The organism is Paludibacterium paludis, from assembly GCF_018802605.1.
GTDB lineage: Bacteria > Pseudomonadota > Gammaproteobacteria > Burkholderiales > Chromobacteriaceae > Paludibacterium > Paludibacterium paludis.
Genome location: NZ_CP069161.1, coordinates 2,509,514 through 2,622,081 on the forward strand (window position 1 = coordinate 2,509,514; position 112,568 = coordinate 2,622,081).

The 112,568-nt window shown below is 63.3% G+C and carries 107 protein-coding genes and 7 pseudogenes (2 of these 114 running past the window's edge); 67 read left to right on the top strand and 47 right to left on the bottom strand.

Annotated elements, in window-relative coordinates:
* Positions 1-208 carry the beginning of an MFS transporter gene (locus JNO50_RS11340; protein ID WP_189534711.1) on the bottom strand. 581 nt of this gene lie to the left of the window's left edge, so 208 of the gene's 789 nt are visible here — the first part of the coding sequence; its start codon is at positions 206-208; its stop codon lies off the left edge, out of view.
* Here JNO50_RS11340 and JNO50_RS19150 point away from each other — a divergent pair.
* The 6 genes from JNO50_RS19150 to arsB all read left to right on the top strand — a co-directional run bounded on the left by JNO50_RS19150 (position 207) and on the right by arsB (position 6,545).
* Positions 207-329 carry a hypothetical protein gene (locus JNO50_RS19150; protein WP_280530231.1) on the top strand — a complete coding sequence of 41 codons (123 nt, stop codon included), beginning with the start codon at positions 207-209 and terminating at the stop codon, positions 327-329. The genes JNO50_RS11340 and JNO50_RS19150 overlap by 2 nt on opposite strands.
* Positions 330-441: 112 nt before the next feature.
* Positions 442-3,534: a response regulator gene (locus tag JNO50_RS11345; protein ID WP_189534709.1), complete on the top strand. Its 3,093-nt coding sequence runs from the start codon at positions 442-444 to the stop codon at positions 3,532-3,534.
* Positions 3,531-4,634 carry an HD-GYP domain-containing protein gene (locus tag JNO50_RS11350; RefSeq protein ID WP_189534707.1) on the top strand — a complete coding sequence of 368 codons (1,104 nt, stop codon included), beginning with the start codon at positions 3,531-3,533 and terminating at the stop codon, positions 4,632-4,634. Before JNO50_RS11345 ends, JNO50_RS11350 begins: the two co-directional genes overlap by 4 nt.
* A 70-nt stretch (positions 4,635-4,704) precedes the next feature.
* On the top strand, positions 4,705-5,055 hold the full coding sequence (locus tag JNO50_RS11355) for an ArsR/SmtB family transcription factor (RefSeq protein WP_189534705.1): 351 nt from the start codon (positions 4,705-4,707) through the stop codon (positions 5,053-5,055).
* Positions 5,052-5,465 carry an arsenate reductase ArsC gene (locus tag JNO50_RS11360; protein ID WP_189534703.1) on the top strand — a complete coding sequence of 138 codons (414 nt, stop codon included), beginning with the start codon at positions 5,052-5,054 and terminating at the stop codon, positions 5,463-5,465. The genes JNO50_RS11355 and JNO50_RS11360 overlap by 4 nt, the downstream gene beginning before the upstream one ends.
* 9 nt (positions 5,466-5,474) lie before the next feature.
* On the top strand, positions 5,475-6,545 hold the full coding sequence (gene arsB / locus JNO50_RS11365) for an ACR3 family arsenite efflux transporter (protein ID WP_215796355.1): 1,071 nt from the start codon (positions 5,475-5,477) through the stop codon (positions 6,543-6,545).
* A 107-nt stretch (positions 6,546-6,652) separates the two neighbouring features.
* Here the strand turns inward: arsB and JNO50_RS11370 are convergent, their stop codons facing one another.
* Positions 6,653-7,555 (bottom strand): LysR family transcriptional regulator, encoded by a 903-nt coding sequence (locus JNO50_RS11370; protein WP_215796356.1) that lies wholly within the window; start codon positions 7,553-7,555, stop codon positions 6,653-6,655.
* Positions 7,556-7,737: 182 nt separating this feature from the next.
* On the opposite strand from JNO50_RS11370, the gene JNO50_RS11375 reads away from it, so the two are divergent.
* The 4 genes from JNO50_RS11375 to JNO50_RS11390 are packed head-to-tail and all read left to right on the top strand — an operon-like array spanning position 7,738 to position 12,370.
* Complete coding sequence (locus tag JNO50_RS11375) at positions 7,738-8,718, top strand: ABC transporter substrate-binding protein (protein WP_189534701.1); 981 nt, start codon at positions 7,738-7,740, stop codon at positions 8,716-8,718.
* 25 nt (positions 8,719-8,743) lie between these two features.
* Entirely contained in the window at positions 8,744-9,814 is a 1,071-nt protein-coding gene (locus JNO50_RS11380) for an ABC transporter ATP-binding protein (RefSeq protein ID WP_189534699.1), read from the top strand.
* Positions 9,808-11,463: an ABC transporter permease gene (locus JNO50_RS11385; protein ID WP_189534697.1), complete on the top strand. Its 1,656-nt coding sequence runs from the start codon at positions 9,808-9,810 to the stop codon at positions 11,461-11,463. Before JNO50_RS11380 ends, JNO50_RS11385 begins: the two co-directional genes overlap by 7 nt.
* Before the next feature lie 34 nt (positions 11,464-11,497).
* Complete coding sequence (locus tag JNO50_RS11390; RefSeq protein ID WP_189534695.1) at positions 11,498-12,370, top strand: phosphonopyruvate hydrolase; 873 nt, start codon at positions 11,498-11,500, stop codon at positions 12,368-12,370.
* 3 nt (positions 12,371-12,373) lie between these two features.
* On the opposite strand, the gene JNO50_RS11395 is transcribed toward JNO50_RS11390, so the two are convergent.
* The 3 genes from JNO50_RS11395 to JNO50_RS11405 all read right to left on the bottom strand — a co-directional run bounded on the left by JNO50_RS11395 (position 12,374) and on the right by JNO50_RS11405 (position 14,265).
* On the bottom strand, positions 12,374-13,192 hold the full coding sequence (locus tag JNO50_RS11395) for a hypothetical protein (protein ID WP_189534693.1): 819 nt from the start codon (positions 13,190-13,192) through the stop codon (positions 12,374-12,376).
* Positions 13,193-13,440: 248 nt separating this feature from the next.
* Positions 13,441-13,818, bottom strand: a complete 378-nt coding sequence (locus JNO50_RS11400) for an Hsp20/alpha crystallin family protein (RefSeq protein WP_215796357.1) — start codon at positions 13,816-13,818, stop codon at positions 13,441-13,443.
* 12 nt (positions 13,819-13,830) lie between these two features.
* A complete protein-coding gene (locus JNO50_RS11405) occupies positions 13,831-14,265 on the bottom strand; it encodes an Hsp20/alpha crystallin family protein (protein WP_189534691.1) in 435 nt (144 codons plus the stop codon).
* A 161-nt stretch (positions 14,266-14,426) separates the two neighbouring features.
* Between JNO50_RS11405 and JNO50_RS11410 the strand changes: the two genes are divergently transcribed.
* Positions 14,427-15,332: a DnaJ C-terminal domain-containing protein gene (locus JNO50_RS11410; protein WP_189534689.1), complete on the top strand. Its 906-nt coding sequence runs from the start codon at positions 14,427-14,429 to the stop codon at positions 15,330-15,332.
* A gap of 3 nt (positions 15,333-15,335) precedes the next feature.
* Positions 15,336-15,641 carry a chaperone modulator CbpM gene (locus JNO50_RS11415; RefSeq protein WP_189534687.1) on the top strand — a complete coding sequence of 102 codons (306 nt, stop codon included), beginning with the start codon at positions 15,336-15,338 and terminating at the stop codon, positions 15,639-15,641.
* 121 nt (positions 15,642-15,762) lie between these two features.
* Here the strand turns inward: JNO50_RS11415 and JNO50_RS11420 are convergent, their stop codons facing one another.
* A complete protein-coding gene (locus tag JNO50_RS11420) occupies positions 15,763-16,941 on the bottom strand; it encodes an MFS transporter (RefSeq protein WP_189534685.1) in 1,179 nt (392 codons plus the stop codon).
* 95 nt (positions 16,942-17,036) lie between these two features.
* Between JNO50_RS11420 and JNO50_RS11425 the strand changes: the two genes are divergently transcribed.
* The 7 genes and pseudogenes from JNO50_RS11425 to JNO50_RS11455 all read left to right on the top strand — a co-directional run bounded on the left by JNO50_RS11425 (position 17,037) and on the right by JNO50_RS11455 (position 25,218).
* A complete protein-coding gene (locus JNO50_RS11425; RefSeq protein ID WP_189534683.1) occupies positions 17,037-17,855 on the top strand; it encodes an AraC family transcriptional regulator in 819 nt (272 codons plus the stop codon).
* Between the two features lie 211 nt (positions 17,856-18,066).
* Positions 18,067-18,813, top strand: a pseudogene (locus JNO50_RS11430) (YoaK family protein); the annotation flags it as partial.
* 187 nt (positions 18,814-19,000) lie between these two features.
* A complete protein-coding gene (locus JNO50_RS11435; protein ID WP_189534678.1) occupies positions 19,001-21,277 on the top strand; it encodes a nitric-oxide reductase large subunit in 2,277 nt (758 codons plus the stop codon).
* A 58-nt stretch (positions 21,278-21,335) separates the two neighbouring features.
* Positions 21,336-22,766 (top strand): copper-containing nitrite reductase, encoded by a 1,431-nt coding sequence (gene nirK, locus JNO50_RS11440; RefSeq protein ID WP_189534676.1) that lies wholly within the window; start codon positions 21,336-21,338, stop codon positions 22,764-22,766.
* Positions 22,763-23,515, top strand: a complete 753-nt coding sequence (locus JNO50_RS11445; protein WP_189534674.1) for a formylglycine-generating enzyme family protein — start codon at positions 22,763-22,765, stop codon at positions 23,513-23,515. Before nirK ends, JNO50_RS11445 begins: the two co-directional genes overlap by 4 nt.
* Positions 23,512-24,102 carry an SCO family protein gene (locus JNO50_RS11450; protein WP_189534672.1) on the top strand — a complete coding sequence of 197 codons (591 nt, stop codon included), beginning with the start codon at positions 23,512-23,514 and terminating at the stop codon, positions 24,100-24,102. Before JNO50_RS11445 ends, JNO50_RS11450 begins: the two co-directional genes overlap by 4 nt.
* A 141-nt stretch (positions 24,103-24,243) precedes the next feature.
* Positions 24,244-25,218: a tetratricopeptide repeat protein gene (locus JNO50_RS11455; RefSeq protein WP_189534670.1), complete on the top strand. Its 975-nt coding sequence runs from the start codon at positions 24,244-24,246 to the stop codon at positions 25,216-25,218.
* A gap of 7 nt (positions 25,219-25,225) precedes the next feature.
* Here JNO50_RS11455 and JNO50_RS11460 read toward each other — a convergent pair whose 3' ends face one another.
* The 4 genes from JNO50_RS11460 to nrdD are packed head-to-tail and all read right to left on the bottom strand — an operon-like array spanning position 25,226 to position 28,757.
* Positions 25,226-25,774, bottom strand: a complete 549-nt coding sequence (locus tag JNO50_RS11460) for a patatin-like phospholipase domain-containing protein (protein ID WP_189534668.1) — start codon at positions 25,772-25,774, stop codon at positions 25,226-25,228.
* Positions 25,775-25,782: 8 nt separating this feature from the next.
* Positions 25,783-26,088, bottom strand: coding sequence for a patatin-like phospholipase family protein (locus JNO50_RS11465; RefSeq protein ID WP_189534665.1), 306 nt, complete (start codon positions 26,086-26,088; stop codon positions 25,783-25,785).
* A gap of 28 nt (positions 26,089-26,116) precedes the next feature.
* The gene (gene nrdG / locus JNO50_RS11470) at positions 26,117-26,596 is read right to left on the bottom strand and encodes an anaerobic ribonucleoside-triphosphate reductase activating protein (protein ID WP_189534664.1); all 480 of its coding nucleotides are present in this window, start codon (positions 26,594-26,596) and stop codon (positions 26,117-26,119) included.
* Positions 26,597-26,603: 7 nt separating this feature from the next.
* Complete coding sequence (gene nrdD / locus JNO50_RS11475; protein WP_229804726.1) at positions 26,604-28,757, bottom strand: anaerobic ribonucleoside-triphosphate reductase; 2,154 nt, start codon at positions 28,755-28,757, stop codon at positions 26,604-26,606.
* Positions 28,758-29,781: 1,024 nt separating this feature from the next.
* Here nrdD and ptsP point away from each other — a divergent pair.
* From ptsP to adhE, 3 genes are all read left to right on the top strand, one after another.
* A complete protein-coding gene (gene ptsP / locus JNO50_RS11480) occupies positions 29,782-32,295 on the top strand; it encodes a phosphoenolpyruvate--protein phosphotransferase (RefSeq protein ID WP_189534662.1) in 2,514 nt (837 codons plus the stop codon).
* Positions 32,296-32,339: 44 nt separating this feature from the next.
* Positions 32,340-34,142 (top strand): PTS glucose transporter subunit IIBC, encoded by a 1,803-nt coding sequence (gene ptsG, locus JNO50_RS11485; RefSeq protein ID WP_189534660.1) that lies wholly within the window; start codon positions 32,340-32,342, stop codon positions 34,140-34,142.
* Positions 34,143-34,212: 70 nt separating this feature from the next.
* Positions 34,213-36,822: a bifunctional acetaldehyde-CoA/alcohol dehydrogenase gene (adhE, locus tag JNO50_RS11490; protein WP_189534658.1), complete on the top strand. Its 2,610-nt coding sequence runs from the start codon at positions 34,213-34,215 to the stop codon at positions 36,820-36,822.
* A gap of 186 nt (positions 36,823-37,008) precedes the next feature.
* Here adhE and JNO50_RS11495 read toward each other — a convergent pair whose 3' ends face one another.
* Complete coding sequence (locus JNO50_RS11495) at positions 37,009-37,737, bottom strand: substrate-binding periplasmic protein (RefSeq protein ID WP_189534656.1); 729 nt, start codon at positions 37,735-37,737, stop codon at positions 37,009-37,011.
* Between the two features lie 89 nt (positions 37,738-37,826).
* A complete protein-coding gene (locus tag JNO50_RS19155; protein ID WP_483406968.1) occupies positions 37,827-38,999 on the bottom strand; it encodes a methyl-accepting chemotaxis protein in 1,173 nt (390 codons plus the stop codon).
* A gap of 316 nt (positions 39,000-39,315) precedes the next feature.
* On the opposite strand from JNO50_RS19155, the gene JNO50_RS11505 reads away from it, so the two are divergent.
* From JNO50_RS11505 to JNO50_RS11515, 3 genes are all read left to right on the top strand, one after another.
* Positions 39,316-39,777 (top strand): GyrI-like domain-containing protein, encoded by a 462-nt coding sequence (locus JNO50_RS11505; protein ID WP_189534653.1) that lies wholly within the window; start codon positions 39,316-39,318, stop codon positions 39,775-39,777.
* Positions 39,778-40,087: 310 nt separating this feature from the next.
* Positions 40,088-40,345 (top strand): YjhX family toxin, encoded by a 258-nt coding sequence (locus JNO50_RS11510; protein ID WP_189534650.1) that lies wholly within the window; start codon positions 40,088-40,090, stop codon positions 40,343-40,345.
* A 75-nt stretch (positions 40,346-40,420) separates the two neighbouring features.
* Positions 40,421-40,927, top strand: a complete 507-nt coding sequence (locus JNO50_RS11515) for a GNAT family N-acetyltransferase (RefSeq protein ID WP_189534648.1) — start codon at positions 40,421-40,423, stop codon at positions 40,925-40,927.
* Positions 40,928-40,933: 6 nt separating this feature from the next.
* Here the strand turns inward: JNO50_RS11515 and JNO50_RS11520 are convergent, their stop codons facing one another.
* From JNO50_RS11520 to JNO50_RS11550, 7 genes are all read right to left on the bottom strand, one after another.
* Positions 40,934-42,346, bottom strand: coding sequence for an efflux transporter outer membrane subunit (locus JNO50_RS11520; protein WP_189534646.1), 1,413 nt, complete (start codon positions 42,344-42,346; stop codon positions 40,934-40,936).
* A complete protein-coding gene (locus tag JNO50_RS11525) occupies positions 42,343-43,446 on the bottom strand; it encodes an ABC transporter permease (RefSeq protein ID WP_189534644.1) in 1,104 nt (367 codons plus the stop codon). The genes JNO50_RS11520 and JNO50_RS11525 overlap by 4 nt, the downstream gene beginning before the upstream one ends.
* A 1-nt stretch (position 43,447) precedes the next feature.
* On the bottom strand, positions 43,448-44,578 hold the full coding sequence (locus JNO50_RS11530; RefSeq protein WP_189534642.1) for an ABC transporter permease: 1,131 nt from the start codon (positions 44,576-44,578) through the stop codon (positions 43,448-43,450).
* On the bottom strand, positions 44,575-46,314 hold the full coding sequence (locus tag JNO50_RS11535) for an ATP-binding cassette domain-containing protein (RefSeq protein ID WP_189534640.1): 1,740 nt from the start codon (positions 46,312-46,314) through the stop codon (positions 44,575-44,577). The genes JNO50_RS11530 and JNO50_RS11535 overlap by 4 nt, the downstream gene beginning before the upstream one ends.
* Positions 46,315-46,316: 2 nt before the next feature.
* Complete coding sequence (hlyD, locus tag JNO50_RS11540; RefSeq protein ID WP_189534638.1) at positions 46,317-47,291, bottom strand: secretion protein HlyD; 975 nt, start codon at positions 47,289-47,291, stop codon at positions 46,317-46,319.
* Positions 47,288-47,935, bottom strand: a complete 648-nt coding sequence (locus tag JNO50_RS11545; RefSeq protein WP_189534636.1) for a TetR/AcrR family transcriptional regulator — start codon at positions 47,933-47,935, stop codon at positions 47,288-47,290. Before JNO50_RS11545 ends, hlyD begins: the two co-directional genes overlap by 4 nt.
* A 95-nt stretch (positions 47,936-48,030) precedes the next feature.
* Positions 48,031-48,441, bottom strand: a complete 411-nt coding sequence (locus JNO50_RS11550; protein ID WP_189534634.1) for a DUF3995 domain-containing protein — start codon at positions 48,439-48,441, stop codon at positions 48,031-48,033.
* A 377-nt stretch (positions 48,442-48,818) separates the two neighbouring features.
* Between JNO50_RS11550 and JNO50_RS11555 the strand changes: the two genes are divergently transcribed.
* On the top strand, positions 48,819-49,403 hold the full coding sequence (locus JNO50_RS11555; RefSeq protein WP_189534632.1) for a TMEM175 family protein: 585 nt from the start codon (positions 48,819-48,821) through the stop codon (positions 49,401-49,403).
* 143 nt (positions 49,404-49,546) lie between these two features.
* Here the strand turns inward: JNO50_RS11555 and JNO50_RS11560 are convergent, their stop codons facing one another.
* Positions 49,547-50,440 (bottom strand): LysR family transcriptional regulator, encoded by an 894-nt coding sequence (locus tag JNO50_RS11560; RefSeq protein ID WP_189534629.1) that lies wholly within the window; start codon positions 50,438-50,440, stop codon positions 49,547-49,549.
* Between the two features lie 94 nt (positions 50,441-50,534).
* On the opposite strand from JNO50_RS11560, the gene JNO50_RS11565 reads away from it, so the two are divergent.
* The gene (locus tag JNO50_RS11565) at positions 50,535-50,948 is read left to right on the top strand and encodes an EamA family transporter (RefSeq protein ID WP_189534628.1); all 414 of its coding nucleotides are present in this window, start codon (positions 50,535-50,537) and stop codon (positions 50,946-50,948) included.
* A gap of 4 nt (positions 50,949-50,952) precedes the next feature.
* On the opposite strand, the gene JNO50_RS11570 is transcribed toward JNO50_RS11565, so the two are convergent.
* Positions 50,953-51,843 carry an amino acid ABC transporter substrate-binding protein gene (locus JNO50_RS11570; RefSeq protein ID WP_189534626.1) on the bottom strand — a complete coding sequence of 297 codons (891 nt, stop codon included), beginning with the start codon at positions 51,841-51,843 and terminating at the stop codon, positions 50,953-50,955.
* Positions 51,844-52,129: 286 nt separating this feature from the next.
* Here JNO50_RS11570 and JNO50_RS11575 point away from each other — a divergent pair, with 286 nt between their 5' ends.
* The 4 genes from JNO50_RS11575 to JNO50_RS11590 are packed head-to-tail and all read left to right on the top strand — an operon-like array spanning position 52,130 to position 55,138.
* On the top strand, positions 52,130-52,318 hold the full coding sequence (locus JNO50_RS11575; RefSeq protein WP_189534624.1) for a DUF1843 domain-containing protein: 189 nt from the start codon (positions 52,130-52,132) through the stop codon (positions 52,316-52,318).
* A gap of 30 nt (positions 52,319-52,348) precedes the next feature.
* The gene (locus tag JNO50_RS11580; RefSeq protein WP_189534622.1) at positions 52,349-52,975 is read left to right on the top strand and encodes a DUF1842 domain-containing protein; all 627 of its coding nucleotides are present in this window, start codon (positions 52,349-52,351) and stop codon (positions 52,973-52,975) included.
* A 48-nt stretch (positions 52,976-53,023) separates the two neighbouring features.
* On the top strand, positions 53,024-53,626 hold the full coding sequence (locus JNO50_RS11585) for a DUF1842 domain-containing protein (protein ID WP_189534620.1): 603 nt from the start codon (positions 53,024-53,026) through the stop codon (positions 53,624-53,626).
* A gap of 57 nt (positions 53,627-53,683) precedes the next feature.
* Positions 53,684-55,138 (top strand): GDL motif peptide-associated radical SAM/SPASM maturase, encoded by a 1,455-nt coding sequence (locus JNO50_RS11590; protein WP_189534618.1) that lies wholly within the window; start codon positions 53,684-53,686, stop codon positions 55,136-55,138.
* 85 nt (positions 55,139-55,223) lie between these two features.
* On the opposite strand, the pseudogene JNO50_RS11595 reads toward JNO50_RS11590, so the two are convergent.
* From JNO50_RS11595 to JNO50_RS11665, 15 genes and pseudogenes are all read right to left on the bottom strand, one after another.
* Positions 55,224-55,937: pseudogene (locus tag JNO50_RS11595) on the bottom strand (IS256 family transposase); the annotation flags it as partial.
* A gap of 29 nt (positions 55,938-55,966) precedes the next feature.
* A pseudogene (locus JNO50_RS11600) lies at positions 55,967-56,439 on the bottom strand (IS5/IS1182 family transposase); the annotation flags it as partial.
* The gene (locus JNO50_RS11605; protein WP_215796359.1) at positions 56,436-57,410 is read right to left on the bottom strand and encodes an IS481 family transposase; all 975 of its coding nucleotides are present in this window, start codon (positions 57,408-57,410) and stop codon (positions 56,436-56,438) included. The gene JNO50_RS11605 and the pseudogene JNO50_RS11600, both read right to left, overlap by 4 nt.
* 408 nt (positions 57,411-57,818) lie before the next feature.
* A complete protein-coding gene (locus JNO50_RS11610; protein ID WP_189536996.1) occupies positions 57,819-58,241 on the bottom strand; it encodes a hypothetical protein in 423 nt (140 codons plus the stop codon).
* Positions 58,242-58,674: 433 nt separating this feature from the next.
* Positions 58,675-59,883 (bottom strand): annotated as a pseudogene (locus JNO50_RS11615) (IS3 family transposase).
* Between the two features lie 47 nt (positions 59,884-59,930).
* The gene (locus tag JNO50_RS11620; RefSeq protein ID WP_189536986.1) at positions 59,931-60,338 is read right to left on the bottom strand and encodes a hypothetical protein; all 408 of its coding nucleotides are present in this window, start codon (positions 60,336-60,338) and stop codon (positions 59,931-59,933) included.
* A 10-nt stretch (positions 60,339-60,348) separates the two neighbouring features.
* Positions 60,349-60,510: an EndoU domain-containing protein gene (locus tag JNO50_RS11625; RefSeq protein ID WP_215796360.1), complete on the bottom strand. Its 162-nt coding sequence runs from the start codon at positions 60,508-60,510 to the stop codon at positions 60,349-60,351.
* A 153-nt stretch (positions 60,511-60,663) separates the two neighbouring features.
* A complete protein-coding gene (locus tag JNO50_RS11630) occupies positions 60,664-60,921 on the bottom strand; it encodes a hypothetical protein (RefSeq protein WP_215796361.1) in 258 nt (85 codons plus the stop codon).
* Between the two features lie 74 nt (positions 60,922-60,995).
* On the bottom strand, positions 60,996-61,478 hold the full coding sequence (locus JNO50_RS11635) for a hypothetical protein (RefSeq protein WP_215796362.1): 483 nt from the start codon (positions 61,476-61,478) through the stop codon (positions 60,996-60,998).
* A 2-nt stretch (positions 61,479-61,480) separates the two neighbouring features.
* Positions 61,481-61,777: pseudogene (locus JNO50_RS11640) on the bottom strand (transposase); the annotation flags it as partial.
* A complete protein-coding gene (locus JNO50_RS19265; protein WP_189534180.1) occupies positions 61,749-61,946 on the bottom strand; it encodes an RNA 2'-phosphotransferase in 198 nt (65 codons plus the stop codon). The pseudogene JNO50_RS11640 and the gene JNO50_RS19265, both read right to left, overlap by 29 nt.
* Positions 61,943-62,395, bottom strand: coding sequence for a hypothetical protein (locus tag JNO50_RS11650; protein ID WP_189534178.1), 453 nt, complete (start codon positions 62,393-62,395; stop codon positions 61,943-61,945). The genes JNO50_RS19265 and JNO50_RS11650 overlap by 4 nt, the downstream gene beginning before the upstream one ends.
* Positions 62,392-62,922 carry a hypothetical protein gene (locus tag JNO50_RS11655; RefSeq protein ID WP_189534176.1) on the bottom strand — a complete coding sequence of 177 codons (531 nt, stop codon included), beginning with the start codon at positions 62,920-62,922 and terminating at the stop codon, positions 62,392-62,394. Before JNO50_RS11655 ends, JNO50_RS11650 begins: the two co-directional genes overlap by 4 nt.
* 240 nt (positions 62,923-63,162) lie before the next feature.
* The gene (locus JNO50_RS19270) at positions 63,163-63,357 is read right to left on the bottom strand and encodes a TNT domain-containing protein (protein WP_189534174.1); all 195 of its coding nucleotides are present in this window, start codon (positions 63,355-63,357) and stop codon (positions 63,163-63,165) included.
* Positions 63,358-63,616: 259 nt separating this feature from the next.
* Positions 63,617-63,991, bottom strand: a pseudogene (locus JNO50_RS11665) (transposase); the annotation flags it as partial.
* A 3-nt stretch (positions 63,992-63,994) separates the two neighbouring features.
* Between JNO50_RS11665 and JNO50_RS11670 the strand changes: the two are divergent.
* Positions 63,995-64,414 (top strand): annotated as a pseudogene (locus JNO50_RS11670) (transposase); the annotation flags it as partial.
* Positions 64,415-64,442: 28 nt separating this feature from the next.
* On the opposite strand, the gene JNO50_RS11675 reads toward JNO50_RS11670, so the two are convergent.
* Both JNO50_RS11675 and JNO50_RS11680 read right to left on the bottom strand, forming a co-directional pair.
* Positions 64,443-64,907: a hypothetical protein gene (locus tag JNO50_RS11675; protein ID WP_189534170.1), complete on the bottom strand. Its 465-nt coding sequence runs from the start codon at positions 64,905-64,907 to the stop codon at positions 64,443-64,445.
* A 169-nt stretch (positions 64,908-65,076) separates the two neighbouring features.
* The gene (locus tag JNO50_RS11680; RefSeq protein ID WP_189534168.1) at positions 65,077-65,838 is read right to left on the bottom strand and encodes an FCD domain-containing protein; all 762 of its coding nucleotides are present in this window, start codon (positions 65,836-65,838) and stop codon (positions 65,077-65,079) included.
* 156 nt (positions 65,839-65,994) lie between these two features.
* Between JNO50_RS11680 and JNO50_RS11685 the strand changes: the two genes are divergently transcribed.
* From JNO50_RS11685 to JNO50_RS11715, 7 genes are all read left to right on the top strand, one after another.
* Positions 65,995-66,741 carry a (Fe-S)-binding protein gene (locus JNO50_RS11685; RefSeq protein ID WP_189534166.1) on the top strand — a complete coding sequence of 249 codons (747 nt, stop codon included), beginning with the start codon at positions 65,995-65,997 and terminating at the stop codon, positions 66,739-66,741.
* Positions 66,738-67,439: a LutC/YkgG family protein gene (locus tag JNO50_RS11690; RefSeq protein WP_189534164.1), complete on the top strand. Its 702-nt coding sequence runs from the start codon at positions 66,738-66,740 to the stop codon at positions 67,437-67,439. The genes JNO50_RS11685 and JNO50_RS11690 overlap by 4 nt, the downstream gene beginning before the upstream one ends.
* Positions 67,436-68,893 (top strand): LutB/LldF family L-lactate oxidation iron-sulfur protein, encoded by a 1,458-nt coding sequence (locus tag JNO50_RS11695; protein ID WP_189534162.1) that lies wholly within the window; start codon positions 67,436-67,438, stop codon positions 68,891-68,893. Before JNO50_RS11690 ends, JNO50_RS11695 begins: the two co-directional genes overlap by 4 nt.
* On the top strand, positions 68,890-71,700 hold the full coding sequence (locus JNO50_RS11700) for an FAD-binding and (Fe-S)-binding domain-containing protein (RefSeq protein ID WP_189534160.1): 2,811 nt from the start codon (positions 68,890-68,892) through the stop codon (positions 71,698-71,700). Before JNO50_RS11695 ends, JNO50_RS11700 begins: the two co-directional genes overlap by 4 nt.
* A 70-nt stretch (positions 71,701-71,770) precedes the next feature.
* Positions 71,771-73,402: a lactate permease LctP family transporter gene (locus JNO50_RS11705; protein ID WP_189534191.1), complete on the top strand. Its 1,632-nt coding sequence runs from the start codon at positions 71,771-71,773 to the stop codon at positions 73,400-73,402.
* A 118-nt stretch (positions 73,403-73,520) separates the two neighbouring features.
* Positions 73,521-74,723, top strand: a complete 1,203-nt coding sequence (locus JNO50_RS11710; RefSeq protein WP_189534158.1) for a PQQ-dependent sugar dehydrogenase — start codon at positions 73,521-73,523, stop codon at positions 74,721-74,723.
* A gap of 180 nt (positions 74,724-74,903) precedes the next feature.
* Positions 74,904-75,734, top strand: coding sequence for an endonuclease I family protein (locus JNO50_RS11715; RefSeq protein ID WP_189534156.1), 831 nt, complete (start codon positions 74,904-74,906; stop codon positions 75,732-75,734).
* A 13-nt stretch (positions 75,735-75,747) separates the two neighbouring features.
* Here the strand turns inward: JNO50_RS11715 and JNO50_RS11720 are convergent, their stop codons facing one another.
* A complete protein-coding gene (locus JNO50_RS11720) occupies positions 75,748-76,995 on the bottom strand; it encodes an SGNH/GDSL hydrolase family protein (protein ID WP_189534154.1) in 1,248 nt (415 codons plus the stop codon).
* Positions 76,996-77,092: 97 nt separating this feature from the next.
* Positions 77,093-77,974: a LysR family transcriptional regulator gene (locus JNO50_RS11725; RefSeq protein ID WP_229804686.1), complete on the bottom strand. Its 882-nt coding sequence runs from the start codon at positions 77,972-77,974 to the stop codon at positions 77,093-77,095.
* Between the two features lie 104 nt (positions 77,975-78,078).
* Here JNO50_RS11725 and JNO50_RS11730 point away from each other — a divergent pair, with 104 nt between their 5' ends.
* The 3 genes from JNO50_RS11730 (at position 78,079) to JNO50_RS11740 (ending at position 80,598) form a co-directional block, all read left to right on the top strand.
* Positions 78,079-78,681, top strand: a complete 603-nt coding sequence (locus JNO50_RS11730) for a short chain dehydrogenase (RefSeq protein WP_189534152.1) — start codon at positions 78,079-78,081, stop codon at positions 78,679-78,681.
* Between the two features lie 116 nt (positions 78,682-78,797).
* Entirely contained in the window at positions 78,798-79,727 is a 930-nt protein-coding gene (locus JNO50_RS11735; protein WP_189534149.1) for an alpha/beta fold hydrolase, read from the top strand.
* A gap of 451 nt (positions 79,728-80,178) precedes the next feature.
* Positions 80,179-80,598 carry a hypothetical protein gene (locus JNO50_RS11740; RefSeq protein WP_189534147.1) on the top strand — a complete coding sequence of 140 codons (420 nt, stop codon included), beginning with the start codon at positions 80,179-80,181 and terminating at the stop codon, positions 80,596-80,598.
* 109 nt (positions 80,599-80,707) lie between these two features.
* Here the strand turns inward: JNO50_RS11740 and JNO50_RS11745 are convergent, their stop codons facing one another.
* From JNO50_RS11745 to apaG, 3 genes are all read right to left on the bottom strand, one after another.
* Positions 80,708-82,162, bottom strand: a complete 1,455-nt coding sequence (locus JNO50_RS11745) for an aminoacyl-histidine dipeptidase (protein ID WP_189534145.1) — start codon at positions 82,160-82,162, stop codon at positions 80,708-80,710.
* A 98-nt stretch (positions 82,163-82,260) separates the two neighbouring features.
* Positions 82,261-84,048 (bottom strand): ABCB family ABC transporter ATP-binding protein/permease, encoded by a 1,788-nt coding sequence (locus JNO50_RS11750; protein ID WP_189534143.1) that lies wholly within the window; start codon positions 84,046-84,048, stop codon positions 82,261-82,263.
* A gap of 165 nt (positions 84,049-84,213) precedes the next feature.
* Positions 84,214-84,594, bottom strand: coding sequence for a Co2+/Mg2+ efflux protein ApaG (apaG, locus tag JNO50_RS11755; RefSeq protein WP_189534141.1), 381 nt, complete (start codon positions 84,592-84,594; stop codon positions 84,214-84,216).
* A gap of 129 nt (positions 84,595-84,723) precedes the next feature.
* Between apaG and rpe the strand changes: the two genes are divergently transcribed.
* The 8 genes from rpe (at position 84,724) to JNO50_RS11795 (ending at position 90,858) form a co-directional block, all read left to right on the top strand.
* A complete protein-coding gene (rpe, locus tag JNO50_RS11760) occupies positions 84,724-85,410 on the top strand; it encodes a ribulose-phosphate 3-epimerase (RefSeq protein WP_189534139.1) in 687 nt (228 codons plus the stop codon).
* A gap of 8 nt (positions 85,411-85,418) precedes the next feature.
* The gene (locus JNO50_RS11765; RefSeq protein ID WP_189534137.1) at positions 85,419-86,150 is read left to right on the top strand and encodes an SDR family NAD(P)-dependent oxidoreductase; all 732 of its coding nucleotides are present in this window, start codon (positions 85,419-85,421) and stop codon (positions 86,148-86,150) included.
* A 28-nt stretch (positions 86,151-86,178) separates the two neighbouring features.
* Positions 86,179-86,856, top strand: coding sequence for a phosphoglycolate phosphatase (locus tag JNO50_RS11770; protein WP_189534135.1), 678 nt, complete (start codon positions 86,179-86,181; stop codon positions 86,854-86,856).
* Between the two features lie 121 nt (positions 86,857-86,977).
* Positions 86,978-88,441, top strand: coding sequence for an anthranilate synthase component I (trpE, locus tag JNO50_RS11775; protein WP_189534133.1), 1,464 nt, complete (start codon positions 86,978-86,980; stop codon positions 88,439-88,441).
* 133 nt (positions 88,442-88,574) lie between these two features.
* Positions 88,575-88,868, top strand: a complete 294-nt coding sequence (locus tag JNO50_RS11780; protein ID WP_189534131.1) for a hypothetical protein — start codon at positions 88,575-88,577, stop codon at positions 88,866-88,868.
* Positions 88,869-88,979: 111 nt separating this feature from the next.
* Entirely contained in the window at positions 88,980-89,984 is a 1,005-nt protein-coding gene (locus tag JNO50_RS11785; protein ID WP_189534130.1) for a sulfate ABC transporter substrate-binding protein, read from the top strand.
* A 29-nt stretch (positions 89,985-90,013) separates the two neighbouring features.
* On the top strand, positions 90,014-90,301 hold the full coding sequence (locus tag JNO50_RS11790) for a DUF2325 domain-containing protein (RefSeq protein ID WP_189534129.1): 288 nt from the start codon (positions 90,014-90,016) through the stop codon (positions 90,299-90,301).
* On the top strand, positions 90,298-90,858 hold the full coding sequence (locus tag JNO50_RS11795; RefSeq protein WP_189534128.1) for a hypothetical protein: 561 nt from the start codon (positions 90,298-90,300) through the stop codon (positions 90,856-90,858). The genes JNO50_RS11790 and JNO50_RS11795 overlap by 4 nt, the downstream gene beginning before the upstream one ends.
* On the opposite strand, the gene JNO50_RS11800 is transcribed toward JNO50_RS11795, so the two are convergent.
* Positions 90,800-92,137, bottom strand: a complete 1,338-nt coding sequence (locus JNO50_RS11800; protein WP_189534127.1) for an MFS transporter — start codon at positions 92,135-92,137, stop codon at positions 90,800-90,802. The two genes, JNO50_RS11795 and JNO50_RS11800, sit on opposite strands and share 59 nt — an antisense overlap.
* A gap of 149 nt (positions 92,138-92,286) precedes the next feature.
* On the opposite strand from JNO50_RS11800, the gene JNO50_RS19035 reads away from it, so the two are divergent.
* The 12 genes from JNO50_RS19035 (at position 92,287) to JNO50_RS11860 (ending at position 102,549) form a co-directional block, all read left to right on the top strand.
* The gene (locus JNO50_RS19035) at positions 92,287-92,721 is read left to right on the top strand and encodes a type IV pilin protein (protein WP_280530232.1); all 435 of its coding nucleotides are present in this window, start codon (positions 92,287-92,289) and stop codon (positions 92,719-92,721) included.
* Positions 92,700-93,212, top strand: coding sequence for a pilus assembly FimT family protein (locus JNO50_RS11810; protein ID WP_189534126.1), 513 nt, complete (start codon positions 92,700-92,702; stop codon positions 93,210-93,212). Before JNO50_RS19035 ends, JNO50_RS11810 begins: the two co-directional genes overlap by 22 nt.
* Positions 93,190-93,600 (top strand): type IV pilus modification PilV family protein, encoded by a 411-nt coding sequence (locus tag JNO50_RS11815; RefSeq protein ID WP_189534124.1) that lies wholly within the window; start codon positions 93,190-93,192, stop codon positions 93,598-93,600. The genes JNO50_RS11810 and JNO50_RS11815 overlap by 23 nt, the downstream gene beginning before the upstream one ends.
* Positions 93,597-94,271, top strand: a complete 675-nt coding sequence (locus JNO50_RS11820; RefSeq protein WP_189534122.1) for a hypothetical protein — start codon at positions 93,597-93,599, stop codon at positions 94,269-94,271. The genes JNO50_RS11815 and JNO50_RS11820 overlap by 4 nt, the downstream gene beginning before the upstream one ends.
* A complete protein-coding gene (locus tag JNO50_RS11825) occupies positions 94,268-96,232 on the top strand; it encodes a hypothetical protein (protein WP_189534121.1) in 1,965 nt (654 codons plus the stop codon). Before JNO50_RS11820 ends, JNO50_RS11825 begins: the two co-directional genes overlap by 4 nt.
* 380 nt (positions 96,233-96,612) lie before the next feature.
* On the top strand, positions 96,613-97,002 hold the full coding sequence (locus JNO50_RS19040) for a helix-turn-helix domain-containing protein (RefSeq protein WP_229804684.1): 390 nt from the start codon (positions 96,613-96,615) through the stop codon (positions 97,000-97,002).
* 185 nt (positions 97,003-97,187) lie between these two features.
* Entirely contained in the window at positions 97,188-98,966 is a 1,779-nt protein-coding gene (locus tag JNO50_RS11835) for an alkaline phosphatase (RefSeq protein ID WP_189534120.1), read from the top strand.
* Positions 98,967-99,033: 67 nt separating this feature from the next.
* Positions 99,034-99,474 carry a hypothetical protein gene (locus JNO50_RS11840; protein WP_189534119.1) on the top strand — a complete coding sequence of 147 codons (441 nt, stop codon included), beginning with the start codon at positions 99,034-99,036 and terminating at the stop codon, positions 99,472-99,474.
* A gap of 2 nt (positions 99,475-99,476) precedes the next feature.
* Entirely contained in the window at positions 99,477-100,166 is a 690-nt protein-coding gene (locus tag JNO50_RS11845) for an ABC transporter ATP-binding protein (protein ID WP_189534118.1), read from the top strand.
* Positions 100,163-101,419: an FtsX-like permease family protein gene (locus JNO50_RS11850; RefSeq protein ID WP_189534117.1), complete on the top strand. Its 1,257-nt coding sequence runs from the start codon at positions 100,163-100,165 to the stop codon at positions 101,417-101,419. The genes JNO50_RS11845 and JNO50_RS11850 overlap by 4 nt, the downstream gene beginning before the upstream one ends.
* Positions 101,416-101,751: a cysteine-rich CWC family protein gene (locus tag JNO50_RS11855; RefSeq protein ID WP_189534116.1), complete on the top strand. Its 336-nt coding sequence runs from the start codon at positions 101,416-101,418 to the stop codon at positions 101,749-101,751. The genes JNO50_RS11850 and JNO50_RS11855 overlap by 4 nt, the downstream gene beginning before the upstream one ends.
* Before the next feature lie 165 nt (positions 101,752-101,916).
* Entirely contained in the window at positions 101,917-102,549 is a 633-nt protein-coding gene (locus JNO50_RS11860) for an acyloxyacyl hydrolase (protein WP_189534115.1), read from the top strand.
* A gap of 27 nt (positions 102,550-102,576) precedes the next feature.
* On the opposite strand, the gene JNO50_RS11865 is transcribed toward JNO50_RS11860, so the two are convergent.
* On the bottom strand, positions 102,577-103,065 hold the full coding sequence (locus tag JNO50_RS11865; RefSeq protein ID WP_189534114.1) for a glutathione peroxidase: 489 nt from the start codon (positions 103,063-103,065) through the stop codon (positions 102,577-102,579).
* An 83-nt stretch (positions 103,066-103,148) separates the two neighbouring features.
* Here JNO50_RS11865 and JNO50_RS11870 point away from each other — a divergent pair, with 83 nt between their 5' ends.
* On the top strand, positions 103,149-103,736 hold the full coding sequence (locus JNO50_RS11870; protein ID WP_189534187.1) for an IMPACT family protein: 588 nt from the start codon (positions 103,149-103,151) through the stop codon (positions 103,734-103,736).
* Between the two features lie 189 nt (positions 103,737-103,925).
* Here the strand turns inward: JNO50_RS11870 and JNO50_RS11875 are convergent, their stop codons facing one another.
* Positions 103,926-104,279 carry a choice-of-anchor A family protein gene (locus JNO50_RS11875; RefSeq protein WP_189534113.1) on the bottom strand — a complete coding sequence of 118 codons (354 nt, stop codon included), beginning with the start codon at positions 104,277-104,279 and terminating at the stop codon, positions 103,926-103,928.
* Between the two features lie 204 nt (positions 104,280-104,483).
* Here JNO50_RS11875 and JNO50_RS11880 point away from each other — a divergent pair, with 204 nt between their 5' ends.
* On the top strand, positions 104,484-105,686 hold the full coding sequence (locus JNO50_RS11880) for a hypothetical protein (RefSeq protein WP_189534112.1): 1,203 nt from the start codon (positions 104,484-104,486) through the stop codon (positions 105,684-105,686).
* A 21-nt stretch (positions 105,687-105,707) separates the two neighbouring features.
* A complete protein-coding gene (locus JNO50_RS11885; protein ID WP_189534111.1) occupies positions 105,708-107,591 on the top strand; it encodes an acyltransferase family protein in 1,884 nt (627 codons plus the stop codon).
* On the opposite strand, the gene JNO50_RS11890 is transcribed toward JNO50_RS11885, so the two are convergent.
* Positions 107,545-109,158, bottom strand: coding sequence for a phosphoethanolamine transferase (locus JNO50_RS11890; protein ID WP_189534110.1), 1,614 nt, complete (start codon positions 109,156-109,158; stop codon positions 107,545-107,547). The two genes, JNO50_RS11885 and JNO50_RS11890, sit on opposite strands and share 47 nt — an antisense overlap.
* 301 nt (positions 109,159-109,459) lie before the next feature.
* Here JNO50_RS11890 and JNO50_RS11895 point away from each other — a divergent pair, with 301 nt between their 5' ends.
* Together JNO50_RS11895 and JNO50_RS11900 are read left to right on the top strand one after the other, a co-directional pair.
* Positions 109,460-110,791 carry an OprD family outer membrane porin gene (locus tag JNO50_RS11895; protein ID WP_189534109.1) on the top strand — a complete coding sequence of 444 codons (1,332 nt, stop codon included), beginning with the start codon at positions 109,460-109,462 and terminating at the stop codon, positions 110,789-110,791.
* A 21-nt stretch (positions 110,792-110,812) separates the two neighbouring features.
* A protein-coding gene (locus tag JNO50_RS11900; RefSeq protein ID WP_189534108.1) for a family 20 glycosylhydrolase crosses the window boundary here: on the top strand, positions 110,813-112,568 show its 5' portion. It continues 908 nt past the right edge of the window; 1,756 of the gene's 2,664 nt are visible here — the first part of the coding sequence; it begins with the start codon at positions 110,813-110,815; the stop codon falls past the right edge of the window.

Below are 112,568 nucleotides of genomic sequence, written 5' to 3' on the forward strand. Positions count from 1 at the left end.
CGCCGTCGAACAGTCCGATGTAGGACGCGGGGCCGTGAAGATACAGCTTGACCCAAACCGGAACGACCACGCTGAAAAACGGAAACATGACCAGATTGACGACAGCGCGGACCAGGGCCAGCGGATATTCGGCCCGGATCCGGTACAGCGCCGACAGTCCGTTAGCCGTCTGAGCGGGCCAGGCGCGGAGAAATGCCGGAATGGACATGCCCCCCGCTTCACGCACAAAAAAACATCATGGCGGGCGCCAGGGTCGCCAGCAGCAATCCGGCGCCGGCGCGACCACGGCCGCGGCCAAGACAGGGGCGGCGAACGGTTCTCACGGCTGACAGGCAATAACCGAAGAAAATACTCTGCTATAAAATGAAAATGCTTTAATCATGTTCCGACGAGTCATGGCATACGGAGAGCACGCCCGTTCCGTTCAATTGAGTGGGGTCCATGCAAAACGTAAACGCAACGAATGGGAGAGCGCTCGCCTTCTTGTCGACGCTACCGCCATCCCGGGGCCAGCGCCGCTTCGCGCTGGCCGTCGTCCTCGCCTCCCTGGCCGTATTCGCGCTGGTCCTGCCCTTCGCAAAGCTCCCTCTGGGCAAGGTCTGGGCATTCATTCCGGCCTATCAGGCGGCCCTGATCGTCAATGATCTGGTCACCGCCGTACTGTTGTTCGGGCAGTACTCCATTCTGCGTTCGAAAACCCTGATGACGCTTGCCACGGCGTACCTCTTCACCGCCTTCATGGCGATTTTTCACATGCTGAGCTTTCCCGGCTTGTTCGCCGAAGGCGGATTGATGGGCGCGGGTCCCCAGACCACCGCATGGCTGTACATGTTCTGGCATGGCGGTTTTCCGCTGCTGGTCATTGTGTACGCACGGCTTTCCGACACCCGGACGGTGGCCGGCAAGACCCCGCCCACCCCCGTAGTCATCGGCGGTTGCGTCGCGGCGGCATTCGCGGTCTGCGCCGGCCTCACCCTGATCGCGACCCGTGGTCATGAGTCGCTGCCCGCCATCATGCAATCCAACCACTACACCCCGTTCATGCGCACCGTGGTTGCCGGCGTCGCCGCGATCAATCTGTTGGCGCTGGTTTTCATCGCGCGCCGACGGCATCGATCGTTGCTGGACCTATGGCTGATGGTGGTGATGGTCGTCTGGTTGTGCGACATGTCCTTATCGGCGATTTTCAATGCCGGCCGCTTTGACCTGGGATTCTACGCCGGCCGGTTCTACGGTCTGATGGCGGCGAGCTTCGTACTGGTCATGCTGCTTCTGGAACACGCCAGGCTCTATGCCCGGCTCGCGGAAGCGGCCGAGCAGCTGGCCGGGGCCAAGCGGGAGGCCGAGGGGGCGACCCATGCGAAGTCGCAATTCCTGGCCAACATGAGCCATGAAATCCGCACCCCGATGAATGCCATCATAGGCATGTCCTTTCTTGCATTGAGAACCGATCTGACTCCACGGCAGCGCGACTATCTGGGCAAAATACACAATGCTGGCACATCGCTGCTTGGCATCATCAACGACATTCTGGACTTCTCCAAAATCGAAGCCGGCAAGCTCGACCTGACGAGCACCCACTTCTGGCTCGACGACGTGCTCGACAATGTTTCGGCCCTCGTCGGCCAGAATGCGTCCGACAAGCTCTTGGAGCTGCTGTTCGAAACCGGCAAGGATGTTCCGCAAGGACTGGTCGGCGACGGCCTCCGCCTGGGGCAGATCCTCACCAATCTTGTCGGTAACGCGATCAAATTCACCGACAAGGGGCAAATCGCCGTCATTGTCAGCCGTGTCGCCCAGGTGTCCGACAAAGTGCAGCTGAGGTTTTGTGTTCACGATACCGGCATCGGTATGACAGAAGAGCAAAAAAACCGGCTATTCGGCGCATTCAGCCAGGTCGACGCGTCCGCGACGCGCCGGGCGGGGGGCACCGGACTCGGCCTGGCCATTTCCCGGCGCCTTGTCGAACTCATGGGTGGCACGATCCAGGTGGAATCGGAGCCGGGCTGGGGCAGCATGTTCGTGTTCACCGCCTGGTTCGGGCTGTCGTCCGCCGCCGATCCCCGCCGCCGCGCCCTTCCCGACACGGTCAGGGGCATGCGCGTACTGGTGGTGGACGACAATGCCTCCGCCCGCGAAATCCTGACCAAACAGTTGCGGGCGCTCGATATCGCCGCCAGCGCCTGCGCGTCGGGTCGCGAGGCATGCCAGCAGATCGAGGAGGCGCGTCTCGATCACCCCTACGACGCCGTTTTTGTGGACTGGATGATGCCGGAGATGGACGGCATCGAGACCATCCGGCAAATCCGTACCGTCAACCGGACACTCAAGATCATCCTGGTCACGGCCTTTGGCCGCGATGAGATCCGCGCCCAAGCGGAAATGGCCGGTAGCGATGCGTTCCTGGCCAAACCGGTCAGCCAGTCGTCGCTCTTCGACGTCATAGCGGAAGTTTTCGGCAATGACAAGGAACCCTCCGCCAACGCCAACCTCCTGCCCGCCTTACCCGGTCTGCACGGCGTGCGACTGCTGCTTGTCGAGGACAATGTGATCAACCGGCAGATCGCCGTCGAACTGCTGCGCAGCGCCGGCGCGCGGGTCGATGTCGGGCAAGACGGACAGGAGGCGTTCAATCTGCTCGAAGTGAGGGGGCCGGATCACTACGACGCGGTATTGATGGATGTGCAGATGCCGGTGATGGACGGCCTTGAAACCACGCGCCGGCTACGTGCCGACCGGCGCTTCACCGCGTTGCCCATCATTGCGATGACCGCGGGGGTACTGCCCGAAGAACGGGCGAGTTGCCTGGACGCGGGCATGAACGACCACATCGCCAAACCGCTCGATCCGGCGAACATGCTGGCCACGCTGTTGCGCTGGGTATCGCCCGATACGCCCCGGCGCATGGCGCCTGGCCAGAATACCGCGAGCGATCCGCTGGTCGTGGCGCGCATCGAGGGACTCGACCAGGCGGGGGGGCTGAGACGTGTCGCGGGTAACGCGGAACTTTACCTGCAGTTGCTGCGCCAGTTCGTTCGCGAAGAAAGTCTCGCGCCGGCCCGGATTGCCCAGGCTCTTGAGTATGACGACCACGAGCAGGCCGAACGGCTGGCCCACACCCTCAAAGGGGTGGCGGGCAGCGTCGGGCTGGCCGGCATGCAAACAGCGGCGGCGGAACTCGAACGGGCGCTCAAGGCACGCGCCGGTTATCGCGAGATACTGCCCGCGCTCGATCGCGAAATGACGCGCATCTGTACCGAGCTGGCCACGGCGCTCGACGCGCTTCCGCCTTCCATCGGCGATGCCCTGCCCGGTCCGGAGCGGCTGGAACGCCTGCATGAGTTGCTAAGCGCCAGTGACGGAGAAGCGCTGAGCTATTTTCTCGAACACGCCGAAGCGATCCGGCAGGCCTTTCCCGGTCAGGATTACGCGGATTTCGAATACGCCATTACCCGCTTCGATTTTGTCAGGGCGCTCGATCTGCTGCAGCGGGCGCGCGACCCCAACCGCATCACGCCGGAAGGAACGCCATGAATGAGCCGCAGGATGACATGCGACGCCGGACTCTCCTGATCGTCGACGACACGCCGGAGAACCTCACGCTGCTTTACGGGCTGTTGAAAGGCCACTACCGGACACGCATCGCCAACAGTGGGGAGCGGGCCTTGCAGATCCTGGCGGAAGAAGTGCTGCCCGATCTGATTCTGCTTGATGTGATGATGCCCGGCATCGGCGGCTTCGAGGTCTGCCGGCGCATCAAGAGCGATCCGCATACCGAAAAGATCCCGGTGATTTTCCTGACGGCGATGGGTGAACACGAGAACGAGCAGGAAGGTTTCGACGCCGGAGCGGTCGACTACATCGTCAAACCCGTCTCGCCCCCCATTCTCAAGGCGCGTGTCCGCACCCATCTTCGGCTCAAGGCCGCGGCCGAGTTTCTCGAGGACAAGGCCGCTTTCCTGCAGGCTGAGGTGGAACGCCGCACTCGCGAAGTCCAGGCCATCCAGGACGCGACCATTCTCGCGCTGGCCTCGCTGGCCGAAACCCGAGATCACGAAACCGGCAACCACCTGCGCCGCACGCAAAACTACGTGCGTCTCCTTGCTCGGGCACTGCAGGATCATCCCAAATTCAAAGGAGTGTTCGATGATGAAACAATACAAATGCTGTACAAGTCGGCACCGCTCCACGATATCGGCAAGGTCGGCATCCCCGACCACATTCTCCTGAAACCCGGTCCGCTGACCCCGGAAGAATTCGAAATCATGAAGACCCACACCACGCTCGGACGCGACACCATTCTCGCGGCGGAGCGCAAGCTTGACGAGCCGAGCGATTTTCTGAGGATTGCACGTGAAATAGCCTACAGTCACCAGGAAAAATGGGACGGCAGCGGCTATCCTCAGGGCCTCGCCGGCGATACCATCCCGGTGTCGGCGCGATTGATGGCCATCGCCGATGTCTACGACGCGCTGATTTCGCGCCGTGTTTACAAACCGCCGATGACTCATCGGGAGGCCGTCAATCTCATCCGGGAAAACAGCGGACGGCATTTCGATCCGGACATGGTGGATGCCTTCTTGCGCATCGAAGGCGGATTCGCCGATATCGCCGCGCGCTATGCGGACAGCTAACTGAACCTGGATCCCGACATGGCGCAGCACCGGAATTGACGCCGCCCTTCATTTCGATAATACTGGAAATATGAAAATCTTTGACGCGGCGGAACGGCTGGCCGCCCTCGGGCACGAGTCCCGGCTGGCCATCTTCCGGATGCTGGTGGAAGCCGGACCCGAGGGACTGCATGCTAGCGCCATGAGCGATTCTCTGGCGCTTCCCCCGGCCACCCTGTCTTTCCATTTGTCTCATCTGAGCCGGGCCGGACTCATCGCAGGACGGCGGCAAGGCCGTTTCATCCACTATGCCGTGAAGTTCGGAACCATGGACGAACTGCTGGCCTTCCTGACACGCGACTGCTGCCGGGGACACCCCTGCCTGCCCAAGACCTGCCGGTGCGACGACGCCAGCCCCGATACGGGAAAGGAAACCCGATGAATGACCTGAAAACCGTCCTGGTGCTTTGCACCGGCAACGCCTGCCGCTCCCAGATGGGCGAAGCCATCCTCAACCATGACCTGGCCGGACAGGTCAAAGGCATTTCTGCTGGCACCTCGCCCCAAGCCAAAGTGGCGGATGGCGCCATAGAAGCCCTGAAGCTGGCCGGCCTGCCGACCGAAGACCTTTATCCCAAGACCGTCGAGGAGGTGATGGACCAGGCCATCGACCTGGTGGTCAGCGTCTGCGACAACGCCAAAGAAACCTGTCCCATCTTCCCGCGCCCGGTGAAACGCATCCACGTTGGCTTCCACGACCCCCACGGCGAGCCGCTGGAGAGCTTTCTGGCTGTCCGCGACGACATCCGTGCCCGCCTGGTGCCGGCCGTCCGCGAAGCCCTGGGCCTGTAAGGAGCCGCCATGTCTGCATTTCAATCTGAAGCCACGGCCAAGGTCGCCGCCGGCGCGTCGATGAGCGTCTTCGAGCGCTACCTGACGATATGGGTTTTTCTCTGCATCGTCGCCGGCATTGTCGCCGGCCAGGTGGCGCCGGGCGTCTTCCAGGCGATTGGCCACATGGAAGTCGCGCAGGTCAACCTGCCGGTCGGCCTCCTCATCTGGGTGATGATTATCCCGATGTTGGTGAAAGTCGATTTCGGCGCCCTGCATGAAGTGAAGCAGCACGTCCGCGGCATCGGCGTCACGCTGTTCGTGAATTGGCTGGTGAAGCCCTTCTCCATGGCCTTCCTGGGCTGGCTCTTCGTACGCAACCTGTTCGCACCGATGCTGCCGGCCGACCAGTTGGACAGCTACATTGCCGGTCTGATCTTGCTGGCCGCCGCCCCCTGTACCGCGATGGTTTTCGTGTGGAGCCGCCTATCAAACGGCGATCCACTCTTCACCCTGTCTCAGGTGGCCATGAACGACACCATCATGGTCTTCGCCTTCGCGCCCATTGTCGCCTTCCTGCTGGGCATCTCGTCCATCACCGTGCCCTGGGATACGCTGCTGACCTCGGTCGTCCTCTACATCGTCATTCCGGTCATCCTGGCCCAGGTCTGGCGCAAGGCGTTGCTGGCCAGGGGGCCGGCGGCTTTCGATGCGGCGATGGCCAAGATTGGCCCATGGTCCATCTCTGCCCTGCTGGCGACCCTGGTCCTGCTCTTTGCCTTCCAAGGCGAAGCCATCATCAAGCAACCGCTGGTCATTGCACTACTCGCCGTGCCCATCCTCATCCAGGTATTCTTCAATTCGGCGCTGGCCTACTGGCTGAATAAAGTGGTCGGGGAGAAGCACAACGTCGCTTGTCCGTCGGCGCTTATCGGCGCTTCAAATTTTTTCGAGCTGGCCGTGGCTGCCGCCATCGGCCTGTTCGGCTTCGAGTCGGGAGCGGCGCTCGCCACGGTGGTCGGTGTCCTCATCGAAGTCCCCGCGATGCTCCTTGTTGTCAGGATCGTGAACGGTACGCGAATGTGGTACGAGCGGGGATGAGGCGTTACGGGAGGCCGCCGCGCTCCTGCCCGAGTCGCTCAATCGCCCTGACAGACTCCAGCGAAGATGGCTTGCTAACCGGTTCGTGGTCAAGGGCGGGGCCTTCGTCAGCGAAATGCGCCAGAACCATTCTCGTCCCCCGCCACCTGCCCCCGCTCCCCGTCCCGCAACCTTCCTTTCAGCCAGCGGCAGAACGCCCGCGCCGCCTGCATGTGGTGGCTTTGCGCGTTGACGTAGGCGACATAGGTTTCCCCCGACGGCACAGGCTCGGGGTCGGCAAGCGCCAGCGCGCCCGTGCGCAGGGCATCGCGCACCAGCGCCTGAGGCGCGACCAGCAGGCCCGCGCCTCCGGCGGCGGCCGCCACCGCCAGGAAGAAGTGGTCGTACACCGCGCCTACCCGCAACTGCTCCGCCGACAGCCCCCTGGCCAGTGCCCACACCGGCAGCGCATCGGGCCGCGAACGCGCGGCGATCAGCGGCCAACAATGCGGATCGCGCCCCGCCTGCTCCGACACCATGGCCGGCGAACCGACGCATACCAGCGTCTCGCGGCTCAATGACCAGCACTCCATGCCCGGCAGCGGCAGATCGCGTGTGATCAAGACATCGAACTCTTCCCTCGGCTCTGGCGGCGACAGCGAGGTCACCAGATCGACCTTCACAAAGTGATCGGCCATGAACGCCCCGAGCGCCGGCACCACGACGCTCATGGCGAAACTCGGCATCGAGGTTCGCACCGTCAGGCGGTCATGGGTCGCCAACCCTTGCACCAGTTGCCCCGCCGCCAGCTCGATCGTCGACACCGCTTCCTTGACGGCCTCGTAAAACTGCGACCCGGCGGGGGTCAGCGCGATTGTCGGTCCGCGGCGGGCGAACAGCGTGCGTCCGGCCAACGCCTCCAGCGAAGCGATGTGCCGGCTGACCGCGCTTTGGGTGATGCCCAGCGCGCCGGCGGCGCGTGTGAAACTGCCGTGACGCCCGGCGGCGACGAACACGCGGATCGCGGTCATCGGGACTCCCGTACTTTTCATCATGAGTCAAACTCATCAAAGCAATACAAAAAACCGACAAAGACAATCCTATGTCATATCCATTTAATCTTTCAAAATAAATATTCGTGACATGACCGGCCACCCGATGCCGGGCGAACTATCGCGCCGACCTTCGAATTCATGTTTTTCAGGAGCCAGAAATGTCAAAACGCCTCGCTGCCGCCTGCGCCGCAATCATGCTGCTGACCGGAACCCGTTCCGCGCTTGCCGCCAATGTCGTGCTCTACTCCTCCAACGACGTCCAAACGGTGAACAGCGTCGTCGAGCAGTTCGAAAAGGAAAACCCCGGTATCAAGGTTTCCGTGGTGCGGGCCGGCACCGGCGCGCTGATGCAGCGCATCAAAGCCGAAGCGGCCAATCCGCTGGGCGATATTTTCTGGTCGGGCGGCCTCTCCACCATCGGGGCCTACCAGACGCACCTGCAGCCGTACAAATCCCCCGAGGAAAACGCCGTTCCCGCCCACTACCGCGAACCGAACGGGCTGTGGCTGGCGACCAATACCCACGTGACCGTATTGATGGTCAACCAGAAGCAATTGCAGGGCAACCCGGCGCCAAAAGGCTGGGCGGACCTTGCCGCTCCGCGCTGGAAAGGCAAGATCGTCATTCCCGACCCGGCGTTCAGCAGCGCTTCCTACGTGGCCCTGTACGGTCTGAAGCAAACCCTCGGATCCGATGTCTTCGCGGGCGTCGTGCGCAACGCCGTGATCGTCGGCACCACCTCGGCCGCCTATCAGGGTGTGGCCAACGGCGAGTTCCCGGTCGCCGTGACCATGGAGTACGCCGCCCAGCAATATGTGGCCGGAGGTCTTGGCGAGATCAGGCTGGTTTACCCGTCCGAGGGCACTTTCCTGTCGCCGGAAGGTATGGCGATGATCAAGGGCGCCAAGCACCCGGCCGAAGCGCGCAAGCTGTTCGATTTCCTCGCCTCGCGCAAGATCCAGACGGAGATTTTCAGGAAAGCCTTCCGCCGCCCGTTGCGTACCGACATCCAGGTCGGAACCCTGTCGTCGCTGCCCCCGCTGTCGGCCATCAAGATCGTGCCGCTCAATGACGAAAGAATGGAAAACGACCGGGCCGATTTTCTTGCCCAATGGCGCAAACTGGTGTCGGCCCGCTAAGTCCGAGTGCGATCAGGAGAGAGGCATGCAGGTCACTTTCGATGGCATCACCCTGGGCTTCGGCGACCGTCCGTTGTTTTCGCGGCTTGATCTGACCCTCCCGGGCGGACAATTCTTCACCCTGCTCGGCCCGTCCGGCTGCGGCAAGACCACCTTGCTCCGGCTGCTTGCCGGTTTCGTGCGGCCGGACGCCGGGCGGGTGCTGTTCGGGCAGCGGGATGTCACCGCCACACCGGCCCACCGGCGGGGCGTCGGCATCGTGTTCCAGGATTACGCGCTGTTCCCCGACCGGTCGGTGGCCGACAACGTCGCGTATGGACTGTTGGCGCGCAAGATGCCCAAGGCCGACATCAAGGCGCGGGTCAACGCCATGCTGGAACGGGTCGGCCTTGCCGAATTCGCCGACCGGCCGCCGGCGGCCCTTTCCGGCGGTCAGCGCCAGCGTGTGGCCATGGCCCGCGCGCTGGTCATCGAACCCGCGCTGCTGCTGCTTGACGAACCGCTCTCGGCGCTGGACGTCAAGCTGCGCGTCGAATTGCGCGGCATGATCCGCGACCTGCAGCGCGAGGCGGGCATCACCACCGTGTTCGTCACTCACGACCAGGAAGAGGCGCTGGCGCTGTCCGACCAGATCGCGGTGATGGACAAGGGGCGTATCGTGCAGGTCGGCACGCCCAGGGATATTTACACCCGGCCGCGCACCGCCTTCGCCGCGGATTTCGTCGGGCATGCCAATCTGATCCCCCTGTTGCGCGAACTGCCTCCCGACGGCGAAGGGCCGCGCCGGTTCGAGACCCCGGCGGGCATTTTGCTGAGCGACTGCGACGCCCGCTGGCAACCCGGCTGCGCGCTGGCCGTGCGCGGCGCGGAGATCGCCCTGACCGACGCCACCGTCCCGCGCGACGGCGAGCTGGCCGGGATAATCGGTCACGTGGAATACCGCGGCAGCACGGTGCGGTATACCGTGCGCACCGCCGCCGGGCCGATCCGCGTGGATGACCGGGTTCACCGCCATACCCGCCTGCGCGACCCGGGCGACGCGGTGGTGCTCGGCCTGCCGGCCTCGGCGCCGATCGTGGAGGGTCTGCCATGTTAGGCGCGTTGCGGCGCGATCCGGCCTGGCTCGCGGTGGCGCTCGCCGCCCTCGCCATTCTGGGCGTCTTTCTGCTCTGGCCGCTGGCGACGATGTTCGGCGCCTCGCTGTCCGGGCCGGACGGCGCGGCGGGTCTCGACGGTTACCGGCGGTTTTTCGGGGAACCGGCGTACCGGGAAACACTCGTCAACACCCTGCTGCTCGGCGCTTCCGTGACCGTCACCTCGCTGTTGGTCGGCGGCGGGCTCGCGCTTGTGGTCGCGCGCCACACCTTTCCCTGCGCCCGCATTGCCGGGGCGCTGCCGCTGATCACGCTGGTCATTCCGGATGTCGTTGTCGCCGCGGCCTGGGTGCTGGCGCTCGGCAAACAGGGGTTCGTCAACGGCTGGCTCGCCCCGGCCGGCGTGACGTTGCCGCCGCTGCACTCCTGGTGGGGCCTCGTGTTCGTGATGACCTTGAACCATTACGTCTACGCCTTCGTCGCCATTCTTGTCGGCCTCAAGGCCATGGACCGCAGCCTGGAAGAAGCGGCGTTGAGCCTGGGGCGCCCGATGGGCGCCGTATTGCGCGGCGTGACATTGCCGATGCTGCTGCCCTCGGTGCTTGCCGGCGCGATGATGGTGTTCACGCACGTGATCGGCAGCTTCGGCATACCGGCCATTCTCGGGGCGAGGACACCGGTTCTGGCGGTCAAGGCCTATCACGAATTCGTCGGCGAGATGGGCGGCAACGCGCAAATGCAAACCACCCTCGCCTCCTTTCTGGTGTTCATGGGGGTCGCGGCGCTGCTGGTGCAGAAATTCGCGGTGGAACGCCGCCAGTACCAGATGGAGCCGGGCCGCGCGCCGGCCTCCGTGCCCATCGAAGGCTGGCGCGCCGCCCTCGCCTCGGGCGGTCTGTTGCTGATCGGCGCCCTGTCCCTGCTGCCCGCCGCCGTGGTGGTGGTCACCGCCTTCACGCCATCGGTCGGTCCCGTACTGCGCTATGGCGGCTTCACGCTGGAACATATCGAACACGTCCTGGTGCGCGCGCCGGAGCCGCTCTACCGCTCCTTGCAACTGGCCTCGGCCGCCACGCTGGCGGGCACCGTGTTCGCCGTCGCCTGCGCCTACCTGATCGTCAAGCGCCGCGCCGCGCTGACCTTCGTGCTGGACATCCTGGTCGCCCTGCCGATGACCATCGCCGGCACCGTGCTCGGCATCGCCCTGACCGTGGCCTTCAATCAGGGCTGGCTCGTGCTGACGGGAAGCTGGGTCATCATGGCACTGGCGTATTTTTTGCGTTGCGTTCCGGCCAGCGTGCGCGCCGCGACAGGTCCCCTGCACAACCTTCGCGACTCCATCGAGGAAGCGTCGCGCAGTCTGGGGGTCGGCCCCGTCCGAAGCTTCTTTCGCGTCGTGCTGCCGGTGATCGCGCCGTCGGTCGCCGCCGCCGCGGTACTGATGTGGGTGACCACGCTATCGGAGCTGTCGGCCACCCTGGTGCTCTACTTTGGCGGCATGAGCACCATGCCGATCGAGATTTTCCAGCAGGTGGACAGTGACCGCCTGGGTGTGGCCTGCGCCTACAGCCTCGCGCTGCTGCTGACCATTTTCATCCCGCTTGGCATTGCCCGGTGGGGTTTCCGCATCAAACCGGAAACCCTCGAATGATCGCTCCCTTATCCCACCCGCACAGGAGTTCTTCATGACCCGACACCAAACCTTGCGCCGCGCCCTTGTCGAGGGCCGGCTTTTCACGGCCATGGCCGCGCACAACCCCCTCTCGGCCCGCCTGGCCGAAGAAGCCGGATTCGACGGCATCTGGGGCAGCGGCTTCGAACTGTCCGCCAGCCATGCGGTGCCGGACGCCAATATCCTGTCCATGGACACGCACCTGGCGATGATGCGCGCGATCGCGGCGGCGACCGGACTGCCGTTGATCGCCGACATCGACACCGGATTCGGCAATGCCGTGAACGTGAGCTATATCGTGCCCCAGTACGAAGCCGCCGGCGCCTCGGCCGTGGTCATGGAAGACAAGACCTTCCCCAAGGACACCAGCCTGCGCGACGGAGGCCGTCAGGAACTGGTGCGCATCGAGGAATTCCAGGGCAAGGTCGCCGCGGCGGTCTGCGCCAGACAGGACCGGGATTTTGTCGTCATCGCCCGCACCGAGGCGCTGATCGCAGGACAGGGACAAACCGAGGCGTTGCGAAGGGCACAAGCGTACGAAGAGGCGGGGGCCGACGCCATTCTCGTCCATTCGAAACAGAAAACCCCGGACGAGATCCTGTCGTTCATCGACGCCTGGCGCGGCGCCGTGCCGCTCGTGCTGGTCCCCACCGCCTACCCCCAGTTGACCGAGGCCGACATCGCGGCCCTAGGCAAGGTCGGGATCGTCATTTACGGCAATCACGCGATCCGCGCGGCCGTGGCCGGAATGCGCCGCGTGTTCGCGCAAATCCGCCGCGAAGGCGGTATCCGCGGAGTCGATGCCTATCTGCCGGCGGTCGCCGACATTCTTGCCCTGCAAGGCGACGCGGCCATGCGGGATATCGAAGCGAGGTTCCTGCGCTGAGCCTCAGTTGCCAGGGGGATCCGGGGGAGTCCCCGCTCCGGCCGGATTTCCCCGCTGGCTGTGAGGCACGGCCTTGACCGCGAGGTAGCCGCCATGGCTGATGGCGATCAGACCGACCAGCTGTCCGCTGATCGCGGGGAAATGATCGATGAATCCGTGGCGGGAAGCGAACAGGCTTCCCAACATCACGCCGTACACCACCACCGTCAGAAAGCTGATGTAGAACATCTGCACGCGGCTCAGGTCAAGCTGGCTGAAATTGCCCACCTCCTCGCCGGTGAACAAATCCGACCAGTGTGCCTCGCGGGGCGAGGCATTGGCCACCAGCACCCCCTGACGCGTCAGATCCGCGCCATCGCTGCTGGAGGTCCGCCCCAGCGTCTGCCGCACCAGATCCGGATCGGCGGCGGCCGATCGCTTGGTGTTCAGAATCAGCGCGGATCCGGCCAGCGACGAGGCGCTGATGCCCATCAGCCACAGCAGCTCCTCCGGCAGCGCGATATTCAGCGCGGCATCCGGGGCGATGCGCATATTGAGTCCCGCCGCCGTCAGCAGCGCCGACAATATCAGAGCGCTCCACGCCGCCATCTGCAGCCGGGACAGGGAAATGACGTTGCGGTTGTCGATCAGCACGCTGTCCGGCCGTCCCCCGATCCACATGCCCAGGGCGGCGAACAGCAGCAAGGAAGCAAGAAGATTGACGAGCCAGGCGCCCAGGCGCCAGTCGCGCCAGACAAACCAGACGCCGGCGCCGAATGCCAGGGCGGCGGCAAGGACGACCACCAGGCTCGCCGCGGCGCTGCCCGTTTCCTGTCGTTGCATCCGCGCCCCTCCTCCCTTGATCGCGAATCCGTTTGACGCGCGGAGGCGCCGCGCGTGCCCGGGCCGTTCCTGACGGCAAGAAAAACAGGAACCCGCCTTGCGAACGACGAAGCGTTTCCGCCGGAAAATGTCGTCCCCACTCAAAAGTTATACGCCGTTCTTCAGACAAGGGGACTGGCCACAAGGCGGGGATGGAGTCGAACGAAAAACGCGGGGAGCCGCACACCCCCCGCGTCGAGCCAACGGAATCAGGCGACCTTGATCTCGATCTTGCGCGGCAAGGCCTGTTCGGTTTTGGGAATGCGCAGGGTAAGCACGCCATCGCTGAATTCGGCGGTCACCTTGTCGATGTCAAGCTCCCGGGACAGGGAAAACGTCCGCCAGTAGCGCGGCTGGTCGATCTCCGCGCGGGTGGACTCCAGGCCCTCCGCCAGCGGCAGCACCACATCGCCGGCGATGGTCAGCGAACCGGAATCCACGCTCAAGTGCAAGCGGTCTTTCGGCACGCCCGGAAGATCGGCGTACAGGGTGATTCCGGACGCGTCCTCGATGACGTCCACCGGCGGCACCATCGCGGCGTCGCCGCGCGAGGGGGTGTTCTCCTTGGTGACAGGGGTATCGCTCACGGCTTTCTCCTTTCACTCGATGACAATGCGGCGTTGCCGGACGCCTTCGCGGCGCGCTATGCTGATGTGCAGCACACCATCTTTGTAACTGGCCGTCACGGCGCCTGCGTCGATATCGTCGGGCAGACTGACCACCCGCCTGAAAGCGCCGGTGAAACGCTCGTCGATATGCGTTGTGGAGCCGGCCGCCGCGACCGGTTCCCTGCGCTCGCCGGCGATGGTCAGCACGCCTTTTTCCAGATGAACGTCGATCGCGTCCGGATCGACGCCGGGAACGAAGGCATGGATTTCCACGGACCTGAGCGTGCTGCCGATGTTCAGGGCCGGAAAGCCCCCGCGAGTGATGCCGCGGATACTGGGTGTGAAGTCGAAGTTCTGCTGCATCTCCCGCTGGAGACGCTCCAGTACCGAGAACATATCGCGGGGAAACAACGATCGCTGGAACATGGTTTCCTCCTTTCGAACCTGACAGGCACGATGTGTGCCCATGCATGTCAGATAAGCCCGTTCCAACAAAGTTCAAGAGCGCGGAGAACACACGGCCGGCATTTCGGCTCGGTCTCCGGCAAGAAAAGGAGAGCAACGCCATCCCTTATTGAGGTAACCGCATGCAATTCAAGGATTACTACCAGATTCTGGGGGTGTCCCGCGATGAAACGGCGGACACGATCAAGAAAGCCTTTCGCAGACTCGCGCGCAAATACCACCCGGACGTATCGAAAGAAGCCGATGCCGAAGCCCGAATCAAGGACATCAACGAGGCGTACGCGGTGCTCTCGGATCCGGCCAGGCGCGCCGCGTACGACCGTCTGGCCGCCGGCTTTCACGGCGACCCGGAGTTCAAGACTCCGAAAGGCTGGGACGCCCGCTTCGCCTTCTCGGAGCACGGCTTTTCGCCGCGCGAGGCCGCGGACTTCAGTGATTTCTTCACGGAACTGTTCGGCGGCGGGATGCGCGCGCGCGGAGAAGACCTCCATGCCCGCGTGCTGCTCGACATCGGGGACTCGTTCACCGGGGCGCACCGCCAGATCTCTCTGCCGCTGCCGCACGAGGATGAGCGTGGGCGCACTGTAATCGCGCAACGCACGCTCAACGTCAGGATACCCAAGGGTGTTCGCGAGGGCCAGGTGATACGTCTTGCCGGACAGGGCGCGCCCGGCACAGGCGGCGCGCCGCCCGGCGATCTGCTGCTGGAGGTTCGCTTCACGCCCCATCCGCAATACCGGCTGGACGACCGCGACCTCTATCTGAGCCTGCCCGTCGCGCCGTGGGAAGCGGCGCTCGGCGCGGTCATCCCCGTGCGCCTGCCCGACGGCTCCCACCTGAAAATCCGCATTCCGGAAGGCACCCTGCATGGCCGTCAGCTGCGGGTCAGGGCCAAAGGCCTTCCGGCCAGCCCCCCGGGCGACCTGCTGCTCGACATTCACGTGGTGCTGCCACCGGCCGACACGCCAAAAGCGCGGCAATTTTACGAAACCATGGCGCGGGAACTCGCTTTCGATCCGCGGAGATGACTCATGCGCGACCCGAACATCGTTATCTGCAGCCTGCTCGAGGACAGCTGGCTGCCGCTGGAGCAGGTGGCCGCCGCGTGCAGGGTCGACGCGGAATGGCTCGAAAGGCATATTGACGAAGGCCTGTTGCCCGGCGCGAAAAGCGTGGCGGGGATCTGGCGGTTTTCCGGGAACACGCTGCGCCGGGTTCGCCTCATGCGGCAGTTGGAGCGGGATTTCGACGCCGTGCCGGAACTGGCCGCGCTGGTGGCCGACATGATGGAGGAGCTGGACGCGTTGCGGGCCACAAAACCGTACCACGGCCGCTGAGGATCGCCTTCACCGGTCCCGAATGCCCGCTTGCCCGATCCAGCGCCGCCAAGGTATTCGTAGCGGATCGCTCCGCAATGGCATTGGCTACCGGTTTTCAGGTGAAGCGGCGCCTCTGCGTTCAGACCGGGTCGCGCTCACCGCGCAGCACGACCGCCGGCAGCATGACCATGACAAGCGTCATCGTCACGATCCCCTGATAAGGCAGGACGGGTTGATAAAAATAGCTGATCAGCCAGAGGCCGGCCGCAATGCCGAGATAGTACGTCAACCCGAACACCGCCCCCGCGCTGCCGAGGATATCGCGGTAACGCACCAAGGCCCCGGAGAGCACGTTCGGAATGGCGCAGCCGAATGCCATGACCAGCACCGCCTGACCCGCGAGCAGGCCGGTGGCCGCCATGCCGCCCTGTCCGCTCAACGCGAGCCACTGCAGCCCGGCGCCGGCGAGAGCCGCGCACCAGGCGCCCGCGATCAGACGCCCGGAACCGTGCCTGGCCAGCCAGCGGCGGTTGAGCATGGCGCCGGCCGCGCTCGCCAGGGCGATCAGCGGTCCGCTTAGCGCGAACACCCACAGCGGCATCCCCAATTGTTCGAGCGTGAAAGGCGCCAGCGAATAGAATCCGAACACCAGCAGATTGAATCCGGCCACCAACGCGGCGGACGCCAGCACGTGACGATCCGTCGCGAGGCGGCATGCCACCCTGAACAGCGGAGCGGGAGGCGGCATGTCGGCGGGCCGGGTTTCCGGCAACTGCCACGCGGCGGCGAGGAGCACCAGCGATAACAGCGCCAGCGCGACGAACACCCCGTTCTGACCGGCGTGCGCGGCCAGGGCCGATCCAAGCGGCGGACCGAGCGCCGGCGATAGCGAGAGCACGGCGCCAACCGTCGAGAACACCCCGGCGAGCGCCTCTCCCCGATAGCGGTCGCGGAACATGGTTTGCATCACCACGGAACCGGAGCTCGCGCCGAACGCCAGCACCATGCGCGCCATCAATAGTCCGGCAAAATTCGTCGCGGCCAGCGCCCCGAGCGCGCCAAGACCGTAGCAGACCAGCGCCGTCAGCAGCGCCGTCCGGCGTCCGGCGCGGTCCGCCACCCGCCCCCAGCAGACGATGCCCGCGGCGAAGGCGGCGAAGTAGAGACTCATGGTCAGTTGGGCCTCGTTTTCGGTGACCGCGTAATGCCGGGCGATCAAGGGCAGCACCGGGGCGTAGATGGTTTCGCTCAATTGGGGAAACGCGATGAGCAGCATCGAAAGCCACAGAATCGCGGCCGGCGTGCGCAAGGTTTTCATAAACCTCTCCTTCAACGACAAAGCGCACGATTGTAAGCAGCCGGGAGCTTGTCTATTATCGACGAATAGACAAGAATCATCGCGAATCAGACAACATGCCCCACTACCTCCCCAACGAGGTTCCCGACCCCGACCACGCCACCTGTCCGTTGCTGGGACTGGCGGTCGACGCCCCCGCGCCGCACGACTCGGGGATACACAGCCACCGCCGGGCGCAATTGCTCTATGCCGTCAGCGGGGTGCTGCAGATCAGCGTGGCGAACCGTCGCTACGTCCTGCCACCCGCGCTCGCCGCCTGGATTCCGGCGGGCCTCGCGCACAGCGCCGAAGCCGCCCGGCCATTCGCCTATCGCAGCCTGTACTTCGATACGGCGGTGTTTGCCGATCTGCCCGGCGACGCGAATATCCTGTCCGTCGGCCCCCTGTTGCGCGAACTGGTTCTGCGGGCGGCCACCTGGCCCAATGCCCCGCTCGATCCGGCGCAACTGCGCCTGGCCCGGGTGCTGATCGACGAAATCCGCGCGGCGCCCATCGCGCCGCTTGTCCTGCCGCTGCCGGTGGACCGGCGCCTGGCGCGGATCGTGGAAACGCTGCTCGCCGATCCCGGTCATCCGGACGGACTGGAGGCATTCGCCGCCATGAGCGGGGCGAGCGGCCGCACCGTCAATCGCCTGTTTCACAAGGAAACCGGCATGGGATTCGCCGCCTGGCGCCGCCAGCTCACCCTCCAGGAGGCCAGCAAGCGCCTTGCCATGGGGCAGACCGTCACCCGAGTCGCCACCGATCTGGGCTACGCCGGGGAAAGCGCCTTCATCGCCATGTTCCGCAAAGCCACCGGCCATACCCCGGGACAGGCCAGATGGGCGCCACCCTCTACCGGGCCCGGACGCCCCTCCCGGTCTTCACGCGAGTGAAACGGCCCGTCAGCGCGACCCGATAGGCGGCCATGACCGGCGGCATCCGGGGGAAACCCGTGGGACGGCATCAACCTCTTGCGCGATGGCCAAGCACAATGTCCTTAACAAGCGGCGAATTCGATGCAGAAAACGTTCCCGGCATTCAATGCACCCGCCGTCTGCAGTACAATGCTTCCTTTTGCTGCGCGCTCGCAGCGCATGTCCGCCCATGCCCATCAATTTCGTCAGGCGTTTGACCGGCAGAAAACGCACCATCCGAACCAATCGCCAGCTCGGCTTCGCGCTGGCTTTCGTGGCGGGCGCCACCAATGCCGGAGGGTTTCTGGCGGTGCAGCAATATACGTCGCACATGACCGGCATCGTGTCGTCGATGGCGGACAACATCGCGCTGGGCGCCTACGAGCTTGTGCTGGGCGGCGCGGGCGGACTGTTGTCGTTTCTTGCCGGCGCGGCCACCTCGGCCGTGATGGTCAACTACTCGCGACGCCGGCACACGCATAGCGAATATGCCTACCCGCTGCTGCTGGAGGCGTTCCTGCTGCTGTGCTTCGGGGTGATGGGCGCATGGTTGTCCGGCATCCGGGGGCTGTTCGTGCCGGCGACCGTCATGCTGCTGTGCTTCATCATGGGCCTGCAGAACGCGGTGATCACCAAGCTGTCCCACGCGGAAATCCGCACCACGCACATCACCGGCATCGTCACCGACATCGGCATCGAACTGGGCAAACTCGTCTACTGGAACACCACCGACGCCGCGGTGAGGCCGCATGTCATGGCCAACCGGCAGCGCCTCACCGTTCTGTTCCTGCTCGCCCTGAGCTTCTTTCTCGGCGGTATCGCCGGCGCCCTCGGTTTCAAGCATGTCGGCTACCTGTCCACCCTTCCGCTGGCGCTCGCCCTGATCACCCTCGCGGTCGTCCCCGCCATGGATGATGTCTCTTTCCTGATACATCGCTGGCACCGCAAATAGGGCACAGATCACGGGCTGTGGCTTTTCCATGGCACCCGGCTTGATTTGAGTCAAGCAAAAAACAAACGCCCCTTCCTGCCGCCCTAAAAGATGTATAAAAAATACATTTAATAGCGTGCACGCCATGTCCGGGCGGTAAGCACAACACACCACCACAGCAGGGAGTTTCGCAATGAAGTCGACCAAGAGAATCTGGCAATGGCTGGCGCTGGTTTGCGCGCTGTCCTTCGCCGCATTGTTGTACATGGGCCGGGAAATCTGGCTTTCCGCTCCTCCGATACCGGACCGCGTAGAAAGCGCATCCGGCGCCACGCTGTTCACCGGCGAAGAGATCCGGCGCGGTCAGGAAGTCTGGCTCGCGGCCGGCGGGCAGCAGATCGGCACGGTCTGGGGCCACGGCAGTTATGTGGCGCCCGACTGGAGCGCCGACTGGCTGCACCGCGAAGCGGTCGACCTGCGCGAGCGCCTGTCAAGACAGCTTGCCAATAACGGCTTCGACAGTCTGGATGCCGACCGGCGCGCTGTCGTCGCTCGCCGGCTGGTCGGCGAGATGCGTCATAACGGCTACAACGCCGAAACCCGGACCCTTGTCGTTTCAGACCTGCGCGCCGACGCGATCGGCGCCGTGGCCGGCCACTACATGACGCTGTATGGCACGGACCCGGCCCTGCAATCCCTCAGGGAAGACTACGCGATGACCGCCGGCAGTGTTCCTGACGCCGCCGACCGCCGCGCGTTGGCCGCCTTCTACTTCTGGTCGGCCTGGGCAACGTCCACCGACCGTCCGGGAGAAACCGGCCACTCCTACACCAACAACTGGCCGCACGAACCGATGGTCGAGAACACACCGACCACGGCCAACGGCATGTGGTCCATCGCCAGCGTGATCGTGCTGCTGGCCGGCGTGGCCGCCATGGTCTGGTTCCACAGCGCCCGGGCCGAGCATGACGAGGCCGCGCGGGCACCGGATCGTGATCCGCTGTTTTCCCTGACGCCGACCCCGTCGATGCGCGCCACGCTCAAGTACTTCTCTATCGTCATCGCGCTGCTGCTCGTCCAGATCGGCATGGGCGCCATCACCGCGCACTACGCCGTCGAAGGAGGAGGCTTCTTCGGCATTCCGCTGGCCGAAGTGCTGCCGTTCGTTGTCAGCCGCACCATCCATACCCAGTTCGGCGTACTGTGGATCGCCACGGCCTGGCTCGCCACCGGCCTGTACATCGCGCCGCTGCTCGCCGGCTTCGAACCCAAGTGGCAAAAGCTCGGGGTGGATGCGCTGTTCTGGGCGCTGATCGTCATTGTCGCCGGATCCACCCTCTGCGGCTGGCTCGGTTCGCTGCAGCACAAGGGCACCGACTTCGCCTTCTGGATCGGCAACCAGGGGCTGGCCTACACCAGCATGGGACGAGTCTGGCAGATCCTGCTCTTCATCGGATTGATGTTCTGGCTGTTTCTGATGGCGCGCGCGCTGATCCCCGCGATCCGCGCCGCCCGCGAAGGCCGCGGCCTGATCGCGATGGTGTTCCTGTCCGCCGCCTGCATCGGGCTGTTTTACGCCTCCTCGCTCGCCTGGGGGCAACGCACTCATTATTCGATGATCGAGTACTGGCGCTGGTGGCTGGTGCATCTGTGGGTGGAAGGCTTCTTCGAAGTGTTCGCCACAGCGGTGATCGCGCTGATTTTCTCGCGACTCGGCCTGATCCGCATGGCCAGCGCCAACCGCGCCATCGTACTGGAAACCATCGTGTTCCTCGCCGGCGGCATTCTTGGCACACTGCATCACCTGTACTTCACCGGCGCCTCCACCGGCGTCATCGCGGTCGGCGCGGTGTTTTCCGCCTTCGAAGTGGTGCCGCTCGCCCTGGTCGGGCTGGAAGGCTGGCAAACCTACAAGCGCGTCGACGCCGCGCCGTGGGTCGCCGCCTGGCGCTGGCCGATCCTGTTCTTCGTCGCCGTCGGCGTGTGGAATACCGTGGGAGCCGGGCTGCTGGGCTTCGCCATCAATCCGCCGATTTCCCTCTACTACGTGCAGGGTCTGAACATGACCCCGGCCCACGGGCACGCGGCGCTGTTCGGGGTATACGGCATGCTTGGCATCGGCCTGATGCTGTTCTGCCTGCGCGGCCTGACCGAGCGCGCCGCCTGGTCCGATAGCCTGCTAAAAGCAACCTTCTGGCTGCTGAACATCGGCTTGGCCATGATGGTATTCCTGTCGATCCTCCCCTCCGGCATCTACCAGGCCTGGGCAAGCGTGACGCAGGGACTGTGGTACGCCCGCTCGCCCGAAATCGTTCACGCTCCGGTGATGCACGCGCTGGTCTGGGCGCGCGTTCCCGGCGACATCGTCTTCGCCGTCGGCGCGCTGTGCCTTGCCGTCTTCGCCGCGAAGCTGGTGATCGCGCCCCGTACCGGAAAAACCGCCCTCTCCACATCCGGAAAACGCGCCTGACGCCGTAAAAGACGGTCCGGCGCAGCCGTGCCGGACCGAACCCGCTGGAGCCATGACAATGAAAACCCTGTTCACCCTGGCCATTCCCGCCGCCCTGCTTGTGCAACCCTGTATGGCAGCCGTCCAGCCTTCCCGCGCGGAAGCGACGCTGCCCGTGATTCACCAGACCCTGGTCGCGCCACCGGCCATGCCGCCGCGAATTACCCGCAACTACCCGGCGCGCGTGGTGGTCGATCTGACCATCGAGGAAATGGAACGGGAAATCGCCCCCGGCTCCACCTACACCTTCTGGACGTTCGGCGGCACGGTGCCGGGCAAGATGATCCGGGTGCGCGAAGGCGACACGGTCGAGCTTCATGTGCTTAATCTCGCGGGCAATAAACTTCCCCACAACATCGACCTGCACGCGGTAACGGGCCCGGGCGGCGGAGCGCCGCAAACCCTGCTCGCGCCGGGACATCAGGCGAGTTTCACATTCAAGGCGCTGGACCCTGGCCTGTTCGTCTACCACTGCGCCACGACTCCGGTGGGCATGCACGTGGCCAACGGCATGTACGGCATGATTCTGGTCGAACCCAAAGCGGGTCTGAGTCCGGTGGATCGCGAATACTATGTGATGCAGGGAGATTTCTACACTAATACCGGCTACCGGGCGGGCGGTCTGCAATCATTCGACATGCAAAAGGCCGTCGACGAAAAACCCACCTACGTGCTGTTCAACGGCGCCGACCGCGCGCTGACCGGCAAAAATGCCCTGACCGCGAAAGCGGGCGACAAGGTGAGAATGTTCTTCGGTGTGGGCGGACCGAACCTGACCTCGAGTTTCCATATCATCGGCGCGATCTTCGACAGGGTCTATTTCGAAGGCGGCAGCCGCTATCAGCAGCATGTCCAGACCACCATGGTGCCGGCCGGCGGATCGGCGATCGTCGAATTCACGCCCAAGGTTCCGGGCAACCTGACACTGGTCGACCATTCGCTGACGCGCGCTTTCAACAAGGGAGCGATCGGACTGCTGGCGGTCAACGGTCCTGACCGTCCCGACATCTACGGCAAAGGTGTCATCACCCCGATCGGCAACGCGACGGCGCACCCGGTCGCGTTGCCGGCCGGCGAGGAAGCGCCCGGCAACGCCGAGCCGCCCCTCCCGCGCGATACGGCCAAGACCGGCAGCCGCGGCAAACAGGTGTTCGACAAAAACTGCGTCGCCTGCCATCAGGCCACCGGACTGGGCATCGCCGGCGTGTTCCCGCCGCTGGCCAACTCGGACTTCCTCCAGAAAAACCCACAGGAGGCCGCGCGGATCCTGATCGGCGGCCGGGCCGGGGAGATCATGGTGAATGGCGTCAAATACAACGGCGTGATGCCGCCCCAGGATCTGTCGGACAGCGAAATCGCCGAGGTGCTCAACTATGTGAACGTGACCTTCAACGCCGGCAAGCCCGTGCTCGACGCCGCGCAGGTCAAGGCCTTGAGAAGCCACAAATGAACGCCGCCGCGCGGGCCGCAGCCCTGCTCCTGAGCCTGGCGTGCGCGGCGGGGCACGCCGCCGACTACGTGGGGGTCGGCGGCGGCGCCCTGGACAGCGCCTTGCCGGTCAATGGCGCCAGTATCAAGGTGCGCCCGTTCCTCATGCGCGCGACGCCGGTAAGCCGCGAGGAGTTCCGGACGTTCTTGCGGCAAGACCCGGCGTGGAGCAAGGAACGGGTTCCGCGGCTGTTCGCCGGCGCGGGTTACCTGCGCAACCTGACGGACAGCGCCGGCGACACGCCGGTCACCGAAGTGAGCTGGTTCGCGGCGCGCGCGTTCTGCGCCGCGGAAAACGCGCGCCTGCCGACCTGGTACGAGTGGGAGTTCGCGGCCGCCGCCGACGCCACGCGCATCGACGCGCGCAAGGACCCGGTCTGGCTCGCGCGCATTCTGCGCTGGTACGAACGCCCGGCCAAAGACACCCCCGCGCCGGTCGCCATGGACGCCAATGTCTGGGGCGTACGCGGGCTGCACGGCAACATTTACGAGTGGGTGGACGACTTCAACGGCCTTTTCGTGACCGCCGACAGCCGCAGCCAGGGGGAACAGAAAACCCTGGAGACCTGCGGCGCGGCGGCCCTGTCGCTCGCCGACCGCGACAATTACGCGATTCTGATGCGCATCGCCCTGCTCAGCGCCCTGTCCGCGACGGACACGCTCGGCACGCTGGGATTCCGCTGCGCGAAAACACGGGAGGAAGCGAAATGAAAACATTCTTGTTTTTACGGTTGACCGCCGCCCTGGCCCTCGCCGCGGCGCTGGTCGGCGCCCCCGCCCGCGCGGCCGGAACCGATTTGCCCGGCGACTCGCTCTACCGCCTTCCCGTTCCATTGACCGACCTGCGCGGCGACGCGTTCACGCTTATGCGGCTGCGCGGCGCGCCGGCGCTGATCAGCATGTTCTACGGCGACTGCAAGCTGGCCTGCCCGGTGGCGATGCACGGCATCGAAAACCTCGTCTCGACCCTGCCGCCCGCCCGGCGCGAACGCCTCGCCATCGTGCTGGTCAGCCTCGATCCGGCGCGCGACACGCCCACCTCGCTGCGCGAACTGGCCAGAGAACACGGGATGACGGCCAACTGGCATCTGGCGGTCGGCAAGAATGACAGCGACACGCGCGCCTTCGCCGCCGCCATCGGCCTGCGCTACCGCACTTTGCCGGATGGCGGCATCAACCACACGACCCGCCTTGTTCTGACCGACAGCGCCGGACGGGTGATCGCGACCCAGGAAAACATGGACACCGGTGTCGATCCGGCGATGGCACGCGCTGTCGACAGCGCGACCCGTCACTGAGCGCGCCGGAAACACGCCGGGGATGGGCGTGAGGGGCCGATTGGTGAAATTACCCAAGAAACGCTTACAAAACCCTCTGCCCATCTGCAAGTCATCTTGGCATAATGGCGCTAATCAACTTATGCCGCTTTCAACACTGCCATGCTAAAACGCCTGCTTTCGCTGTTCGGTGCCGATACAACCTCCCCTTCCCCCGCCCAGCGGGAGACGATTGCCGATCCCGAGGGAGCGGCGCTGATCAGAACACAGGACGACTACGGCAGGGAAGTGAGCATCACACGCGACGAATGGCGTGACAAATACTTGCTGCCCGGCCTGCAATTGCACTGGGATGATCCGGAGGCCTTGCACGATCTTGTGCAATCCGGGCTGGACGAAGGGTTTTCCTCGGAGCTGAAGCTCGCCTCCCAGCGGCTGGTGGAAATCGATCCGGATCGGGAGCGCGGTCACGGGCTGCACAGCCTCGTACTCACGAAAAGCGGCCTGCCGGACAAGGCGGAGGCCACCCTGCACGCGGCCATGCACAAACTCGGCAAGACCCCCGGCCTGCTCATGGCGCTGGCCAGAATCCAGGATGCCAGGGGGAAACCGGAACGCGCCGCGTCGCTGCTGTGGCAGGCTCTTCAAGCCGATCCCAACCGCGACGAGGCCATCGTCTGGTGGCTGGAGGGCAAGCAGCGCGAGTCGGGCGACGCCGGCTACCGGGAGGCGCTCGAAGCGCTCGCGGCGCTGCCCGGCGCCTGGCGCGCCACGTTGTACCTCGCGCGGACACGACTCGCCGAGGGGCATGGCGACGAGGCACGGGATCTGGCGACACGGGCGCTGGCCAGAGGCGAGGTCGACAGCGAAGCGCTGGCGCTACTCGCGCAAGACCTGCGCCAGGCGCAGCGAATGGATCTGCTGGCGGAACTGGTCGGCCCGCATTACCGGCCGGAACGCGATGACCCCCGGACGGGGCTCGCGCTGCTCGGCGCCTATCTGGCGCTCGACATGAGCGGCGAGGGCGAAGCGCTGCTCGCGCAGATGTCGGAGCTGAACCGTCCGGAGCTCGAACCCCGCCTGATGGAACTGGTTCGCGATTTCGCCGCGCGCCGGGCCGCCCGCCAGGACGCCTGAGGGCGATTCAGCGGCGTTTGCCGTATTTGTTGCGGTTCAATTCGCGCCACAGCGCGGCCTTGTCGGCGGATTCGGCCGGCGGCCGCCAAGTCAGCAGGAAGCGGTCGAACGCCATCGCGCTGCGATCGGCGATCCGCGCAAGATCCCGCTTGGCTTTTTTCAATTGCGCGGTGCTCACCCCCGCGTCGATATAGTGCACAAGACCAGCCGCATCGGCGAGCGCCATGTCCGCCTGGCGGCGCCGGTACGCAGGCTCTTCGCACAGGCGATCCTTCAGCTTTTCCAGCAAAGTCAGGCGTCGTTGCGCGATGCCGCGGTTTTCCGTGAAGGACAGCAGCAGCGAAGGCTGCGCATCAAGGTAGAGCCAGGGAAGATTGTCGTGAATGCCGCCATCCCGCAGCCGCACGGTCCGGTTCGATCCTTTGCCGTAAACGGCGCCATCGGGAATCAGGCCGGTATCGACCTCGACTGGCGGCATCAACAGCGGCAAGGCGCGGCTGGCAAGCCAGGCCTTCCATAACGGCAGATCGGGGGTGGTTGCGGCCGACAGCAGCACGTCCGACGTCAGGTTTTCCCGTTTTTCGTACAGGCTCGCCGTAAAGAGGCGCGAATGCCCTCCACGGGCAATCCCGTGGCGACGACAATGGCGGTCAGCGCGCCGGACACCTGGCGGACGCGCTCGAGCCTCGCGTCCCCCAGCCGCGCCAGAATCCCGAGATAGGCCAGGCCCTTTGCCCCGCCCCCCGAAAAGCAGATCGAGGCGAAATCCGGGGTCTCGCGTTCGCGATAACGGCGTGATCCCGGCGGGAAAGTTGCAGCATGGCGTCGATCCTTGGCGCGAGTCGCCGGCGATCCGGCGCAGCGCGCCATCCTGCCCCGCCTTGCTGCGGACCGACTTTCAAAAAACGCTCATGACCTCCACGCGGCCGTCCTGGCACGCCAACCGGAAAACCCGCTGGTTGTCCGACCCGCGCCAGGGCTTGACGGTCGGCAGATCCTGGCGGTACTTGCCGTCGACCAGCACATCCACGTACCGCAGGATCTCCAGGTCGGCGATCTCTTCGAACAGGTAACCGGTCCACATCCAGAGGGTCTTGTCCGGATAGCGCGCGCGAAAGCGCCGGCACAGACCGAGAATCGCCTCACGGTTCTGCGGGTGCAGCGGATCGCCACCGCTCAGACTCAGTCCGTCGTGGCGCGCGCAGGCGTTGAGCACTTCCGCCTCGATGTCGGCGGTGAACGGCCGACCGGCCTTGCGGTCCCAGGTCGAACGGTTGTAGCAGCCTTCACAGGCATGCTGGCATCCGGTCACGAACAGCGTGACGCGGATGCCTTCGCCATTGACCAGATCGCAAGTGTAGTAACGATCGTAATTCATCGCCGCATCAATGGTGGTCGCCGAGATGCTTGACCCGGCGCATCACTTCCTTCTGCTTGCCCGCGTTGAACGGCCGGGCGTTGGGACTGCCAAGGTAACCGCACACGCGGCGCGTGACGGACAGCGAAGCGCTGTCGGTATTACCGCACGACGGGCAGGCAAAGCCCTCGCTGGTGGCCTTCGCTTCGCCCATGAAGCCGCACTGGCCGCACGAGTCGACCGGCGTATTGCTGCCGAAGTACGGAACATGTTCCACCGCGTAATCCCAGATCGTTTCCAGGGCCGAGAGATTGTGCTTCATGTTGGGCAACTCCACGTAAGTGATGTGCCCGCCACTGGCATGATTCGCGTAACCGGTTTCGAAATCGATCTTCTCGAACGGATTGACCTTGCGGAACACGTCAAGATGGAACGAATTGGTGTAGTAACCCTTATCCGTCACCTCGGGGATATCGCCAAAGCGCTGCTGGTCGAGCTTGCAGAAGCGGTGGCACAGCGATTCGCTCGGTGTCGAGTACAGCGAGAAACCGAAGCCGGTTTCGGCGCGCCAGCGCTTGGTTTGCTCGCTCATGCGCCGCACGATGTCGCGCAGGAAATCACGGGCCTCCTGCGAATCGGCCGGGTGCGAGCCGAACAGCAGCACGCCGACTTCGTGCAAGCCGATATACCCGAGCGAAATCGACGCGCGGCCGTCCCGGAACAGGGCCATGATGTCATCGTCGGGATTCAGGCGGATGCCGAACGCGCCTTCGGTATAGAGAATCGGGGCGACGTTGGCCTTGATGCCTTCCAGCCGCTGGATGCGGGTCTGCAGCGCGCGGTAGCACAACTCGAGCTTGCGCGACAGGATGTCGAGGAACACCGCCTTGTCGCCCTGCGCCTCGATGGCGATGCGCGGCAGGTTCAGACTCACCACGCCCAGGTTGTTGCGGCCGTCGAGCACTTCGCGGCCATTCTCGTCGCGCCATACCGGCAGGAAGCTGCGGCAGCCCATCGGCGAAACCGGCACGCTCGACCCGGTGATCGCGCGGTTGAGCCTGGCGGAAATGATGTCCGGATACATGCGCTTGGAGGTGCACTCCAGCGCCAATTGCTTGATGTCGTAGTTCGGGTCGGCCGGACGCAGATTGATCCCCTCCTCCAGGAACATCACCAGTTTCGGGAACACTGGCGTGATGCCTTCCTTGCCCAGGCCCTTGATGCGCACCCGCAAAATGGACTGCTGGATAATCCGCTCGGCCCAGCTTGTGCCCATGCCGAAGGAGAAAGTCACGAAAGGCTGCTGGCCATTGGAGCTGAACAGGGTGTTGATTTCGTATTCGCAGGCCTGGATGCCGTCATAGGTTTCTTTTTCCGTGCGTTCGCGCGCATAGCGCTCGGCATCGGGAATCGCATAGCGTTGCGCGATATCCAGGTTTTTCTCGTAGGTCTTGAGGACAAACGGCGCCAGGGTCTGGTCGATGTTCGGAATCGTGGTGCCGCCATACTGGTGGCTCGCCACCTGAGCGATGATCTGGGCGGTGACCGCGCAGGCCACGCCGATCGAACGCGGACTCTCGATCTGCGCGTTGCCAAGGCGGAAGCCTTTTTCCAGCATGCCTTTCAGATCCACCAGGCAGCAATTGGTGAACGGCAGGAACGGCGCATAGTCCAGATCGTGGAAATGCAGGTCACCCGCGTTGTGGGCCTCCAGAATATCCTTGGGCAGGAAAGTGCTGGCGAACTGCTTGGAGACGATGCCGGCCATCAGGTCGCGCATCACCGGGAATACGTTGGCGTCCTTGTTGGCGTTTTCAGTGGTGGCTTCCTCATCGGTTTTCTGAACAAGCCCCATCAGTTTGGCGTGCAGCGCCGAACCTCGCTCGCGGATGACATCCCGGTCATGCCGGTACTGGATGTAGACCCGGGCCACCTCCGGATACTCGTGCATCAGGGCGTTCTCGACCATCAGCTGGATCATCGGGATGTCGAGCGTTCCCTGCTCCGCGGCGATCCGGCAACGCTCCTCCACCCGGGAGGCGATTTCCAGCGCCAGCTTGCCGGGCGCCCAGTAACCGGCCGCGGCGGCCGCTTTTTCGCAGGCCTCGACAATCTTGCTGATATCGAAGGAAACGACGGCCCCGTCACGTTTGATCACTTGCATCATCAGGTAGGCTTTCATCCATTAGACCGGCCGCGCACGGCCCGGGTTGTCGACATCGGGCGAAATCCGCCACCGGGGCGTCCGCTCGAATCCAGGGGTGATACTGTATGGCGAATTGCTCATGACAGGGGATATTTTTTTGCAAAATGTAGTAATGAAATTTGCCCTTGATCAAGATATTGTGTTTTTACCGCCCAGACCGCGAAGTATGACCGCGGACAGAATCCGCACTGAAAGCCGGTATTTAAAAGCCGAACGGACGCACAACCCACCATTACCGCGTTCATGATTCCCCATCCGGGAGCAGATCCAATGAGTCGAGTCCCGCCTCGAAAACCGGTGAGGGAAGCGGCGCCGAGCGGCCCCGGGGCGCGGCTGGTCGACAACGCCCAATTCACCCTTTACATCAAGAGCGCTGACGACCGGGAAGCGACATTCGCTGTGCGGCAGCTTGCCGCGCTCCGGGATTTCATCGAGCGATCGAATCGGCGTTGCGGGCCGTTCGCCTCCCCCCTTTCGCTCTGCCGCCATCCGGCAACTGGCGTTTAGGCCAGTCTTGACGAATACTTCACCCGCAAGCAGAAAAAACATTGTCATGGCGCTGATTCTGCGGGATTTTTCTTGCGGCGAGCCATCCCGGCTCCCGCCGCCTGACGCCGCAACGCTCCCGCAGATCGTGTTCCCGGGAAAAAGTGTGCCATTTTGGATAATGCCAGCGGGAAAACCCGCCCGCGGTTTGACGTAGATAAAGCTTTTCGACTTGTAACAATGTTACATTTTGATGCAGAGTAATCGCCGCCATCCGTGTTGCATTGCTACACGGCGCGCCGTGACTCCCCGGCGGGATGACAGCACACGGTGTTGTCGACGAGCGACGGATCCACAACGGGGACACGAGGAATCTTCGGGGATTGACAGAATAAGTTTAAACGACAACTAATAAATAGTACGGTGCAGGTAGGGCTATTCCTGTTTAGCGTGCCACCGGCTCTCTTTCGCCCCGTTGGGGTTCCAGGGCCGGGGCAGATCGTGAGGTTTCGTTATGTCAACATCCGCGCATCACCGGGAGCGGGTTCTCTGCGCCCCTCTGTCCGGCACCCTCGTTCCTCTTGCCGAGGTTCCCGATCCGGTTTTTTCCGAAAAAATGCTGGGCGACGGCATCGCCATCTTTCCCGCCGGCGACCGTCTTGTCGCGCCGTGCGACGGCACCGTCACCCAGATCCACGCGGCGCATCACGCGCTGACCCTGAGCACCGACGAGGGCATCGACATTCTGATGCATATCGGCCTGGACACCGTTCTGCTCAAGGGCGAGGGATTCGCCCTGCTCGTCGGACAGGGCGAACGTGTCGCGGCGGGCACGCCGCTCATCGAATTCGACATGGATTTCCTGAAAAGCCGGGCCCGCAGCATCGTCACGCCGGTCATCGTGCTCGGCGGCGGAACGCTCGCCGGCGCGGGCAGCCCCGGCAATTTCGTCAGCGCCGGCTTCGACCCGGTTCTGCGGCTCGTTCCGGACACCGCATCCGCGGAGCGGGACACCCCCGCCCCCGCCGCGCAACGGGCCGAATCCGAACCGATCCGGGTCGCCGGGCCGGCCGGCCTGCACGCGCGCCCCTGCGCGGTGATCGCCGCGATCGCCAAAACCTTCGCGTCGGACATACGGCTCGAGTGCCGGGGCGACAGCGCCAACGCCAAGAGCGTGGTCTCCCTGATGGGTCTGAGCGTGGTGTTCGGCGATACGGTGCGCCTTGTCGCCGAAGGTCCCGACGCCGACGCCGCCATCGCCGCGCTGCGCCAGCCCGCCGCGGGAGACCCGCACGAAGCCGCGCCGGTCGCGACCCCGATCGCTCCCCGCCCCCTTGCCGGCGGCGAGCCCGGACTGCTCTGTGGCTTCGGGGCGTGTGCCGGCATCGCGGTGGGGCAAAGCTACCGCCTTTCCGCCCAGGACGTCAGCGTCGCCGAAACCGGATCGGGAGAAGAGCACGAACACAGTGCGCTGGCGGCCGCGCTGACCACGGCCCGTCTTCAGCTTGACGAGCTCGCGCGCACGGGAGGCGCCGACGGCGCGGGAATTTTCGCGGCGCATCAGGCGCTCCTCGAAGACCCCGACGTGCTGGATCGCGCCCAGGCGGGCATCCGGACCGGCCAAAGCGCCGCCTTCGCCTGGAAGCAAGCCTTCACGCTATGCGCCGACCGGATCGCCGCGCTACCCAATCCGGCCCAGGCGGCGCGCGCCGACGACTTGCGCGACATCGGACTTCGCGTGCTGCGGATTCTCACCGGAACGCAGCTGTCGATGCCCGACCTCCCCGAAGGCTCGATTCTCATCGCCGAGGAGCTGACGCCATCCCTGACGGCCGGACTGGATCGCACCCGGGTCGCGGGCTTGTGCACCATCGGGGGAAGCCCGACCAGCCATGTCGCCATCCTCGCCCGCTCGCTGGACATTCCCGCCGTGGTCGGCATCGATCCGGCGGCGCTGGCGCTGGAAAACGGCACGCCCGTCATCCTGGACGGCGAACGTGGCACCCTGCATGCCGCTCCGGACGAGGACGCGCTCGGCCGGGCCGTCGCGCGCCGCGCCGAGCAGCAACGCATGCGCGCGAGCGCGCACCGGGAGGCCGCGCAGGAAGCCGTGACGACCGACGGGCACCGGGTCGAAGTGGTCGCCAACATCGGAGGCCTCGACGACGCGGAACAGGGCCTCGCCAATGGCGCCGAAGGGGTGGGTCTGCTGCGCTCGGAGTATCTGTTCCTGCAGCGCGCCGACGCGCCTTCCGAGGAAATGCAGGCCGAGGCCTACGCAGGCATCGCCCGCGCGGTCGGCACCGACCGGCCGCTGGTGATTCGCACGCTCGACGTCGGCGGCGACAAACCGCTCGGCTATCTGCCGATGCCCGCGGAGGACAACCCCTTCCTTGGCGTGCGAGGAATCCGCCTGGGGCTGGCCAGACCCGACATCCTGCGCACGCAATTGCGCGCCATCCTGCGCGCGGCTCCCGTCACCCGGCTCTGTATCATGTTTCCGATGATCGCCACGCTGGGCGAGCTGCGCCGCTGCAAGGCGATGGTCGAGGAGGAGCGCGCCCGGCTCGGCATGCCGCCCGTGCGGATCGGCATCATGGTCGAAGTCCCCTCCGCCGCCATCCTCGCCGAACAGTTCGCGCGCGAAGCGGATTTCTTCTCCATCGGCACCAATGACCTGACCCAGTACACCCTGGCCATGGACCGCAATCATCCGGCTCTCGGCAACGAGGCCGACGCGCTCGACCCTGCCGTGCTGCACCTGATCCGCCAGACCGTCGACGCCGCCCACCGGCACGGCAAATGGGTCGGGGTATGCGGCGGGCTCGCATCGGATCCGCTGGCCGTGCCGCTGCTGATCGGCCTCGGCGTCGACGAGCTGTCGGTCAGCGTCCCGTCGATTCCGCAGATCAAGGCTCTGGTTCGCCGCCACGCGAAAAGTGAATGCGAGGCGCTGGCGACCGAGGTGTTGTCGCTCGGCACGGCCGCCGAGGTACGGACACGTTTGACGAAAGCAGTGAAAGACTAGGCAGCCCGTCAGGGCCACGACTCAACAAGGAGAGGGACACGATCATGTCTGTCAATGCGTTTTCGGTTCTGCAAAAAATCGGCAAATCACTGATGATGCCCGTGGCGGTGCTGCCCGTCGCGGGCCTGCTGCTCGGCATCGGCAGCGCCAACTTCGGTTGGATGCCGGCCATTCTGTCTCACCTGATGGCGCAAGGAGGGGGCGCCATCTTCGGCAATCTGCCGATCATCTTCGCCGTCGGCGTCGCCCTCGGCCTCACGGAAAACGATGGCGTGGCGTCGATCGCCGCCATCGTCGGCTATGTGGTGCTCCTGGGCGCGATGGGCGTGATGGCGGGCGTGCTCGGCGCCCATACCTCCCAGGTCATGGGCATCGCCACCATGGACACCGGCGTGTTCGGCGGCATCCTCTCGGGGGTGGTGGCCGCGGTGCTGTTCAACCGCTACTATCGGATCGACCTGCCCCCCTACCTGGGCTTCTTCGCGGGCAAGCGCTTCGTGCCGATCGTCACGGCCGTCGCCTGCCTCGTGCTGGGCGTCGTGTTGTCCTTCGTCTGGGCTCCCGTTCAGGTGGGTATGAATACGTTTTCCCACTGGGCGGCGGTCAGTAACCCTTCGGTCGCCGTCACGCTCTACGGCGTGGTGGAGCGGCTGCTTCTGCCGTTCGGTCTGCATCATATCTGGAACGTGCCGTTCTTCTTCCAGATGGGCGACTTCGTGGACGCCGGCGGGAAACTGATCCATGGCGACATCAACCGCTTCTTCGCGGGCGACCCGACCGCCGGCATTCTCGCCGGCGGCTTCCTGCCGAAGATGTGGGGCCTGCCGGCCGCCGCCATCGCCATCTGGCACTCGGCCAAACCGGAAAACCGCGCGGCGGTCGGTTCCATGATGGTGTCGGCGGCCCTGACGTCCTTCCTGACCGGCATCACCGAGCCGATCGAGTTTTCCTTCATGTTCGTCGCCCCGGTGCTGTATGCCATCCACGCGGCGCTGGTCGGCCTCGCCTTCTACCTGATGAACATCTTTGGCGCCCACATGGGCTTCACCTTCTCGCAAGGCGCCATCGACTTCGGCCTATTCTATGTGCGCGATGTGCGCCCCTGGCTGGTCTTCGTTCTCGGACCGATCTACGCGGTCGTTTACTACACGGTGTTCCGCGTCGTCATCCGGGCGCTTGACCTGAAGACGCCGGGCCGGGAGACGGAAGCCGCCGCGATGTTCGCGGCCACCCCGGCGCCAGCCGCCGCAACGGCTTTCGCCCCGGCTCAGCCCTCCGCATCTGCACCGGCCACCCCTTCGGCTCCATCCGGCGGCATCGCGGCCGATCTTGTCGAGGCCTTCGGCGGCGCCGGCAATCTCGTCAGCCTCGACGCCTGCATCACCCGCCTGCGCATCAGCGTCAACGATGTGGCGCGGGTCGACCAGTCCCGGCTCAAGACCCTGGGCGCCGCCGGCGTCATGGTGGTGGGCAACAACGTCCAGGCGATCTTCGGCCCCAAGTCCGAGAACTTGAAAACCGCGATGGACTCCTATCTGAAAGGCCCGGCCGCCCCGCGTTCCGCCACCGTCCCGGCGCCGGAAAGCGGAACGCCTCCGGTTCCGCCCGGCGATGTCGCGGCCGACCTCGTCGAGGCCTTCGGCGGCGCCGGCAACCTCGTCAGTCTCGACGCCTGCATCACCCGCCTGCGCATCAGCGTCAACGATGTGGCGCGGGTCGACCAATCCCGGCTCAAGGCCCTGGGCGCCGCCGGCGTCATGGTGGTGGGCAACAACGTCCAGGCGATCTTCGGACCCAAGTCCGAGAACCTGAAAACCGCGATGGACGCCTACCTGAGAGGACGATGAATCCCCTGCCGGGGGCCGGACAACCGCGCCTCCGGCAACACAGTGATTGATTGACTTGAGGAAATGAACGATGGACAGCCAACAACTGAACGACCTGATCGGCCGGGTCAAGGCGGCGCAACGACGCTTTGCCGAATACAGCCAGGAGAAGGTCGATGCGATTTTCCGGGCGGCGGCGCTCGCCGCGGCCGACGCGCGCATTCCGCTCGCCAAACTGGCCGCCGAAGAAACGCGCATGGGGGTAGTCGAAGACAAAGTGATCAAAAACCACTTCGCCTCCGAGTACATCTACAACAAGTACAAGGATGAAAAAACCTGTGGCATCCTCGATCAGGATCCGGCGTTCGGCATCATCACCATCGCCGAGCCGATCGGGCTGATCTGCGGCATCGTGCCGACCACCAACCCGACATCGACGGCGATCTTCAAGGCGCTGATCTCCCTGAAAACCCGCAACGGCATCATTTTCAGTCCCCACCCGCGCGCGAAACGCTCCACCTGTGAGGCCGCGCGCCTGGTGCTGCGCGCCGCCGTGGCCGCGGGCGCCCCGGAAGACATCATCGGCTGGATCGACGAACCGACCGTGGATCTGTCCACCCAGCTGATGCAACACCCCGACATCAACCTGATTCTCGCCACCGGCGGCCCCGGCATGGTGCGCGCGGCCTATTCCTCCGGCAAGCCCGCCATCGGCGTGGGCGCCGGCAACACCCCGGTGGTGATCGACGAAACCGCCGACATCAAGCGCGCCGTCGCCTCCATTTTGCTGTCCAAGACCTTCGACAACGGCGTGGTCTGCGCGTCCGAGCAATCGGTCATCATCGTCGACGACGTCTACGAACAGGTCCGGGCGCGGTTCCACAGCCACGGGGGGCATATCCTTCCCCCCGCCGATCGTGACGCGGTCGGCGGCATCATCCTGAAAAACGGCGCGCTCAACGCCGATATCGTCGGCCAGTCCGCGCTGACCATCGCCGCGATGGCGGGCGTCGAGGTTCCGCCGACCACCCGCGTGCTGATCGGCGAAGTCGAGGAAGTGAGCGAGGCCGAGGCCTTCGCCCACGAAAAACTCTCCCCCACCCTGGCGATGTACCGCGCGCGCGACTTCGATCACGCCATGGATATCGCCGACAGTCTTGTCGCGCTGGGCGGCATCGGCCACACCTCGGTGCTGTACACCGACCAGGATCAGCAGCAGGCGCGCATTCGCCGTTTCGGCGCCCGCATGAAAACCGCCCGCATCCTGATCAATACGCCCGCGTCGCAAGGCGCGATCGGCGACCTGTACAATTTCAAGCTGTCGCCCTCGCTCACGCTGGGGTGCGGCTCGTGGGGCGGCAACTCGATTTCCGAGAACGTCGGTCCCCAACACCTGATCAACAAGAAAACCGTGGCGGAGCGGGCGGAAAACATGCTGTGGCACAAACTTCCCAAGTCGATCTATTTCCGCCGCGGCTGCCTGCCGGTGGCGCTCGAAGAACTCAAAGGCAAGAAGCGCGCGCTGATCATCACCGGCCCGCATCTTTTCAAGGCCGGGTATGTCGATCAGGTCAGCGAGATCCTCAAGAAGAACCAGGTGGAAGTGGATGTGTTCTACGAAATCGAGGCCGACCCGACGCTGGAAATGGTCCGTCGCGGCACCGACGTGGCCAACCGCTTCAAGCCCGACGTGATCATCGCGCTGGGTGGCGGCTCGCCGATGGATGCCGCCAAGATCATCTGGGTGATGTACGAGCACCCGGATGTCTATTTCGAAGAGCTGGCGCTGCGCTTCATGGATATCCGCAAGCGTATTTACCAGTTCCCGAAACTGGGCGTGAAAGCCGAGCTGGTCGCCATTCCGACCACCTCGGGCACCGGCTCCGAAGTCACGCCGTTCGCCGTGGTCACCGATGAGACGACCGGGGTCAAATACCCGATCGCCGATTACGAACTGACGCCGAACATGGCGATCGTCGACCCGAACCTGGTGATGAACCTCCCGAAAACCCTGACCGCGCATGGCGGCATCGATGCCGTCACCCATGCGCTGGAAGCCTATGTCTCGGTGATGGCCAACGAATACAGCGACGGGCAGGCGCTGCAGGCGCTGCAACTGTTGCGGGACTTCCTGCCGTCGGCCTACGCCAACGGTGCGAAAGACCCCATTGCCCGGGAGAAGGTTCACAACGCCGCCACCATCGCCGGCATCGCCTTCGCCAACGCCTTCCTCGGCATCTGCCATTCGATGGCCCACAAGCTTGGCGCCGAGTTCCACCTGCCGCACGGGCTCGCCAATGCGCTGTTGATCAGCAACGTGATCCGTTTCAACGCCACCGACACGCCGACCAAACAGGCCGCGTTCAGCCAGTATTCGCGTCCGCAGGCGCTGTGCCGCTACGCCGCGATCGCCGATCACCTGAAACTGGGCGGCGGCACCGACCGGGAAAAAGTGGCGAGACTGATCGACTGGGTGGACAGCCTGAAGGCGGCGCTGGACATCCCGGCGTCCATCCAGGAGGCCGGCGTGAGCGAACCCCTGTTCCTCGCCCGGCTCGACAACCTCGCCGAAGAGGCCTTCGATGATCAGTGCACGGGCGCCAATCCGCGCTTCCCGCTGATCACCGAGCTCAAGCAGGTGCTGCTGGACAGCTTCTATGGCCGCCCCTATGTCGAGAGCCACCTCAGAGAGGAAGCGTGACGCCGCGGGTTTTACGGCATTTTGATACGGGAACCGGTACCATCCGGACACTGTTCTCATGACGCTGGCGCCCCGCGCCGGAGTACATCCGGGCGGGGCGCGTTTTTTCGTCATTAGCAACATTAAGACATCTCGAGACCATTCGTCTCACACACGCCAGACAAAAGGAATCGACAGGCGCTCGCGTTATCGCTCGACCTTCGCACCCCGGTAGATGTCTTCCCTGAATCGCTCGTAGGTTCCGTCGGTTTTCATCCTGGCCAGGCCGTCATTGAAGGCCTTGAGCAGGCGCCGGCCATCGGGAGTGCGGCGCATCAGCACATGGCCGTACTGCAGACTCAGGGGACGCGACTCGGCCGTCACCTGCTCGCGGGTACCCTCGGGAAACAGGGGGGACGCCAGCATTTGCCATCCAGAGACCTCATCCATCGGAAACAGATCGATACGGCCGGCCAGGAGTTTGCGGAAATTGCTTTCATCGTCGGCCGACTCTTCGACCGTGAGAATCCCGTCGCCGGCCAGTTGCCAGAAAGCGCGGGTATAGGTGTAGCCGCGCGTCGCGCCGAAACGGAAGGCGGCCAGGTCCTCCAGCGCGCTCCATTTGGGCACGGACAGGTTCTTGCGGTGAAACAGCAGTTCGCGATGTTCCGAAACGGGATCGCTGTAAAGAAACTCGCGGACGCGCTCGGCGTCATCGAACCAGAAGGAGCTGGCATCGGCCCGGCCGGCGCGCAGCACCTCCAGCGTTCGCCGCCAGGGATAATACTGAAACCGCACCGACATCCCCTCCCGCCGGAAAGCTTCGGCCACCACCCGGTTCACGAAGCCCTGGTCGGCGCGTTTTTCACTGGTCCACGGCGCGTACTCGCCAGTGGATACCACCACTTCGGGAGGCGCGGCCGTACACATCGCCATCAGCGCCCATCCCCCCACCAGCCCCGCACCCCTCACGCCTTCTCCCTCCGGCAATACCCGCACCCATTTTTTATAGTCCGGCGCCGGGTCTAGCGATGCACAATCTCGGAGAGTTTGTCCGCGATGTCCTGCGCCGTGGCGGCCTGCTCTTCACTCGCACCGGCGATCTGCACGATATAATCGCGCATTTGATGCACCCCCTGGTCGATCGCGGTCAGCGCCGTTTCCACGTTGGCGAACTCCGCCTCGGTGCCATGCACGCGGCGGCGGCCTTCTTCGATGGACTGGATATTGAGGGTGATGTCCTGCTGGGTGTCGCGAATCATGTCGCCGATTTCCTGAGTGGCCTTGGCGGTACGCTCGGACAGTTTTCTGACCTCGTCGGCCACCACGGCGAAACCCCGGCCGGTCTCCCCCGCCCGCGCCGCCTCGATCGCCGCATTCAGCGCCAGCAGGCTGGTCTGATCGGCGATGTCCTTGATGACCCCCACGATCTGCCCGATGGTTTGCGAACGCTCGCCAAGGCGCGACAGGCTGTCCGCCGTGGAGCGCACGATATCGGCCACTTCCTTGACGCTGCGGTTGGTTTCGCTCACCCGCGTCATGCCTTGCCTGGCCTCGCCAAGAATCAGCTCGGCGGACTCCGACGCCGCCGCGGACTGGGTCGCCACGTTTTCGATGGTGGCGCTCATGGCCTGGACATTCTCGCTGACCGAGCCCACATTGTGCTCGAGCCATTGATGACGCTTCGCGTTGTCGGCCGCGACCCGCTCGTTTTCGACCTGATGGGTAATATCGCGGAAACATGCCATGAAGCACAGCAGCTCGCCCGGAGGATGCTCGCTCCACATCGGGTAGACTGTCGTTTCGAAATGGATATCCCCCACCGGAATCACCGCGCGGTGTTCGGCGATGCTGCGGTTCGCCAGGTTGGCGAGAATGCGGCGGATCCGATCCGGGTCCTTGTGGAACTGATGGATACTGCGCAGGTTCGCCTGATCGACATCGGCGCCGCCGCGGAACGTGCGGTTCAGGGCGTCCCGGTGCTGATGCAGGACATCGCGCGCCGTTTTGTTCATATAAAAAATGACATTGTCCCGACTGGTATCCGCCAGCATCACCAGGTTATCGACCCTGTCGAGCATCTGGCGCAGACGGTTCAACTCATCCTGGCCACTGTCTTTGCCGCGGGTCTGTTTCGCCGCTTTTCCAAAGCCGAACATGCACCCTCCTCGCCACAGGCTTGCCGGAACATCCGTCATCACTACTATGGTCTAGATTATTCCCATAGAGATTCAAAGCTCATAATCAATTATTCTGCCGGTCGACGGTTCGGAGCCGGGCCGCTTGCGCCACACTGCGCATGACGAAGCGGCACAGTCCGGGGCATCCACGCCTATCGCGGGAAAGACCGCCGCATTCAGACAGCATGCATGGCATACGCGCCGTCATCGCCAAGCACGGGCGATCGGGGTCCGAAGAGCCCTTTCCCGTCGCGCCCGGGAATCGTTGACGTTATACGTGCCAGGTTCCATGATAAACGGGTTTTATGTTACCCATACGGCGCGAGGAGAACCCATGATGCATCAGAAAGTTGTTGAACCGCTGACCGTGCTGTATGCGGCGCAAGAGCTGACAATCCCGGAAATCGGTTCGCATGCGGAAAAACTCTGCGCCGCCCTGCTCGCCGAAGCGCAAAAACAGCGGCTGTCGATCGCCGGCCCGTGGGTTTTTGTCTACCACAAACTTCCCGCCAACGGCACGGATCGCTGTCTCGCCGAGTTCTGCCTGCCGGTCGACGGACCGGAGACGGGCTCGGACTCCGCCTTCGCAGTCAAGACCCTGAATCGTTTCGCCTGTGCGGCGTCGGAGTATCGGGGCAGCCTTGCCGGGCTGTTCGAGCACGGCTACCAGCCGCTCGTGAATGACATCACCGGAGCCGGACTGCGCGTCACCGGAGAGAGCCGCGAAATTTATCATGCCTGGGCCGCTCCCGACTCTCCGGACAACCGGGTCGAACTGCAGTTCGGAGTCGAATGACCGCCGGTGTTCCGTCCCAGAAAATCCTCCAGACTACGCACCAGTGTCCACGGCGTTTGATTCATCGGATAGTGGCCGGCGAAAGCGCTGACTCTTGCTCTGGCGTCACGCCTCGGCCTACAATCGCGAAGGTCGTCATCACGGCGACTGTCCCGTCATTACTTCGCATAAGGCTCGCATGTTGGAGATTGCCGCAATCCGGTAACCCGGTTACGCCGTCAAGGCGCCAGGTTATCGCCATGTTCAGACCGCTGGTGGCACCCGCGCAGGGTCGCCGCATGTTTGTCACTTGATTGCGAACACACCCGACATGAATCTCTCCAAGCCGGAGCAAAGGACACTTCACGTCCTCGCCAAAGGCGGCCGCATCGTGCTCATCCGCGATGAAACGGGCCATATTGCCACTGTGGACTGCCATACCCGCGAAGGGTACATCTTGTCCGACTGCACTCCGACCGTCTTCCGGAAACTGAAAGCCAAACGGCTGATCGGCTCGAAGAACGGCCAACCCTATCTGATCAACACGATGGGCCTGCGCGCCGTGCGCGGGCAAATCGACAATCAATGAACGGACCGCCGGGAGCGCGGACGACCGGTTTCCGGTTTGCCGCGACGCTCCGGTGTTTCCCCGGAAAACACGCTCATGACCATTCTTATCCGACTCGAACAGCCCCAGGATGGCGCCGACATCTTCGAATTGACTCGCACGGCGTTTCTGACCGCGCCCCACACCAGCCACACCGAACAGTTCATCGTCGACGCGTTGCGCCGGCGCGGCGAGCTCGCGCTGTCGCTCGTTGCGCAGGACGACGCGCATCTGGTCGGCCATGTCGCCGTCTCGGTGGTCTCCCTTTCCTCCGGCTGCGTCGGCTGGTATGGCGTGGGCCCGCTTTCCGTCCTTCCCGGACGGCAGAGGCAAGGCGTCGGCAGCCGGCTGATGCGCCAGGCATTGACCCTGATGGAGGCGCGAGGCGCCGCCGGTTGCGTGCTGGTCGGCGATCCGGACTACTATTCGCGCTTCGGTTTCGCGCCGCACCCGGATCTGGCATCCCCGGGCATCCCGTCCGGATACGTCCTGGCACTGGCGTTCGGGGAGGATCGCCCGCGAGGGACGGTGACGTTTTCCGGTGCATTCGACGCCAGCGTCTGACCGGCGCTAGTCGCCGAACCCGCCGCCCAGCGCCTTGAAAAGGGCGATCATCGCCGCCGCGCGCGTCTGACGCGACGCCAGCAGCGCATCGCCGGCCGCGCGGCGCTGAATGCGGGCGGCCAGCACTTCGCTCCGGGCGCTCTCGCCGACGGCGGCCCGCCGTTCGGTCTGGCCGACCAGCGCTTCCCGGGCGGCGAGCGCCCGGCTCAGGCCGGCATCCCGCACGGCCTCCTCTTTGCAGCGCGCCAGCGCGGTCTCGACATCGGCCAGCGCCGACAGCACGGCCTTGCGATAGGCGGCGAACGCGGCATCGCGCTCCGCCTCGCGCGCGTCGACCTGGGCCTTGAGCCGTCCACCGGCAAACAGCGGCAGCGTCAACTGCGGCCCGGCATTCCAGAACCGGCTGGCCGATTCGGTCAGGCGCCCCGGATAGATCGAATCCCATCCTCCCGAACCGACCAGCGTCAGGCGCGGATACTGCTCGGCCACCGCCGCGCCGATGTCGGCGGTGGCCGCCGCCAGCGCCCGCTCCGCCGCCCGCACATCGGCGCGGCGCCGCAAGAGTTCGGACGGCAGTCCGGCCGGTATCGCCTCCGGCACGGCAAATGGCGCCGTCCCCTCGAACCGGATGGCAAGACGTTCGACCGGTTCGTCCACCAGCACGGACAACGCCGCCAGCGAAGCATGGCGTGCCGCGTCCATCACGGGCAGCGCGGCTTCCTGATCGGCCAGCGCGGCACTCGCCTCGTCGACCTCGCGATCCGACAGCCAGCCGGCGCGGCGTTGCAGTTCCGTCAGACGCAGCAGATCGCGACTGTCGGCGACCGCTTCCGCGCCGTTTTCCCGGCGGAGTGTCCAGGCGCGCACATCGGCGGCATTGCGGGCCACCTCGGCCGCCACCCGCAGCGCCGCATCCTGGCGCGCCGCCTCGCTGCCCTCCATGCGGGCGCCGGCCGCCTCGACGCCGCGGGACAGGCGGCCGAACAGATCGATCTCCCAGGAGGCATCGAACCCCGCGCGGTAATCGGTGAAACCGGTGCGCGGATTGGGCAAGGGCAGGTTGGCGAGGCTTTCGCTGTTGCGGGACATCTGGTCGCGCCCCAACCGCGCGCCGGTATTCAATTGCGGCCATCGGACTCCGCCCGCCATCGCGAACCGGGCGCGGGACTCCCTCACCCGGGCTTCGGCCATGGCGATATCGGGGCCGCTTCGCAATGCCCGCTCGACCAGGGCATTCAGAGTCGGGTCACCGAACAGCGTCCACCAGCGCTCCGGCGCCGGCATGGCCGAATCCGGCGCCGCCGCGTAGCGGTCGGGCAGCGCCTGCGCGGTAACCGGCGCCCGGTAATCGGGGCCGACCGCGCAGGCCGAGAGCCACAGGCAGGAACTGATGACGACAAGGCGCGACAAGCGGGTCATAGCGATCCACTCCTTCTGAGAAACAACAGGTACGCGCAACCGAGCGTGACGGCGGCGATGGCCAGCAGCGGCCAGGCATGGGGCCAGACGTCGCCCGCGCCATATCCCTTGAGAAAAATCCCTTTGACGATGACGATGAAATGACGCAACGGATCGATGGCGCTCAGCGCGCGCAGCACGGGGGGCATGTTTTCCACGGGGGCCATGTAGCCGGACAGAATGACCGCCGGCGACATGAAGGCGAAGGAACCGAGAAACGCCTGCTGCTGGTTGGACGACAGGGCGGAAATCAGCAGACCGAAGCCGATCAGCGACAAACCGTAGGCGATCATCGAGGCCAGGAGCAGCCAGACCGGCCCGGTGAACGGCACGCGGTACACCCATACCGCCGCGAGCGCGATGATGCCGCCTTGCACCAGGGCCACCAGCACACCGGGCACGGCCTTGCCCGCCATGATGAAGGCCGGAGTCAGCGGGGTGACCAGCAATTGCTCGAACGTTCCCTCTTCTTTCTCGCGGGCCAGTGACAGGGCGGTGACCATCAGGCAACCGATCGTGGTAATGATCGCCACGAGGCTCGGCAGAACGAACCAGCGGTAGTCGAGATTGGGGTTGTAGAGGTGACGCGTCACCAGCGTGGCCGGCACCGTGCCGGCATAGCGCTCCCGCGTGAAATCGCGCACCACCTCGCCGGCATAACCGTAGGCGATCTGGGCGCTGTTGGAACGGCGACCGTCGATGATGGCCTGCAAGGACACGCCCCTGCCCGCGGCCAGCCGACGCGAGAAGTCCCGGGGAATGCGAATGGCCAGCAGCACCTCCTGGCGGTCGATGAGCCGGGCGAGCTCCGCATCGCTGCGCGCCATCTCGATGTAGGGGAACGCGCGCGTCGCGGCAAGCCGCTCGACGAGTTCGATGGAGGCCGCGCCGCCATCCTGATTGAACACCGCCAGATGGCTGTTCCTGACTTCGAGCGTCGCCGCGAACGGAAACAGCGCCAACTGCAGCAGGACGGGCACGATCAGAAGACCGCGGCTTTGCGGATTGCGCAGCAGCGCGGCCAGCTCCTTGCGCACCAGGGTGTAGAGTCGGTACCACATGTCAGCTCCCGTCCAGCCGGCGGCTGGTTTTCCAGGCGGTCAACCCGAGCCAGAACAACGCTGACATGAAAAGAAAGGCGATGTTCGGCAGAAGCACCGGCCAGATATCCCCGGCCTGGAACAGGGTTTGCAGCGCGCTGACGAAATAGCGCGCCGGAATCAGATAGGTGACGGCCCTGACGGGCCCCGGCATGCTCGCGATGTCGAACACGAAACCGGACAGCATGGTGGCGGGCAGGAACGCGGCCGTCAGCGCGCCTTGCGCGGCCATGAACTGGTTGCGCGTCACGGTGGACAGGAACAACCCCAACCCCAGGCCGCTGCCGAGAAACAGGCTGGCGACCAGAAACAGCAGCCACAGCCCGCCCCTGAACGGCACATGCATAAGAAATAGCGCCACCAGTACGCACAATGTCATGGCCATCAGCCCCAGCACGTAATACGGCAGGATTTTGGAGAGCAGCAGTTCGGCGCGCGTCGCCGGTGTCGCCAGCAGCGCCTCCATGGTGCCGCGCTCCCATTCGCGGGCGACCACCAGCGACGTCAGCAAAGCGCCGATGATGGTCATGATCACGGAGATGGATCCGGGCACCAGAAAATTGCGGCTGACGGTGGTCGGGTTGAACCAGAAGCGCGGTTCGATGGACACCGACGGGGGCGGAGCCACGCCAAGATCCCGCGCCCGGGCGGTCATCCACACCCGCCAGACGCCCTGCACATAGTTGCCGAGGAAGTTCGCGGTATTGGGTTCGGCGCCGTCGGTGAGCACCTGGATGGCGGCGTCCCCCCCGCCTCGCCGCACTTTCGCGGAAAAGTCTCCGGCGATCACCACCATGCCCCGCACGTGGCCGGCTTTCAGTTCACGCGCCATCGCCTGACGCGACATCGCCCGGCGGCTGTCGATATACGGTGACGCCTCAAGAGCGGTGACAAAGCGCGCGGCCTCGGCCCCGCCGTCCTCGCAGACGATGCCGACCCGGATCCGGTTGGCGTCCAGGTTGATGCCGAAACCGAAAATGAACAACAGCACCACCGGCAGCACGAAGGCGATCAGAATGCTGCTCGGATCGCGGACGATCTGCCGGCTCTCCTTGCGGCACAGAGCGGCGAGCCGCCGGAAACTGAAATTCATGCGCTCTCCCCGGTTCGTTCTTCGCGCTCGATCAGGGCGATGAATGCGTCCTCCATGGTCGGGTCCGGCAGGGTGTCGCTGCGCGCCCGCCGCTTGAGCTCATCCGGCGTGCCGGCGGCGATCATCCGTCCCCGGTAGACCAGGCCGATCCGGTCGCAGTATTCGGCCTCGTCCATGAAGTGCGTGGTCACCATCACGGTGACGCCCTTGTCGACCAGCCCGTTGATATGACTCCAGAATTCGCGCCGCGTCACCGGATCGACACCGGAGGTCGGTTCGTCCAGAAACAGGATGGCCGGCCGATGCATCAGCGCGCACGACAACGCAAGGCGCTGCTTGAACCCGAGCGGCAGCTCGCCCGCCGACATGTCAAGATACGGACCCAACGCGAAAATCCGCACCATGTCGGCGATCCGCTCATCCCGGATCTTGCCACGCAGCCCGTAAATGCCCGAGAAGAACCTCAGGTTCTGCGCCACGGACAGATTGCCGTACAAGGCGAATTTCTGCGCCATATAGCCCAGCTGCTGCCGCGCCTTGCCCGGGCTGCGCGTCAGGTCGTACCCCATCACCCGGGCCTCGCCCGAGGTCGGCCGCAGCAAGCCGCACATCATTTTGAAGGTGGTCGACTTGCCGGCGCCGTTGGGACCGAGCAACCCGAAAATCTCGCCGCGCCGCACCCGAAAACCGACCCGGTCGGCGGCGATGAAATCGCCGAAGCGCCGGGTAAGATCCGTTGCCTCGATGGCCCCGGTGTCATCCACCCCGCTTGGCCATTCCACCCGGTCCAGATGATCGGCGAGCGGCGAGACTCCCATCGGTCCGCCGCCCACCAGCGCCATGAAAGCGTCCTCGAGGCGCGGGCGGGCATCGACCAGCTGCGCATCGGCGCCGGCGCCCAGTCCGGCGGAATCCGGCGCACGGCCGGGCTCGGCCAGGACCAGCCGGATGGCCTCGCCCTGCAGCACACCGTCGATCACCCGCTCCGAACACACGACCCGCCGCAACACGGCGCGCCGGTTCCCCTCGATATTCCGCAACAGCATGCTGCGTCCCGTCATCGACGCTATCAGTTCGCCGGGCGTGCCCGAGTGGATCACGCGGCCCTCGTGCATCAGAAGCAAATCCGAACAGCGCTCGGCCTCGTCCAGATACGATGTGCCCCAGACAATCGTCATGCCGTCGGACGCCAGTTGGCAAACCATCCGCCACAACTCCCGGCGCGAGACCGGATCGACGCCGACGCATGGCTCGTCCAGCAAGAGCACGTCCGGCGAGCCGATCAGAGTGCAGGCGAGTCCCAGTTTCTGCTTCATTCCCCCCGAGAGCTTGCCGGCCGGGCGAGAGGTGAAGCGCGCAAGATCGGTGAACGATAGCAGCCGGGCAAGGCGCGATGCGCGCGCATCGCCGGTGACATCGCGCAGATCGGCATACAGATCCAGGTTTTCAAGGACGGTCAGATCCTCGTAGAGACCGAACTTCTGCGGCATGTAACCGAGCCGCTGGCGCAATGCGCCGGCATCGGCGACCGGATCCAGCCCGTTCACCCGCAACAACCCGCCGCTGGGCGCAAGCAGCCCGGCGATCAGGCGCATCAGGGTGGTTTTGCCCGCCCCGTCCGGCCCGGCCAGAGCGGTGATCGTGCCGCGCCGAATCGCCGCATCGACGCGATGCAGCGCGGGCACGCCGGCAAACGTGTGGTGCAATCCATCCGCCACGATGGCATGGCCGTTCATGATCACCCCCCGGCGAGGCGCACCGTGACGGGCATCCCCTGCCGCAAACCGTCGTCGGGGTTGGCGATCACCACGCGCAGGCGGTAGACCAGCGCCGTGCGCAAATCGGCGGTTTCGACGTTTTTGGGAGTGAATTCGGCGGTCGGAGAGACAAAGCCGACCACGCCGTCGTAGCGGGCTCGGCAACCGTCGCAACTGACCTTGACCCGGGTTCCACTGGAAAAGCGCGGCAGATCCGGTTCGGCGGCATAGGCGCGCACCCAGACAGGCCGCCGCAGCGACAGCGTGAACACCGTACCGCCCGCGGCAAGCATACTGCCCGGCTCGACCGCGCGGGTGAGGATCACCCCGGCAGCCGGCGCGCGCAACACGGTATCGGCCACTTGCAGCTCAAGTCCGGCAAGATGCGCCCGGGCGCGCCCGACATTGGCGTCCGCCTCGGCGATTTCCTCGGCCCGGTAGCCTTTCGTCAACGCCCGGTACTGGGCCCGTGCCGCCACAAGCTGCGCGGCCGCCTGGTCGCGCTGGGCGCGGGCCTCGTCCAGAACCCGTTGCGCGGAAGCGCCGGTTCCGGCCAGCGTCTGTTGCCGCGCGAGAACTTCGCTGGCATTGCCGAGCGCCGCCGCCTTGGCGTCGACCGCCGCCCGTGCCTGTTCGACATCCTCCTTGCGGTAGCCGGCGTGATACAGCGCCTGCCGCGCCTTGAGCGCCGCCAGCGCGGCGGAGGCATCGTCGCGGGCATGTTCCAGCGGTTGCGCATCCAGCTCGCCCAGCACCTCTCCGGCGCGAACGCTTGCGCCCTCATCGACGGTCAGGGATTTGAGACGGCCACCGACCCGGAACGCGACGTTGACCTCGCGGATATCGACATTTCCCGACAGTACGGGCTCCGCCGGGCCTGCGGCGTACCAACTCCAGCCGTAATAGAGGGAAAGAGCGGCAACCGCCGCCACGGGCAACAGCCAGCGTTTGTTCATGATGGACACTCCCCGGGGCGCAGGCCCCGTAGCGCCCACCCCAGGCGCTCTTCGAGGCATTGGGTATCGATGGCAAAACGGGTCAGGGCTTCCTCGATCACATCCGGCAGCACGTCCTTGCCGCACAAGAGACGCTGGGCGACCAGCGGCATGCCGAGCGAAGCCATGAGGAACATGAGCTGATGCAGGGCGGGCGCCCCGCACACTTGCCCGGCGGCCTGCGCGTCTTCAATGCAGCGCAGGATCATTTGCGGATGACGCGGAGCCAGACCGCGTAAAAAGGCCCTCACGGCTTTTTCGCCGGAGCCGGCATCGAGCAGAATCTGACCGATGAACTCCCCATTGTGGCTGGCGAAAGTGAACAGCTGGCGCAGCATTCCCGCCAGCCGGGTCAGCGGATCGGCGTCGCGGTCCAGTTGCCACTGCAAGGTATCGAGCAGCGGCCGGTACCAGCTTTCGATCAGCTCGGCGACGAAAGCCTCGCGCTGGCCGAAGTGATACACGAAACTGCCCGTGTTGATACCGGCGGCGGCGCAGACGCCGCGCACTGTCAACGTCCGGAAACCGTGCGCCCGGGCATGTTCCAGCCCCGTCAGGAGCAGCGCCTGACGGGTCGGGTTGGAGGGATGCGAGGAAGTGTTCATACCACCAATTTATACGAGCGTATAAATCAGTCAAGCCAACAACATAAACAGAGGCAACCCGGACAACTGGCCGCGTTGCCATTTCGCGACAACGCTCACACCGCCAGCACGCCCAATCCGAGCAACAAACATAGCGGTGAATAGAAGCGGGTATCCTGGCGCGCGAAGACGCTGCCTTTGATCCGCTTGAAAAAACCCACCAGACGGAAGTCTCCGACCGCGCGGGCCATCAGCCCCGCGGCGAGCAGACGCCCCGGCCATACCCGCACGGCATCGGGAACCGGCACGGCCAGCAGGCCGGACTGGATGGCGACAAGGCCGGCACAGGCGATCAGCACCATGCCGACCAGGGCGGTACCACCGGCCGACGGTTCGAAAACACGCCGGCCATCGACTTCAGGAATGGCCGCCGCTTTGCCGTAAAGGCCGCCGGCCGCCCAATACAGATGCCACGCACCCAGTATCACGAATACCCCGCACAACACCGCCGCCAGCCACATCGTCATCGGATAGTCCTCTTTCATTACGGTCAAGTGTGCCGCCAATCGGCGAATCGCGCCTTTTGTCGAACTTCCGTGACATTAACCGTTCCGTTCGACCCTGTCTTGCATGAAAACGACATGATTCAAGATACTTCACGTAAACTTGAACGCGGACACGACAGAACCGCCATACCGCGGACTCCGTGGCTATCCACCCGCGAGGAGGGTTGCGCGTTGCGTCATGACGAGGGTGGAGAGGCCGCGCTATGCCCCGCGGCGTAGCGATACCCGGGTTTTCGCACCGGTTGAGGCGGTTTTTTGCGATGAGACCTGCGCGCTCGCCAAGACAGCGGGTCGCGTTTTTTTAGGGAAGCAACCGGACGGACCACGACGAGGCCATCATGCACAAGAACAGGCTGGAAGCCTTCAGCGATGGCGTTATGGCCATCATTCTCACCATCATGGTGCTGGAATTGAAAGTGCCACACAGTGCCGATCCTGACGCGCTGCGTCCACTGCTTCCGGTTTTTCTGTCATACGTGCTGAGCTTCGTTTATGTCGGCATTTACTGGAACAATCACCATCACCTCTTCCATGCCGCGCGGCGCGTGAATGGCGCCATTCTCTGGGCGAACCTGCACCTGCTGTTCTGGCTGTCGCTGATTCCGTTCGTCACCGGCTGGATGGGGGAAAACCATTACCGGACCCTGCCGGTAATGGGCTACGGAGCGATACTGTTCATGTCGGCCGTCGCCTACTACCTGCTTGGCCGGGCGATGGTCGCTCACGAAGGCTGCGACTCGCCGGTGGCGCGCGCGCTGCTGCACGACGTCAAGGGCCTGGCCAGCCTGGCGCTTTACGCGGCGGGCATCGCCCTCAGCTACGCGGCGCCCTGGGCGGGGATCCTGCTGTATTGCCTCGTGGCCCTGTTGTGGCTGGTTCCGGACCGGCGGATCGAAAAGGTTCTGGCGAACGGTACCGATTGAGCGGCGCCATGCCGACGGAGGTATCGCCACGGACGCGCGAGCTCGCCGATCGCAAGCGGGGTGGCCGAAGCTGGGAAACGGAACGCATGACCTATCCCAGAAAAACCATTCCTCGCGCTACCACCGAGAACACCGCGACGCGTTCATGAAACGTCCATCCCCTCTTCCCCCGCCGCCGACAGTTCGCCAAGAAACAATCGCGCCAGGTCCCGCAGGATCGGGTCCTCCGCGAAGCGGGCATTCACGTACAAGCCGAGTTCCACCCCGGGCAGGGCCGGCAACGGAATGCCGCGGGCACGGGCGACCCCGGCGGGAATGGTGTCCGGCAGCAGCGCGACAACGCCAAGACCGGCACGCAGCGCCGCCTGCACGGCCTGCAGACTGGAACTTTCGAACACGATGCGCCAGGCGATGCCGGCGCCATCCAGCGCCGTCAGCATCCTGTCGCGCCACTGGCACGGCGCACTGAACATCACCAGCGGCAACGGCTCGCCGCGGTTCGGCCAATCGGGGGCGCCGGCCCAGACCAACGGACACCGCCAGACATTTCTGGGCCGCTCTTCGAGCATGGGCATTTCACCGGTATCGGCGATCAGCAAATCCAGTTCGCCCGCGGCATACGCCTCGCCCAGCCGGGGCGACACGCCGGTCACCACCCGCAACTCCAGGGACGGACGAATGGCGGCGAACTCGGCCAGCACGGTCGCCAGTCCCCAGCCGACGGTATCCTCGAGCAAACCGATACTGCGCCGTTGCCGGATGCTGCCCGCCGCCGCGTCGAGTCCCGGCACCAGTTGATCGGCCAGCGCCACCATGCGTTCGGCGGCCGGCAACAGGGCCTCCCCGGCGGCGGTCAGCGCGATACCCCGTGGCGAACGGGAGAAGACCCGATGTCCCAACTGTGTTTCCAGTCCCCGTATGCGCTGACTGAGCGCGGGCTGGGTCAGGGAAAGCCGGGCCGCGGCACGATTGATGCTGCCGGCGCGCGCCACCGTGAGAAAAGCCCGCAGCAGCGACGTGTCCAGATCCATGGTCATAAGCTTTTCTTTTAACCGGAATAAAAACAGGCACTCTACCTATAGCCAGGACTTCCCGCTACCATTTGGGCTCGACTCGTTTTTTGGACTCGCCATGTATTACTCCGCCTTGCTGCTCGCCGTCGCCGGCTCCACCGCCTATCACCTGTCGATGAAACAGATGCCCGGGCATCTGAACCCGTTTTTCGTGCTGACGATCGCGTACGGCATCGCCATGGTGCTCAGCCTGGGCGGGTGGGCGCTGCAACCGGAGGGTGGCACGCGGCTAGGAGATCTGAATTGGGGAGTGGTGGCGCTGGGTATCGGCATTCTCGGCATCGAGGTCGGATTCATGCTGGCCTACCGGGCTGGCTGGAATATCGGTTACGCGGCCCTCGGCTCCAACGCGCTGACCACGCTGATCCTGATGCCCATCGGCTATCTGCTGTTCCGCGAGCCGTTAAGCGCCATCAAACTGGCCGGCGCCGGATTATGTCTTGGCGGGCTGTGGTTGCTTCTGAAATCCTGACCGTTCAGTGACGGGCCGACAACTCCGCCGTCAGGGGATCCCATAGCGAGGCATCGGACAGGGGCGTCGCGGCGGGCAGATAGGGGTTGGGTATGCGGATCAGACGGCGCCCGGCCAAACGACTGTCCGCCAGCACGCCTTGCTTGTAAGCCTGATAGCGCCGCTCGAATTCACCCGAGGCGATCAAACGGCGCAGGCCATCCTCCAGACGGGCCGCCATGCGCGCCCCCCGCTCCGTGCGCGGCAGGAACACATAGCGGGGCAAGGGGTAATACAGCAGCAGACGGCGGTCGATGCTCAAGGCCGGATAACGCTGCGCGAACAGCCGGAATTCCCGGCCGATCTCGTTGACGCCGCGAGGCAACAGATCGAAGCGCCCCTTGTCGAGCATCGCGAACAGGCCTTCGTAGTGGTTGGCGGTGGTCACCGTGAACCCGGCATCGCGCAGGATGGCCACATCGACCCAACTGTCCTGCTGGCCAAGACTGAAGCGGCGCAGGCCGGACAGCGAGTCGACCCCGGAGAGCTCCGCTTCGCGGCCCTTGCGCACCAGCATCAGCCGGTAGCCGGTCAGCCCCTTGTCAAGCGGTATGCGCACCGGCTGCAAGACCTCTTCCAGCACGCGGCTGGTGGTGCGCACCATGATGTCCACGCGGCCGCCGGTACGCATCTCGTTGACCACCCGCTCGCCGTTCATCTTGTCGGAAACCGGCTCCAGCACGGCCTTGCCGTAACGCGCCTCGTTGGTTTTCAGGGCGGCGGCGACCAGATCCCAGTAGTACTGGTAGCGCGGATCATCCGCCACCTCTCCGGCCGAATAGCGCCACACCGACACGGGCAGCGCCCCCGCCACGACAGGCAACAGAACAAGCATCAGGCTCAGCAAACGTTTCATCACTTCCCGGTTTCCGCACTACGGCCAACTTCAGCAATGCGCCAATCCTAACAGGGAAAAATGTCGGGCATATAGCGATGCGTCACACTTTCGCGTGATCTCCCCGTCCTTCACTGATCGAACGGCCAGAACCGGATCATCCAACCCGGTGGCGGCCCTTGGGGAACACGCGCGCGGAACGCCGCGAAACCTGCACCAAAGAACAGGGCGGGACACCGCGCATCCGGCTAAGCCTAAGTACGCCGCGCACCGGCGGCCCGTCCGTTCCTTTCATCGGGAGATAGCCATGCCCCACGCTTCCACCGCTTCCCAGCCGCCCTACGGCGTCGCCATCCAGCAAGCCATCAGTGAAGGCGACCTGCCCGCGATGAAATTGCTGCTGGAGCAAAGCCGGCACTACCTGACGCTCGCCGATGAATTGCGTATCGCCGTCGACGCGTTGGAACAGGAAATCCAGCGACTGGAAAGCCGCTGACCACACGGCACCCCAACCCAAGGAGGCACCATGTCACAATCCGCCATCGGTCTGTTTCCGGTCAGCTACCGGATCGGCACCAGCGCATCCGGCGCACCGACCCTGATGCTGAATCTGCTCGTCAACACCCCGCAGCACAGCGTGATAGGCACCGCCCACATCGGTCAGGCGGTCAATCCCCCCGTGAACGTTCACTCGGATGTAAAAGGCCAGTACACCTACATGACCGTGATGCCACCCAATGACAGTCGCATCCTCATCACCGCGCAAGGCCGTCCGTTCGGCGCGAACCCGCACTCCGAAACCAATTTCAGTCTACATCTGGTGCTGGATCACGACTGGCAAAAAGGCGTCGCCAGCTACCGTTATTTCAATGGCGGCCACTGGGTTGAAGTGGAAAACGCTCCAGCCAGAATCAACAAGGAACTGAAGTCCGATCCGGCGATCCTGACCCGGGAAGCGGGCGCCGGGGTCAATCCGGTTCCGTCCGCCATCGTGCTGTACGGCGCGCCGATCCAGAGCGCCATCGCCAGCGGAGACCTGGCCCGGATGAAGTCGCTCGCGGCGCTTGCCCGGCAGCAACTGGACAGTCAGCCCCAATTGCGCAAGCAGCTGGAAAAACTGAAAACCGAAATCGGCAAGCTGGAACACCGTTGACCCCGCCTCGCGCAAACCGACTACGAACCCACGACAAGGAGTTCCCTCATGTCCATCGGATTATTCCATACCCGGTACATCATCGCGTCGCCGGCGATCGGGTCGCCCGTGCTGACGCTGGAAATACTGGTCGACACACCCCACAAGCGCATCAGCGGACAGGCGTGCATCAGCCAGAGCACCTTCCCTCCCCTGGCGTTTCATGCCGATGTCTGGGGCGGCTACAGCCAGCCACGGCTCGACCCGGGATCCGAGTACCACATCGTGATGGCGCTGGAAGGCAATCCGGCCGGTCCGGCCAGCCAGCTTGCCGACACCTTCCACCTGCATGCCGTGCTCGATCATGACTGGCAGAGCGGTTTCGCCAGCTACCGTTTTGTCTATCAGGGCCAAATGCACGCCGTGGAACATGCGGCGATGACCGTGGACAAGGCCGGAGCCGGCAGCGAAGCGACCTATCTGCCCCCGCCGCACCCGCACCCCGTGCCGCTGTATGCCGCGGCGCTGCAGCAGGCCGGCTCGGGCGGCGACCTGGCGAGGATGAAGGCGCTGGCGAGCCAGGCTCAGCTGCAGCTCGACCAGGGCGAGCAGATCCAGGTGGCGCTGCGCGACCTGGATGCCGAGATTTCCCGTCTGGAAACTCGCCGCTGACGCCACCTTCCCGCCGGCCGACAGGCCGGCGGGAACACCTCTTCGGGGAATCCTGCCATGACCCGCCGCGACGACCTGCCCGCGCGTTATCTCGACGATAGCGATTTCATCGGCTTTGTGCCGGTGCACGTGGTCTGGGAAATAACCTTGGCCTGTGACCTCAAATGCCTCCATTGCGGTTCGCGGGCCGGGCACCGTCGCGCCAACGAATTGAGCACGGCCGAATGCCTCGAGGTCATCGATGCCCTGGCGCGGCTCGGAACGCGCGAGGTCACGCTGATCGGCGGCGAAGCCTATCTGCGCAAGGACTGGAGCCGGCTGATCCGCGCCATCCACGAGCACGGCATGTACTGCGCGATCCAGACGGGCGGGCGCAACCTCACCCGGGCGAAATTGCAGGAGGCGATCGATGCCGGACTTGACGGCGTCGGCGTTTCGCTGGATGGCCTCGCCCCGCTGCACGACACGGTGCGCAATGTGAAAGGTTCGTTCGAGCGAGCCTCCGACACCCTCGCCCGCGCCAGGGAGGCCGGGCTCGCGGTCAGCGTCAATACCCAGATCGGTCCGCGGACCATGGCGGACCTGCCGGCGTTGATGGAGCACATCATCGGACTGGGCGCCACGCACTGGCAGATCCAGCTGACCGTGGCGATGGGCAATGCCGTCGACAACCCCGATGTGCTGCTGCAGCCTTATCAATTGCTCGAACTGATGCCGCTATTGGCCCGGCTCTACCGCGAAGGCGAAGCGCGTGGCCTGCTGATGAATGTCGGCAACAATATCGGCTACTACGGCCCTTACGAGCACCTGTGGCGCGGATTCGGCGACGACCGGGTGCACTGGACGGGCTGCGCGGCCGGACAGACGGTGATTGCGCTGGAGGCGGACGGCACGGTGAAAGGCTGTCCATCGCTGGCGACAGTGGGATTCGCCGGAGGAAATGTGCGGGATTTGCCGCTGGAAGCGATCTGGCATCACAGCGAAGGCATACATTTTGGCAGGCTGCGGTCCGTGGACGATCTGTGGGGATACTGCCGGGACTGCTACTACAACGACGTGTGCCGCGGAGGTTGCACCTGGACCTCCCACTCGCTGCTCGGCAAACCGGGCAACAATCCCTACTGCCACTACCGGGCGCTGCAACTGCACAAGCAGGGCTTGCGCGAACGCATCGTCAAGCTGCAGGACGCCGCGCCCGCCTCCTTCGCGGTGGGACGCTTCGACCTGATCACCGAACGGATCGATACGGAAGAGGAAACCGGCCGCGTCAGCCGTTCGGGGCAAGTGATCGAACTGGCCTGGAAGCACAAGGGCAGAAAAGCGCCCGAGCGAGGACATCCACCCGCCCGGCTGGCGCTGTGCCGGGCCTGCCGCGAGTACATTCATCCGACCGAAACGCAATGCCCGCACTGCAACGCCGACGTCGCCGCGGCGCAGGCCGAACATGAGCGGGAAACCGCGCGGAGGAGGGAAATCATCGATACGATGTCCCGCCTGCTAGCAGGCCGTTGAAAAATGAGCAAAAACCAGTTGTTTCAGGTTGAGTCCGTCAAGGTGGTGCAACTATTTCGGCCTGAACTCTGGTCAGATTTGTGGTTTATATCCCCAATAGCGGGGGTGTGCTATCGGTTAACGCCTCGGCAGGCTCCGCCATCGAATGCTGCGGCATATAGCGATTCTGTCGCTGCCATTCTTCGTTCTGCTCCATCAACACCGCGCCAATCAAGCGCCGCAGGCTGGCTTCGTTCGGGAAGATTCCGGCCACGTTGCTGCGGCGTTTGATTTCCTTGTTCAACCTCTCCAGCGTATTGGTCGAATGGATCTTGACCCAGTGGGCCTCCGGGAAGTCCAAATGCGCCAGCACGTCATATTCGGCGCCATCCATGATCGCCGCGGCCTTGGCGAACTTCGGTCGTAGCTCATCGGCCACTTGTCGCCAGGCCTGGTGGGCGCGGCTTGCGTCGGGCTGCTGGAACACCTGCCGGATCAACGTACTGACCAGCCCCTGGTGCGACTTCGGCACGCACACCAGGACGTTGCGCATGAAGTGCAAGCGGCAGCGCTGCCAGGTGGCGCTAAACACCTGGGCGATCGCGGCTTTCAGCCCTTCATGGGCGTCCGAGATCACCAACTTCACGCCGGAAAGACCGCGCTGGCGCAGCCCACGCAGGAACTCGATCCAGAATTCCTTGGCCTCGGATTCGCCGATGCCCAGCCCCAGAATCTCCCGCCGGCCATCCTGATTCACCGCACAAGCCACTATGGCGGCGACCGACACCACCCGTCCGCCCTTGCGCACCTTCAGGTAGGTCGTCGGCCCTGCAAAATTCCCTCCCGGGACTATCGCGACTCACCCACATGGCACACAGCGCGAGGGATTGGACCAGTAAGTGCCACGAGCGCCAGGTATCCCGCCAGAATCGGACGCAAATAAAGCACACACCGCCCTAATCGGGCCATCGCCCGGAGCAACCAGCGCAGATTGTAGCCGGCGGCACATAGCACGGCATGTAGGGCGTCGCCCAACGTCCCTTGCAACCAACAGCGATCATCCGGTGATCCGCCCTAAGATGCCCGATGGCCGGCTCGACGGCCTGGTGGCGCTGCAACTGAGACAACGACTTGTCCTTGCCACGATGGATGATCGCCACTCCCGGGTTATCGTGATCCGCGCCCCGGAAGCCCAGATCGACGACAACCCTTTTGGGCACCTTGCCCGTGCCCTCCAGCAGAATACTGACTTGTTCCAGCTGTTTGCGGAGAATGTGCCCGTCGTAGGGATTACCAGGAAAGGTGCGTGCCCCGACCATTAGGTGTCCAGTCCCGGACGATTGCTAACGCGCTTTTTGAATAATTCAGGGCGCTGTTTTTGCCACTCCTTCATGGCCTGAATCGGTGTTCGATGTTGCAGCGCCAATTGCGGTAAGTGCTGATTGTAGAGCAGTACATAGCGCTCCAGCGTCTCGGCCAAGTCCTTGCCGGAGTCGAAGCGGTGCGTCGCCAGCACGTCGCTGATCCGGCCGTTAAAGCGTTCTACCATCCCGTTGGTTTGCGGGGTGCGCGGTTTGGTCAATCGGTGCTCAATCCCGAGCGCAGTGCACAGCAGATCGAATTCGTGTTCACCACTCGGTTGCTTTTGCTTGTTGAACAGCCGGTCGGTGAACTCACTGCCGTTGTCGGTCAGGATCGTTCGGATATGGCACGGCACCGCCTTTTGCAGGGCGGTTAGAAACGCTCTGGCGGTATGGGCCGTCTTGTTCGACTTAATCTGCACAAAGACCCAGCGTGTGGCGCGGTCGATCGCAACGAACAAGTCGCAGCGGGATGTTTCGTCCGGCATCTGCGGTAAGTATTTGACGTCGATGTGAAAGTAGCCCGGATCGTACGCCTTGAATGGCTTGCTGAGGCGGTTGACCGGCGCGGACGAGGACTCTAGATCACGCAGGTTGCCTACGCCGTGGCGACGTAAGCAGCGGTCCAGCCCGGAGCGGGAAACGTCGGGATTCAGGAACTCGTGCACGACGACCAGCAGGTCATCCAGGCCGAGCTTGAGCAACTTGCGCAGTTCGACCGCGATGTGCTCCTGGGCCGGTGTCAGCCGGGTTTGCAGCCGATGGGCCGTGTGCGAGCGGTCTTCAACAGAGTCACGATTCCGCCACTTGATGATGGTGGGGATGCTGACGTTGAAGCGTGCCGCCAGTTCGGCCAAGGTGCCGGTTGCGTTGCGAATTTCCTCGCGGATAACCGGCGTTGTGCGGGCTTGTTTGTGCAGTTTGACGATCATTGTTGTTGCTGTTGTAGGGCGTGCAGAAGCCTACCCATACCTTCCCGGGCGATGGCAAGTTTCTCAAAGCGTTTGCTTATATGATCATCCGGGATGCGACAATTAGGCCACGCTTGTGCGTGACCGCAATGATCGTCGGTCGCCATGGGTTTCTCTCTCGATTTCCCTCAGGCTTTTATAGGCAGCATTTTAATTTCTCAGCGTTCAGCGTCGGTGAAATTCTCGTGAAAGCCAATGTTCATGGGGATTGCAGACATTTTGCAGGTCCGACTAGGTATTCCTTGTTTTAAAGCGACTGCGGCTCTTGTATGACCAACAGCAACAATGCAGAATGACATTTACATACCACCAATGGTGACCCCTTTGGAAAAGCCCCATCAAAATACATGGAGTTCATTTACAAATACTCTACATCGATGAGTTTATATATTGAAAGAAACTTGCATCAGCGGGGAGTGACAATGCATCCCAATTATCCATTTTAAATCTACCTGTCGCCTGCTTCAGCTTTTCCGTGCCATGCAAATAAAGTATGTCCCAGACAAGGTCTTCATTTTTCTCTAGATCAGGACTTTCTCTACTTTTAATTAGGATAAACCTTACCTCTTCAGCATTAAGCTTTTCGAATCCATGCATACATGGCATTGGTTCTATAAGCCCCAAACCCATTGAATTATATATAAAATCTATTACGGCAAGCGCCCATTCTTCTGGAGTGTCCCCATATTGTCCACCAAATACATTAGAAAGCGCTCCATTAGGGCAAAAATCATCTAACGCTGCAAAAATCAACTGCCGCTGAGCAGAGTCATTCTTGTCCAATTTATACATATCACATTCCCGGGAATTTAAATTTCGCTATTTCACCATTATTTGCTGCTCGAACAGCAGGATTGTTTACCTTCAACTGTTGCTGTCGCCAAATTAGTCTTACCAGACGCGTCGCCTGCCACTCTATAGGTTACAACTGTACCATCTGGCAGTTTTGCTACCCATGAATTACCGTTCTTAATTGGATTCACAGAAAGGGGCGTCTGTCCATTGAATGCAGATTTGGCAAATGCCTCTGCTGTTGCATTCGGGTTAACAGATGGGGGCATAGGAATTGGTGTTCCGACACCACCGATACCAGGCGGAAGCTTGCCGTTAGCGTCAAGTAACGATGCTGGGATTCCACCAGGTTTGGCACTGGTCGCAGCATTTCTCCCGACACTTCCAACTGCTTCCTGGATTTGCCCCCGTATCACAGGACACCGACCAACGCTTAAGTTGATGAAACCGCCAGGCGTCGAAACTCTCGTGGAGATCGGTATTTCAACGCGCTGTGCGGGTGAAACTTGTTGTAATGCTCAATAGCCATCGCCAGATTCCGGTAAGCCGTATGGGCGTCCGGTTTCGGCATATGGCCGACGTAGTCTCGCTTCAGCGTCTTGACCATGCTTTCCGCCATGCCGTTACTCTGCGGGCTGCAGACCGGCGTGGTTACCGGCTTGAGGCCGATTTCTCGCGCAAACCGCCGAGTATCGGCGGCAATATAACTCGAACCATTGTCGCTCAGCCATTCCACCTCCGGCGAAATACCCAACTGAATGCCGCGCTTTTCCACCGCTTCCAACATAACGTCTCGAACCATGTCACCCGTGTAGCCACCGGTCGAGGCTGTCCAACTGATGATTTCACGGTCGCAGCAGTCCTCCGCAAAGACGACGCGCAGCTTTTCGCCATTATCACAGCGAAACTCGAAGCCGTCCGAGCACCAGCGGCGATTACGGGTAGTCACAGCAACGCGCCCCTCATGCCTGCGCGGGATACCCGGTTGTTTGAGCCGCCGCTGGAGCAGCAGACCATGCTGACGCATGATGCGATAAATGCGCTTCACGTTGACCGGTGGCAAGTTACCGGCCTCTCGCTGTCGGCGAATCAATCCCCACGTCCGGCGGTAGCCGTAGCTGGGCAACGGAGAAATGGCGGTCTGGATCTCTTTGACCAACTCGCTATCATCGGTCGATCGACAAGAACGACCATCGCGCCAATCAACAGGACGCGACGCACGGCGAATCACGTTCGAGCGCGCCAACCCGAGCGAAGTGCAGACCGGGGCTACTGGTCTTCCCCCGGCAATAAGGGTGAGCGCGCAATCCACTTTTTTGTGCGAGCGATGTCCACGGCTTCTTTGAGGATTTCGTTCTCCATCGTCTTCTTGCCGAGGAGTCGCTGCAGTTCGCGTATTTGCTTGATGGCTGACGCCAACTCGGAGGCCGGCACGACTTCTTCACCCGCGGCAATCGCCGATAGACTGCCCTCCTGATAAAGTTTGCGCCACTTGAAGAGCTGATTGGGATTGAGCCCATGACGACGGGCCACGAGGGAAACCGACTGGCCGGGCATGAAGCTTTCGGCCACAATGGCCTGCGCTCCAGCGGCGACGGCGCTCAGGTCCGAGTACGTCTGTCTTGTTGTTGGTGTTAGTCATAAACATAGCCTCAAACCTATCCCTTATTCTAAGCGGGAATCGGTGTCCTATGTTTCAGGGGGCTCATCCAAAATTTCTAATATTTGCATGATATTAGTATCAGGAGCAGACAGCATGAACTGACGCCAAGCAAGGAGTGCTCGACGGAATGCAGGAAGGTCAATAAGCTCGGTATAGTCTTCATCATGCAAAGAGTAGATCTCAACTCCAGCCTCCGTCAGCCTCGACCCCCAATCCTCTCGATCCCAGAGAGCTTCAGCGAGCTCCCCATTCAAGACAGCATCAACCTTGGCTATTCCTTCATCAATCCAAGGAATAGTGTGGGGGTAACCTAGCCCACCATTATCCATTAGCAGATAAGGAAGAAGGCTAAGGCCATCGCTGTTAACACTATCTGCGCTACAGCATGGAAATATAATCCCACCAGGAGCCGCCCATGAAAGCGTCAATTTCATTACCTATATCCTAAAAGATTGGATAGACAGTGGTCTTTGGTGCTAACCAACCTTGTACCTTAACGCCACTTGGAGTTACACCAGTCCATCGGTTGCCTGTTACGGTACGGTTCCGATATGCGGCATCCTCTTCAACTTTAATACTATCAGTAGTCCAAGAATCGGGGAACATTGTCGATACACCACCATTGTTTATTTTAGGGAGCTATTAGCCAGAATTTGCAGGGTCACGAATCTCAATTTTTGCTTGATAAACACCTTGGGCATTTGGCATAGAGCTGGTCCCATCAATTACCAGCGACTCGAACGCCTGCATGGCATGTTCTCAGCGCAAGGCGTGCGTCGTTTGGTGATGGACGAGTTCACCCTGCTTGGCCTCGGTCTCTAGGTGGTGGGCCAGTTCGGTGGCCAGCATGCGCTCAGCCAACTGTTTCTTGAGCAGGCCTGCCAGCCCAGACTCGCCGAGAATCGACTCGGCGTCCTTGCCCTCGACCAGTATCAACAATCCATTGATCAAGTCATCGGGGACGAGCTTGGGCGCTTTCGGCTTGCGAGGTTTCTTGGTATTCATGGTGACGGTCATGAATAAGTCTTTTCGGTATCATCTCATGACCTCATATCACAAGAAATTCTGACAGGCTCCACGAAACCAGACACCTATCTACTCGTAACATTATTGAATATTTTCCAGCCAGGTGCTCCGCAACACCTTTGCACAAAACCCTCCTCACCCACAACATAAAGCAACTTATCAAATGTATCTGGCCTAACGATACAAAATCTTAACGGATACCTTCCAAAAACAACACTAGCCATATTGTCGAGAGGAGATTCCGGCCTTTGAATACTTACAATCGATTCACAATCCACCTGAAACTTATATATATCAAAATTTTTTTCCTTCTCAAATTCACAAATCCAACCAAAATATGCAACATCGCAATCTATTCCACTTAATGCACACGCCAAATTTCTCGCATCTTCATCAAGGATTTGTTTATCATCAAGAGTTGCGTAAATCCAATTTTTGCTTCGCAATATTGCAACATCTTCACCCCGAGTAAAATTTATCACATCCAACACATTCTGTTTAATAAAGTTAAAATGTTCTAGAGAGTGAAAATTAATTTTTGTTTCCATACCTAACCTCTCAACAGCGCTGCACGCACCTGAAGTTCCGCTACCTGTCGGTCAAAGGAGCGCGCCATCACTCGGCTACCCAACCGCTTGAAACAGTGCATCTTCGTTTCCACCAGACTGCGGCGGTGATAGCCGCTCCAGCGTTTCCAGATTCGACGGCCCAAACGCTTGCATGCCGCAATCGCTGCATTGCGCACCTCGCTGCCGACAATTTTCGACTTCCACGCCTTGGCGTTCTTGCGCGGCGGAATCACGGGCATGATTCCCCGTTCAAGTAGCGCTGCGTAACTGCCCTGGGTCTTTCAAGGCCGACCACTCTGGCTTTTCTGAACGCAAGGCGGACAGCAATTCCTCAACCGGCACCCAGCCTTTGTCGTCGAGTTCCAGCTCATAAAGCCAAGGTTCGTGGCGAAGGGCATGGGATGCAGTCCGACTCAGGAAGGCATAATCGAGATATGACTTATTCATAAACCAGGAAACCAGAATTTCCGTTGTTTGATTTGAGGCTTGTCTTCCAACACTTCAATAGAAATTTTCCTTGCAAAGCTGAGCCACTCACTAAAACTGCTGAATCTCTCATAAACCTTGTTCTGTAGCGAAGTCTCCCAGGGATTGGCAACCAAGATGCCAAAATCCCCGGCCCCAGAGGCCTCGAAGTACGCGACCATGTCCATATTTTCGGCCTGGGCAAATGGGACAAGTAGAGTCCCAAACTCAGCCACTGACTCGTTTTTTGCCCAGACCAAGTCGCCCGCGAATATCCATGGTGGCATCCCAATCATTGCTACCGGGAATGGCCTATTGCTCTCCACAAAATCGATGTAATCCTTTGGATAGGCAAAGCCCGGCGGCACCTCTCCTTCAGGAAGAAAGTATTGCGCACTCATAGGAGCAGAGTTTTTTACATTACCCATCATTGGCGTAACCATGGAAATTGAGAATATTTGGTCCAGTGAGAGCCGGTAGGCGCACCAGTTACCTTTGGTGCGATCGAACTTCCATACGGATATGCTGTAGAGAAAGCCGCTCGCTGCTCTGCGATCCGGTTGAGTACTGCTTGACCGAATGTTTCAGGCGCAACGCCTTCACTCACAAATCGGCTCGCGAATTTTGGATCAGCAATGACTTCATCATGGGCAAAAATATTGGTACGAATCTGCCCACCTTGGTCCGCTCTTACAGTCAGCCTTGAATCATCCAGTGCTGTCAATCGACCGTCAGGCATGCTAACAACATCAATTGCGTATATAGCATTAGCGTACGCCTTGAACTGCGCCGATGCGGTATCAAGATTGTATTGAATGCGGTATGCATTTGCAGGCTTTGCATAACTGACGCTTTCCTGCGACCACCGAATTTCACTTGCATCAACCCATACATTGCGCCCGATAAGCCCTGCCGTGTTTGGAACAAATGAATTGGCCAGCTCTTTTAAGCTGGCCAATTTTTACTTATCACCTACATAAAAGCTGTTTTGTCCCCTATTAGCTCGTGGTACATGTAAGTACACGCCTCGGCTTCAGTTTGAAATTTTTTAGAGAAGGTCTTTCCGCCACGTTCAAAGTAGAAAACCTCCCAACCATTACCAGAGTCTTCTAAGCAGAGCGCCATATCTTCAGGGCCAAATACACTGTAGGAACTGGGTCGAACTCCCGCCGCCTGCAAGGTACGTATAAGTTTTAGTCTAGTGGTTATATCCATTAAATGGCCCCCTATATATTTCCTTTAGTTGTCCGCTAGACAGCAAGTCCTTTACCCGAGAATCACCAAGGAGCTTGTTCTGCGTCCCCATCCCCACCTCACCAAACCACGGGGCTATAGTCCCGGCTTCAACTTCAAGCGGCGATGTAACTTCAAATACTGAATATGGTGCTCGCAAGGTCCCCGGGAGTTAAAGTCGAATCTGGTGTACGGAGGGAGCTGGGAAATTTGAGTTGAAGGCGGTGGGTGTTCCTGTTGAAATTTTGATTGTCGAGATCGAAACACCAACAGAGAAAGAACACACTCACCATGAAGCATGGTAAAGACAAAGCACCGGGTAGTCCATCGTCGGAAGTCGACCTCAGCCTGGAAGACATCCTTCGGCGCGGCGCGGAGTTATTGTCAAATCTGGTGTACGGCCCCGGGCAACCAAGTCATCACGCGGCGAGTTCCTGCTGAGGCGATGGATTGTCCAGCACCGCCTCTCCGTCCTTGAAGGGAATGCCCTTCAGCAGTAATTCAATTCGTTCCGCACCTTTGATCCTGCGCCACGATTTCTCGGCTTCCTCGATGAGCTTGAACGCCAGCCCCAGGAAGGTCGCCTTGGACACGCAGTTGCGTGTGCGCGTGGTCCGATGCCGCACGGTCGCGAAAGTCGACTCAATCGGGTTGGTCGTGCGCAAATGCACCCAATGCTCGGCGGGGAAGTCGTAGAACGCGAGCAGTGCGTCGCGGTCCTTGGTCACTTTTTCCACCGCCTTCGGGTATTTGGCTTCGAATTGCCGCACAAAGCGCTCGTACGCCTTGTGCGCATCAACCTGATCTCGGCCATCACCAACCAGGGCAAGATGCGCTTCATGCTGTATCGGGAAACCTTGACGGCCCAGGTTCTGATCAAGTTTCTGACACGCCTGATCCGAGAGGCTGGCGGCAAGAAAGTGTTCTTGATCCTCGACAATTTGCGAGTCCATCACAGCAAGCTGGTGCAGGCATGGCTGGAGCAAGAAGAGAACAAGAAGGCGATTGAGCTGTTCTTCCTGCCCAGCTACTCGCCGGAACTGAACCCGGACGAGTATTTGAACGGTGACCTGAAGGCGCGCATGAGCGCTGGGGAGCCAGTGAGATCGGATGGCCAGCGGCAAGGCAAAGTGCTATCCCATCTGCGCTCGTTGCAGAAACAGCCAGACAGAATTCGATCCTATTTCCGGCATGAAAAGATCCGCTACGCCGCGTAAGGTAGCTGTACGGTATTTATATGCCGGATTAATAGCAAATATCGACTAAACGACAACTTTCCTCTTCAAACAAAAAATCAGGAAAAAAATCAAAAATTTTCAGCTCATCGCCAAGATTAACAAAATAAATACTAGACTTAGAAAAAACCACCTTCACCCCGATAATCTTACCCTCTTCACCAACAATAAAATTAACAGCACAAACCCTTGAGTCTCCACATAATTTCTCCATACGATCAATATCATTAACGATTACCGCACCAGCATCCTGCATTGAATACGAACAAAGCCCTCCCTCGTCAACGACAATAGACTCACCATCAGATAAGCCTGAAATTTTCACATTCAGGCCTGTATCAAATACGAGACAAATAGAAAGAGGTTCATCTGACAAAAAATCTTCCATAACATAAAACTGTCCTTGCACACAGCACAACCTCAATCCAATTATTTTTTTCAGTATCCCACTAAAATTATGATTTATATCACCCATAAATTACCCCTCAACTTTGTTTATTGCATTCCTAAGGCTTTGTTGCATAACCCCGCACAAGAACGAGGGGCCTCTTTCCCAAGTCGGCGCTCAGGTTTTCGTTCTTGCTGTCGAAAATAAACGGGGAAAAAAACAGCGACAGAATGGGGAAGGAAATGCGACCGGCCGGTCAGCTCGCGCCCTCGAGCCGGCGCAAGGCCCGCTCCTGGCGCTCGGCCTCGCGTTCGAGATCGACCAGCGTGTCGGCGACAAAATCCAAGTGCTCTTCGGCGGCCCGCTGCGCCGCATCGGGGTCGCGCGCGCGAATCGCGGCCCAGATCGCCAGATGCTGCGCGAGCAGCGCGCCGGAAACCTCGCCGACCGCGAACAGATTGGCGATATTGTCTTTCACGTGACGCTGCAACATCGCCAGCAGGCTGCTCATCACATGCGCGAACAGCACATTGTGCGAAGCCTCGCCGACCGCCTGATGGAACGTGACATCCGCCTGCGCCTGGCGCGCCAGATCTCCCCCGGCATACGCTTCGCGCAAGGCTTCGGCGCACTGGTCGAGCCTGAGCAGATCCGCGTCGGTCGCCCGAAGCGCGGCATGGCGCGCCACGGTTCCCTCGAGCACGCGCCGGAACTCCAAGAGATCCTCGTGCAGTTCGCCATGGCGGTGCAGCAAGGCCTCCCACGGATCGGAAAACGCCGTTTCCAGCCGGTCGGTCACCCAGGTTCCCCCTCCCTGCCGGCTGATCAACAAGCCGCGCGACACCAGCCGCTGAATGGCCTCGCGCAATGACGGGCGCGACACGCCGAACTCCTCGGCCAGCTGCCGCTCGGGGGGCAAGCGATCGCCGGGCTTGAGCACGCCATCGAGGATCCGGGTTTCCAGCTGCTCGACAATCGCGTCGGACAACTTGGGGACATTCACTTTTTGGTAAGCCATTCTGCGAGTATTCCAAATTGGTCAGACCATGATAGTGACAGATTACCACAGCACCAGAGCCCTCTGTACATTGTCATGTTGACTTGACCAAGCATTCACTCTAAAGTTGACGGAAAACATAATAATTGGTCTTACCAATTTACAAAGGAATCCGTCATGCCCCGCCCCGCTGACGCGTACCTGTTCGGTACCTGTCTTCTTGACCTTTTCATGCCCGAAGCGGGCCTGGACGCCATCGAGCTTCTCGAATCACTGGGCGTCCGGGTGCATTTTCCCGAGGCGCAAAGCTGCTGCGGCCAACCCGCCTACACCAGCGGCCATCCGGACGAAGCACGCGCCGTCGCGCGCGCCCAGCTCACACTGTTTCCCGAGCCGTGGCCCATCGTGGTGCCGTCCGGTTCCTGTGGCGGCATGATGAAACATCATTGGCCGACCCTGTTCGCCGGCCATCCGGAAGAGGCGCGCGTGCGCGACATCGCCGGGCGTGTAGTGGAGTTCTCCGCTTTCCTGCTCGATCACCTCGACTGGCATCCGGTGGACACCGGCCCCGCCACCCGGGTGGCCGTGCATACCTCCTGTTCGGCCCGGCGTGAAATGAATGTGCACACCACCAGTTGGGCGCTCGTCGACCGCCTCGCCAACGTCACCCGCGTGGTCCACGATCACGAGTCCGAGTGCTGTGGATTCGGCGGCACCTTCTCGATGAAACACCCGGATATCGCCGGCGCCATGGTGGCCGACAAGGCCGCCGCGCTGCAGGACAGCGGCGCGGTGGAATTCGTGACGGCGGACGCCGGCTGTCTGATGAACATCAACGGCAAGCTCGCCAAGGACGGCACAACGGAATTTCGCGGCAAACACCTGGCGACCTTCCTGAAAGAGCGCACCGGAGGCCGGTCATGAGCGCGCGCGACGCCATCCTCGGCCGTTTGCGGGCGGCCGCCGCCAGCGAGCTGCCCCGCCCCGATCTCGCCGGGCACTTCCGGCGCTTCGCGCCGCAAGACGGCGAAACCGAGCGCATCGCCCGCTGGGCCAAAGCCATGCGCACGGTGAAAACCACCGTTCTTTGGACCGACAGGCGCGGCTGGAGCGAAACGCTCGCCGACTGGGCGACCGAACGCGGTATCGCATCGTTGCGGCTGCCCGATACCGAGGCGGGCCGCGAAGCCCGCCGGAGGCTGGAAACCCGCTGCCCCAATCTGCGTCTTTCCGGCTTCACCCGCGACATCGAAGACTGCAAGCACGAGCTTTTTCACGACACCGAGGCGGGCTTCACCGGCGCGCGCTGCGGCATCGCGGCCACCGGCACCCTGGTGCTGTGGCCCGATGGCCATGAACCACGCACCCTGAGCCTCGTGCCGCCGGTCCATGTGGTTCTGTTCGACACGACCACCCTGTATCCCGATTTCTATACCGCGATGACGACCGAAAACTGGTCCGACGGCATGCCGACCAACGCGCTGCTCATCTCCGGTCCCTCCAAAACCGCCGATATCCAGATGACCCTCGCCTACGGCGCCCACGGCCCGAGGGAACTCGTGGTGCTGGCCATGCTTCCCGGGCACCTGGATCCCGCCACCCTCGAGGAGGCGGCGCGATGAGCACGCAACCGGTAACCTTCCACCCGGCGCGCCGGTTCAAGGACAACGCTCGGACCGCGCTCGCCGACGGCAAATTGCGCGGCAGCCTGCGCGGCGCGATGGATTTTCTGATGGACAAGCGCCTCGCCGCCTTTCCCGACACGGCGGAGCTGGCTTCACTGCGCACGCTCGGCGAAGCGATCCGCCAGCGCTGCCTCTCGACACTGCCCGAGCTGCTGGAGCAACTGGAAGCCTCGCTCACGCGCAACGGCGTGACCGTGCACTGGGCCGCCACGCCGGACGACGCGAACCGCATCATCCACGGGCTGGTTCAGGCGCGCGCGGGCCGGCTGATGGTGAAGGGCAAATCCATGGTCAGCGAAGAAATCGAACTCAACCACTACCTCGAAGCGCGCGGCATCACGGCGCTGGAGAGCGACATGGGCGAGTACATCGTGCAGATGGCCGGCGAAAAGCCGACCCACATCATCATGCCGGCCATCCACAAGACCCGCGAGGACATCGCCGCCCTGTTCCATGAACATATCCCCGGCGCCCCCTACACCGAGGATGTCGATGCGCTGATCCGCATCGGCCGCAACGCGCTGCGCGAGGCTTACCTCAATGCCGACGTCGGCCTGTCGGGGGTGAATTTCGCGGTGGCCGAGACCGGCACCCTGTGCCTCGTGGAAAACGAGGGCAACGGCCGCATGTGCACCACCGTGCCGGACATGCACATCGCCATCACCGGCATCGAGAAGGTGGTGGAAAAACTCGAGGACGTGGTACCGCTGTTCAGTCTTTTGACCCGTTCGGCCATCGGTCAGCCGATCACCACCTATTTCAACATGATCAGCGGTCCGCGCCGCCCGGGAGAAAAGGACGGTCCGCGCGAAGTGCATCTGGTGCTGCTGGACAACGGGCGCAGCCAGGCCTACGCCGACGCGCAGATGCGCAAGACGCTGCAATGCATCCGCTGCGGCGCCTGCATGAATCACTGCCCGGTCTACAGCCGCATCGGCGGCCATGCCTACGGCACCACCTACCCCGGCCCGATCGGCGAAATCCTCTCCCCGCACCTGATCGGGCTGGACGACACCCGCGACCTGCCCACCGCCTCGACGCTGTGCGGCGCCTGCGCGGAAGTCTGCCCGGTGCGCATCCCGATTCCCGACATGCTCATCCGCTTGCGCGAGGAAAGCCAGCGGCCACCCGGCGAGCCGACCGTCCATCCGCTGCGCGGCCAGGGCGCCGCCCACAGCGCGGCCGAATCCCTCGCCTGGAAAACCTGGCGGCGGGTCTACGCATCGGTGTCCGCCTACCGGCTGTTCGGCTGGAGCGCATCGCGCCTGCGCGGACTCACGCCGTCGCGCCAAGCCGGATGGACGCAAAACCATGTCCCGCTCAAACCCGCCGCCAAAACCCTGCACGAACGGGTTCGGGAACGCCAGGCCAGCAAAGGATCGCCGCGATGAACGACCGTCTGACCCCGGCCCACCGGGCTTTCCGGGAGGGGCTGCGCGGCGTCGTGCCCGACGCGCGCGTGTTCACCGACGCCTTATCGACGCTGGCCTACGGCACGGACGGCAGCTTCTACCGTCTGATTCCCCAGGTGGTGATCCGCGCCGACAACGAAAACGAAATCGGTCACATCCTCGCCGGCGCGCGCCGCCACGGCGTGGCGGTCACCTTCCGCGCCGCGGGCACCAGTCTGTCGGGCCAGGCGGTCAGCGACTCGGTGCTGGTGGTGCTCGGCGACGGATTCAACCATGCCGAGGTGCTGGATAACGGCGCGCGCATCCGGTTGGGGCCCGGCATGATCGGCGCCCACGCCAATGCCCGGCTCGCGCCGTTCGGGCGCAAGATCGGCCCGGATCCGGCCTCGATCAACACCGCCAGGATCGGCGGCATCGCCGCCAACAATTCGAGCGGCATGTGCTGCGGCACCCGCGACAACAGCTACCACACCATGACCGGCCTCAGGGTCATGCTGGCCGACGGCACCGTATTGGACACCGAGGATTCCGCCAGTGTCGCCGCGTTCCGGCAACGGCAGGCGCCGCTTTTGGCCTCCCTTGACGCCATGTCCCGCGAATTGCGCGCCGACACGGCGCTCGCCGAACGGGTCCGGCGCAAATACCGGCTGAAGAACACCACCGGTTACGGCATCAACGCCCTGCTGGATTTCGACGATCCGGTGGACATGCTCACGCACCTGATGATCGGCTCGGAAGGCACGCTCGGCTTCATCAGCCGCATCACCTTCGCCACCTTGCCCGACCATCCCCACAAAGCCTCGGCCCTGGTGCTGTTCGACGATCTGGAACGCTGCTGCCTGGCGGTCACGGCGCTGAGCGAAGGCGCGCCGGTCGACGCGGTCGAACTCATCGATTCGCGCAGTCTGCGCGCGGTGCGCGGCACGCCGGGCCTGCCGGATTTCCTGAACGACGCGAATGGCGAGGGCGCCACCTGTCTGCTGATCGAAACCCGCGCCGCCGACGCCGCTGCGCTCGCGCGCCAGTGCGAAACCATCGAACAACGGCTCGCCGCGTTCGTCCCGACCCGCTCGAGCGGTTTCAGCACCGACGGCGCCACCTGCGAACGCTACTGGGCCGTGCGCAAGGGGCTGTTTCCCGCGGTCGGCGCGGTGCGCCCGCAAGGCACCACCGTGGTCATCGAGGACGTGGCCTTCCCCATCGAACATCTGGCCGACGGCGTGCGGCGCCTGACCGGCCTGTTCGACACTCACGGCTATCACGAGGCCCTGCTGTTCGGTCACGCGCTGGACGGGAATCTGCATTTCGTGTTCACGCCCGGCTTCGACACGCCGGCCGACATCGCCCGCTACGACGCGTTCATGCAGGACGTCAGCGCCCTCGTCGCCGGCGAGTACGACGGATCGCTCAAGGCCGAGCACGGCACCGGGCGCAACGTGGCGCCCTTCGTGCGCCAGGAGTGGGGGGACACGGCCTGGAACCTGATGCGGCGCATCAAGGCGCTGTTCGATCCCGCCACGCGGCTCAACCCCGATGTGATCATCACCGCCGACGACCGCCTGCACCTGGCGAACCTGAAGGCCATGCCGGCCGCCGACCCGATCGTCGACCGCTGCATCGAATGCGGTTTTTGCGAGCCGGCCTGTCCCTCGCACGGGCTGACCTTGAGTCCGCGCCAGCGCATCGTCGCCTGGCGCCGCATCCGGCATCTGGAGCGCAGCGGCGACGCACCGGACGAGCTGCGGGCGCTGCGCCGCGACTTCCGCTACCGCGCCGTGGACACCTGCGCGGCAACCGGCATGTGCGCCACCCGCTGCCCGGTCGGCATCAATACCGGGGAACTGATGAAACAGCTCAAGGGGCCGTCGCCCCGCCCCCGCTACGCGCTGGCCGCCGCCCGCCACATGGACTGGATGACCCGCGCCGCGCGCGCCGCGCTGCGTCTTGCCCATCTTGCCGGAGTACCCGCCCTTGCGCGAACGAGTCGCGCCCTGCACGGCCGTTTCGCCGGCATCCCGATCATACCGGCGAATCTGCCCCGCCCGGCGGCCGCCTTGCCGCGGCTCTCGGGTGGCGGCGAACCGGTGGTGCTGTTCATCAGTTGCGTGAACCGCACGCTCGCGGAAGGCTCGAGCGGGACGGCGAGCGTTGCCGAGTACACGATCCGGCTGCTCGAGCGCGCGGGGTTCGCGCCGCGCTATCCGGAAGGCCACGACGCCCTGTGCTGCGGCCAACCCTTCGCCTCGGCCAACGCCGACGCGGCCGCCACCGAGTCGGCGCTTTCGCTCAACGACGCGCTGCTGCGCGCCAGCGAACAGGGCCGTCACCCGGTGTATCTGGACAACAGCCCGTGCGCCGCGCGCATCCGCCAGGCGCAGCAAGCCGGGCTGATTGACGCGCGGCTCGCGCTCTTCGACGCGGCCACCTTCCTCGCCGAGCGGGTACTGCCCCGGCTCACCATCCAGCGCCGGATCGGCGAACTGGCGCTGCACATCCCCTGCAGCGCCACCGCGATGGGCGCGGGATCCGCGCTCAAACAGCTTGCCGCCCGATGCTGCGAGCGGCTGGTGGTTCCCGATATCGCCTGCTGCGGTTTCGCCGGCGACAAGGGCTTCACCGTGCCCGAGCTGAACGCCCATAGCCTTCAGCGCCTGGCGCCGGCCCTGCCGGACAGTTGCCGGCACGGCGTATCGATGAGCCGGACCTGCCAGATCGGGCTCAGTCAGCATTCCGGGGTGGAATATCAGAGCATCGAGGCGTTGCTCGATGCCTGCACCGCCCCCTGAACCGGCCCGCCATGAAGGCCGGAACACTGCAACGGGGTCGACACGACCCAGATAGAGGAGAGTCATGACAATGCAAACCTGGACACAGGCCTATGCCCCGCTGGGCAGCATCGGTTCATCCGCGCTGGTCGCGGCGCTGCCCATCCTGTTCTTTTTTCTGGCGCTGGCGGTGTTCCGCCTCAAAGGCCATATCGCCGGAACGCTGACCGTGATCCTGGCGCTGATCGTCGCGATGACCAGCTACCGGATGCCGGTGGACATGGCGTTCGCGGCCGCGGGATTCGGCTTTTTGTACGGGCTGTGGCCGATCGCCTGGATCATCATCGCCGCGGTGTTTCTGTACAAGATCACGGTGAAGACCGGGCAGTTCGACATCATCCGCGCGTCGGTGCTGTCGGTGACCGAAGACCAGCGCCTGCAGATGCTGCTGGTGGGATTCTCCTTCGGGGCGTTTCTCGAGGGCGCGGCGGGATTCGGCGCGCCGGTGGCCATCACCGCCGCCTTGCTCGTGGGACTGGGATTCAATCCGCTGTACGCGGCCGGGTTGTGCCTGATCGCCAATACCGCGCCGGTCGCCTTCGGCGCGATGGGCATTCCCATCATCGTCGCCGGTCAGGTGACCGGGCTTGACCCCTTCCGCATCGGCGCCACCGCCGGCCATCAATTGCCGATCCTGTCGGTGATCGTGCCCTTCTGGCTGGTGATGATGATGGACGGCGCGCGCGGCGTGCGTCAGACCTGGCCCGCGGTGCTGGTGGCCGGGGTATCGTTCGCCGTGACCCAGTATTTCACCTCGAACTTCATCGGCCCGGAGTTGCCGGACATCACCTCGGCGCTGGTCAGCCTGGTGTGCCTGACGCTGTTCCTGAAAGTCTGGCAACCGGCGCAGATCTTCACCTTCGCCGGCATGCGCGCCCCGGAGCAGCGCAAGGCGTCCGGCTACAGCGCAAGGCAGATCACCCGCGCCTGGGGGCCGTTCCTGATTCTCACCGCGCTGGTCACGGTCTGGAGCATCAAACCCTTCAAGGCGCTGTTCGCCAAGGGCGGCGCGCTGGAAGCCTGGGTCGTCAAGTTCCACGTCGCGCACCTTGACAACCTCGTCATCAAGACCGCGCCCATCGTGTCGTCCGCCAAGCCTTACGAAGCGCTCTACAAATTCGATGTGCTCTCCGCCGTGGGCACCTCGATATTCCTCGCCGCGCTCGTGTCCATGGCCCTGCTGCGCTTCGGCCCGGGGCGCGCCGTCGCGACCATGGGGGAAACGCTCTCCGAGCTGAAACGGCCGATCCTGTCGATCGGCATGGTGCTCGCGTTCGCCTTCGTCGCCAATTATTCGGGCATGTCCAGCACGCTCGCGCTGTTCCTCGCCGGTACCGGCCACGCCTTCCCGTTCTTCTCGCCGTTCCTCGGCTGGCTCGGCGTGTTTCTGACCGGTTCGGACACCTCGTCCAACGCGCTGTTTTCCGCGCTGCAAGCGACCACCGCCCATCAGCTTGGCGTCTCCGACGTGCTTCTGGTCGCCGCCAACACCACCGGCGGGGTCACGGGCAAGATGATCTCCCCGCAATCGATCGCGGTGGCGTGCGCGGCGGTCGGACTGGTCGGCAAGGAAGCGGACCTGTTCCGCTTCACGCTCAAGCACAGCCTGATTTTCTGCGCCTTCGTCGGCGCGTTGACCTACGGCATGGCCTACTGGCTGTAACGGATCCCACGTGCGGATGTTGGCCGGACCGGACGCTTCATGCGCCCTGTCCGGCATTTTTTTTCCGTCTGCGCTACACTCGGTTGTCACCGAACGGCTCCCGCCCCGGAGGTTTCCCATGCCATGCCGAACCGCAGTAGCGCTTCTCGCGGCTGTCGCGTCCCTGCCCGCGGCCGCGGCGTCCCGTTACCGCACCGGTGGCGACTGCGACGGTTTTCCCCGCGTGGAACTGACCACCGAGCGTCCGCTGTGCGTCGGGCTGGTCGCCGACAAGCTGGGGTTTCCACGCGGCCTGGCGGTACTGGGCAAGGACATTTTCGTGCTGGACATGGGTGCCTGGGGCAGCCGCCGCGGGCGGCTTCTCATCCTTCCCGATGGCGGGCGCGGCGCGCGCAGGGTGCTGATAAGCGGTCTTGAGCGCGCCAACGCCGTGGCGCCCGGCCCCGGCGACACCCTCTACCTTGGCGTCAAGGGCAAGATCGTGCGGCTTGATCCTTACGCCGCCGATCCGGCGGCCACGCTGCGGGATGTGGTCACCGGGCTGCCATGGACGGGACGGCATCCGCTGTCGTCGCTGGCCGTCGCGCGCGACGGCACGCTGTACATCAATGTCGGATCCGCCACCAACAATTGCGAAAAAACCGACGGTTCGCCGCCCGACCCCGGCATCGCCTGTCCCGAAACACGCGAAACACCACCGCGCGCCTCCATCCTGCGCCTGCTCCCGGTGTCACCCCCCTATCGGGCGGGGCGGATCGCGCCTTACGCGCGAGGATTGCGCAACAGCATGGCCCTGGCCGTGCTGCCCGACGGACGGCTCGTTGCCGCGGGCAACGCCCGCGACGCCATCAACCGCCTGGATCCGTCGCTTTCCGACACGGCTTTGCCGCATGACACCTTGCACCTTGTCGAACCCGGCGCCGATTACGGCTGGCCTTACTGCTACGACAACCGCCGGCCCAGCCCCGAATACCCGCGCGCCGACTGCTCGCGCCAGCCCCTCGCCGCCCTGCTGCTGCCGGCCCATGCCGCGCCGCTGGGCCTGCTGCACTACACCGGCCGGATGGCGCGGCTCGCCGGGCATCTGATTGTCGCCTATCACGGTTACCGCGCTGGCGGTCACCGCATCGTGGCGATACCGATGCGGCAAAACCGGCCCTCCGCGCCTCCCCGCGACATCGTCTCCGGCTGGAATGACGTCGCCGGTCTGCGCCCCATGGGCGCACCCGTTTCCCTCGCGGCCTTGCCTGACGGGAGCCTCCTGATCACCGAAGACCGCAACGGTACCTTGCTGCGTCTGTCGGCGCCTCGCGACCGCTGAACCGGCCGCGCGCCCCAACCCAGGCTTTTTCGCCGGTTCGACAGGGCGATTCCGTCAAGAGCCCGGGCCGTCGGCCGATTATCACACCCCGGCTCTGTCCCTTCTAATGTCGCTGACTGGCCGGATCAATGTCCGCGCCTCCGCGACGGATCATTCCGGCTCACCGACAGGAGAATTGGCATGGCAGGAAAAACCAGACGGCACTGGCCCGCATGGATGACGGCGCTTTTGCTCGCGGCCCAGGCTTCGGCCTCCGTACCCCATCCGGAAAACTATGCCGGCACGGATGGACTGGAGGGTCCGGCGCTGGCGCAGACCTTGCAAGCGATCAGCGCGCGCGGTCATCGGCCGCTCAGCTACAAGGCGGTATGGGACCTGCTGGAAGAAACCGATCAGGATCCGGATCGTCCCGGATACATCAAAACCTTCTACAGCCGCAAATCGGTGCCGAAACACTGCAAGTCGGGCAAGGGCGGCCGCCGCTGCCCCCATGTCTGGAACCGCGAACATGTCTGGGCGAAATCGCACGGATTTCCCGGTCAGCGGCAATGGGCCTATACCGATGGCCATCACCTGCGCGCCGAAACCGAGCGCTGCAACTCGATGCGCGGCAACCTGGATTTCGCGGAAGGAGGGGACGAGATCGAACGCTGCAAAGCCCGGCGTGTCGCGAATACCTCCTGGGAGCCGACGGACGAGGTGAAGGGCGACACCGCGCGCATCCTGTTCTACATGGCGGTGCGCTACGATGGCGATCCGCGCGACAACACACCGGATCTGGATCTGGTGAATCACCCGACCCACACCGGCCAACCCCAATTCGGCAAGGTTTGCGACTTGCTCAAATGGCACAGGCTCGATCCGGTCTCGCTGTCGGAGCAGCGCCGCAACGACATCGTCGAGCGCAGGCAGGGCAACCGCAATCCTTTTATCGATCGCCCCGATTTCGCCGAACGCATCTGGGCGGCGTCCTGCCCCGCCACGGCCGGCCAACCGGCCACGCCAGGCTGACCGGCAGGGAGTCCTAGCCGCCGGACATGGACTTCGCCAGAGGCAGCACTTTCGCGGCCAGCCATTCGTGCACGCGGCGGGTCGGATGCAGGTTGTCCCAGAACGCGAAGCGGTCCGGGCGGCAGAACGCATTGAGCGGGTGCGCGTCAAGATAACTGAGCGACGCCCCGGCAGGAATGTTCAGGCAAGCGTCCCGGACATTATCGATACCGTACGCGCCGGGGCGGTCCAACAGATCGCCGAACACCGAATACGTATCGAAGAGGCGGATATCGGCCATGGCGCCGTACTTGTCGCTCAATCCGTCACGCAGGACCTTCAGACGCCGGTTGTACTCAAGCACCCCGGCCGCGATCTCGGGGCCGTTCTTGCGCGATTTGAAGACCGGCGCGCGCGACACATCGGGCAGGTTCAACAGCAGGATGTGCTTGCCGCCGGCCAGAATCAGCGATTCGATCGCCCGGGATTCGGCGTCGAGAATTTCGTCCACCGATTTGCCGTATTTGATCAGGTCGTTTCCGCCGATCAGGATGGTGAAGAGGGTGTTTTCCGGGCGATAGGCGCTGTCCATGCGCATATAGGTTTTCCATGACTCGACCTGCTGCACGACGCCGGGCAACACCAGCTGCCGGTCGGCGGCCGCGCCCCCGACCGCCCAGTTGTACAACGGCAGCCCCAGTTGCGCGGAGAGCTTTTCCACCCACACTTCGCCGTTGCTGAAACGGCCCCAGTACCAGCTTTTCCGGTTGGGCATGGTCCAGAGCGACGCGTTGAGCATGTTGCGGGTATCGGAGAGGCTGTCGCCAAAGGCCACCACACGGTCGAACCCCTTGGACGCGGCAGGATCGGACAGCGTCCAGACCGAGTAGTCGAACGACAGCGCCGAGTCCGCCGCGGCATGAAACGCATACGGCTGAGCAATGCCGCGAACCGCGAGCGAGCTTTTGCAGACAGCGGCCAGCGTCTCCTGTTTCGTCGCAGTGTAGAACATATTGTCCCAGTCGAGCATGCCGCCGGCACGCCAGTTGCCGTAAAGCCGGTAATAGTCGGCCGAGGCGGGATCCCGAGCCCACACATAATCGACATCGGTACGTCCCGCATCGGCGTCGGTCCTGTAATAGCAGCGCAGATACGTGTAGGTATTGGCGACCTGGACGCCCTGCGGCGTGACCTTGTGGGTGGCGCGCGGCGTGACAGGCGCGGCGGCGGCGGAACCGATGGCGCCGACCAATAATAGCGCGGACAGGAAAGATGTTTTCATGCGTCTCCTTATTTATTCATTTGACATCATTCACAACCATAGGAGACAAAAACACTATTTCAAGAACGAAAAAAATGAATTATCAAAAACGATGACGTCAGGTTTTCGCTCCGAACCGCGCCAACAGGAACTCGACCAGCGCGGCAAGCTTGGGCGAGGCGAGGCGGTCGCGCCGGTACATCAAATGCATGGGTTTGGGCGGTGGAAGCTCATGCGCGAGGATTTCGACCAGCCGTCCGTCGGCCAGGGCATCGGCCAGCAACACCTCCGGCTGCATGACGATGCCGCCGCCAGCGATCGCCACCGCCTTGAGCGACTGACCGTTATTGCTGACAAAACGGCTGTTTCCGAAAGCGGGCTCGCCGCCCAGTGTCCATCCCCGCTCGCCGCGCCAGGCCGTCAGGCCAAGACACGCGTGTCCGGCAAGATCCGCGGTACTGGCCGGCACGCCTTTGCGGGCAAGGTAGGAAGGCGCCGCGCACATCATCATGCGATAAGGCTCCAGAGGGCGGGCCACCAGATTGTCCTCATGCAGCGCGCCGATGCGGATCAGCGCGTCGTACCCCTCCTCCACCAGATCCGCCAAATGGTCCGACACCGCGAGTTCCACACTCACTTGCGGATAGCGCTCCATGAACTCACTCAAGGCGGGAGCAACGCGCAAGGATCCGAACGTGACGGGCGCGCTGATGCGCAGATGACCGCGCACCTGTTGGCCGAACAGCCGGGTTTCCTCGTCGATTTCCGCTATCCTCGCCAGCACCTCCCGGCACTGAAGGTAGTACTGCCGACCGGCCTCGGTCAGATGCTGGCGCCGCGTGGTTCGCACCAGCAGGCGGGTGCCCAGCCGCTCCTCCAGACTTTGCACATGCTTGCCCACCATCGGCCGTGACAGGCCGAAGCGTTCCGCGGCGGCGGTGAAGGTGCCGTCGTTCACCACGGCGACGAAGACTTCCATGCTCAAGAGACGGTCCAGCAATTGGGAACTCCGGATTACCAATGATGCTACTCATCATGGATTAATCAAACCGGGGAAACAAGTCACACTGTCTCCACCTCGTTTTCATTTCCGAAAGGATCATCATGAAAATCCTCCTCATCGGCGCGACCGGCACTCTGGGCAAAGCGGTGGCCGAACGCCTCGGCTCCGCGCACGACATCCTTCCCGCCAGCCGTCATGATGCGCATCTGCCGGTGGACATCACCGACACGGCCAGCCTCCATGCGCTCTTCGAGCGCACAGGCAATGTGGACGCCATCGTCGCCACCACCGGCAGCCTGCACTTCGGTCCGATCCAGACCATGACCGCCGGCCAGTTCCACATCGGCTTGATGGACAAGCTGATGGGACAGATCAATCTGGCCCTGATCGGACAGCATTACCTGTCGGAGCGCGGTTCGATCACGCTGACCGGCGGCGTGCTCAGTCACGACCCCATCGCGGGAGGCGTGAACGCCTCGACCGTCAACGCGGCGCTTGAGGGCTTCGTCCGCGGCGCGGCGGTGGATCTGGCGCCGGGGCTGCGCATCAATCTGGTCAGTCCGACGGTGATTCGCGAATCGCTGCCGGCATACGGCCCGTTTTTCCCGGGCAACGACGGCGTGCCGGCGGAACGCGCCGCCGGCGCATACGTCAAAAGCATCGAAGGCGCGCAAACCGGACAGATCTACACGGTCTGGCAATAACCCGCGGCACAGTTGCCTTCCCGGGGCGGGGATTCTGTGCATTGCGTCGCCAGGGCCGGACTGGAACACTGCTCCACCTGGCCTTTACCCACGCAACACCACTAGCGCGACACCCAATGCACGAGAACGATTTTTGCCTGCCGCCCTGGCGCGGCACCCAGATCAGCGGACAACTCAAAGTCAACGGAACCTTGCTTTCCTGGAGCGAATTCGGCTGGGGCGAGCCCCTGGTTCTGCTGCATGGCGAACTCGCCGACCAGCGCGCCTGGCAAATGCACATGCGCATTCTCGGACGGCATTACCGCACGATCGCCTACACGCAGCGCCACTTCGGCGCGCGCGCCGGCCTCGGCGCCGAAGCGCCCTGCGACATCGGCCTTTACGCCGCCGATCTTGCCGATTTCATCGACCAGCTTTCCGCCGGACCGGTTCATCTGGTCGCCTGTTCCTTTTCGGCGCATGTCGCGCTGCGCGCCGCGCTCGATTATCCGGACCGGGTGCGCAGCCTGCTCCTGTTCGAACCCTCCGCCCCGGGTAGACGAGCCGACGATACCGACGCGCGGATCTACGGACGCGATGCCAACGCCATCTACGGTCCGGTTCTGACCGCGCTGCGCCGGGCCGATGCCGGCGCCGCCGTGCGCTGCCTCATCGATGCCTACGGCCTGTCCCACGGTTATTTCGACCGGCAGACCAGCCATGCCCGCGCCATCCAGATGGACAACGCCCACACGGTCAGCCTGCCCTCGGGGCTCCCTTCGCTGCCCGGCCTCGAACAGACCGCAAGGCTCACCCTTCCGGTCGGCGTGGTAACGGGCAGGACCTGTCGCCCCGCCTTCGAACTGACCGCCCGCGATCTGTTGCAAGCCCTGTCCGACGGCCGCCGCATCCTGGTGCCGAACGCCAGTCACATGTGGCCCGGAGAGGATCCGGCGGGATTTTGCGCGACCGTGGCGGCGTTTCTGGAGGCGCTTCGGCCCGTCAGGCGCCCTTTGGCGCCGGTGCATCGACAGATCGCCGGCATCGCGCGCCAAACTGTTTATTGAAGCCCGCCCTCCCGCACCGGACAATAGATACCCGAGGCAAACAGGACATGCCTTTGAAGTGAGTTCGACCCGCTGTAACCCTGTGTGTGACGTGCTCTTTATCATCGACCCTGGCCCGATTCCCGGTGAATCGGGTCTTTTTTTGTCCGATGCGCGCCCAGCACAGAATGACGTAGGCCGGGCCCTTTCTGTCCATTGTCCGGAACACCCTTCTGACCGACACTGTTCACGGATCCGGATCGGTCCGTTGCAGGTTCCCGCCAGTCCGGATCCGGCTTGAACCCCGCAGCAGTGATGTTCCTAATTTCTTTTTATCTTTGCCTGCCCGACAGCCCCCGCCGTCGGGCTTTTTTCTGGCGACCTGCCGGAGAAATAAGCGCTTTATGAAAGTGCCGGCGCCCCCGCACGCCTAGACTGGCGCATCGAACAACCGCAGCAAGGCAGTCTGGCCATGACGCACCGGAAAACAACGTCCGCCCCCACCCCGTATTTTCCCCAAACCCCGTTCCAATCCGGTACGCCGCATCTCCGGGTCCCGCCCTGCCGCTCGGTGGGCAATACCTGCGTCAAGCCTTCCGAACCGGGACGGGAGACGACGGGAAAACACCGGTCGCCGGACGCATTTTTTCTGGGATCCCGGTCAGCGTATCGGGGCATCATCGACGCTTTCCTCCACGGGGCGGCGGGCATACCCGGTCAACGGCAAACCCGGCAACGGCTCAGGTTCCATCAGGCGTATCTGGCGACATTGCATCGCCGGCTCATCGACGCGCGGGCGCGGCGTGGCGATAACACCGGACAGGCCTGGGGCGACCGGCTCGATTCAATGATTGTCTGGTGCGAGAAGGAGATGGAGCAAAGCCGCTCGTAAAACGGGGGGGTCGGCATACCCCCCATCGCCCGGCGTTAACCGGGGGCGGAACCGCACAGAAAAACACCCCTGCGGGAGGGGTGTTCATGAACGGGCTGGAAGGACGGCCTCAGGCCTCGGGAATGGCGACAAGCACGTGCCGCAGCAGATCCCAGACGCGGCCGACCGACTCGACGTTCACCCGTTCGCCTGGCGCGTGCGCGCCGCGGATATCGGGGCCGAAGGACACCATGTCCATGCCGGGATACTTGGCGCCGATGATGCCGCACTCGAGTCCTGCGTGGATCACCTTGACACCGGCCTCCTTGCCGTATTCGCGGCGGTACACGTCGCGGAACACGTCAAGCAGCTTCGAATCGGGATTCGGCGCCCAGCCCGGGTAGCCGCCTTCCATCTCGACGGCGAATCCGGCCAGCGCGAACAGGCTTTCCACCTCGCGCGCCAGCATCCAGGTGCCGCTGTCGAGCAGGGAGCGGACCATCATGTTGGCGAACACCTTGCCCTCGCCGATCACCACCACGCCCAGGTTGTTGGAGGTTTCCACCACGCCTTCGACACGCTGGCTCATGCGCTTGACGCCATGCGGCGCGGCATGCAGCGCGCTGAGGATAGCGCGCTGGTCGTCCCGCGCCATCACCCGCCCGGCTTCGGCCGGAGCGCGGACAACCGTCACGCCTTCGTCGACGCCGGCCAGTTCGAAGCGCATCAGCGCCTGGAACTGATCGATCGCCGCGCCGATCTTCGCTTCATCCGCCTCCGGGTAGGCGACGATGGCGAACGCTTCGCGCGACAGCGCGTTGCGCGCCGTGCCGCCCTTGAGGCCGGCCAGCCGCAGGTCCGTTTCGCGCTCCAGCTCGCGCAACAGACGCACCAGGATCTTGTTGGCGTTGCCTCGTCCCAGGTGAATGTCGGCGCCGGAGTGACCGCCGGTCAGGCCGCGCACGGCGATCTCCCGCACCGCGAATCCGGCCGGCACGGCTTCTTGCGCATAGTCGCGGCGCACATTGGCATCGACGCCCCCCGCGCACCCCATGTAGAACTCGCCCCACTCCTCGGTGTCGATGTTGATCAGGTAACGCCCTTGCAGCAGACCGGGTTCGAGCCCCAGCGCGCCGCCCATGCCGGCCTCTTCGTCGAGCGTGAAGAGCGCCTCGACAGGACCGTGCTGCAGGGTTTCGCTGGCCAGCACCGCCAGCGCCAGCGCCACGCCGATGCCGTTGTCGGCGCCAAGCGTGGTGTTCTCGGCGATGAGCCAGCCGTCCTTGAGCACCGGGCGGATCGGATCCTTGAAGAAATCATGCTCGGTGCCGCTATTGGCCTGGCACACCATATCCAGGTGGCCCTGCAGGACCACGCCGGCGCGGTTTTCGAAGCCGGGCGTCGCCGGCTTGCGGATGATCAGGTTGCCGGCCGCGTCGATATGCGTGGCGAGGCCGCGCAATTGCGCCCAGCCGTTCAGGTAGTCGCGCAGGGCTTCTTCGTGTTTCGACGGACGGGGAATGTCGCACAGGGTCTGGAAATGCTCCCAGACCGCTGCCGGCTCGAGTTGGGCAATGGGATTCACGCTGTTGCTTCCTTAATGACTCGTCAGACCCCTTGGCGGAGTCTCTTCTGTAGACAATCGACTGTACCACGATTGCCCGCCCCCGCGAAACTCGCGGCTTACGCCATCGAACCCTCGGTTTCCTGTTGCAGGCGCCACATGCCGGCATAACGGCCGCCCCGCTCCAGCAGCTCGCGATGGGTGCCCGCCTCGACGATCTCTCCCTGATCCATCACCAGAATGCGGTCGGCGTCGACCACCGTCGAGAGCCGGTGGGCGATGACCAGCGTGGTGCGATTGGCCGAAATCGCCGCCAGTTCGCTCTGGATGGCTTTTTCGGTATGCGAATCGAGCGCGCTGGTGGCTTCGTCGAAAATCAGCACGGGCGGATTCTTCAGAATGGTGCGGGCAATGGCCACACGCTGCTTCTCGCCGCCGGACAATTTGAGCCCCCGCTCTCCGACCTGGGTATCGTACCCGTCGGGCAGCCCCATCACGAAATCGTGAATGTGCGCGGAACGGGCGGCGTCGATGACCTCCTCGCGCGTGGCCTCGGGCCGCCCGTAGGCGATGTTGTAATAAATGGTATCGTTGAACAGCACGGTATCCTGGGGCACGATGCCGATATGGCGGCGCAGGGAGTCCTGGCTCAATGAACGGACATCGGTGCCGTTAAAGCGCACCGCCCCGGCGTCGACATCGTAGAAACGGTACATCAGACGCGACAGGGTCGATTTGCCGGCGCCGCTCGCGCCGACCACCGCCACGGTCTTGCCCGCCGGAATATGAAAATCCACGCCGCGCAGGATCGGCCGGCGCGCATCGTAGCCGAACGCCACCGTGTCGAAACGCACGTCGACGGCGTCCGCCGACAGCGTCGCCGCATCCGGCCGGTCGGCCACCTCGGGCGGCTCGTCGAGCAGGGTGAACATGCGCTCCATGTCGGCCAGCGAGTGCTTGATCTCGCGATAGATGAAGCCGAGAAAATTGAGCGGAGCGTAAAGCTGGGTGAGATAGGTCGAGACCAGCACGACATCGCCGACCGTCATGGTGCGCTCGACCACGCCGCGCGCGGCCAGCACCATCACCAGCGTCACGCCGGCGGCGATGATGGCGCCCTGCCCCGCGTTCAGCAGCGACAAGGACACCTGATTCTTGATCGCCGAGGCCTCCCAGGAGGCCAGATTGCCATCGTAGCGGCGCGATTCGAACCCTTCGTTGTTGAAATACTTGACCGTCTCGAAATTGATCAGCGCATCGATCGCTTTGGCGTTGGCCCGGGAATCGAGTTCGTTCATGCTGCGGCGGAACACTGTGCGCCATTCGGTGACCACCAGGGTGTAGGCGATGTAAACACCGATGGTGCCGAGCACAACCACCACGAAGGAGCTGCGGTAGCGGCCGATCAGGATGCCGGCGACAAGGACGATCTCGAACAGCGTGGGCAGGATGTTGAACACCGTGAAGTTAAGCAGAAAACCGATGCCTTTGGTGCCCCGTTCGATATCCCGGCTCATGCCGCCGGTCTGGCGGTTCAAATGAAAACGCAACGACAGGCCGAACAGGTGCTCGAAGACCGAACGGGCGACACGCCGCACCGCGCCTTGCACGACCCTGGCGAAAATCGCGTCGCGCAACTCGCCCAAAAGGCTCGCGGACAAGCGGGCAAGGCCGTAGCCAGTCAGGGCCGCCACCGGCACCACCAGAAGAGACGCCGGCATCGACAGCGTATCGACAACGTCTTTCAGATACAGGGGAACCGTCACGTTGGCCACCTTGGCCAGGATCAGGCAAGACAGCGCGAAGATGACGCGCCATTTGAAAGCCATCAGATAGGGCAACAAGGTACGTAGCGTTTTGACATCGTTTCGGCCGGTCGGCGCCGGCCCAGTGTGAGTGAATCGCATCGGGATCTTGCCTGTTCATGCGCGCTCGTTCATGCTGGGGATGCCAGGATCTTCGCAAGGAGCGTCTATGTGGGTATTACTGCTGGAGGCCCTGCTGGCGCTGGGGCTCGCGGTATTCATCGTATGGTGGGTCTGGCCGCGCAACAGCGACGGCGACGACACGGTCTAGTGCAGGATGCGCCGGGCCACCAGCACCATCTCAGGGATCGCGGCCTCGAAGCGGGTGCCGTCGTCGGCCTGAAAGTGATAGCGGCCGGACATGCTGCCGTAGGGGGTCTTGAGGGACGTTCCGCTGGAGTATTCGAAACTCTGCCCCGGCACGAGATGCGGCTGCTCGCCCACCACGCCCAGTCCCCGCACCTCCTGCTCCTGCCCGTTGGCGTCGCGGATCACCCAGTGACGGGAAATCAGCTGGGCGCCGACCTTGCCGGTATTGGTGATGACAATATGGTACGCGAATACGTACACGTCGGATGCGACATCCGACTGCTCTTCGACATAAGCAACTTCCGGCACTACCTCGATGCGGCAGTTGTCGTCCGTCATGGCGGCTCTCCTGTGGGGTGGTGGCGGAGCCGCCTGTCATGGCGGCGCCGGTTGGCTCATTTTATCCCGTAGCACCATTCTACGGGGGTACAATAGCACTTCTTTCATCAACTCTCGCCGCATAACACCATGGGACACTATCGCATCGCCCCCAGCATCCTCTCCGCCGACTTCGCCCGTCTTGGCGAGGAAGTGCGCGACGTCATCGCGTCGGGCGCCGACATCATCCATTTCGATGTCATGGATAACCATTACGTTCCCAACCTGACCATCGGCCCGATGGTCTGCGAAGCCATCCGTCCCCACGTCGCGGCGCCGATCGACGTGCACCTGATGGTCAAGCCGGTGGACAGCCTGATCCCGATGTTCGCCAAGGCGGGCGCCGACATCATCACCTTCCACCCCGAGGCTTCCGAGCATATCGACCGCAGCCTCGGTCTGATCCGCGAACACGGGCTCAAGGCCGGACTGGTGTTCAATCCCGCCACGCCGCTGAGCTATCTTGACCACGTCATGGACAAGATCGACATGGTGCTCATCATGTCCGTCAACCCGGGCTTTGGCGGGCAGTCCTTCATCCCGCACGCCCTCGACAAGATCCGCGAAGCGCGGCGACGCATCGACGAATACACCGCCGCGCACGGCGGCGAGATCTGGCTGGAAGTCGACGGCGGCGTCAAGACCGATAACATCCGGCGCATCGCCGAGGCGGGGGCGGACACCTTCGTCGCGGGCTCGGCCATTTACGGCACGGACGATTACAAGGCGACCATCGACACCCTGCGCGCCGAGCTGGCGCTGGCCACCCGTCACTGAGGACCGCCATGGAAGCCTTCATCGTCACTGGCGCCTCGCGGGGCCTTGGCCTCGCGCTGGCCCGGCTGTTGGCGGACCGGGGACACCGCGTCGCCGGCGTCGCCCGGCGCGCCAGCCTGACCCTGGACAACGGCCCGGTCATCGCGATCGACGCGGATCTGACCGGAGCGGATGCCGGCGGCGCCATCCTGCGGGCGCTCGCCGCCCTGCCGCTCGCGCAGTGCGAGCGCGTCACCCTCATCAACAATGCGGGCACCGTCACTCCCATCGCCCTCGCGGGGCGCTATCCGGACGATGAGGTCGGTCAGGCGCTGGCCCTCAATCTCGTCGCGCCGATTCTCGCCTGCAACGCGTTTCTTGCCGCCACCGACCCCCTGCCGCTTGGCCGCCGCGTCCTGAACATTTCGTCGGGCGCCGCCGCCAAGGCCTACCCCGGTTGGGGCGTGTACGGCGCGGGCAAGGCGGGGCTCGATCACTTCACCCGCTGTGTCGCCGCCGAGCAGCATGGCCACCCGAATCCGGCGCAGCTGGTAGCGCTGTATCCGGGCGTGGTGGACACCGGCATGCAGGACACGATCCGCGCCACCCCGGCCGAAGGATTCCCGATGCGGCAGCGGTTCGTCGCGCTCAAGGAGGAGGGTCAACTGACCCCTCCGGACACCGCCGCCGCCCGCATCGCCGACTATCTGGCGTCGCCGGCCTTCGGCTCGGACATCATCATCGATATCCGTGATCTTTAAAAAGAAACCGGATTACCCCAGGAGCACCATGACTTTCACCCACATCAAGGCCGTCGCCTTCGATCTTGACGGCACCCTCGTCGACTCCCTGCCGGACCTCGCGGCCTCCGCCAATGCCATGCGCGCCCACCTCGGCCTGCCGCACCTGGAAGCCGAACGCATCATGTCGCATGTCGGCGACGGCATCGCCAGTCTGGTTCACCGCGCCATCACCGACGAGCGCGACGGGAAGGCCGACGAGGCGCGCTGGAGCGACGGATTCCGTTTTTTTGTGAGTCATTACCGCGAGCACCTGGCCGAACGCACCACCGTCTACCCGGGCGTGGTCACCGGCCTTGAACTGCTGCGCGCGCTGCAGTTGCCCCTGGTCGTCATCACCAACAAGTCCGAGCGCCTGGCGGTGCCGCTGCTCGCGGCGCTCAAGCTGGACAACGATTTCAGCCTGGTGATCGGCGGCGACACCCTGCCGGACAAAAAGCCTTCGGCGCTGCCGCTCTTGCATGCCTGCCAGACACTGCGCATCGAACCTGGCGAGCTTTTGATGGTTGGCGACTCGCCGAACGACATCCTCGCCGCGCGCAATGCCGGTTCCGCGGTCGTGGCGGTTCGCTACGGCTATGCCGACGCGGACGGACTGGGGGCCGACGCGGTGATCGACAGCCTTGTCGAACTCTTCGAAATGCTCAAGAATAAGCCATCCTCATAACCTGAATGGAAACCGGATCTCATGCGATGCCCCGAATGTCCGCGCGCTTTGCGATGGCGCCCCTGAACCGAGCCTGACTGCCTGTTCACCCTTCCCTATGGACATTGACGGAACCCATCGCATGAACGCCACCGACTTCCAACGCCTTGCCGACGCCGGATACAACCGCATCCCCGTCGTTCTCGAACTGTTCGCCGACCTGGACACCCCGCTGTCGGTCTATCTGAAACTGGCCAACCGGCCCTATTCCTACCTGCTCGAATCGGTGGTCGGCGGCGAACGCTTCGGTCGCTACTCCATCATCGGCCTGCCCGCCTCGACCCGCATCCGCGTCGAGGGCCGCCGCGCGCAGGTGGAGCACGGCGATACCGTGACCGAACGCTTCGAAGGCAACCCGCTCGATTTCATCGAAACGATCCAACAGCGCTACCGGGCGGCGCCGGTCGAGGGATTGCCGCGTTTTTCAGGGGGACTGGTCGGCTACTTCGGCTACGACACCGTCCGGCATATCGAACCGCGCCTGGCCGGGGTGGTCAAACCCGACGAGATCGGCGCGCCCGACATGCTCCTTTTGCTATCCGAAGAGCTCGCCGTCGTCGACAATCTGTCCGGCAAGCTCTACCTCGTGGTCTACGCCGATCCGGCAACGCCGGATGCCCTCGAACACGCCCGCGCGCGTCTGGCCGCGCTGCGCGCGCGCCTGCGCGAACCGGTCCCGATCCCGCTATCGCTGCCGGCGGCACCCTCCCGGGCCGAATCCGAGTTCGGAGAGCACGCGTTCAAGGAGGCCGTGTGCGCCTGCAAGGACTACATCGGCGCGGGCGACATCATGCAGGTGGTGCTGTCCCAGCGCATGCGCATGCCTTTCGCCGCGGAACCGATCAGCCTGTACCGCTCGCTGCGCAGCCTGAACCCGTCGCCGTACATGTTCTTCTACCATTTCGGGGATTTTCATGTGGTCGGCTCTTCCCCGGAAATTCTGGTGCGCCGGGAAGGCGCCACCGCCGTGGTCCGTCCCATCGCCGGAACCCGTCCCCGCGGAAAAGACCGGGAGCAGGACCTGGCGCTTGCCGAGGAACTGCTGGCCGATCCGAAGGAAATCGCCGAACACGTCATGCTCATGGATCTGGGACGCAACGACATCGGCCGCGTCGCCAACACCGGCACCGTGCGCGTCACCGACAACATGGTGATCGAGCGCTACTCCCATGTGATGCACATCGTCTCGAGCGTCGAAGGCGCCGTGCCGCCCGAGGTGTCCAACATCGCTATCCTCAAGGCGACCTTCCCCGCCGGCACCCTCTCGGGCGCGCCCAAAGTGCGGGCCATGCAGATCATCGACGAATTCGAGCCCGTCAAGCGCGGCATCTATGGCGGCGCGGTGGGTTACCTCGGCTTCGGCGGCGACATGGATCTGGCGATCGCGATCCGCACCGCCGTGATCCGCCATGGCACCCTGTACGTGCAATCGGGCGCCGGCATCGTGGCCGACTCGCAGCCGGATGCCGAATGGCAGGAAACCCAGAACAAGGCGCGCGCGGTCATCCGCGCCGCGGAGCTCGCGCTGTCGGGTCTTGATGCATGATGCTTGTACATCCCATTACACACTGGAACAAACCGCCTACAGACCAATACGGGGCGGTTTGTCCATAATGCGGGGGTAACGTGCCCCGCTTATCCTGTTGGCGGGGCGACAACACGCAAGACGACCATCCCCGATGAAACGACTGATCGCCGCCTTTTTACTCTCCACCATTGGGTTGACCCATGCCATGGTCAATCCGGCGAACCTGCGCGCGACACTCTCGGCGCCGGCCACGGCCTCCGCGCCGGTGGAGCAGGACGACATGGCGGCGCAGCCCGTTCCCATTCACCGCATTTCGTCGGCTCCGCGCGCGATGAAAAAGCGTCAGGACAAGCACTCCGACGGCCGGGCGAGGAACAGCGCCGGCAAGTACGATACGCCGGCCCACAAGCGCCCGCACCGCTACAGTCTGCTGATCAGCAACTGACCCTTTCCTTATAACCCGGCGGAATTGACAAAGAAATATATATAATTTCGCAATCTAAAATGCGCCGGTTAGACTCCTTTGCATCGACCCACATCGCAAGGAGTCACGCGCATGATCCGTACGTTCTCCAGCTTGCCCGCCATTCTCGGCCTGACCGTGCTGCCCGTGCTTGCGCACGCCGCCGACATCACCCTGCTCAACGTATCCTACGACCCGACCCGGGAGCTGTATCAGGACATCAACAAGGCGTTCGCCCAAGAGTGGAAGACGCGCACCGGCGACACCGTGACGATCAAGACATCCCACGGCGGATCGGGCAAGCAGTCGCGAGCCATTATTGACGGCATTCCGGCCGATGTGGCCACGCTGGCGCTCGCCTACGACATCGATGCGCTCGCCGACAAGGGCCTGCTCGCGCAAAACTGGCAAACCCGGCTGCGCCACAACAGCGCCCCTTACACCTCGACCATCGTGTTTCTGGTTCGCAAGGGAAACCCGAAAGGCATCCGGGACTGGAGCGATCTGGTCAAACCGGGAATCCAGGTCATCACGCCCAACCCGAAAACCTCCGGCGGAGCGCGCTGGAACTATCTGGCGGCCTGGGGCTACGCCCTGCGCCAGCCGGGCGGCAACGAGGCGCACGCCCGCGATTTCGTCAAAGCGCTTTACCGCAACGTTCCGGTACTGGACAGCGGCGCGCGCGGTTCGACCATCACGTTTGTCGAGCGGGGGATCGGCGATGTGCTGATCGCCTGGGAAAACGAAGCGCTGCTCTCGCAGCGCGAACTGGGCCCCGGCAAATTCGACATCGTGACACCGTCCCAGAGCATCCTCGCCGAACCGCCGGTGGCGCTGCTTGACAAGAATGCCGACAAGCATGGCACGCGCAAGGTCGCCGACGCCTATCTGAACTACCTGTACACGCCCGCCGCCCAGAAAATCATCGCGGAAAACTTCTACCGCCCCGACGATCCGTCCGTGGCCAGAACCTACGCGGCGCAGTTTCCCAAAGTGAAGCTGTTCACCATCGGCGATGTCTTCGGCAATTGGCGCAAAGCCCAGGCCACTCACTTCAACGACGGCGGCGTCTTCGACCAGATCACCGCCGGCAAGTGACCACCTGGCGTGGCACAAGGGGAAACGTCATGAAAAAAGCACTGATCGTTGGCGGCGACAATGTGGATCTGGTTCGGCGCGAACTGGCCGCGCAAGGCTACGAAGACGTTCAACACTGGCCGGGCCGCAAGCCCGGCGAATGCCGGCGCCCCTTTCCGCGCCATATCGATCTGGTGGTCGTCATGCTCGGCCACGTGAATCATACCCTGTGCCAGCGGGTGCGGCATGAGGCCGGCCGGCAGCGCCTGCCCATCCTGTTCTCCGGCCGCAAGCACACCGCCCCGCTCAAAACCCAGCTTGCCGGGGCATCGCCATGAAAGACAGGGATCGGCTGTCGCGACTCGTCGAGCGCGTCCGGCAACGGACGTTCAGCGGGTTTCCCCTGGAGGTATCCCGCGATGGAACGGTGACGGGTTCCTTCATGAAAATGCGCCTGGCCAGCCGTTTCGCCGACCATGGCGAGGCTGGAGGCCTGGCCTTCGCGGCCTGCCGCGACGCCGCCGGCGAGCCCTTCGGCGAAGTGGCGCTATACCGGCTGGCCGCCACGCAAGGCAACCGCGCGGCGCTGGATCGTTTCTTGCGAACGCTCCACCTGCTCAACCATGTCGCGCTGGGCGAGCCGTGGGAACGGCTGGGACTCCCGGTGAGCGAGGCTTTGCTCGCCGAAGTGGAAGACCATCATGGGCGGGCGTTCCGGTCCATTCTCGACGACCTCGGATTACCGCCGGACCGCTACGTCATTGTGCTGCCGGACTCACTGGCCGGCGACGCCGGGCGCCTGCAGTTCGTCCGCCGCAACTACCTGAGCCACGGTTTCACGACACGGCTGGCTTCGGCGTACTCCGCCCCTTGCGCCGCCACCTGCGCGCGCTAAGCCAGACAACGGCAAGGCAAACCAGCGCAAGGTAGGCGGACACGGCCATCCTGCCGATGTCGAAAAGGGCGGTCACGATCAGGGGCGTCGCCACGGCGCAGATGGCGTAGGCCACATTGTAGGCCAGGGAAATGCCGCTGTAGCGGAACGCGGCGGGAAAACGCTCCACCATCGCCGAGGGAACGGCGCCGGTCACCCCGACAAAAAAACCGGTCAGCGCGTACGGCAGGAAAAACAGATGCTCCCCGGGCGCAAGACTCGCGAACAACCACAACTGGCACGCGCCAAGGCACGCCGCTCCGCCCAGCAAGGCGACATCGGTTCCGTGGCGGTCGGCCACCATGCCCGCGCACATCGATCCGGCGATCAGGCACAGAATCGCCAGCGAGTTGCCAAGAAGCGCCGAGGCCGGCTCGGCGGCGAAGCGCTCCTGCAAAGCGCCGGGCAGAATCAGGATCACCGTCAGAATGAACGACGCCAGCAGCCAGGTCAGCACCATCGATTCGGCCGACGCCCGCTTGCCCAGGGTCAGCGCCTTGCCCAACGGCAAGCCGTTCTCGGTCGCGAGGCTGCCGCTCAAATCGAGAAACACCGGTGTTTCGACCAGACGGCGGCGCAGCAACACCGCCAGGAGGCCGAACACGCCGCCCAGCAGGAAAGGCACGCGCCAGACGCCATCCAGCACCTCGGCCCGATCGAACGCGCTGCCGATCAGGGTGGTGATCAGCGACGCCACCAGAATCCCCAGCGCCAGCGCGGCGCTCATCACACCGCAGGCAAAACCCCGCCGCCAGGCCGGCACATGCTCCGCCACGAAAATCCAGCCGCCGGGCACCTCCCCTCCGACCGCCACTCCCTGAACCAGCCGCAACGCCAGCAGGGCAAGGGGCGCGGAGGCGCCGATCTGCGCATAGGTCGGCAGCAGGCCGATCGCCAGCGTCGGCGCCGCCATCAGCAGCAGGCTGAGAATGAACACGCCCTTGCGTCCGCGCCGGTCACCGAAATGCGCCATCACCAGACCGCCCAGCGGCCGGGCCAGATAGCCCGCGGCGAACAGTCCGTAGACCTGCAGATCGCGCAGCCAGGGGGGAATGCCGACCGGGAAGAACAGTTGCCCGATTTCCCTGGCGAAAAACACGAAAATAATGAAATTGTAGAATTCCAGGGCGCCACCCAGCGAGGCGTAACCCAGCACCCTGGCCGCCCATTCACCGCGGGCGCCGGACGGATCGGAAAAGGTATCGCTTGGGGAATGGTCGCCCATAACTCCGTAGGCCATCGAAAATGAGTACCTTAATTATTTATCCGCTCATACACCAGACTCAACCCTGCCATGTTGAACGTCATAAAGAGTTGATCAGGATCGCGTTTTCAGCGACTTTTTTAATGTAAAGTTCATATGCCAACTTGAACCGACAAGGCTTATCCATGAATCGACACGGACAGGGCTTCACGCTGGTCGAATTGATGATCGTCGTCGCGATCGTCACCATTCTCGCCACCATCGCCATCCCTTCCTATACCAATCACATTGCCCGCACCCGAACCCGCGGCGCGATGGCCGACCTGACGGCGCTGGCGCTCGCCCTGGAAAACCTCTACCAGGTCAATCTCGCCTACCCCGGCCAGAACACCGCGAACACCGCCGCCACGATCGCGCTGTTCACCGCGGGCGGCGCGCAAAACGGAACGTGGACACCGGCACAGTCCGACAATTTCGATTACACCGTCACCTTCGACAGCACCCCGGGCTACGCCCTCGCCGCGACAGGCAAGGCAGGCTCGTCGGTGGCAGGCTGCGTCGTTCGGCTCGACAGCAGCAACGCGAAGAGCGCGCCATCATGTCCGGTTCAATGGAACTGACACAGCGAGGCGCGACCCTGATGGAGCTCATGGTGACACTCGTCATCCTGGCGGCTCTGCTGGTCACGCTCGCGCCGCTGACCGGGCAATGGCTCGGCCGCGGACAACAGCGCGCATCCCGGTGCGCGCTGGTCAACGCCATCGATATGACCCGCGGTCTTGCGCTGCGCAATCTGCCGGCCGCCACGGACACCCCTCCCGCGGTGCTATGCCTGTCGCCGACAGCGCTGAATGTTTACCGCGGCGACCGGCTGCCGTCCGCGTGCCCCTCGTCGCCCGATGCGCGGGCGGTCTGGTCGACGGCCGCGACCGCGGCCAGCCCGTTCTTCACCCCGGCAAACGGCGCCGTGGTTCCGTCCGCCACGGCCTGCTATGCGTTGGACAGTGCCGGAACGCCGGCAGACGCAACGATCGGTGCCACCTCTTGCGACCCCCGGCTCGAGAGCCGGCTGATCAAGGATGCGCTTTATGCCAACTGCCGTTTCAAATAAGCGCCGACAACGGGGCGACATGCTGCTCGAAGCGCTGGTCGCCATGCTGGTCATGACTGCGCTGGGACTGGGACTGGTGTTCACGCAAGGCCGCGCGGCCGTCGCGCAAAAAACCCTGCGCAGCCAGAACCTCGCGGTGGTGCGCATGCGCGTGCTGCTGCAGGGCGACCAGGCCGCCTTGTGCCAGACGCCCTCCCCGACCCTGCCATTGACGCCCTCGGTTTCGCTGCCCCTGACGGTACGCTGCTCGACGCGCAACATGGCCGTGGATGCGCCGGCAGCGGGAACCGGCAGCGCGGCGGTAACCGTTCCGGTGGTGACCCTGTCGGTCAGCAGCCCCGCGCTCCTCGGACCTGGGACCCTGACCCTTTCCACGGTGGCGCCATGAAGACCCAGCGCGGACTGTCGCTGATGTCCACGCTGATCGGCCTGCTGCTGGCCTCGATCACCTTGCTGGCCATGCTGGTGCTGTATCGCGGTACCGTCCGTCAGACCGTCGGCGACAACGGTTCGATCCGTCGCGCATCGCGCGATGTGCAACTGGATGAAGCGCTGATGACCGGATCCATGAAATTGCAGAACGCCGGATATGGCCTACCGGCGGCCAAGGCCGGATCGGATGTGGTGGTTCTGAACGGCGTGACTTTCACGAACGGCACGACCCTGGACTACGCCGGCAACCCGCTGCAGACCGGACGCTCGCCGAGCGGCAACGCCATTTTGTGGCGCGTCCGGGGCGGAAACACCACGATCTGCCAGGGACTGGTCGCGCCGGCCGACGGCAACCTGTGGTTCCTGCAAACCGCGACCGACTGTTCCCTGGGCTCGGCCTGGAACACCATCGGCTGGACGCCCCTTCCGCTGCTGACGGGCAACACCTCCGTCGCCGCATCGCAGGCCGCGGTGTTCGCCCTCTCCGAGTCGGCGTGCTGGCCCTATAACAGCAATGCCGCCGCCGCGCCCGCGGGCATCCGCGCCACCATCACCCTGCGCGATCCGGTCGCCGGAGATGTCGCGCATGGCGTGTGCCTTGTCAACCTGACAGGATGGACCCCATGAGGCAACCCGCCCTCCCATGCCGCCAGCGCGGCATCGCCGTACTGCTCCTTGTCACGCTGATCGGACTGGGGCTGTCGGTCGTCATTCTGAGCGCCATGGCGTATACCCGCGCGGGGCAGGCGGGCAGCCTGAGTCTGCGCACCCAGACCGAAGCCCAGTTGCGCGCCTGGACGGGCCTCGAAGCGGTGCGGCTTTACCTTGCCACAGCCCCGGTCGCCGCCAAGGCCGATCGCTTCGGCACCGCCACACCGGCCAACCCGATTCCGCTGACACTGGATCTGCCGCAGGTCAGCGCCAGTGTCACCGGCTATGCGACCAACGCCGACCATACCTTGCAGACATTGACCGTGCGCGTCACCGGTCAGAGTGGCGGCAGCCATGCCGTGCTCGAAGGACTGGTGGACATCGCCATCGCGGCCCCGCCGCCAAACGGCGATCTGCTGAGTTTCACCGGAGACCTCAGCCCGAACGGCGGAATTTCTTTCAAGGGCGATCCGGTCAATATTCTCGTCAAGGGCAATTTCATTACCCGGACCGGGGTGCAGGGCATCACCCAGATCTGCGTCACCGGCGATATCTCCCTTTCCGGGGGAAGCACGGCATTCAAGCGGCTGTGCGCGAACGGCGATATCACCCTGGCCTCGACCCACGCCGACCTCACCGAAGCCGGCGGCGACACCAGCCTGTCCGGCGCGGCGTCGGTCGGCACGCTCAACGGCAACGGCTCGGCGAGTCTCACCGGGGGCTCCACGGCCGGCAACATCAATGTCATCAAGAACATCACGATGGACAGCGGCTCGTACGGCACCGGCACCTTCACCGCCAACGGCAGCGCCAACCTGAACGGTGGCAGCGTCCCCACCTTGCAGACCACACTGGGCAGCCAATTGCGGGGCAACGAGATCGGCACGTTGAAGACGGCGGCGAGTGTCGTTTCCACGGGGGCGGCGATCACCGGCATCGCGCTGGTGGCCGGCAACTACACCGAAAACAGTTACGGCAGCGTGAACAGCGGCCAGCTTGGCGGCCGTGTCCTGCCCGGCCCCAATCCGAAGATCAATCTGACCCCCGTCCCCGGGCTGACCGTTGCCATACCGGTCGTGCCGCCGGTGAAAATGGTGACGGCCACGCCCGTCAAGGTCGACGCCTACGCGTTCAAGAGCGCGGCGAATTACGTTTTCGGGTTCGATGGCTCGGGCAACCGCACCGTCACCGTCAACCACCTTTTCGGTCTGGCCGACGGCGCACGCTTCTACCTCGACAACAGCGGCTGGATGTGCACGGTCAATCCTCGGGGCGGCGCCTGCCCGGGCTCGTCCAAGGCGGCGCGCGCCTGCACGGGCTACTGGTCGGGAGGAAATTGTTTCGACGGGTCGGGTACGGGCACCTGGAATCTCAACGGCAACGGCACCGTGCTCGCTCCCGGCGTCGCCTGGTTCGACGGCAACGTCACACTGGGAACCGGCACGTTCTTCAACTCGGTGATCGCCACCGGCAACATCGCCACATCGGGGAACAACGTCAGCCGTGGCGTCAATCTTTCCGGTTACAGCGACATTTGCGAAAACGGCGAATACGCCGCCCACTATCCGACCAATCTGTGCGACATCAAGAACCGCAAGCTGATCGTCACGGCGGCGGGCAATCTGCAGTTTCTGGCGGGAAGCTACAACAGCAACGGGGATTTCACCGGAGGGCAGATCACCCTGGGCTCGTCCAATGCCCTGTGGGGCGACATCGTGGCGGGCGATCACCTTGTCACCAACGGAAGCACCGAAATCCATGGCGCGATCACGACCTCGGGACAGAGCGGCCGCGGCCAGAACATCATGGGGGGCGGCACGACGATCGACATGACGGGACTTCCTTCTTCCTACACGCCGGGAGGCTGGTCCTCCGGCGGGGGAGGAAACGGCTCGGGCAAAATCACCGTCACACTCCGGAATCTGCGCTATCTCTGATCCGCTTTCGCGGCGGCGCCCCGAAAAAAGACCCCCGGTCGCATTGGCCGGGGGCGGACACCTCAGAGTAAAACTTGCATGCACTCACTTGCGCCCACCTCGCGTGGGAAAGCGTGCCCAGTCTCCCACGGATTGTTCCTCTTGTGACCTGACCGGCGGTGCAGGTTAAACCTGTTACATGACAAATTCCTTTCGGGTATCAGAAGATTCCTATATTTGCGCATTACAGTGAACTTTTTTATTCGTCCATCCGTCCTATGACCTGCCTCTCGTGTACTTGCTCCACCTCGCGGGAAATGTTTTTTGTGAGCGGCAAACCGTTCGCGCCGCCTCGCGAAAAACGTTGTCAACCCACCAGCAAGAAACGGAGGATCCCGATAATGAACCATACCAGTCATAACGACATCAATTTCGACCCGCGCGCAATGCGACGGAGGCTGGACCTCAACCAGCACGAATTCTGGTCGGCGGTTGGTGTAACCCAGTCCGGCGGATCGCGATACGAGCAGGACCGCCGCATACCCAAGCCTGTTATGGAGTTGTTGCGTCTCCGCTATCAGCTCGGCATCCGGTTGGAACACATCAACGAGAAAAATGCCGCGATGATCCGCGCCATTGTGGAAGGAGAGCTGGACACGGGCACCTTGCGCAACCAGCTCAACAAGATCCGCAAGGTGATCGACGCCAGTCATGCGCTGGCGATGACCGCCGCCGAAGTGTCCAACGCCGCCGAGTCCCTGCTCGAAGAAAGGGCGACGGTTTCCGAGTGACCGAAGAAATGCGGACCGGCAGGCCCTGATGCGCGTCCGCGTTTCCCCGCCTGTCCCGCTAAGACCGCGCGGGACAGGCCCTGATCAAAAGTAATGTCATTGAAATATTAATTTCGCTATTTGGTAACAATGGCGCTCTACACTCTTTTCCGATCTCAACAACATCAAATCTTAGGGAGTCGGAAATGCTGGTTAAGCGCTGTTGTGCCATTTTGCTGGCACTGTGGGGAGTTCAGGCTTCGGCCCAGGCGATCTATCCGATCGACCGCGCCACGATGGTGGTCGACGGCAAGTTCGATTTCAAGGTCGAATTCGACGGGGTGGTCGATCCTTCCTCCGTTACGATCACCGTCAATGGCCAGCCCTACGAGAAAGTGCTCGGCGCCAAAGCCGCTTTCCTGCCCAACGAGGATAACGGCAAGGCTTCGAGCTACATCCTCCGCGACATCTCCATCAAGCATCCCGGCAAATACGAAGTCGTGGCCACCGCCGCCGGCAAAAGCATGAAAGTGAACTGGGAGGTTTACGCCACCGGTCCTCGCACGGCCAAGAACGTCATTCTGTTCATCGGCGACGGCATGACCGTCGCCAACCGGACCGCCGCTCGCGTTCTGTCCCAGGGAATCAAGGAAGGCAAGTACATGGGCAAGCTGTCGTTCGACGACATGCCCCGCATGGCGCTGATCGGCACCTCGGGTGTCGAGTCGCTGATCACCGACTCCGCCAACTCGATGAGCGCCTACACCACCGGTCACAAATCGAGCAATAACGCGCTGGGCGTGTACGCTTCCCGCGCCAAGAACAACCTGGATCATCCCAAGGTCGAGACCATCGCCGAACTCGTCAAACGCAAGACCGGCATGGCGGTCGGCATCGTGACCGACGCCGAAGTCGAGGACGCCACCCCCGCCGGCATGGTGGCCCACACCCGCCGTCGTTCCGACAAATCCGAGATCGCCGAATGGCTGTTCCTGAAAGGCGCCGATGTGGTGATGGGCGGCGGCAGCGCGTACTTCCTGCCGAAGTCGACGCCGGGCTCCAAGCGCAAGGACGACAATAATCTCATCGACCTGTTCAAGAGCGACGGTTTTGCCTTCGCCACCACGGCCACCGAACTGAAAAGCGCGGTCAAGCCCGACACCCGCAAGCTGCTTGGCCTGTTCAACACCGGCAACATGGACGGCTCGCTGGACCGTTTCTACCTGAAGGGCGGCACGGTCAAGCAGTTCCCTGATCAGCCGGATCTGACCGAAATGACCCGCAAGGCGCTGGAAGTGCTGTCGCGCAACAAGGACGGTTTTGTGCTGCTGGTCGAGGCGGGCCTGATCGACAAGGCGAGCCACCCGCTGGATTGGGAACGCAGCGTTTACGACACGATCATGCTCAGCAACGCCGTGAAGATCGCCAAGGATTTCGCCGCCAAGAATAACGACACGCTCGTGATGGTCACTCCCGACCATACCCACGGCCTGTCGCTGGTCGGAACGATCGACGACAACGCCAAGGGCACCGAAATGCGCGACAAGATCGGCGTTTACGAAGAGGCGGGGTATCCCAACTACCCGGCTCCCGACAAGAACGGCTATCCGCCGAGCGTCGATGTCTCCAAGCGACTGGCGATGTTCTACGGCAATTTCCCGGATTACTACGAAACTTTCCATCCGAAGCTGGATGAGCCCTTCGCCCCGACCGTCAAGAATGACAAGGGTCAGTATGTGGCCAACGAGGCATACAAGAATGTTCCGGGCGCCGTGCTTCGCGTCGGCAACCTGCCGCGCAGCGCCGACACCGGTACGCATACCGCCGACGATGGTGTGCTGACCGCCATGGGACCGGGATCCGAGCGCATCCACGGCTTCATGGACAACACCGAAGTGTTCCGCACCATGGTCGAAGCGCTCGGTCTCGGTTACGACGGCAAGACCAAGGGCAAGACTCCGGCGAAACCGGCCACCCGCCGCTGATTGCCCGTCTGTCCAGACGAATCCGGAGCCGCCTTGCGCGGCTCCGTTTTTTGGAGCTATCGCTGTCATGCAACGCAGATGTTTTCTCGGGACGGCATTCGTATTCGCGCTCGCCGCGGCAAACCCGGCGCTGGCGGCCCCGCCCCGGCTCGCTTTTTCGGAGCTGTACGCCAGGATCGGCGTGATGGGCACGAGTTTCTCCCCCCAGGTTCTCAAGCTCAAAGGCCAGCGGATCACCATGCGCGGCTATATCGCGCCGCCTCTGAAGGCCGAGGCGAATTTCTTCGTGTTGACCCGGGTACCGGTCTCGGTCTGTCCGTTTTGCAACTCCGACGCCGACTGGCCGGCCGATATCGTGGTGGTCAACCTGAAAAATCCCGGCACGCTGGCGCCGGGAGGGCGTCCGGTGGAAGTCACCGGCATGCTTGACATCGGTTCGAGCACCGACAGGGAAACCGGGTTTGTCAGCCTGGTGCGCCTCAATCAGGCCGAATGGCGGGAGCTGTGACCATGGACATCCCCTCCGTCGCGTCCGCCCTTCGCATCGCGGGACTGAAACTCGCCTACCCGCAAGACGACGGTCAACGCCTCACCGTTCTGGACATCGACGAGTTGACGCTCGGGCAAGGGGAGCATGTCGCACTGCTCGGACCGTCCGGATGCGGAAAAACCACCCTGCTCCATGTGCTTTGCGGCATCACGCGCGCCGATGCCGGAACGGTATCGTGGTTCGGCGAACCGCTCGAAGGCTGGACGGAAAGCCGCACGGACCGGTGGCGCTGGCGCAATGTCGGCCTGGTTTTTCAGCAGTTTCATTTGTTCGGCGGATTGAGCGCCCTGGACAACGTCATGTTGCCGACAACCTTCGGCCGCTGCCCGGACAAAAGCGCCTTGCGCGAGCATGCCCTGATGTTGCTTGAAGAGGTCGGCGTCCGCGCCGGCCAGCGCGCCGACAGCCTGTCGCGCGGGCAGATGCAGCGTGTGGCGATGGCGCGCGCGCTGCTGTTCCGTCCGCCCGTCGTGCTGGCGGACGAACCCACGGCCAGCCTCGATCAGGTTCATGCCGCCAAGGCCATGAACCTTCTGGCGCGCCTGTGCCGCGACAACGGCAGCACCCTGATCGCGGCCACCCACGATCCCCTGCTCGCCTCGCTCATGACGCGGCGCCTGTCGCTTTCGGGAGGGCGACTGATCCCATGAATCCGTTTTCTCTGGCTTTTGCGCAACTGTGGCGCAACCGTCTTTCCGTGGGCGCGCTGATCGTGCTGCTGGCCACGGCCATGGCGCTGGGCGTCACCATCGGTTGCCTGGAACGCGGCCTCAGGCAGTCGAGCGCGCGCGCCGCCGACCGCTTTCCCATCCTGGTCGGAGCCCGCGGCAGCACCACCCAGCTGGTACTCACCGGCGTTTACCTGCAGCCTGCCGCGCTCGATCTCATGCCGGCCGACACACTGCTGAAGATCCAGTCCGCACCGGGGGTGGCCATGGCGGCGCCACTGGCGTTCGGCGATTATGCCGGTTCACACCCGATCATCGGCACATCGGCCCAATTCGTCGTCGGCTTCGGCCCTCTTGCCTCGGGCCGGCCTTTCGTCCGCATCGACGAAGCCGTCATCGGCAGTGCCGTTCCCATCGCCATGGGCGGGCGCATTCGCCCCTTGCATGGCACGCCCGAGGAGAACCTTCTCGAGGCGCACGAGCATACCGAGCTGAGTTACCGGGTGGTCGGCAGACTCGCACCGACCGGCACCCCCTGGGACAATGCGGTGACGGTTCCGGTGGAGGCGGTCTGGGCGGTGCACCATCTTGGTCATGAGCACGAAAGCGGCACAGGATCCAGGGATGACAAGGATGTATCACCCGCGACGCCCGACACCGCGATGCGGATCGGTCCGCCCTGGACGCGCGGAACCGCGCACCCCCTTCCGGCCATCGTGGTGCGGCCGCATTCGATCGGCGACGCCTACCGCCTGCGCCAGGCCCTGAAGTCACCGACGGATACCGCCGTCTTTCCCGCGGAGATCCTGACCGGTCTCTATGGCACGCTGGGCGATGTCCGGACCCTGCTGACCTTTGCCGCCTCGGGCATTGAAGGCATGGTACTGCTGGCCGCCCTGCTCGCCATTGTCGCATCGCTTGCCTCGCGCAGGCAGGCGCTGGCCGTGGTACGGGCGCTGGGCGCTCCGCGCGCCTATGTGCTGGGCCTGATCTGGACCGAAGTGACAGCCATCGTCGTGTCAGGAGCGGTACTGGGACTGGTGTTGGGATTGGCCGGCGCCACCGCCCTCGCCGCCTGGCTGGGCAAAAACACCGGTCTGCACCTGTTGATCGGGCTCTCCTGGCACGAAGCGCTCAATGTTGCGCTGGCGGCGCTGGCCGGTATACTGGCAGGCCTGATACCCGCTTATCTTGCCTACCGCCAGCCGGTGGACACGAATCTTGACGCATCATGAACGACAACGACGCGGGGGAGATTCCCTCCCCTTGCCGGCAAACATGCCGGCTCGACCCTTCGGGCAAGACCTGCGAAGGCTGCGGGCGCACGATCGATGAGATCGCCCGCTGGTCGGCCATGAACGCCGGCGAGCGCCTTGCCGTGCGCCGGCGCCTTGGCCTGCCGGACACGGCATGGCCCGCCGCCGCGACCGTCGCCTGCCCCCGCTGCGGCGCACCCTTTACCTGTGGCGGCCACGGCACTCAGGCATGCTGGTGCGCGTCCCTGCCTCCCCGTCCCCTGGACTCGGCCGCCACGGGCTGTCTGTGTCCGGACTGCCTGAAAGGGTGACACCGGTCGACTCTCCGGATCACCGACAATAACTGCGCCTGCGGCTCGCCGCCCCTTCTTGAACAATCCGTTTAATCCTACATCAGATATTAGAAAGATTTTAAACAAATCCTGTCCAATAAAGCCTTTATCTGAAAGAGCCTAAAGAGCGCACAGGATTTGAAAATGAACCATGCCCCGCCCCATCGCTTTACCCGTGTTTTCCCGGAGCGCCAGCGCTCTTTCCATGGCGTTACGGAGTCCGCCAGCCGCTCCCGAGCCCTCATCCTGCTGGCGATCGCTTTGGCGCTGCCGGCCACGGCCATGGCCGAGGAGAGCCGATGGGGTATCCACGGCGCGCTGGGCGTGACCGACAAGCCCGCCGCGAGGATGAAACAGGCGGGCATTGCCGCGGTGTGGGAGCCGGGACTCGGCTGGGGAAAAATGGACTCGGCGGTGTTTTCCATGGCGGTAGAAGGGCACCTGGCCCGCTGGCGGCCCAATGACACGACGAAAAGCGGCATCACCGAAATCGGTGTGACGCCGGTACTGCGCCTGACGCGCCGTTACGGCGACATCCGGCCATACGCCGAGGCCGGTGTGGGCGTGCGTCTGCTGTCGCACGTTCGTCTTTCCGACACCCATACCCTTTCGAGCGCATTTCAGTTCGCCGACATGATCGGCGCGGGGCTTCAGGCGGGAAACCGCCAGCAGTACCGCATCGGCATTCGTTTCCAGCACCTGTCCAACGCCGGTATCAAGCGACCGAACCCCGGCATCAATTTCTGGCAACTGTACGGACAATACGTTTTCGGATGATCCGCGCGGGATCCGGATGGCGCGAACTCATTCGGACAGCAGCCGCTCGATGGCCGGCATCAGGCGGTCCGGATGCGTGGCGGGGGCGTAGCGCGCATGCACACGCCCCTCCCGGTCGACAAGAAACTTGGTGAAATTCCATTTGATCGCGCGGCTGCCCAGCACGCCGGGGGCCTCGCGCTTGAGGTAACGCCATAATTCGGCCGCCCCGGATCCGTTCACATCGATCTTGGCCGACAGAGGAAACGTCACACCATGGTTCACGCGGCAGAATGTGCCGATCTCGGCTTCCGTTCCGGGATCCTGCCCGCCGAACTGGTTGCATGGAAAACCGATCACCACGAATCCCTGCGAATGAAAGCGGCGATACAAGGCTTCCAGCGCGGACAACTGGGGCGTGAATCCACATGCGCTGGCGGTATTGACAAGCAACATGACCTTGCCGGCATGGTCGGCCAGACGAAGCTCGCCCCCCGAGAGGGACGGCAAGACGAATTGGTAGAGTTTGGCAGTCATATCCCGATGGTAACGCAAGCCGGGCCATGACACACGCGGGCCGGCCGGGTTACCATGGCGAACCATCAATTCCGTTCTCCCCCATGCAACAACTGGTCGCCCCGGTTCGCGCGGAAATCGAAATCCGCAAGAGTCGTTTCATCGCCCTCCTCTACCCCGTCGGTTCCCGCGACGAAGCCATGCGCCTTCTGGCCGGGGCGCGCAGCGACTGGCCCGATGCGCGGCACTACTGTGCCGTATTGCTGACACCGGGCGACTCCATGCTCAACGATGACGGCGAACCGTCCGGCACCGCCGCAAGACCAATGTACAACGTTTTGCAGCACAAGCAGATCGGTAACGTTCTGGCGATTGTCGTGCGCTATTTCGGGGGGGTGAAGCTGGGGGCCGGAGGGTTGGTGCGGGCCTATACCCAGGCCGTCAACGAAGCGCTCAAGGACGCCCGGTTTGTCGAATGCATCGAGTTCGAGAATGTGGCCGTCGCCATTCCTTTCAGCCGCGAAGCGCGGCTACGCCATCTGTGCGAGGAGGCGGGCATCGAGCCCGGGCCGGTTAGCTATGATTCGGCTCACGCCGTTTTCACGCTGCGGATCCCGGCTAACGAACGGCGGGAGAGGCTGGAAGCGATCCGATCGGGCTTGTCCGGGCAATTGCGCCTGATCGGCGACTAGCCCCGTCTCCCGGTTTTCCCACCGAGAACCGGCCACCACGCGACCGCGTCCGTCCTTGAAAAACCGTGTTGCCCGGTGCCAACATGAACCAAGCCCTTCGTCCAGCAGTGCTGTCAACAGAAACAACCCGCCAAAGACGAAGAGTGAGTCGCAGCCGGAAGCTGTCCGGCAAGATGGCGGTGAGCGTCTTCATGATGGCATGGTGAAGTTGAAGCCAGCCTCTACCAGGAAGTTTCCGTCAATCTGCTGAACGACAAGGGGGAGGTCATGCAGCGGACCGTTGATATGCCCCGACGAATGACTGATCGTGGCATTGGGGGCAAGCACGGCGGCATCCAGCCACAGGTTTTGCAGGCTCAAATTCGCCGCGCCCGGCAGATTGAACAGCACGCGGGTGCTGTTGTTGGCGGTGAACGCCTTGAAGGCGTCGTAATTACCGCTCAGGTCGACATTGTCACCCAGGATATTGACGAACACGAAAGCATCGCTCGCCACGCCGGAGATCGAGAAACTGCGTACCCGGGCGATATCGTTTGCCGCCACATTGAAGACTTGTACCTTGCCGTGTCCCGAACCGGAGACTCCGGCAAACTACGTACCGGCCTGCCATTGTTTCTCCGGCATTTTTTTGTGGCTGTCGCCATTTCGCTACGACACATCATGCTGTCCTCCCGATTTATCCGTACGGGCATGGCTTGACGGCTCCGCTTCACTGAAAATGGCGGGAATGCATTCAGGGAGTACGCAATGAGCATCACCAGCGTAATTGTCACCAGCGCCGCCGGTCTGCAAGCCGTGGTCAAAGACAGCTCGGTCGATGAGATCATCGTCACAGTGCCGCTGGAAGGCGTGAAATCATTGTGTCTTTCGCCCGGACAGACCCTGCGTTCAGAAGGCGAGGGCATCGCGCTCCACTTCGAGGCGGATCAGGACGGCATCGAGCTGAGCAGCGACAACACCTTGCGCGATATCGTTCTGATGACAGGTCCGGGCAAGCGCGCCATTTTCAACATCCCGGATCGTCAGCCCGGGCAATTGACCATTGGCAACGTGACGGTTTGCGGACGGGTGGAACTGCTCTCGCGGGTCCCCGGCGATGGTTTTGTCGCCATAGACGGACTGACGATCGTCCAGGCGGATACCCGGGACGCCGTTGCGCCGGGAACCCTGGACGGGGAGCCGGTTCGGGCCGCGGCATTGACGCTGTGGAACGGCCGGGAGGATGGCCGGTGGAGGGGCAGCCTCGCGGACATCAAAATCGGCAGCGAGGCCAGACCGGTCCTTGCTTCTGGCATACTCCTCGGCGGAGAGGGTGGTGGCGTGAAGTTAAGCCAGCTTGGCACCGGCGAGCTATTCTGCCATAACGAGCCGGACGCCCGGAGCACTGGCGGCGCGCTTCTTGTGGCGGCCGGCGCCAGCATCGGGCAATGGCGCGCCGACGGACGCATTGAATCGACCGGCGAGCGCTGCCTTGCCGCCGGCAACTGGGGAGACATCGGAACAGCCCGGCTTTCCGGTACGCTGATCACCGAAGGTTCGCACGCACCGGCGCTGAGCAACCACGGAAAATGGCGCGAGCTTGAAGTGAGGGCCCCGCTGGAGACGCGCGGTGCGTTTTCCGGGGGGGTGTTGCACACCGGCACCATGACCTTCGCCACTCTCGATCACGTGTGCACGCAGGGGACTGGGTCGGACGGGGTTCGGATCGAAGGCCATCTCGGGCATTTCGTTCTGCGCCGGGGGCTTTCCACGCGGGGAGGCAATGGCGAAGAGCAAACGGAAGCCCCGCAGCCTTCGCACGGGATTGCCATCGGGCAGGATGCGGCCGTCTTCACCCTGACCGTGGAAGGCGGCATCCGCACAGCATCCCCGGATTGCCTGCCCCTGGATATCCGCGGACGTGTTGGCCGGCTGAGCATCGATGGAGGATTGACCACAGGCCAGGATTGACCCCTTGCGCGGAGCCGGTTCATGAATGCCCCGGTGTTTCGCGACGACATCCAGGGCCTGCGTGCTCTGGCGATTGTCGCCGTGCTGCTGTTCCACATGGACAAAAACACGCTTCCCGGAGGTTTCGTCGGCGTCGACGTGTTCTTCGTGATATCGGGCTATCTGATCACGACCCGGATTCTGGCCGATCTGCGGGCGGAACGGTTTTCGCTCACCGCATTCTATCTGTCGCGCGTCCGGCGTCTTGCCCCGGCGCTGTGCCTGATGATGGCCGTCACGCTGGCGGCCGGCCTCGTCGTTCTTCCGCCGCAAGAGCTCGAAGAGCTTGGCGAAACTACCCTGGCCACGATCCTGCTGCTGTCCAACATCGACTTCCTGCGTCTGGAAAGTTATTTCAGTTCGGCGGCGGAATGGAAGCCCTTGCTGCACACCTGGTCGCTGGCCATCGAAGCGCAGTGCTATCTCGCCTTCCCCTGGCTCATCCGCACCCTGTGGCGCAATGCGCCGCATACCCTGGTTCCGGTACTCACGGCATTGGCTGTCGCCTCTCTGGCGCTCTCCCAGTGGCTTGCCGTCACGCATCCGGCCGAAGCGTTCTACCTGCCCACGAGCCGAATGTTCGAATGGCTGACCGGCGCGTTGACGGCGCTATCCCCCGCCGGATTCACGATACGCCACCGAAGATGGGTCGCTCCCGTCGCGCTGACCTGCATTATTGTCATGCTGGCATTTCTCAAGTCCGGCATGGTCTTTCCCGGACTCACCGCCCTGCCCGTCTGCGTCGCCACGGCACTGATGCTGCAAAGCGGTTCGGAAACTCCCTCTCGGATTCATCAATGGCTCGGCAAGACGCCGTTGCGGGTGCTCGGGGATATGTCGTATTCCCTGTATCTGTGGCACTGGCCGATTCTCGCGCTGGCGCGTACGGCCAATGGGGGTGAGCCGGAATTCGTTGACTCGGCGATCGTGCTGGCCATCATCCTGATGGCCTCCGCGCTATCCTGGCATACCGTGGAAAAGCCGATGCGCCGACTGCCGACTATAAAGACAGGCAACGTTTGCGCGCAGGCCGCCACGCTCATCGCCGCGATCGCGGCAATAACCCTCGCTTGGCACGGGATTCCTGAGCGTTTTCCATCCGATGCCCGGGCTCTTTTCGCCGCGAATGGCGATATCAATCCGCTGCGCAGCCGCTGTCATGCCGAACATGCCTTGCAAATCGCCTATGCCGGCACCTGCCGTTTCGGCGATGCGCAAGCGCGGCCCGATGTCGCCGTCTGGGGCGACAGCCATGCTTCCGAACTGGCCGTTGCGCTCGGAGAACGCCTTTCACCGCTGCGCCGCTCGGCAAGGCAGATTTCGGCTTCCGCCTGCCCGCCTGCCGCCGGATACCCGCGCAAAGGCAACGATCAGTGCCGCAGCCATAACGAGGCGACGCTTGCCGCGTTGAGCGGGGATCCGTCAATAACGACAGTGATACTGACCGCCAACTACTTGCGTTACGAGTCGTTCGGTCTGTCAGAACTCGCGGCAGGACTCGCACGTTCTGCGGCAACCCTGCGCTTACACGGCAAAACCGTTATCGTTATCGGGCAGATTCCGCTCTACCCTTTCTCGCCTCCCTCCGCCGCCGGCATGGAATTGGCTCGACACCATGACCCGGAGCGCCTTGGCCAGACGCTGGAGGCATACCGGTCGCAGAGCCGCCCTATAACCGCCGCATTGCGCGCCATCCCCGGCATCGTGCTGCTCGAACCGGAACAGGTGTTCTGCGCTCGGGGCCGATGCCTGCTTTATCGCAAGGATATCGGCGTGCTTTATTTTGACCGCGATCACCCGAGCTTGAAGGGAGCGGCGCTCATCGCGGAGCGGATCGCGCCATGGCTGTCCGGATCACGGGATTGACGATTCGCTTGGAGGCGGGCAGTTGATCGAATTGCAAGGGCTGATTATTTCCGTCGAGAACCCAATCTGGGTCCGCCCCTTTGAAACATGGCTCGAGCACCGACAGGCAACGATCACGGGGATCGGCGATTCCCATCCAGTGCCGGATCAGGTAGTAGTTGAATGCAGTTGAATAGTTGGGGTGAAATCTGCCGGTACGGCGTTCGGACGCGCTGACCACCGGGCTGTACCAGATGAACATGGGCACTTCGTAGGCCTCCTTGCTCGGTGAGACGGCCCCATGATAGAAGCGGGAGTCGGGCAACGCTTCCCATTCCTGCCCGTGATCGGAAAAATACATCAGCGAGGCATTTCGGGTTCTGAGGACATCGAAAATCGAACCCAACACCATATCGGTGTATCTAACTGAATTGTCATAACAATTCAAATTGATATCCGCACCGTCTTGAAAATATGCCGCTTGCTGCGGATAACGCTTGCACGCGTCCACATGACTTCCGGTCAGATGCAGCACGATCAGCTTCTTTCCGGGTTTTGCCAGCGCTTGTCGCAGGTGGGGCAGCAAGGCTTCGTCGTTACCTTGACCGATCCAGGTCTTTTCCCGGGCAAAACGGGCAAGGGCCGTCACTTTATTGTCATAGACACCATATTTGTCCTGGCGGCTCAGCCAATACGTGCCAAAGCCGGCCATATTGGCGATTCTCAGAATATTATCCGGGCTTCCTTTTTTATCTACGACCCTGGACAAACTCAAGGGCACGGCGATGGTGGTGACAGGGGCCGCGGAATGAGCCTTATCGAAAATGATCATGCGTTGCGCATCGGCCTGAACTCGGGGACTGGTATCGCGCCCGTAGCCATAAAGGGCCAGTTGCTTTCTGCGCGCCGACTCGCCCAACACGATAACGAAGGTATCGATCGATGAAGTGTCATGGCCCGCGTCGAAGTGGACCGGTGGAGGAACGGCGTCACCGATTTCCTTCCGGTCTTGCACCAACCGCAAAACATGGCCGACATTAAACAGCGGGGTTTTCGTCAAGGTCAACACGGCGATCGGGTAGTGCTCGCGTCCATTATGACGCAGATACCACCCGTGTTGAACCGCCAGCAGCAAAAGAAACGAAATGCCTCCCCGCCTCAACCACTTCACCGGCAACACATTGGCCATTATCGCAATACTGACGCAGTGCCCAACGAGCAAACCGATCCCCAGAACCACAATCCAGAGATGGCTCGACATCATTTCCCAGGCCTCAGAAAGATTGGAGCTAAGAACACTATCGACAGCGAAGAGATTCGCCTCGCCACCATACAGCGCACGGCACGCTACGCTGAGCGTGGTGCACAACGTCATGACGACAATGACCGGCAACACGAGGAACTTGCCGTACCGTTTACGCCAAGCGAGAGCCAGCATGAAACAGCTTAACACTCCGAAGAGAAATATCTTCAGGTTGGTTTCGACGAGTCCGGAAGACCCGGCCAGAGAAGAGACCGGAACAAACAGGAAAGGCAAGGCGCCAATCAGCAGCATCAGCGCGGTAGCATAATATTTTTGCAAATTCATGAACAAAAAATTAATTTTTATTAATTATAATTTTCAATTTCAGAAGCCGTCAATGCGGTCCGGTTCCAAACAAGTTTTCTTCCCTCCTTCCTGCCCCGGGCTTTATGGCTGATTCAGGCGCACTGCAGCATTCACGACAGGAATATTGACCCACTCCCGTCTTTACAACACTTTACACGCCCTTTACAGCAATACCACTTACAGACCAGAACAATACCATTTACATACCAATCGGCGAGTATTAGCCTAAGCAAGCCGTATAAAAATGACATTAGGGTTCACAACCTCCGAGGAGATATGTATGAAACTCTGGCCGCTGGCCGCCGCACTTGCGTTGGCCTACCCCGTCATGGCTTTGGCCGATGATCCGCTCCCGCCCTCAAAATCCGCCCCGTTTGTCGAAGACCCGTACGAACAGATGCCGTTCTTCAGCAAGGCCGGCACCACGGTGCGCGCCACCTGGTATTCCAGACACCGCACCACCTCGGACAACGACAATGAGATCATCGTCAACGCCCTGGGACTCGGCGTGGACTGGAAATCCGGCTTCGCCGGCGGCGTGGTCGGGCTGGACGTCACCGCGAACAGCAACCTGCGTTTCGGCGCGAGCCGCGGCTGGTCGGAAGTGCTGTATCACGACCTGCGCAACGACAAGGAGCACAGTACCGCCGCCATCGGCCAGGCCGCCGTCAAAATCCGTACCGGGGACGACAAACACGGCTTGCGCATGCGCATTGGCTATACCCCGGTGAGCATCGGTACCATGGGCACCTCCGGCGGCCTGCATTCCCACGCCTATCGGGGTGTCGAAGGCAAGTACCAGTTCGGCGACCTCGAGGTGGGGTATGGCTGGGCCGACCGCTTCCACAACGAGTGGGACAACCGCTACCGGGCGATGACAACCTTGTGGCACCAGAACCGCGGAGGCTTCGCGGGAGCGGCACCCAAAATCGATTACGTGCACAGCCTGGGCGCGCGCTATGCCCTTGGCCAGAACGGCTTCATTGACGGGGGCGTGGGTGAAGGCAAGGACTACCGGCGCAATGCGCAGGTCGCCGCCTCCTATACCTGGAAACTCGATGGCGCCGACCTGAACCTGACCGGGTACTACCTGCAAGGCCGCTACGTCACCAAGAAGAGCGGTATCGCCAACCCCAGGAACGAATGGCACGGCAGCCTCGGGGCGACTTACACGCGCCAGGCCTTCACCTGGTTCGCGGGCTACGGTCAGACCCATGCACCGGACTCCGGGGAAATGAACTTCCGGATGACGGCCTGGGGCAACAGCGACAACCGCAATTTCATCCAGACCTGGGGCCAGCTGGACGACTTTGTCTGGGATGGAACCCGCGTGGTCAAGCTCGGCGTGAATGTCGATCTTGGCAAGCTCGCCGGCTGGAACGGCTTTAGCGCGGGCCTGAGCGGCAACTCCGGCACCAACCTGAAAAAACTCGACGGCTCCACCACGCATGCCGACGAGATCGACGCCAACCTCAGTTACAGCGTAGGGGGAGGCATGCTCAAAGGCCTGAGCGTCGGCCTTTATCCGGCAAGACTGCGCACGCACGGTTTCGGCCGCAAACAGGACCGAAACGATCTGAAAGTCATCGTGTCGTACAGTCGCAACCTTTGAAACCAAGAAGGAGTGGATGACATGAAACGCACTACTCTGAACATCGCATTACTGACGCTGGGCTGGCTGTCCCTTGGCACGGCCGAAGCCACCGTCAATGCGAAGGATCTCGCGGCCAATCTCGCATTCCGCATCGGCATCACCGACAACCAGGCGGGAAGCCACGGCACCGATTGCGCATCGCTCGGCGCGGACTGGGCGACCTGCTACAAGGCCGAATTCACGCTGAGCAATGTAGGGAAAACGCCTGTCGCCGGCGATGGCTGGTCGTTGTATCTGCACAGCATCCGGCGCCTGCTGAAAATCGACCACCCGGGCTTCACGCTGCGCCATCTCACCGGCGACCTTTATGAACTGAAACCGGCGCCGGGTTTTGCCGGTCTTGCTCCCGGCGAACGCCTCGCCCTGCCGGTCATCGGCGAATACTGGCACATTCTGGAAAGCGACGCTCTCCCCCGCCAGTATGTGGTGGTGCCGGGACAAAAACCGGAAGTGCTGCGACGCTCCGATTCGGAAAACCCCAAAGACGTGATCGCCCCGATCACCGGGGATAACTGGAAGCGCTCGGCCGGCGATCACAATCGGCTGGCCACGCCGGCGAGCCGGTTCGACCTTCTGGCGGACAGGGGCGATGCCCGGCCCGCATCGGCGGTGGCCCACCGCTTCATACCCGCCCCGCTCAGGCAAGATGTGGCCGAGGGAAGCAGAGACATAAAAAGCCTGGCGCTTGACCTGCCCGGCCTGGCTCCGGAAAACATCGCCGCGCTCAAGGCCCGCATCGGAGTCCTCGGACTTGCCGCCGACAAGCATCCGCAAGTCGTGACAGGCCGCATCGCGAAGGATCTGCCGGCCGACATCGCGGTAACGGGCGGCTATCGTCTGACCATCGATGCCCGCGGCATCCGAATCGACGGATACGATGCGGAAGGAGTTTTTCACGGGGTGCAAAGCCTGCTCGCCCTCTTGCCGCTCAACGGCGGCAAGGTCGCGCACATGAAGGTCGAGGACGCCCCGCGCTATCCCTACCGAGGCTACATGGTGGATGTGGCGCGCAACAACCACTCGCCGGCCGTGCTGCGCAGGATGCTCGACCAGATGGCCGCCTACAAGCTCAACCGCCTGCATCTGCACTTGTCGAACGATGAAGGCTGGCGCCTGGAAATTCCGGGACTGCCGGAACTCACCCGCGTCGGAGCCAGGCGCTGCCATGACCTGACCGAAACGCGCTGTCTCTTGCCGCAACTCGCTTCGGGCCCTGACAACCGTTCCGGCGGAGGGGTGCTCACACGCAAGGACTACATCGACCTGGTGCGTTATGCCGCGGCCCGTCATATTCTGGTGATTCCGGAAGTCGACATGCCCGCGCATGCCCGCGCCGCCGTCGTATCGATGGAAGCCCGCTACCAGCGTCTGGCGAAAGCCGGGCACCTGCGCGCCGCCAACGAATACCGGCTGCTCGACCCGGCCGACACGACCCGCGCCCTCTCGGTGCAATTTTACGATCGCCGCAGCTTCATCAATCCTTGCATGCCCGGAGCCCGGCGCTTCGCCGAGAAAGTCATCCGCGAGATCGCGGCCATGCATAAAGAGGCCGGCCAGCCTCTTGAGGTATGGAACTTCGGCGGAGACGAAGCCAAGAACATTCTGTTGGGGGGCGGTTATCAGGATCTGAACGGCACCGACCCCGGCAAGGGCCGCATCGACAAGGCCGCTCAGGATCGCCCGTGGGCAAGGTCGCCGGTCTGCCAGTCGCTGATAGCCCAGGGCAAGCTCAAAT

What these genes read in the sequence shown, in the direction of transcription:
- JNO50_RS19150 (WP_280530231.1), top strand. Translation starts at nt 207, where the DNA reads ATGCCCCCCGCTTCACGCACAAAAAAACATCATGGCGGGCGCCAGGGT.
- JNO50_RS11345 (WP_189534709.1), top strand. Translation starts at nt 442, where the DNA reads ATGCAAAACGTAAACGCAACGAATGGGAGAGCGCTCGCCTTCTTGTCG.
- JNO50_RS11350 (WP_189534707.1), top strand. Translation starts at nt 3,531, where the DNA reads ATGAATGAGCCGCAGGATGACATGCGACGCCGGACTCTCCTGATCGTC.
- JNO50_RS11355 (WP_189534705.1), top strand. Translation starts at nt 4,705, where the DNA reads ATGAAAATCTTTGACGCGGCGGAACGGCTGGCCGCCCTCGGGCACGAG.
- JNO50_RS11360 (WP_189534703.1), top strand. Translation starts at nt 5,052, where the DNA reads ATGAATGACCTGAAAACCGTCCTGGTGCTTTGCACCGGCAACGCCTGC.
- arsB (WP_215796355.1), top strand. Translation starts at nt 5,475, where the DNA reads ATGTCTGCATTTCAATCTGAAGCCACGGCCAAGGTCGCCGCCGGCGCG.
- JNO50_RS11370 (WP_215796356.1), bottom strand. Translation starts at nt 7,555, where the DNA reads ATGACCGCGATCCGCGTGTTCGTCGCCGCCGGGCGTCACGGCAGTTTC.
- JNO50_RS11375 (WP_189534701.1), top strand. Translation starts at nt 7,738, where the DNA reads ATGTCAAAACGCCTCGCTGCCGCCTGCGCCGCAATCATGCTGCTGACC.
- JNO50_RS11380 (WP_189534699.1), top strand. Translation starts at nt 8,744, where the DNA reads ATGCAGGTCACTTTCGATGGCATCACCCTGGGCTTCGGCGACCGTCCG.
- JNO50_RS11385 (WP_189534697.1), top strand. Translation starts at nt 9,808, where the DNA reads ATGTTAGGCGCGTTGCGGCGCGATCCGGCCTGGCTCGCGGTGGCGCTC.
- JNO50_RS11390 (WP_189534695.1), top strand. Translation starts at nt 11,498, where the DNA reads ATGACCCGACACCAAACCTTGCGCCGCGCCCTTGTCGAGGGCCGGCTT.
- JNO50_RS11395 (WP_189534693.1), bottom strand. Translation starts at nt 13,192, where the DNA reads ATGCAACGACAGGAAACGGGCAGCGCCGCGGCGAGCCTGGTGGTCGTC.
- JNO50_RS11405 (WP_189534691.1), bottom strand. Translation starts at nt 14,265, where the DNA reads ATGTTCCAGCGATCGTTGTTTCCCCGCGATATGTTCTCGGTACTGGAG.
- JNO50_RS11410 (WP_189534689.1), top strand. Translation starts at nt 14,427, where the DNA reads ATGCAATTCAAGGATTACTACCAGATTCTGGGGGTGTCCCGCGATGAA.
- JNO50_RS11415 (WP_189534687.1), top strand. Translation starts at nt 15,336, where the DNA reads ATGCGCGACCCGAACATCGTTATCTGCAGCCTGCTCGAGGACAGCTGG.
- JNO50_RS11420 (WP_189534685.1), bottom strand. Translation starts at nt 16,941, where the DNA reads ATGAAAACCTTGCGCACGCCGGCCGCGATTCTGTGGCTTTCGATGCTG.
- JNO50_RS11425 (WP_189534683.1), top strand. Translation starts at nt 17,037, where the DNA reads ATGCCCCACTACCTCCCCAACGAGGTTCCCGACCCCGACCACGCCACC.
- JNO50_RS11435 (WP_189534678.1), top strand. Translation starts at nt 19,001, where the DNA reads ATGAAGTCGACCAAGAGAATCTGGCAATGGCTGGCGCTGGTTTGCGCG.
- nirK (WP_189534676.1), top strand. Translation starts at nt 21,336, where the DNA reads ATGAAAACCCTGTTCACCCTGGCCATTCCCGCCGCCCTGCTTGTGCAA.
- JNO50_RS11445 (WP_189534674.1), top strand. Translation starts at nt 22,763, where the DNA reads ATGAACGCCGCCGCGCGGGCCGCAGCCCTGCTCCTGAGCCTGGCGTGC.
- JNO50_RS11450 (WP_189534672.1), top strand. Translation starts at nt 23,512, where the DNA reads ATGAAAACATTCTTGTTTTTACGGTTGACCGCCGCCCTGGCCCTCGCC.
- JNO50_RS11455 (WP_189534670.1), top strand. Translation starts at nt 24,244, where the DNA reads ATGCTAAAACGCCTGCTTTCGCTGTTCGGTGCCGATACAACCTCCCCT.
- JNO50_RS11465 (WP_189534665.1), bottom strand. Translation starts at nt 26,088, where the DNA reads ATGGCGCGCTGCGCCGGATCGCCGGCGACTCGCGCCAAGGATCGACGC.
- nrdG (WP_189534664.1), bottom strand. Translation starts at nt 26,596, where the DNA reads ATGAATTACGATCGTTACTACACTTGCGATCTGGTCAATGGCGAAGGC.
- nrdD (WP_229804726.1), bottom strand. Translation starts at nt 28,757, where the DNA reads ATGAAAGCCTACCTGATGATGCAAGTGATCAAACGTGACGGGGCCGTC.
- ptsP (WP_189534662.1), top strand. Translation starts at nt 29,782, where the DNA reads ATGTCAACATCCGCGCATCACCGGGAGCGGGTTCTCTGCGCCCCTCTG.
- ptsG (WP_189534660.1), top strand. Translation starts at nt 32,340, where the DNA reads ATGTCTGTCAATGCGTTTTCGGTTCTGCAAAAAATCGGCAAATCACTG.
- adhE (WP_189534658.1), top strand. Translation starts at nt 34,213, where the DNA reads ATGGACAGCCAACAACTGAACGACCTGATCGGCCGGGTCAAGGCGGCG.
- JNO50_RS11495 (WP_189534656.1), bottom strand. Translation starts at nt 37,737, where the DNA reads ATGGCGATGTGTACGGCCGCGCCTCCCGAAGTGGTGGTATCCACTGGC.
- JNO50_RS19155 (WP_483406968.1), bottom strand. Translation starts at nt 38,999, where the DNA reads ATGACGGATGTTCCGGCAAGCCTGTGGCGAGGAGGGTGCATGTTCGGC.
- JNO50_RS11505 (WP_189534653.1), top strand. Translation starts at nt 39,316, where the DNA reads ATGATGCATCAGAAAGTTGTTGAACCGCTGACCGTGCTGTATGCGGCG.
- JNO50_RS11510 (WP_189534650.1), top strand. Translation starts at nt 40,088, where the DNA reads ATGAATCTCTCCAAGCCGGAGCAAAGGACACTTCACGTCCTCGCCAAA.
- JNO50_RS11515 (WP_189534648.1), top strand. Translation starts at nt 40,421, where the DNA reads ATGACCATTCTTATCCGACTCGAACAGCCCCAGGATGGCGCCGACATC.
- JNO50_RS11520 (WP_189534646.1), bottom strand. Translation starts at nt 42,346, where the DNA reads ATGACCCGCTTGTCGCGCCTTGTCGTCATCAGTTCCTGCCTGTGGCTC.
- JNO50_RS11525 (WP_189534644.1), bottom strand. Translation starts at nt 43,446, where the DNA reads ATGTGGTACCGACTCTACACCCTGGTGCGCAAGGAGCTGGCCGCGCTG.
- JNO50_RS11530 (WP_189534642.1), bottom strand. Translation starts at nt 44,578, where the DNA reads ATGAATTTCAGTTTCCGGCGGCTCGCCGCTCTGTGCCGCAAGGAGAGC.
- JNO50_RS11535 (WP_189534640.1), bottom strand. Translation starts at nt 46,314, where the DNA reads ATGAACGGCCATGCCATCGTGGCGGATGGATTGCACCACACGTTTGCC.
- hlyD (WP_189534638.1), bottom strand. Translation starts at nt 47,291, where the DNA reads ATGAACAAACGCTGGCTGTTGCCCGTGGCGGCGGTTGCCGCTCTTTCC.
- JNO50_RS11545 (WP_189534636.1), bottom strand. Translation starts at nt 47,935, where the DNA reads ATGAACACTTCCTCGCATCCCTCCAACCCGACCCGTCAGGCGCTGCTC.
- JNO50_RS11550 (WP_189534634.1), bottom strand. Translation starts at nt 48,441, where the DNA reads ATGACGATGTGGCTGGCGGCGGTGTTGTGCGGGGTATTCGTGATACTG.
- JNO50_RS11555 (WP_189534632.1), top strand. Translation starts at nt 48,819, where the DNA reads ATGCACAAGAACAGGCTGGAAGCCTTCAGCGATGGCGTTATGGCCATC.
- JNO50_RS11560 (WP_189534629.1), bottom strand. Translation starts at nt 50,440, where the DNA reads ATGACCATGGATCTGGACACGTCGCTGCTGCGGGCTTTTCTCACGGTG.
- JNO50_RS11565 (WP_189534628.1), top strand. Translation starts at nt 50,535, where the DNA reads ATGTATTACTCCGCCTTGCTGCTCGCCGTCGCCGGCTCCACCGCCTAT.
- JNO50_RS11570 (WP_189534626.1), bottom strand. Translation starts at nt 51,843, where the DNA reads ATGAAACGTTTGCTGAGCCTGATGCTTGTTCTGTTGCCTGTCGTGGCG.
- JNO50_RS11575 (WP_189534624.1), top strand. Translation starts at nt 52,130, where the DNA reads ATGCCCCACGCTTCCACCGCTTCCCAGCCGCCCTACGGCGTCGCCATC.
- JNO50_RS11580 (WP_189534622.1), top strand. Translation starts at nt 52,349, where the DNA reads ATGTCACAATCCGCCATCGGTCTGTTTCCGGTCAGCTACCGGATCGGC.
- JNO50_RS11585 (WP_189534620.1), top strand. Translation starts at nt 53,024, where the DNA reads ATGTCCATCGGATTATTCCATACCCGGTACATCATCGCGTCGCCGGCG.
- JNO50_RS11590 (WP_189534618.1), top strand. Translation starts at nt 53,684, where the DNA reads ATGACCCGCCGCGACGACCTGCCCGCGCGTTATCTCGACGATAGCGAT.
- JNO50_RS11605 (WP_215796359.1), bottom strand. Translation starts at nt 57,410, where the DNA reads ATGATCGTCAAACTGCACAAACAAGCCCGCACAACGCCGGTTATCCGC.
- JNO50_RS11610 (WP_189536996.1), bottom strand. Translation starts at nt 58,241, where the DNA reads ATGTATAAATTGGACAAGAATGACTCTGCTCAGCGGCAGTTGATTTTT.
- JNO50_RS11620 (WP_189536986.1), bottom strand. Translation starts at nt 60,338, where the DNA reads ATGAAATTGACGCTTTCATGGGCGGCTCCTGGTGGGATTATATTTCCA.
- JNO50_RS11625 (WP_215796360.1), bottom strand. Translation starts at nt 60,510, where the DNA reads ATGTTCCCCGATTCTTGGACTACTGATAGTATTAAAGTTGAAGAGGAT.
- JNO50_RS11630 (WP_215796361.1), bottom strand. Translation starts at nt 60,921, where the DNA reads ATGACCGTCACCATGAATACCAAGAAACCTCGCAAGCCGAAAGCGCCC.
- JNO50_RS11635 (WP_215796362.1), bottom strand. Translation starts at nt 61,478, where the DNA reads ATGGAAACAAAAATTAATTTTCACTCTCTAGAACATTTTAACTTTATT.
- JNO50_RS19265 (WP_189534180.1), bottom strand. Translation starts at nt 61,946, where the DNA reads ATGAATAAGTCATATCTCGATTATGCCTTCCTGAGTCGGACTGCATCC.
- JNO50_RS11650 (WP_189534178.1), bottom strand. Translation starts at nt 62,395, where the DNA reads ATGATGGGTAATGTAAAAAACTCTGCTCCTATGAGTGCGCAATACTTT.
- JNO50_RS11675 (WP_189534170.1), bottom strand. Translation starts at nt 64,907, where the DNA reads ATGGGTGATATAAATCATAATTTTAGTGGGATACTGAAAAAAATAATT.
- JNO50_RS11680 (WP_189534168.1), bottom strand. Translation starts at nt 65,838, where the DNA reads ATGGCTTACCAAAAAGTGAATGTCCCCAAGTTGTCCGACGCGATTGTC.
- JNO50_RS11685 (WP_189534166.1), top strand. Translation starts at nt 65,995, where the DNA reads ATGCCCCGCCCCGCTGACGCGTACCTGTTCGGTACCTGTCTTCTTGAC.
- JNO50_RS11690 (WP_189534164.1), top strand. Translation starts at nt 66,738, where the DNA reads ATGAGCGCGCGCGACGCCATCCTCGGCCGTTTGCGGGCGGCCGCCGCC.
- JNO50_RS11695 (WP_189534162.1), top strand. Translation starts at nt 67,436, where the DNA reads ATGAGCACGCAACCGGTAACCTTCCACCCGGCGCGCCGGTTCAAGGAC.
- JNO50_RS11700 (WP_189534160.1), top strand. Translation starts at nt 68,890, where the DNA reads ATGAACGACCGTCTGACCCCGGCCCACCGGGCTTTCCGGGAGGGGCTG.
- JNO50_RS11705 (WP_189534191.1), top strand. Translation starts at nt 71,771, where the DNA reads ATGCAAACCTGGACACAGGCCTATGCCCCGCTGGGCAGCATCGGTTCA.
- JNO50_RS11710 (WP_189534158.1), top strand. Translation starts at nt 73,521, where the DNA reads ATGCCATGCCGAACCGCAGTAGCGCTTCTCGCGGCTGTCGCGTCCCTG.
- JNO50_RS11715 (WP_189534156.1), top strand. Translation starts at nt 74,904, where the DNA reads ATGGCAGGAAAAACCAGACGGCACTGGCCCGCATGGATGACGGCGCTT.
- JNO50_RS11720 (WP_189534154.1), bottom strand. Translation starts at nt 76,995, where the DNA reads ATGAAAACATCTTTCCTGTCCGCGCTATTATTGGTCGGCGCCATCGGT.
- JNO50_RS11730 (WP_189534152.1), top strand. Translation starts at nt 78,079, where the DNA reads ATGAAAATCCTCCTCATCGGCGCGACCGGCACTCTGGGCAAAGCGGTG.
- JNO50_RS11735 (WP_189534149.1), top strand. Translation starts at nt 78,798, where the DNA reads ATGCACGAGAACGATTTTTGCCTGCCGCCCTGGCGCGGCACCCAGATC.
- JNO50_RS11740 (WP_189534147.1), top strand. Translation starts at nt 80,179, where the DNA reads ATGACGCACCGGAAAACAACGTCCGCCCCCACCCCGTATTTTCCCCAA.
- JNO50_RS11750 (WP_189534143.1), bottom strand. Translation starts at nt 84,048, where the DNA reads ATGCGATTCACTCACACTGGGCCGGCGCCGACCGGCCGAAACGATGTC.
- apaG (WP_189534141.1), bottom strand. Translation starts at nt 84,594, where the DNA reads ATGACGGACGACAACTGCCGCATCGAGGTAGTGCCGGAAGTTGCTTAT.
- rpe (WP_189534139.1), top strand. Translation starts at nt 84,724, where the DNA reads ATGGGACACTATCGCATCGCCCCCAGCATCCTCTCCGCCGACTTCGCC.
- JNO50_RS11765 (WP_189534137.1), top strand. Translation starts at nt 85,419, where the DNA reads ATGGAAGCCTTCATCGTCACTGGCGCCTCGCGGGGCCTTGGCCTCGCG.
- JNO50_RS11770 (WP_189534135.1), top strand. Translation starts at nt 86,179, where the DNA reads ATGACTTTCACCCACATCAAGGCCGTCGCCTTCGATCTTGACGGCACC.
- trpE (WP_189534133.1), top strand. Translation starts at nt 86,978, where the DNA reads ATGAACGCCACCGACTTCCAACGCCTTGCCGACGCCGGATACAACCGC.
- JNO50_RS11780 (WP_189534131.1), top strand. Translation starts at nt 88,575, where the DNA reads ATGAAACGACTGATCGCCGCCTTTTTACTCTCCACCATTGGGTTGACC.
- JNO50_RS11785 (WP_189534130.1), top strand. Translation starts at nt 88,980, where the DNA reads ATGATCCGTACGTTCTCCAGCTTGCCCGCCATTCTCGGCCTGACCGTG.
- JNO50_RS11790 (WP_189534129.1), top strand. Translation starts at nt 90,014, where the DNA reads ATGAAAAAAGCACTGATCGTTGGCGGCGACAATGTGGATCTGGTTCGG.
- JNO50_RS11795 (WP_189534128.1), top strand. Translation starts at nt 90,298, where the DNA reads ATGAAAGACAGGGATCGGCTGTCGCGACTCGTCGAGCGCGTCCGGCAA.
- JNO50_RS11800 (WP_189534127.1), bottom strand. Translation starts at nt 92,137, where the DNA reads ATGGCCTACGGAGTTATGGGCGACCATTCCCCAAGCGATACCTTTTCC.
- JNO50_RS19035 (WP_280530232.1), top strand. Translation starts at nt 92,287, where the DNA reads ATGAATCGACACGGACAGGGCTTCACGCTGGTCGAATTGATGATCGTC.
- JNO50_RS11810 (WP_189534126.1), top strand. Translation starts at nt 92,700, where the DNA reads ATGTCCGGTTCAATGGAACTGACACAGCGAGGCGCGACCCTGATGGAG.
- JNO50_RS11815 (WP_189534124.1), top strand. Translation starts at nt 93,190, where the DNA reads ATGCCAACTGCCGTTTCAAATAAGCGCCGACAACGGGGCGACATGCTG.
- JNO50_RS11820 (WP_189534122.1), top strand. Translation starts at nt 93,597, where the DNA reads ATGAAGACCCAGCGCGGACTGTCGCTGATGTCCACGCTGATCGGCCTG.
- JNO50_RS11825 (WP_189534121.1), top strand. Translation starts at nt 94,268, where the DNA reads ATGAGGCAACCCGCCCTCCCATGCCGCCAGCGCGGCATCGCCGTACTG.
- JNO50_RS19040 (WP_229804684.1), top strand. Translation starts at nt 96,613, where the DNA reads ATGAACCATACCAGTCATAACGACATCAATTTCGACCCGCGCGCAATG.
- JNO50_RS11835 (WP_189534120.1), top strand. Translation starts at nt 97,188, where the DNA reads ATGCTGGTTAAGCGCTGTTGTGCCATTTTGCTGGCACTGTGGGGAGTT.
- JNO50_RS11840 (WP_189534119.1), top strand. Translation starts at nt 99,034, where the DNA reads ATGCAACGCAGATGTTTTCTCGGGACGGCATTCGTATTCGCGCTCGCC.
- JNO50_RS11845 (WP_189534118.1), top strand. Translation starts at nt 99,477, where the DNA reads ATGGACATCCCCTCCGTCGCGTCCGCCCTTCGCATCGCGGGACTGAAA.
- JNO50_RS11850 (WP_189534117.1), top strand. Translation starts at nt 100,163, where the DNA reads ATGAATCCGTTTTCTCTGGCTTTTGCGCAACTGTGGCGCAACCGTCTT.
- JNO50_RS11855 (WP_189534116.1), top strand. Translation starts at nt 101,416, where the DNA reads ATGAACGACAACGACGCGGGGGAGATTCCCTCCCCTTGCCGGCAAACA.
- JNO50_RS11860 (WP_189534115.1), top strand. Translation starts at nt 101,917, where the DNA reads ATGAACCATGCCCCGCCCCATCGCTTTACCCGTGTTTTCCCGGAGCGC.
- JNO50_RS11865 (WP_189534114.1), bottom strand. Translation starts at nt 103,065, where the DNA reads ATGACTGCCAAACTCTACCAATTCGTCTTGCCGTCCCTCTCGGGGGGC.
- JNO50_RS11870 (WP_189534187.1), top strand. Translation starts at nt 103,149, where the DNA reads ATGCAACAACTGGTCGCCCCGGTTCGCGCGGAAATCGAAATCCGCAAG.
- JNO50_RS11880 (WP_189534112.1), top strand. Translation starts at nt 104,484, where the DNA reads ATGAGCATCACCAGCGTAATTGTCACCAGCGCCGCCGGTCTGCAAGCC.
- JNO50_RS11885 (WP_189534111.1), top strand. Translation starts at nt 105,708, where the DNA reads ATGAATGCCCCGGTGTTTCGCGACGACATCCAGGGCCTGCGTGCTCTG.
- JNO50_RS11890 (WP_189534110.1), bottom strand. Translation starts at nt 109,158, where the DNA reads ATGAATTTGCAAAAATATTATGCTACCGCGCTGATGCTGCTGATTGGC.
- JNO50_RS11895 (WP_189534109.1), top strand. Translation starts at nt 109,460, where the DNA reads ATGAAACTCTGGCCGCTGGCCGCCGCACTTGCGTTGGCCTACCCCGTC.